The sequence below is a fragment of the Flavobacterium sp. CG_9.10 genome (genome assembly GCF_015752245.1).
Classification (GTDB): Bacteria; Bacteroidota; Bacteroidia; order Flavobacteriales; family Flavobacteriaceae; genus Flavobacterium.
On sequence record NZ_JADOVD010000004.1, the window covers coordinates 57672 to 173014 of the forward strand.

Sequence of the window (115343 nt, forward strand, 5' to 3'; positions counted from 1 at the left end):
AATTGACTAAATCAATAAGCAAGGTTTGCATTCGATTGGCAGCAATTCTAATTTTTGAAAAATAGTCTCTTCCTTGCTGTGAAAGCGCATCAAATTCTTTTTCTTCTAATCTGGAAATAAACATTTGAATCTTGCGAAGAGGTTCCTGTAAATCATGGCTTACAATATTGTTAAAGGACTCAAGCTCTGTATTTATATATTTTAACTCTTTATTATTTTCCTCTAATTCAAGTGTTTTTTTATATTGATTTGTGATATCATAATTCACCCCTATTTTTATCAAATCTCCATTTCCGTCTTTAGTAAAACTACCAACAGCCATAATATGCCTTACCTCATTATCAGGAGTTAAATACCTAAAAAAAAACGAAGTAGCCTCCTGTTTTTTTAAAGAATCTGTATGCAATTTTTTTGCATGCTCCAAATCATCCGGATGAAAGTATTTTATTGAATTTTCTACATTGGGTTCAAATGCATTGGGTTCAACCCCCATAAGCCTATACAAATTATCTGAAAAAGTATACTTATTTGTTTCTAAATTAACCATCCAGTGTCCAAAACCAGCCGTTTTTTCAGCCGTATTGAATGATTCATTCAGTAACATTAGTTTATCATTTGCTTGCTTAAGTTCCTCGATATCGATATTGGTTTTATTAAAGGAAAGCAACAAGATTAAAAGTGACAGAATAATTAGTAGAAAAGCCGTTATTAATGAATCTTGAAGTTCAAATTGATGGTTCGAATTTTGAAACTTAGTTTTTAATCTTTCTGAATAAATGATTTTGTAAACAAATAATTTCATCTTTTCAGTGTAATCATTACTCCTCATCAACTTATAATCAAGTCCCCTTTTATCCAAATTACTACTTTTAACAGCAATATAGGTATCCCTAAATAATTTGAACCTGTAGTTTATCAGTTTTTCAAATGTTAGAATATCTTTATGTCTTATAGAATCATTTGCAGTTAAGAGCTTTAGTTTTTTTATACCTTTTTCAATTATGCCTCTATTCAAAAAGCGGTCCTCTAAATAAGAATCATCTTTAGTAATAATATAATTTCGCAAACTATAATCGTAACTATTTATTATCGATAAAAGTTTTTCTAATTCAAGTTGGGTTTCATTGGATTTTGCAATTAATTCAAGTGTTGAGTTGAGTTTTTGCATTTGAGAGAAAAATTTGGAACCAAAATAACAAACAACAAGAATAGCTACAATTAAGGCTAATTTGAATACTTGAGAATTTTTAAATAATCCTGAAAATTTCATCTGTTCCTTTTTAAATGCTGAAGAAAAAGGTTTCTATATTTAATCCTGACGTATGAAATTGCCAATTCATATTGATGACTTCCTTAATTACTTTTTTTAGCATAGAAAAGTCATTTGGTTTTTTTATATAAATATTAGCACCCTCAATAAAGGTGTCTTCAATATCTTTTTCCGACGATGATGTGGAATATATCGCCACTGAAACATCTTTAAAACGAGTATTTGCTCTAATTTCTTTTAGACAATCGATTCCTGTTTTACCCGGCATATTTAAATCCAGAAATAAAATATGAGGTAATAGGATATCAGGATCTACTAAATAATCCATCAACCCTTTACCATCTTTAAATAAAGTCAACTTATTATCCATTTTAAGCTCCATTATAGCTTCACTAAAAAAAGTGCGATCATCTTCGTCGTCATCCGCTAAAAGAATATGCATTGGATCTTGATGTGTAATCATAGAATATTTGAGGTATTATTTAGGTGATTTTATATTTATTCATTATTGGCTAATTTCCTTCTTTTGTCAACAACTCTTTTAAACATGGTAGGCGTTAATCCCGTCACTTTTTTAAATTGAGTTGACAAATAAGCCACACTGCTGTAATTTAATTCATAAGAGATTTCAGTTAAACTTAATTTTTCATCCATAATTAACTTTTTTGCTCTTTCAATTTTCTGAATAATAATAAAATTTTCTATCGAAGTGTACGTATATTCTGAGAAAACATTAGTAATATAACCATATCTATAATTCAATTTATCCGATAGATATTGAGAAATTGTGGTATTAGGAAATTTATCTTTTTCATATACAATTTCAACAATTGCATCCTTAATTTTTTGAATTAATTGTCCTTTTGGATTATCGATAATATGAATACCGTATCTGTTGAGTGAAGTTTGAAGTTCCTCAAAGCAAGCTTCAGATATAGTATCACTAATTTCAATTTGACCTAATTCCCGCAATTGATAATTAATATCTAATTTTTCTAATTGATCTTGTAATATTGTTCTGCAAGCAATATTTCCATCATAATTATAATTCAGCTTCATTGCAATTATTAATTATTAAGGTTAAATTTAAAAATATAAATGTAAATCAAAAATTATAAATCGGTAACCAATAACTTCAATTAATAACAAAAATACTGTCAATAGAAAACAAAATCAATTATAAACAGCTGGTTTATAATTGATTTAAAAAATTAAAAAAAGAGGGTAAATTCTTAATATTAACAAAACATTCTAGAATTTAGCCGTGTATCGTTTCATTTTTTCCATAGTTTTCAATAATGGAAGCTTCAAATTCAATCCATTCTCGCCAACGTTTTTCCACATCTACTCCTACTCCATACTTTCGGGCATAAGTGATAAAAGTAGTATAATGCCCCGCTTCACTTTCCATCAAATCCCGATAAAATATTGACAATTCTTCATCTTGGATATTTTCTGAAAGCACTTTGAAACGTTCACAACTTCGAGCTTCAATCATAGCCGAAAACAATAACCGTTCTACCAAACTGGAAACTCTGCTGCCATTCCCGCTTTTTTTCATATACAAATACAATTCGTTTACATAATCGTCTTTGCGCTCGCGCCCCAACTTCAATCCACGTTTAATTATGATATTATGGACTTGTTCAAAATGGTCAATTTCTTCTTTGGCTAAAGCCAATAAATCCTGAACTAAATCTTGATGCTCCGAGTTATTAGTGATAATTGTAATAGCATTTGTAGCAGCTTTTTGTTCGCACCAAGCGTGATCCGTCAAAATTTCTTCAATATTTTTTTCAACAATATTCACCCATCTTGGATCAGTTGGCAATTTTAATCTTAGTACAGACATTTTTTTTAGTTTAAAAGTTGAAAGTCAAAAGTCGAAAGTCAAAACTAAAAAAGAACATACAAATTTCTTTTCCAGACTTTCGACTTTCGACTTTAAAAATTTTAAGACTATTGTATTAGTATACGAAAATAGCTCTTTCGCTCATCATTTCGTTTACTTCATTAGCTACTTCTTCGATGATATCTTCGTTAGTATGATTCATTAGCACTCGGTCAATAAGCTCCACAATAGTTTCCATGTCTTCTTCAACCAGACCACGAGTGGTTATAGCCGGAGTTCCCACACGAATTCCTGAAGTCACAAATGGTGATTTATCATCAAATGGAACCATATTTTTATTAACGGTAATTTCTGCTCGTACCAATGCGTTTTCAGCATCTTTTCCAGAAATATTTTTGTTTCTTAAATCAATCAACATCATGTGATTGTCCGTTCCGCCTGAAATAATTTCATATCCTCTTTTTACAAAAGCATCTGCCATGGCATTTGCATTTTTTTGCAATTGTAAAGCGTAAGTGAAAAATTCATCTTTCAAAGCTTCACCAAAAGCAACCGCTTTGGCAGCAATAATGTGCATTAATGGACCACCTTGGTTTCCAGGGAAAACAGCTAAATCCAATAACGAAGACATCATTCTTATTTCTCCTTTTGGAGTAGTTAAACCAAATGGGTTTTCGAAATCTTTCCCCATCAAAATTAAACCTCCACGAGGACCACGCAACGTTTTGTGAGTGGTAGTTGTTACAATATGACAATGAGGCAAAGGATCATTCATCAAACCTTTGGCAATTAGCCCTGCCGGGTGAGAAATATCAGCCAATAAAATTGCTCCAACACTATCAGCAATTACTCTAAAACGCTCAAAATCCATATCACGAGAATATGCCGAAGCTCCCGCAATGATTAGTTTTGGTTGCTCTCTAGTGGCTATTTCTTGAATTTTATCATAATCTAACCTTCCTGTTTCCTTATCTACACCGTAAAATGAAGGAGAATATAAACGTCCTGAAAAATTTACAGGAGAACCGTGAGTCAAATGTCCACCATGAGATAAATCAAAACCTAAAATTTTGTCTCCGGGTTTAATACAAGCATGGTAAACCGCTGTATTGGCTTGTGAACCAGAGTGTGGTTGCACATTTGCATAGGCAGCACCAAATAATTCTTTGGCTCTATCAATAGCAATTTGTTCGATTACATCAACTACTTCGCAACCTCCGTAGTATCTTTTGCCAGGATATCCTTCGGCATATTTATTAGTTAAAACTGAACCAGCTGCTTCCATTACTTCATCACTGACAAAGTTTTCTGAGGCAATAAGTTCTAATCCGTGAATTTGTCTTTCTTGTTCTTCTAGAATAAGGTCAAAAATTTGTTCGTCGCGTTGCATTTCTTTGATTTTCGTTAATATGATGCAAAAATACAAAAAAACGTTTGGTTAATAGTTAGATTATAATATATTTGACATGTAATTTTCAACAAAATAATTAACACATCATGCCTATAACAGCTAACGATACTAATAGAAAATCTTGGTTAGAAGTACCCGCTAATAGTGACTTCCCAATTCAAAATATACCTTTTGGCGTTTTTCTTACGATAGAAAACGTTGTAACTGTAGGAACTCGAATTGGAGATTTTGCAATTGACTTAGGAGCTCTGCAACAATTAAACTACTTTGAAGGTATTGAGTTGACAGATGACATGTTCATGCAAGATACTTTGAATGATTTTATTTCCGATGGACAAAAAACGTGGCGATTGGTTCGAAACCGTATTGCTGATATTTTTGACGAAAAAAATCCAAAATTACGTGATTCGGAAAAAGATTGTGGTATCATAATTTTCAAAATTGAAGATGTTGAAATGCAATTGCCAGTACTAATAGGTGACTATACTGATTTCTATTCCAGTAAAGAACATGCGACTAATGTAGGGAAAATGTTTCGTGATCCAGAAAATGCATTGTTGCCAAACTGGCTTCATATTCCTGTAGGCTATCACGGTAGAAGTTCTACTATTGTTCCTTCAGGGATTCCTGTTCACAGACCTATGGGACAAACGTTGCCAAATGGCGAAACGACACCTGTTTTTGGACCTTCCCGTCTAGTGGATTTCGAATTAGAAACTGCATTTATCACTACCGATGTCAATATAATGGGTGAAAACATATCAGTAACAGAAGCCGAAGATTATATTTTTGGAATGGTTTTATTGAATGACTGGAGCGCCCGCGATATTCAAAAATGGGAATATGTGCCACTAGGACCCTTCTTGGCAAAAAACTTTGCTACATCTATTTCGCCTTGGATTGTTACGATGGATGCTTTGGAACCCTTTAGAACAAAAGGTCCAAAACAAGAACCAACTCCATTGCCTTATTTGCAACAAAAAGGAAAACATTCGTTTGATATCAACTTAGAAGTCGCGATCCAGCCCGAGAATGCAGAACCAACTGTTGTTTCTAATTCTAATTTTAAATATTTATATTGGTCAATGTGCCAACAATTAGCGCATCATACTTCTAATGGTTGCCGAGTGAATTCAGGCGATATGATGGGTTCGGGTACCATTTCCGGACCAACTCCTGATAGTTATGGTTCAATGTTAGAATTGTCTTGGGGAGGTAAAAACCCCATAAAATTGAACGATGGAACAGAACGTAAATTCATAAATGACAACGACACCGTAATCATGAAAGGATTTTGCCAAAACGGACATCTTAGAATTGGTTTTGGTGAAGTTTCCAGTAAACTTCTTCCACCCTTTGTGAGAAAATAATATTCCAAATAAAACTAAAAAACTCCGAAAGTCTAAACCTTCGGAGTTTTTTTTTAGTTTAAGGTGATGAGGTCAGTTAGTCCTCTAAGTCTCCAGATCATTTAAAAATAAAGCATTTACTTTTTTAATTGCCCTTTCAATATTTCTACATTTTTCCCTACTAATCCATGCAGTAAAGGAGGTACAATAGTATGTTTTAGCCCAGATAGCAGTGGAAAGCTTTATGCAGTAGAAGGATTGTTTTTTGTTGTCCTAAAAGAGCGACCAGCGGAAGCTCCTTTTAGGGCTTACAAAAACATCCTTAAACAAATAAACTTGCAACGAATAGCTGGTTTCGATAGCTCCTAAAAAATACAACAATGCATTAAAATTTTGTTAGAAAACGCAAAATTAGTATGGTGCTATGAAAATTAGTGTACTTTTGCCCCAATGAATAACACTAGTATAAATATAACTCCTATCTCACGGACAAACAAACCGACTACTTCTCCCGAAGTACGGATGCTATTGGTATAGTTTCCACAAGTGTTTTGTTTTATTTTTATTCATTTTTCATTTTACCGTTTTGAAATCACATTTATTTCCCGTTGGAATAGTATATTCCAAAATCATTATCTCATTATTACTAATTAATTGCTATTCAATTTATTGGACTATAAATTCGTATTTTAGTTTTAATTTTAATGGGAGGAATAATGCGTTTCAAAACAAACTGACAACTCATTTTTTAACTCAAAAATTCAACTCTTGAAATGAATATATCTATCATTATAACTCAGGAAGAACACTATAAATATTCCCAAGAAATATGCGATACCATTGAGCAATCTGCTTTATTGAGAGGTACGGGAATTGCAAAAAGAACTCCTGATTACATCCAGAAAAAGATGGAAACTAAAGATGCCGTTATCGCATTAGACAACGGGAAATTTGCTGGTTTTTGTTATATCGAAAGTTGGCAGCACGGGAAATTTGTGGCACATTCTGGTTTAATCGTTCATCCTGATTACAGAAATTTAGGCTTAGCCAAACAAATCAAATCAAAAGTATTTGAATATTCTTTGGAGAAATACCCGGACGCTAAGATATTTGGAATCACCACTGGTTTGGCGGTTATGAAAATCAATTCGGATTTGGGTTATAAACCAGTACCTTTTTCGGAATTGACTAGCGATCCTACTTTTTGGTCGGGTTGCAAAACCTGCACCAATTACGAAATTTTGCAAAGCAAAGAAAACAAGATGTGTTTGTGTACCGGAATGTTGTATGACCCAAAAGAGAAACCGAAAGATCCGCCAAAACACCCATTTAACGTGAGAGTTCTCAACAGATTAAAATTAATTAAGGAAGCCTTATTTTTAAAAAAATAATATCATGAAAAAAGTTGTATTAGCATATAGCGGAGGATTAGATACCTCTTATTGCCTGAAATATTTGAAGAACGAAAAAGGATACGAAGTTCATACCGTTCTAATTAATACTGGCGGATTTGACGAAGCTGAATTAGCCGCAATTGAAGAAAGAGCTTACGAACTAGGAAGCGCACAACATACAAATCTTACGATAGTAGATAAATATTATGATAAGGCTATTAAATATTTGATTTACGGAAATGTATTAAAAAATAATACTTATCCATTATCCGTAAGTGCTGAGCGTATTTTTCAAGCGATGGAAGCGATAAAATATGCCAAAAAAGTAGGTGCCAATGCGATTGCTCACGGAAGTACAGGTGCAGGAAATGACCAAATTCGTTTTGATTTGATTTTCCAAACCATTGCGCCAGAAATTGAGATCATCACTCCTATCCGTGATTTGAAATTATCAAGACAAGAAGAAGTGGCTTATTTGCAAGCCAATGGCGTAGAATATTCGTGGGAAAAAGCTCAATATTCTATCAATAAAGGACTTTGGGGAACGAGTGTTGGCGGTAAAGAAACATTGACCTCAAACCTTCCGCTTCCAAGTGAAGCTTACCCTTCGCAATTACAAAAAAAAGGAGAAGAAAAAGTGACTTTGCATTTTGAAAAAGGAGAATTAGTAGGAATCAATAATAAAATGGATACTCCGGTAAAAAATATCGTTCTATTGGAAAAACTGGCAAGTGCTTTTGCAATTGGTAGAGACATTCACGTTGGCGATACGATAATTGGTATTAAAGGAAGAGTTGGTTTTGAAGCTGCTGCGCCATTAATTATTATCAAAGCACACCATTTACTAGAGAAACACACCCTTGGAAAATGGCAACAATATTGGAAAGAACAGTTAGGAAACTGGTACGGAATGTTATTTCACGAAGGTCAATTTCTTGATCCGGTAATGAGAAACATCGAGACTTTCCTCGAAGATACTCAAAAAACGGTAAATGGAACAGTGACAGTATCATTGAAACCATATCATTTTTCACTTGACGGCATTAAATCTGAAAATGACTTGATGAACACCGGTTTTGGTCAATATGGCGAAATGAACAATGCTTGGACATCTGATGATGCCAAAGGATTTATCAAAATATTGGGTAATGCACAGAACATATTTTCGTCTGTGAATAAGGAAACTTACGAGTAGAATAATTAGTACTTGTTTTTCAAACCATTAAGATATTTAAGTTTAATTAAGCTTAATTTTCCTTTAATCTCTTAATGGTTAAAAATAAAAAATGATTTTAAAATAGAGATTATGATTAACGTTGGAATAATTGGAGGCTCGGGTTACACTGCGGGGGAACTCATCAGAATATTGATGTTTCATCCTCATGCGACTATCGATTTTGTTTACAGCACCACCAATGCTGGAAAACCACTTCATGTTGCGCATCACGATTTGATGGGTGACATCGAAATGAATTTTACTGATACGGTAAATCCTAATGTAAATGTGGTTTTCTTGTGCTTGGGTCATGGTAAATCCAAATCATTTTTGGAGCAAAACCAATTTGCGAGTCATACCAAAATCATCGATTTAGGAAATGATTTCCGTTTGACAAAAGACAAAGATTTCGGTGGTAAATCATTTGTTTACGGTTTACCCGAATTGAATAAAGCAGTCATTAAAAACGCTCAGTTTATAGCCAATCCAGGCTGTTTTGCAACGGCAATTCAACTGGCATTATTGCCTTTGGCGAAAGCCGAAATGCTTACAACGGATGTTCATATCAACGCGACAACGGGAAGCACTGGCGCTGGAGTTACCCCTTCGGAAACGACACATTTCAGTTGGAGGTCCAATAATATGTCGCATTACAAAGCTTTTGAACACCAACATTTGGGTGAAATAAACCAAAGTGTCAATCAATTGCAAGCCGATTATACAAACGAATTGATTTTTGTACCCAACAGAGGAGATTTTGCGAGAGGAATTTTCGCTACATTATACACAACAATCGAAGAAAGTCTGGAAGATGTAGTGGCTAAATATGAGGCTTTTTACAAAGACCAACCTTTTGTAACCGTTACAACCACCGGAATCAACATGAAACAAGTGGTTCAAACGAATAAATGCATTATTAGTTTAATGAAAAAAGGAAACCGGTTATTGATTACCTCCGTAATTGATAATTTGACAAAAGGCGCCTCAGGACAAGCCATTCAAAACATGAATTTGATGTTTGGATTGGATGAAACCACAGGATTGCAATTGAAACCATCGGGTTTCTAAAAATTTGTTTCAAGTTTAAAGTTTAAGGTTACACACGTAACTTGAAACTTGAAACCTTAAACCATTCAAACAAAAAAAGAAAATGAACTTATTTAACGTTTACCCTTTATATGATGTAACTCCAGTAAAAGGATTGGATTGTATCATTACAGATGACAAAGGAATCGAATACTTGGATCTTTATGGAGGTCATGCCGTAATTTCAGTAGGTCATACGCATCCAGAATATGTGGCAAAACTCAAAAATCAATTAGATCATTTGGCCTTTTATTCCAATGCGATTCAGAATCCAATTCAAGAAGAATTAGCCACTAAGTTAGGAAAACTTTCCGGTTGTGATGATTATGATTTATTCTTGTGTAGTTCTGGGGCTGAAGCCAATGAAAATGCATTGAAATTAGCTTCGTTTGTTAACGGCAAATCAAGAGTCGTTGCTTTTAATAACTCTTTTCATGGACGAACCTCTGCGGCTGTTGCTGTCACCGACAATGAAAAAATTAATGCTCCTTTAAACAAGCAGCAAAAAGTTACATTTTTGGCCTTTGATGATGTTGAAGCCTTAGAAAACGAATTAAAAAAAGGAGATGTTTCTTCTGTTATTATCGAATCCATTCAAGGTGTGGGTGGTTTAGACCAAGCTTCGACTGCGTTTTTTCAAGCTTTAGAAAAGTTGTGCAAAATCTACAACGTCATTCTTATTCTAGACGAAGTTCAAGCGGGATATGGAAGAACGGGTAAATTTTTTGGTTTTCAACACCATGACATCAAACCAGATATTATTACCATAGCAAAAGGAATGGGAAATGGTTTTCCCATTGGAGGTGTTTTAATTGGTAATCATATCGATGCTGTTTATGGTATGTTAGGAACTACTTTTGGCGGAAACCATTTGGCTTGTGCCGCAGGAATAGCCGTTTTAGATATTATAGAAAAAGAAAAATTAATTGATAATACAATCGCTATTTCTGCCTATTTTCAAGAACAAATAAAAAGTGTTCCTGAAGTTATTAAAGTAAAAGGAAGAGGATTAATGCTGGGTGTTGAATTTGATTTTGATGTAAGTACTTTACGAAAAAAACTAATTCTTGAAAAGCATATTTTTACGGGAAGTGCCAACAATAAAAATTTATTAAGAATCCTTCCGCCATTGACAATCAAGAAAGAAGCCATCGATACTTTCATTATTGCTTTAAAAGAAAGTTTAGCAGAAATAAAACCATAATGCTCCGCAAAGTCTCCGGCTTTGAGGAAGTGATTAACGGTCTTTGACCGTCTAAAACAATCGTATGAACAAACTATTAACTATAGAAAACCGTAACGCAGTTTTAAGCCGTATGGCGGAACTTCTTGAAGAAGAAAGAGCCAATCTTAAAACCATAAACCAACAGGATTTGCACTATTATTTTGGCGATGATTTGGCTATGGAAAAACGATTGTTGGTTGATGATGCTAAAATTGACGGAATGATTTTATCCCTGCAGCAATTAGCCAATCAGGAAGATCCTATTGGTGTAGAACGTTTTAATTTCGACCATGAAAACGGAATGAAAATCATCAATAAAACAGCGGCTTTTGGAACCATAATGATTATTTATGAGTCCAGACCTGATGTTACTGTTGAAGCGGGTGGAATTGCCTTTAAGTCTGGAAATAAAATTCTATTGAAAGGCGGAAAAGAATCCCTACTATCCAATTTGAAAATAGTGGAATTGTGGCATCAAGCTTTAAAAGAAAACAACGTTGCTAAAGAATGGGTGGAGTACTTGAATTACAATCGCGAAGAAACGCAGGCATTTTTGGAGAAACCTACCCAAAAAGTAGATTTAATCGTTCCGCGTGGTGGTGAAAATCTGATTGCTTTTGTAAAAAAACACGCAACCTGCCCGGTAATTATAAGTGGACGAGGAAATAATTTTGTTTATGTAAATAAGGATGCTGATTTAGATCAAGCACTTGCTATTATTATAAATGGAAAAACCTCAAACATATCAGTTTGCAATGCTTTAGATAAAGTTTTAATTGATACTAATTTAAAAAATTGGGAAGCTTTTGCAAAGAAAGTAATTCAGGAATTACAACAAAGAAACGTCACAGTTTTGGGAGACGAAAGTATTTCAAAAACAACGAATGTTCCTCAGATTGAATCGGATTTAATTTGGTACGAAGAGTTTTTGGATTATAAAATTGTCATTGGGACAACCAATTCTGACCAAGAAGCAATTTATAAAATAAATAAATATTGTGGCGGACATTCGGCTTCGATAATCACAAAAAATGATGCAATTGCCCAAGAATTTATGGAAAACGTGGATACCGCAGCCGTGTACCAAAACGCTTCCACCCGATTCACTGATGGAGGACAATTTGGTTTAGGTGGCGAATTGGCGATAAGCACAGACAAATTACACCAACGTGGACCTATTGGTTTGCAACATTTAGTTACTAATAAGTGGTATATTTACGGGAATGGACAAGTGAGATAGTAGGCAGTAATCAGTGTTCAGTATTCGGTTAATTGCAGATTTTAGAATAACGATTAATGATATAAGATTTCCTTTGCGAACCTTGGGTTTGTAAAGATTCAAAATATAAACTTTGCGCCCTTTGCGGTTAAAAATCATGTCTAAAAAAAGAATTTTATTAAAGTTAGGAAGCAATACGTTAACCAAAGAAACCAATCATATTTCGAGAGGAAAGATTGAAGATATTGGCATGCAAATAGCCACTTTACAAGACGATTACGAGTTTATCATTGTGAGTTCAGGTGCTATCGCTGCAGCCAAACAATTTGTAAAACTGGAAAATCAAGACAAAGATGTTTTTGTAAAACAAGCCTTGGCTTCGATTGGTCAGCCTCATTTAATGCGGATTTATCATGAAAACTTCAGCGATTTAGGATTGCTAATTTCACAGTGTTTACTTTCTTATTCTGATTTCGAAAAAGAACAATCCAAAGTAAATATCGTGAACACCATCAATGTGTTGGTCAAAAATAATTACATTCCGATTATCAATGAAAATGACACGGTGGCAACAGATGAGATTCGGTTTGGTGACAACGATAAATTAGCCGCTTTAACGGCCGTTTTATTAAATGTTGACATTCTGATTATCGCTACGAATACGAACGGAATTTACACCAAAGCATCCATAAACGACACCGTTCCTGCAACGATTTCTTTGGTAACCGATTTAAAAGTATTGGAAAAAGAAATTGGCGATTCGAAATCTTCTCATGGAACTGGTGGAATGCAATCAAAAATAGAAGCTTCGGCAATTGCCAAAAACGCTGCTATCGAAACTTGGATTGTCAATGGATTGGAAGACAATTTTATTTTGAAAGCTTTAAAAAACGAAATACCTTTTACTAAAATAATTTAAAAAGTTGATTCGGTTATTTGTTTATTCGGTTATCCAAATAAACAAAGAATCGACTAACCACAAAAACATAAAACAATGAACTATATTTCGATACAAAACATTGATTCTCTATCAAAATGGGTGAAACAAGCAATTAAAATTAAAAAAAATCCGCTTAAAAACAAAAAACTGGGTAAAAACAAAACCTTAGGAATGTTGTTTTTTAATCCAAGTTTAAGAACGCGTTTGAGTACCCAAAAAGCGGCATTAAATTTGGGCATGAACGTCATGGTAATGAATTTTACCAATGAAGGTTGGACTCTTGAATTTGAAGACGGAGCCGTCATGAACTCCGGTGCTTCGGAGCATATTAAAGAAGCGGCAGCGGTAGTTTCTCAATATTGCGATATTATTGCCGTACGTTCTTTTGCAGGATTGATGGATAAAGAAAAAGACAATGCAGAAATCGTACTTTCTGGTTTCTTAAAACATGCCACTGTGCCTGTTGTTAATATGGAAGGAGCTACCGGACATCCATTACAATCGTTAGCCGATGCTATAACTATGGCTGAACACAAAACGAAACATCAACCAAAAGTAGTTTTGACTTGGGCGCCACATCCTAAAGCATTGCCTCAAGCAGTTGCTAATTCGTTTGTGGAAATGATGCAGTTACAAGATGCCGATTTTGTCATTACGCATCCCGAAGGCTACGAATTAAATCCTGAAATAACTAAAGATTCGAAGATTGAATACGACCAAGATAAGGCTTTTGAAAATGCTGATTTTATTTATGCCAAAAACTGGAGTAATTACAAAGAGTACGGAAAAATCACTAATTCCGACCCCAAATGGACTGTAACCGCCGATAAAATGAAACTGACCAACAATGCTAAATTCATGCACTGTTTGCCGGTAAGACGTAACGTAATCGTAACGGATGAAGTAATTGACAGCGAAAATTCGATTGTGATTGAACAAGCCAATAACAGAACGTATGCAGCCCAATTAGTGTTGAAAAAAATATTAGAAAATGGAAAATAAGAAACCATTAACTATTATAAAAATTGGTGGAAACATCATTGATAATCCAGCGGAATTATCGCAATTTTTATCTGATTTTTCTGCGATTGAAGGGTACAAAATACTCGTTCATGGTGGCGGAAAATCCGCTACAAAAATGGCCGAAAGTATTGGATTAGTTCCTCAAATGATTGACGGACGACGCATTACCGATGCTGCAATGCTTGATGTAGTCGTGATGATTTATGCAGGTCAAATCAACAAAAACATTGTTGCCCAATTACAAGCAAATTCCACCAATGCCTTGGGATTTTCGGGTGCAGATGGAAACTTAATTCAATCGGATAAAAGAAACCATCCCACGATTAACTACGGTTTTGTAGGAGATGTCAAAAAAGTCAATACCGAACTATTGGAAACGTTGCTTACAAATGGGATTGTTCCTGTATTTTGTGCGATTACGCACGATGGAAAAGGACAATTATTAAACTCAAATGCAGACACCATTGCCAGTGAATTGGCGATTGCCTTATCCGAAGTATTTGATGTCACTTTGAATTATTGTTTCGAAAAACCGGGCGTTTTATATGATGCCGAAGATGATTCTTCCATAATTGAAAACATCAATCAAGAATTATATTCCAAATTAAAAGCCGAAAAAGCGATACATTCCGGCATGATTCCTAAATTAGACAACTGTTTCAATAGTTTGTCCAAAGGAGTTCAAAAAATAAAAATTGGTCATCACAGGATGCTGCAAAATGAAAATTCAGTTTGCACCACTATTCAACTGTAAAAAATTGAACCATTAAGGAATTAAGGTTTAATTAAGAAATAAAAAACTTAATTTTCTTAATTCCTTAATGGTTTAAAATAAACTTTATGATTTTGTAAAAAATAAATGAAAAACATACAAACCCTAACACAAGAAGCCATTGCGCTATTAAAATCACTGATTGAAACCCCTTCCTTTTCAAGTGAAGAAGACCAAACAGCGCTTTTAATCGAAAATTGGTTTACCCAAAATAATATTCCTTTCGAAAGAGAAAATAACAATGTTTGGGCTTTTAATAAACATTTTGACACAACCAAACCTACGCTTTTACTGAATTCCCATCACGATACCGTCAAACCTAATCAAGGATATACTAAAGATCCTTTCAAGGTGATTGTTGAAGACGGAAAGCTATTTGGCTTGGGAAGCAATGATGCAGGAGGTTGTTTGGTTTCGCTTTTAGCGACTTTTGTTCATTTTTATTCGAATGAAAATCTACCTTACAATATTGTTATGGTAGCATCCGCAGAGGAAGAAAGCAGTGGTAAAAAAGGATTAAACAGCGTCTTGAAACATTTACCGGAACTGGAATGTGCCATTGTTGGCGAACCTACTTTGATGCAATTGGCCATAGCCGAAAAAGGTTTATTGGTACTTGATGTTATTGTAAAAGGTACCGCGAGTCACGCCGCGCACAATAATCCTGACAATCCTATTTACAATGCAATACCCGTTATTGAATGGTTTAATAGCTATCAATTCGAAAAAATATCGGAGGTTTTAGGGCCCGTGAAAATGACGGTAACACAAATAAGCGCAGGAAAACAACACAACGTAGTTCCTGCGGAATGTCACTTGGTTGTGGATATCAGAGTGAATGATTGTTATAGCAATCAGGAAATTTTAGACACCGTAAGCCCCCCAACCCGCGAAGGGGGAGTAAAAAAAGAAACGCGGGAAGTATTTGTTACTCCTAGATCTATGCACTTAAACGCTTCCTCAATTCCAGTTAATCATGGTTTAGTGCAGGCAGGAATCGCACTCGGAAGAACCACTTACGGCTCACCTACCCTTTCTGATCAATCGGTTTTAAGCTGTCAATCCTTAAAATTAGGACCTGGCGAAACCCTGCGGTCGCACTCGGCAGACGAATTTATATTTATAAACGAAATAGAAGAAGGAATTGAATTGTATATCAAAATACTAACTGATTTTTTCAAACAATAAAATAATTTGGATTTATCCTGATTATTTTCAGGAGCTAATCCCGCTATACGTTGCAATCTTTTATTTTTTAAAGAAAAAAATAAAAGGATTTCCACTGCTATCGGGGCTAAAAATCTAAAAAGTCTAAAAATCTAATTATCCATATATGAAACTTTGGGAAAAAGGAATACCAACCGATAAGCAAATCGAACATTTTACCGTTGGAAACGACAGAGAACTGGATTTAGTTCTAGCCAAATATGATGCATTAGGTTCTATTGCACATGCTAAAATGCTAGGCCAAATCGGACTTTTGACCGATTCAGAAACTACTTCTCTTGTTTTGGCTTTAGAAGAAATCATAACTGATGTCGAAAAAGGTAATTTCGTAATCGAGGATAGTTTTGAAGACGTACATTCTAAAATTGAATATTTATTGACCATAAAATTAGGTGATGCCGGTAAAAAAATCCATACGGCGCGTTCTCGTAACGACCAGGTTTTAGTAGACGTTAATTTATATTTGAAAGATGTCGTTACAGACCTGAAAGAACAAGTAAAAGTGCTTTTTGATTTGTTAATGGAATCCGCAGAAAAACATCAAAATGTTTTATTACCGGGTTACACGCATCTTCAAATCGCGATGCCGTCTTCTTTCGGGATGTGGTTCTCCGCTTATGCCGAAACCTTAATCGATGATATTACGATGCTTAATGCTGCTTTAAAAATCGTAGATCAAAATCCATTGGGTTCTGCGGCCGGTTACGGAAGTTCATTTCCTATCAACAGAACTTTCACAACAAAAGAGCTGGGATTCGAAACCTTAAAATTCAACTCCGTTGCTGCTCAAATGAGCCGTGGAAAATCAGAAAAAACGGTTGCTTTTGCTATGAGTAGCGTGGCAGCTACTCTTGCTAAATTCTCTATGGACGTTTGTTTGTATATGAGTCAGAATTTTGATTTTATCAGCTTACCGGCGCATCTTACAACAGGTTCGAGCATTATGCCACACAAGAAAAACCCGGATGTATTTGAATTGATTCGTGGAAAATGCAACAAGATCCAAGCCTTGCCTTACGAAATTACTTTGATAACTAACAATCTTCCAAGTGGCTATCACAGAGATTTACAATTATTAAAAGAAGGATTGTTTCCTGCGATTCAAAACTTAAAAGCGTGCTTGGATATTGCGATTTTTGCCATTAAAGATATTAAAGTAAAAGACAATATTCTTGCAGATCCAAAATACAATTATTTGTTTACTGTTGACACTTTAAATGAAATGGTGGTTGCAGGAATGCCTTTTAGAGATGCGTACAAAGCCGTAGCAGAACAATTAGAAAATGGTACATTTCAATCTCCAAAAGAAACCAAACATACGCATGAAGGTAGTATAAATAACCTTTGTTTGGATGAAATAAAGGAGAAGATGAAAAACGCATTTTAAAAACGATTTCTCTTTTTAACCACTTCAGCAAAAAATAATAAACCGCAAATTCGCAAATTAATGATTGAATCAAAATTTGCGAATTTGCGGTAATTTTTTTTAGTAAAATAAATTACAACTTCCCTTTCAGTGCTTCCGCGTCAATATCGCTGTGAGAAACATTATAAACTGATTTTCCGCCTTTAATCAAAAGCAATTGTGGAGATTGATGTGTTACTCCAAAACGACTCGCAATTTCATTGGAAATATCGCGATACGCTATTAAATCTAGAAAATAAGGCGTAACTTTATCTGACAAATCGAATTCATTTTCAAATTGCTTCAACGCCATTCTGCTCACACTACAACGCGTACTGTGTTTAAAAATAGCCACTGGTTTTTCATTTGAAAGTGCAATAATATCGTTCAATTGTCCCAAATCTGTTAAGGGATTCCAATTGATTTTATTTGAAGAATCATTTTGGTTTTCTGAACCACTAAAAATATTTTTTAAAAAACTCATAATTGTCTTGTTTTAAGTCAATTTGACTTTTTTATATGATAAAAATCATATAAAATCAGTCATTTTGTCTGTACTATTGTAATGGAATATATCTTGATTAATGAATCGCAAAGTTAGCTAAATAACACAAACAATATAAAATCATGAACATAAATAAATTTACAATCAAATCTCAGGAAGCTATTCAGCTTTCTCAGCAACTTGCGCAAACCTTAGGGCAGCAACAGATTGAAAACGAACATATTTTCAAGGCAATTTTTGAAGTGGATGAAAATGTGGCCCCTTTTATTTTGAAAAAACTCAATGTAAATGTTCCACTATTTCTTCAAATATTAGATAGCACTATTCAGAGCTTTCCCAAAGTTTCCGGTGGAGAAATCATGCTGTCCAGAACTGCCAATACTACTCTTAATGAAGCGGAAATTATAGCCAAAAAAATGAATGATGAATTCGTTTCCATTGAGCATTTGATTTTGGCGATTTTCGATTCTAAAACTAAGGTTGCCCAAATATTGAAAGACCAAGGTGTTACCGGAAAAGGATTAAAAGCTGCGATCGAAGAATTGCGAAAAGGGGAAAGAGTGACATCGGCCTCTGCGGAAGAAACGTATAATGCTTTAAATAAATACGCCAAAAATCTAAACGAATTAGCCCGTAATGGAAAACTTGACCCAGTTATTGGTCGTGACGAAGAAATTAGACGTGTGCTGCAGATTTTAACCCGTAGAACCAAAAATAATCCAATGTTAGTTGGTGAACCCGGTGTTGGTAAAACCGCCATCGCCGAAGGTTTAGCGCATCGAATTGTAGATGGCGATGTTCCTGACAACCTAAAAGATAAAATTGTATTTTCATTGGATATGGGAGCCTTAATTGCGGGAGCGAAATACAAAGGAGAATTTGAAGAACGACTAAAATCAGTGGTGAAGGAAGTAACTGCCGCTGAAGGTGACATTGTTTTATTCATTGATGAGATTCACACGCTCGTAGGCGCTGGTGGTGGCGAAGGCGCAATGGATGCGGCTAATATTCTGAAACCAGCCTTGGCTCGTGGAGAACTGCGTGCTATTGGCGCAACCACATTGGACGAATACCAAAAATATTTTGAAAAAGATAAAGCGCTCGAAAGACGTTTCCAAAAAATAATTATCGAAGAACCAGATACCGAAAGTGCGATTTCAATCCTGCGTGGTATCAAAGAAAAATATGAAACACACCATAAAGTACAGATAAAAGATGAAGCTATTATTGCTGCCGTCGAATTATCACAACGTTATATTACCAACCGTTTTCTTCCGGACAAAGCCATTGATTTAATGGACGAAGCCGCTTCAAAAATACGCATGGAAATCAACTCAAAACCGGAAGAATTGGATGTTTTGGATCGAAAAGTAATGCAACTCGAAATTGAAATTGAAGCAATAAAGAGAGAGAAAGACGAAAGTAAACTCAAAATTTTAGGTCTTGATTTAGCCAATCTTAAAGAAGAGCGAAATGAAATTTTTGCCAAATGGAAATCAGAGAAAGATGTTGTAGATGACATTCAATCGATAAAAACAGAAATTGAAGATTTTAAATATGAAGCCGAACGCGCCGAACGTGATGGTGATTATGGAAAAGTAGCTGAAATTCGTTATGGGAAAATCAAAGAAGCGCAAGAGCGTCTGGAGGTTTTGCATGCAGCACTAATCGAAAACCAAGCTGGAGGAAGTTCGCTTATTAAAGAAGAAGTGACCCGAGAAGACATTGCCGAAGTAGTAGCCAAATGGACTGGGATTCCAGTGATGAAAATGCTACAAGGAGAACGCGAAAAACTATTGCATCTGGAAGCCGAATTGCACCAGCGCGTAGTAGGTCAGGAAGAAGCGATCGAAGCCGTAAGTGATGCCGTAAGAAGAAGTCGAGCAGGATTACAGGACATGAAAAAACCCGTGGGAACCTTTCTTTTTCTGGGAACTACAGGAGTTGGAAAAACCGAATTGGCAAAAGCCTTGGCCGAATATTTATTTGACGATGAAAACGCCATGACAAGAATCGATATGAGTGAATATCAGGAGCGTCATAGTGTGAGCCGTTTAGTTGGTGCGCCTCCGGGATATGTAGGTTATGACGAAGGCGGACAATTGACTGAAGCCGTTCGTAGAAAACCGTATTCAGTAATTTTGCTTGATGAGATCGAAAAAGCGCATCCCGATACCTTTAATATATTGTTGCAAGTATTAGATGAAGGACGATTGACGGACAACAAAGGCCGTCTTGCCGATTTCAAAAACACTATTATCATCATGACTTCAAATATGGGAAGCCAGATTATTCAAGAGAAATTTGAAAATTTAAAAGGAAGTGTGGAAGCAGCAACAGAAGCGGCCAAAGTAGAAGTTTTAGGTTTATTGAAACAAACCGTTCGTCCGGAATTCATCAACCGTATTGACGAAATTGTAATGTTTACGCCACTTACCAATGAGAACATTACCAAAATCGTAGGTTTACAACTAAAAAGTGTGACCAAAATGCTAGCGCTTCAAGGCATCACGATGGACGCAACTCCTGAAGCTATCGCCTATTTATCTGAAAAAGGATATGATCCGCAATTTGGAGCCAGACCGGTAAAACGTGTGATTCAAAGAGATGTCTTGAACCAGTTATCTAAGGAAATCCTTGCTGGAAATATAACATCAGACAGCATTATTCTGTTGGATGCTTTTGATGGAAAGTTGGTTTTCAGAAACCAAACGGAACTAGTAGAATAAGCAGTTTGTCCCTACGATTTGAGAACTTCTGTAATGAAATGAAGCAAAAAATGTATTGACAAGTATCACAAAACATCAGTCGAAAGGCTGGTGTTTTTTTATGCTGATTTTTTAGAGCAGAACTATACTAAATTTGCATCTCGAGTTGTCTCGCTGTCCGCGGTATCCAACCTGATTGCTTCATTCTGCACAATGACAGCGCTGGATACTTACTACCGATGGTGCTAGATTAGAAATTTCGGATTTCTAAAATTAAATTATAAATAAAAAAGTTTTAAATTCGCACTAATAAAAAATCATAACGTACCGATTAAATTTTGGCAAAGCAAAACCAAAATCAATTCAGTTTATAAAACAATCAAAATGGCATCAGGTTTTTTCGCATTATTAGATGATATCGCAGCAATCATGGATGATGTTGCGGTAATGAGTAAAATTGCAGCCAAAAAAACGGCTGGTATTTTGGGCGACGATTTAGCCGTAAATGCAGAGAAAGCTTCCGGATTTATCTCCTCCAGAGAACTTCCCGTCTTATGGGCGATTGCAAAAGGTTCTTTCATTAATAAACTAATCATTTTACCTATAGCCTTTCTGTTGAGTGCTTTCTTACCCGTGGCTATTATAATAATCTTAGTACTTGGTGGACTTTATTTAGCCTACGAAGGCGCCGAAAAAATATTCGAATACTTCTTTCCTCATGAGCATGCAAAGCATGAAAAATCTTTGGAACCAATGACCAAAGAAGAAATTTTGTCTTTCGAAAAAGAAAAAATAAAATCAGCAATAGTAACTGATTTTATTCTATCAGTAGAGATTGTAATTATTGCACTGGGCACCGTTATTGGAAAACCAATTTTATCCCAAATTCTTGTTGTTTCCATCATTGCAATAGTAGCAACCGTGGGTGTTTATGGAATTGTAGCCTTAATTGTCCGAATGGATGAAGTAGGGTTAAAACTAATGAAAATCAGCTCAAAAGAAAGAAGTTTTACAAAAAGTCTAGGTAATATTCTGGTACAAGCACTGCCCAAAGTCATCAAAAGTTTATCCGTTATAGGTACAATCGCCTTGATCTTAGTAGCAGGAGGCATATTTGTACATAACATTGATTTTTTACATGATGTATTGCCCCAATTACCCGCCATTGTAACAGAATTTTTAGTTGGCCTCGCATTTGGTTTACTTGTTTTGGGAATTGTAAAATTGTTCAAGAAGATAATTGGCAAAAAGTAAGCCATGCATAATGAGTGCACTTTAGCTCTTCCATATTTAAAAATAGTAAAGAAACACTGGTCGAGAGGCTGGTGTTTTTTTATGGAGATTTTTAGGAGCAGAAATAATTATTTCCAGAACAACCATCCCTCCTGCTCTCGGCTATATCTCTCCGTTACACTGCGAGGATGCCGCCTCGATCAGGGCTAATGAGAGGGTATATTACATCTCAACACCAACAAGAATTATTTAACAAGAAAAAAATTTCAAATTTAGAAAAAACACCAAAAAAGATGTATACATTTGATGTTATGTACGAGTTAGCCGTTATTTTACCTGAACGAAACGAAAAATGAAAAAATCAACCAAAATTATTTTAATGTTTTTTCTAATTTTATTAATTGGAATTTTCATTCATCCTCAGAAAGTAATTTTTGAGGCAAATATTGAAGGAAAGGTAATTGACGAAAACAATATGCCTGTTTTCAACGCAACAGTTTACAGAATTGAAAAAGAATATTTCATAAATGAAAAAATTGGCTCGAATGAATCAAGAGATTTAAGAACTGAAAGTGTTAAAACCGACAAAAATGGAAACTTCAAGTTTTATGAAAAATCAAGAATAGATTGGTTTCATACTCCATTAGATCTGCCAATTGGCTATTGTTATGCGGAATTCGAAATTGAGAAAAGCGGACATGAATTTTATAAAACAAAGTTTGGTAAGTTTGAACAATACAGAATTGAAAATTGTTACGCTTGTGAAAAAGTATTATTTAAGCCAATTATTACTTTGAAAAGCCAAAACATAACCGAAAACAGAATTAAAAAATAAAAACAACGGCTAACCGTCGTTTGGCAATATGGCGGGATTTGGCTTAATTTGAAGATAGTTTTGTACTTGGAAAATTAGTCATTAACCGAAAGATTAGGCTTCCTTAATCCGCCACATCGCCAAGCGGCATGGACGTTAACTGCAATATTGAAAAAACACTACGAAACTAAAAATATGAATTTAGCTTTGAACAACTTAAACAAAATAGCAGAGGAAATTGAAAAGATTGGAGGAATCTCGGCGATTTTGTCTAAAGCTTTAGACATATCAAATCCTTCGATGACTGAAAACACTGAAATATTATTGAACTATGGATGGTATATTTCAAGTGATATTGAAATGAGAAAATTGTCTGAAACGATTAAACTAATTAAAAACGACGAAATAGAAACTGCTGAAAAATCACTGATTGAATTTTATAAAAAAAACATCAAGAGTATTGAGGCAAAATTAATTTCAAAACACTCAGAGAGGGAAAACATTTTTAAAGAAGCTTTTCTGGCTCACAAAAACAAAATGTATTATTCGTCAACAATTCTTTTCTTGTCGCAAGGAGACGGAATGATTGATGGCAAAATCTTTCATAATCGACAAAATCTTGATAAGCACTTAGACAAAAAAAGAAATCCAGATTTCGTGAGTCTTTTAAAAGATGATTGTCCATTAAATGTTCCTTCTATTAAAGTTAAAAAGTCAAAATACTTTAGCAAATTAAATAGACATGCGGTAATGCATGGAGAAGACAAAAATTACGGAACAGAAATAAATAGTCTTAAAGCCCTTTCACTTTGTTGCTTTGTAAGTGATTGGTATAATCGATATTAATACTGCAGTTAACAACTAATGATTCGTTGCCCCACTCTGGTGCTCGTTTGCAACGAGTACCTCCTTTCTTTAAAAACGAAATCGTAGCATTTGCAATGCGGGTACACAATGCAAGTACATTCTAGAGAGAAACAAATTGACGCTTTCAAAGAATTAAAAAAATTAATAAAAGCGTCTGCTAACAACTAAGTATTCGTTGCGCTCGCAAAGCCAACACCCGAGCGATAGCGAACAGACGAAGTAATTAACCCGCGTTTGAACGGAACCGGAGGTCGGTTTTTAAAGCAATTCCTTTTTGGCACTACAAATCAACTATATTTGCTCCAAATTAAGTTCTAAGGAGCTTTTTATACACGCTGACGTTAGACATGCAATTGAAAAACCTAATTCGTAAATGATAGAAATATTAGTAGATCATATCAAAAGCTTCATTCCTGTTTCAAAAGAATTAACAAAACGACTGGAAGAAATTTCTAGTACAAAAATCATTGAAAAAGGAAAGTTTTTGCATAGACCAAACAGAATTTGTGAAAATACTTATTTCATAAAATCAGGTCTATTACGAGTTTTCTATAAAAAAGACGAAAAGGAAATAACCGACAATTTTTCAGCTGAAGGAGAATGGATTACTTCTATTTATAGTTTTATGAAAAATGTTCCCGACAACTGCTACATAGAAACATTAGAAAAGGCAGAACTAATTGCCATTAATGTTTTACAACTTGAAAAGTGTTTTAAGGAATTTCCCGAAATGGAGCGATTTGGTAGAATTTTAATCTCCAAATACTTTATTCAAAAGTCAGAAAGAATAATTTCGATGCAATTTCATACAGCCACAGAGAAGTATCAATTCTTTTGCAACACGTCTAAAAACATATTGTCAAGAGTACCACTTGGGATGCTATCCTCATATTTAGGAATTACACAAGAAACATTGAGCCGAATACGTGCCAAAATAGTCTTTTTTTGACATAGATCAAAAAATGTTTTTTTATAAGCTCATATCTTTGAAGAAAAAACAAAGAATGAATAATAAGACTAATGGATTAATTGGAATTACTGCTGTTGTGGTTGGGGTATCAACTATTATCATAATGGCAGGACTAAGAACTGATGGTTACAATCACTTTCATAAAGCTGTAAGTGAACTAGGATCAACTGATGCTGAAAACAAATGGATATTTAACATACTGGGATTCATTATACCAGGAATTCTCATAGCAATTTTCAGTTTTAACCTTATGAAGGAATTTCGTTCATATTCTATAAAATCATACCCGTTTTATTTATTAATTTTATCTGGATTGTTTCTAACTCTTGCAGGATTATCTCCAGCCAATATGGAAAATAAAAAATCGATTAGTACAATTATTCACTCGGTTGGAGCAGTTGGAGGAGCTGTTTTTTGGCTACTATGTGCTTTGACTTTATGGTGGCAACTCAAAAAGAATAACATTTGGAAAAATACGGCAATTTCTACTTTCTTAATACCTTTTATAATGATAGTAGCGATGAGTTTTGTTTCAGAAAACACACCAGGTATATCGCAACGGATTATTTTCATCGCCTTGTATTTATTTATTCTTATTTTAGCTGGGAAACAGTTATTGATTGCAAATAAAAAACCACAAAAAATAGAAAAGTGGAATTGAGATATCGAGAAAATTACTAAAAACAGACAAAATCTGACTGATAAAATTCCCATCTGGTGCTCGTTTGCAACGAGTACCTCCTTTCTTTAAAAACAAAATCGTAGCATTTGCAATGCGGGTACACAATGCAAGTACATTCTAGAGAGAAACAAATTGACGCTTTCAAAGAATTAAAAAAATTAATAAAAGCGGCTGCTAACAACTAAGTATTCGTTGCGCTCGCAAAGCCAACACCCGAGCGATAGAAAACAGACGAAGTAATTAACCCGCGTTTGAACGGAACCGGAGGTCGGTTTTTAAAGCAATTCCTTTTTGGCACAACAAATCAACTATATTTGCTCCAAATTAAGTTCTATGGCGCGTTTTACACACGCTGACGTTATACATGAAATTGAAAAACCAAATTAATGGACAAATCGATACTTAACAATTATTTCCATTCTTTGTTTCCAATCCAAAAAGAAATCGTGGAAAAAATTACGGAAACGTTCTGTGATTTTGCATTAGATAAGAATACTACACTGCTGGATCAAGACACGATCAGCACAAAAACATATTTTTTAGAGAAAGGATATATGCGCTCCTATATTCTGGATGAAGATAATAATGAAGTTACAACTAACATCTATTCAGCGCCTTGTTTTGTAAATGACTTTTTATCCTTCTTTAAAAAACAACCTACAAAAGAAATCTATCAAACCTTGACTGACTGCATACTATGGGAAACTTCCTTAGAAAATGTACAAAAAAACTTTCATAACATCGCGGAATTCAGGGAGTTTAGCCGGCTTTTATTTGTTATCAATTACTATAAACTAAACGACCGAGTAATTGAAATGGCAAGTCAAAAAGCAGAAACAAGGTATTTAAACCTTTTAAAACTACAGCCACTTATTTTTCAACATGTTCCTCTTAAAATTATAGCTTCTTATTTAGGAATTACAGACAGTACATTAAGCAGAATTAGAAAAGAAATCAGTAAACTATAATTTCTTGCCATTTATCAAGTGCTTATGTATTCGTGAATTTTCACCTTTGTAAAAAAAAAGATGAATAAAAAACACATTGTTATCATAGGTCTTGGGGGTGTTGGCGGTTATTTTGGCTTTAAGATAAATCAAGCAAACGAAAAAAATAAACAACATACAATTTCTTTCGTAGCAAGAGGTACAACCTACGATACTGTAAAAGAAAATGGACTAACGTTACTTTCTCCGGAACATTCAATAAGTACAACAAAACCGGATGCGATTCATCAAACAGTATTTGACATTTCTAAGCCTGATTTGGTATTTATTTGTGTTAAAGAATATGATTTAACGAATGTTTGTACGCAACTATCCGAAGTAATTACAAAAAATACCATCCTAATACCAATGATGAATGGAGCTGATATTTATGATCGAATTCGTGAAATCATACCTAATAATATTATTTTACCCTCCTGTCTTTATGTTGCTTCTCATATAAGTGAAAAGGGCATTATTGAACATAAAGGAAAAGCAGGAAAATTAATCTTAGGCAAAGACCCAGAACATGCTTCTGAAGATATAGATTGGGTTATCAATTTAATAGACAGCAGTAAAATAGATTTTGAGTTTAAAGACAATTCTTTAGTTGATATTTGGACTAAATTTATTTTCATAGCAAGTTTTGGTTTAATAACTGCAAAATACAATTCCTCTATAGGAGCCGTTTGCACCATTGAATTACAAAAAGAAGAGGCGACGAAAATAATGGACGAAATAAAATCAATTGCAGATCGAAAAGGAATTTATCTACAAGACAACATTATCCAAAAGACATTTGAAAAAGCAGCTACATTTCCTCCAAAAACACCTACTTCATTACAACTTGATTTAAATTCAGGAAAAGAAGATAATGAATTAGAATTGTTCGCTGGTACTATTATCAAATACGGAAAAGAATGGAATATAAACACGTCTTTTACTGAAAGTGTTTATCAAGAAATAATATTTACTAATTCACTGTTATTAAAAAAAACTTCACTATAAAGGTAACTTTATATAATCCAAATCGTCTTATGACGATAACTATAAAATTTAAATAATGAAACGAAAGATTTTCAGAGTGCTTAAATGGGCATTTTTAATACTTCTTGTTCTATTCTTTTTTAAGGCTTGTATGCCATCAATGCAAGACAGCCCAACGATAAAACCAAGACAATCAACTCAATATTGGAATCTAAAAACAGGTTCCAAGATAGCCTATACTTTTATTGAAGGGAAAGGAATTAAAAAACCATACCCTGTTATTTACCTACATGGAGGCCCAGGTGGATATGTACATTCGAAAGTGATTGAAGTTCTTGGTAAACTTTCTGAAGATGGATTTGATGTTTATTTATATGACCAAATTGGTTGTGGGCTGTCTGCTAGGCTCGAAAATGTAAATGATTATACTGCGCCGCGTCATCAAAAAGATCTTGAAGCAATCGTCGAGATTATAAAAGCTAAAAAAATAATTTTAGTAGGGCAATCTTGGGGCGGTGCTTTGGCAACATTATACGCAGCTGATAACCTCAAAAAAGTGGATAAGATAATACTTACATGCCCAGGTGCAGTAAAACCAGTTAATGATTCGGTTGAAAAAATTAAAGCACCTGATAGTTTACAGCTCAAAGACCCAATGGAAGTTAACAGTGATGTAATTGGCTTTGTATTAAAGCCACGGTATATAGCAATTCGTTTTTGGGCGTTTTTTGGAAAGAAAATAGCGAGTGATGAAGAGGCGGATAGCTATTTAAATAAAATGGCAATGGGTTTTACCAAAGGACTTGTTTATGATCCTTCCAAAATATTGCCCGAAGAAGGTGGCGGTGGCGGTTACTGCAATATTAAAACACCAACAAGTTATAGCAAGCTTACAGATCCAAGACCAAAACTTAAGAACAGTATTATTCCCGTTTTAATAATAAAAGGTCAATACGATAATATTCCTTGGGGCAATACGAATGAATATAGAGCTATTTTTAAAAACAGTCAATTAAAAATAATAGAAAAGTCAGGACATGATGTTTATATCGAAAAACCTGATGAATATTTACTGGCGATGAAATTGTTTTTAAAGTAAAGTTGAATTTTAAAAGCAATAGCGAACAGGACTTAAATTCAATTCGGGCAGAAATATAAGGCATTTGCAAAAGCTGTCCTTTCAGGAAGAATAATTATTCTCGCTTTGCAAATGTCTAATAAACATGTAGCTTTGTCTGTACTATTTGGGAGGATAAAGTTTCGAAAACTAAACTGAAATTTAGTTCAGACTGCTAGCGTAAGCGTTAAAAAAATGGTATATTCTCTTCTATTTTTTATATTTTTAAAATTATATAAAAAACAAAAAGGTATCTGTTTTAAAAAATTTTGAACTTCTTGCGATTATAGGGCTTTCTTTGCGAAACAAACTACATTAACACCAACGATAGAATGAAAACGAAGACAAGGATTGCATCAATAATAAAAGCGAATTGTCTAGACTTTTCTTTTACTGGTTTACAAACTTTTGATTTATCGGCATTAAACCTAACAACTGATCTGGAATTTCAACTGCCAACTAATGTAAGATTGGGACATTTGGTAGAAAAAATTGTTTCTGAATTGATTAAAGCGTCTACCAACTACAAACTACTTTATGAAAATGTTCAAATAATTGAAGATAAAAAAACCATTGGCGAAATTGATTTTATTATTCAAAATGAAAATACAAAGCAGTTAATCCATCTGGAGTTAGCTTATAAGTTTTATCTGTTTGACCCAAGCATTTCTTCGGAACCAATAAATAATTGGATTGGTCCAAATAGGAATGATTCATTGAAAGAGAAATTAGAAAAATTAAAAACAAAACAATTTCCTTTATTATACCATAATTGTGCTAAATCAATGTTTGATACTATTGTAGTTGACGATGTTTCTCAAGCGCTGTGTTTATTAGTTTCCTTGTTCGTTCCTTACGATTATAAAGCCAATTTTAGCCCTATTTATGAAAAAGCCATAAAAGGCTACTATATAAACATGGAAACTTTTATAAGCCTTGATAATCCATCAAAAACTTATTATCTACCTCCAAAAAAGGAATGGGGAATGGATCCAGCTGAAAACGAAATTTGGAACCACTTTAATGGTATAGAAAAGCACATTACCAATGCTATTAATGAAAAACAAGCACCATTATGTTGGCAAAAAGACAAAAATTCCTATTTAGAATTTTTTATTGTTTGGTGGTAGGTTAAATTGATTGGATTAAAATAAGAAAAACTAGCTATAACAATAAGTATGATCGGATATCTGCGGCTAATTCCAAGTAATTTTATATTTTAGTCCTTGCGATAGTTCAAGAATGCTATACTATCTAAAACCTTTTAGGAAAAAAATCTCAAACTAGTAAAACAATGAAAATAAAATTAACAATGTTGTTATTTAGCTTGTTATTGTTAGCATGCAACAAACAAAATAAAGACGAAACGGAAAGCAATGAAAACTCGGTTTCCAGCGATACAATTGAAATAACAAAGCCCATCGAACCACAAAAACAAATAGCGACAGTCTTTTCAAATGAACATTTTCGCCAAGTAACGGTAGAAAAAATAGATGGAACTAAATTCCATATACAAGGACAAGCCCAAGTTTGGGAAGCAAACGTTAGTTGGGTGATTGAGGATGGATATAACGAATTGAAAAACGGATTTACAATGACCGATGCTGGCGCACCAGAATGGGGTAAATTTGATTTTACAATCGATATTGAGAAAAAAGAGGAGTATTCAACTTTAACTCTTATTCTGTTTGAAGAGAGCGCAAAAGATGGTAGCCGAACACACGAATTACAAATACCACTAAAGTAAAACCTACATAGCGAATTTTGCTATTGCTATTTTTTCGATTAAAGTTTGATACGTTTGAGCGAAACCTAGAAAAAGGTTTACTTCTTACCGATAGATAAAAAAATTTATAACAAATTACTAACTTTTATAGTTTCGTGAAAATAGCGGAATTAAAATTAGTTTTAACTTTTACATTTTTGGGTCCAACTTCTTCATTCGGTCTGTCAAAAGAAAGCAAGATGTTACCCACTTTTTGATAGTTATTCCATGGCTTTAAGAACTTTGGCTTGGCATCTTTATAATTTTTATAATGCGCCCATTGCTTTATTAAATGGTCTTTTTTATCAACATACAGCCAGTATTTATTTTCGGGAGTTACACCAACAGCACTAAAAGTGAGTTGCAAAATATCCGCCGTTTTTCCATTTGGTAATTTATCCGTTTTAACATAAATAAGATGCACTCCAGGATCTTGTAATTTCCATGGCATCACTAACCAATACGAATCATTTATCCACCAGTTCTTCGCTTCTTTAAGCAGACCATTGGCTTTAGTCTGATCTTTAATTAATACTCCATTTTGATATGCCTTACCTTTTAAAGTATTGATATTTACTAAAATTACTTGATTTTCTGTTGGATTCTCTATGCGAACATTTCCTGTCCATTTATCCCAAAAGAGTTTTCTGTTCACAAATTCCCATTGAATAAAATGGATAGCATTATAATTTTTCATTCCGCCCATCGCTGTTAGCATATCTTTCACGATGGCATTGGCTTTTTTATCTTTTGACTGCGCCAACGTCGAAGTGAAGCTAAAAATCACTGTACTAAGAATTAAAGTAGCTTTAAAAATAGTTTTCATAATCATGTATTTAGTTTATTCTATCTAACAAAAATAGTCACTTTTGCTGCTATTTTTAATTCAAAGCTCATTTTTTAAACTTATATCTTCATTTGTCATGGCTATAGCTGCTCCATATAGCGAATATCCCGTAAAAATTATTCTTACCTTAGCACTCCAACCCATTTTCGAACAAGAAAAATAGTTAAGATGCAAACGATATTAGGAGCAAACGGAATCATAGGAGAAGAATTAGCTCGCGAATTGCGAAATAATTATACAGACCAAATTAAATTAGTGGGACGCAATCCCCAAAAAGTCCATCCAAACGATCATCTTTTTAAAGCAGACTTACTCAATCTTGAAAGTGTTGTAACAGCACTTGAAAACACAGAGATTGCCTATTTGACAGTGGGACTTCCGTATGATTCTGAAATATGGCTTAGGGATTGGGTAATTGTAATGAAAAATGCAATCGCCGCCTGTAAAAAGAACAACTGCAAACTCGTGTATTTCGACAATACCTGCGCCTATCCTCAAGACAGCGAAATTCAAACCGAAGAAACTCCTTTAACTTCTGAGGGGAAAAAAGGAAGAGGAAAAAAACTGGCTGCTGAATTACTGTTAAAAGCCATTGCCAACAAAGAAAATGAAGCCGTGATTTGCAGAGCACCCGAGTTTTATGGTCCCGGTAAAACCAAAGGACTTACCAATAGTCTTATTTTCGAAAATCTTAAAAACGGAAAAGAAACTAAAGTATTTTTAAAAGACAATGTCTTACGTACACTTATCTTTACCCCTGACGCTAGCAAAGCCATGGCATTAATTGGCAATACAGCTGATACTTTTGGGCAAACTTGGCACTTACCTTGTGACGATAACCGATTAACCTACAAGCAATTTATTGCAGAAATCGGGCATCAATTGGGTAGAGAAATAAAATACAAAGTATTGCCCTGGCTCGTACTGAAAATAGGTTCTTTCTTTAACAAAAACCTTAAAGAAACACAGGAATTACTCCCACGTTATGCGATTGACAATATCTTTCAATCCTCAAAATTCAAAACTAGATTTCCAGATTTCAAAGTAACAAAGTATTCAGAAGGAATAAGAATAATTCTTAACGACTTTAAAATAAACTGAGGAATAACGTATAAAGTAATAGTTCATCGTTACAAATTGTACTTCATTTTTGAGCATCAGAAAATCGTAAAGAAATTAGTCTCACTTTTCCATTATCTCCGTTTTCTACTCTTTATAAAATTCACTATTTTTGCAGTCTAAAAAGTACACTATGCCGAATAAAAAATATAAAATAGCAGTTATTCAATTGAACCTTAACGACGTTGCCGAAAACAACCTTAAGAAGTGTTTGAGCTGGGTACGCGATGCTGCCAGTCAAGGCGCCGAGGTCATTTCGTTACCGGAATTATACAGCAGTCATTATTTCTGTCAGAGCGAAGATGTAGACAATTTTGCATTAGCAGAACCTTTATACAGCACTTCGTTTATTGCTTTTAGCGCTTTGGCAAAAGAATTGGGCGTAGTAATCATTGTTCCTTTTTTCGAAAAAAGAATGGCAGGAATTTACCACAACAGTGCATACATAATTGATACAGATGGATCTGAAGCCGGATTGTATCGAAAAATGCACATTCCTGATGATCCGCATTTTTATGAAAAATTTTATTTTACGCCTGGCGATTTGGGTTTCAAAACGATTCCAACCAAAAAAGGAAAAATAGGAACACTAATTTGTTGGGATCAATGGTATCCTGAAGCAGCAAGACTGACCGCTTTAAAAGGAGCTGAAGTGTTATTTTACCCAACAGCAATTGGATGGCATCCAGGAGAAAAAGATGAATACGGAGTAAACCAGCATGGAGCTTGGATGAGTGTCATGAAAGGACATGCGGTTGCTAATGGTGTTTATGTTGCAGCAGCAAATAGAATAGGTTTAGAGCAATATTTACCTGATACCGATGGAATCCAGTTTTGGGGATCTTCGTTTATTGCGGGACCGCAAGGTGAAATATTGGCGCAAGCCTCACACGATAAAGAAGAAATCCTTATTGCAGAAGTTGATTTGGATTTACAGGAAAATGTACGTCAGAACTGGCCATTTTTTAGAGACAGAAGAATTGACGCTTTTGGCGATATTACTAAAAGAGCAATCGACTAATTATGAGTACAACCAATAATAGAAGATTTCCTGCTGAGTGGGAAAAACAGCAAGGCATTTTATTATGTTTTCCGCATAATGGTAAAGATTGGCCAGGAAAATATGAAGCGATACAATGGGCTTTTGTAGAATTCATTAAAAAAGTGGCTTCTTTCGAGCAAGTTTTTTTAGTAGTTGCCGATGAAAATCAGAAAGAAAAAGTCGTTGGAATGTTAGAATCGGCTGAAGTGAAAATCGAAAACGTTTCATTTATTATACACAAAACCAATAGAAGTTGGATGCGTGATTCGGGACCAATTATCGTAAAAAACGGAACCGAAAGAGAAGCATTAAATTTCAACTTTAATGGTTGGGCAAAATATAAAAACTTTCAATTGGACAAATTTGTTCCTTCCAAAGTAGGCGAATTTTTGAATATTCCTGTTACTCAAGTAATGTATAAAGGAAAACCGGTAATTGTTGAAGGTGGCGCGATTGACAGCAACGGAAGAGGTACTTTACTGACTTCGGAAGAGTGTTTGATGAATCCAGATATTCAGGTTCGCAATCCAAATTTTACTAAAGCAGATTACGAAGCAGTTTTCAAGGAATATCTTGGAATTACAAATGTGATTTGGTTAGGAGACGGAATTGAAGGCGATGATACACATGGACATATCGATGATTTATGCCGTTTTATAAATGAAGACACCATTGTAACTATTGTAGAAACAGATCCAACGGATAATAATTACAAACCGTTGCAAGACAACTTAAAAAGGTTGCAAAATGCCAAACTGGAAAATGGTAAATCTCCTATAATTGTTGCTTTACCAATGCCAAAACGTTTGGATTTTGATGGCGTGAGACTACCTGCCAGTTATGCAAATTTCCTGATTTTGAATAAGTGTGTTTTGGTTCCTACTTTTAACGACAGCAATGATAGAAAAGCGTTGAACATCCTTTCAGAATGTTTTCCCGATAGAGAAATCATCGGAATTAGCGCTACTGATTTTATTTGGGGTTTTGGAACATTACATTGTTTGAGTCAACAAATTCCTGAGTAAAATTAACTGTTTACTTTTCAATCTAAAGCATAAAAAAAAACGCCAACTTCTCAGTTGGCGTTTTTTTGTAAATACTACAACCACTATTTATCTCTTGTGAATAAGAAACTTTGGCCGTTTACTTCTAATGTAAATTCACTTTTATTTTTATTAAACTGAATAGTAAGTGCAGCAGGAGTAAAAACAAATTTATCGTTTCCCGCAGCAACCAGATTTAGATTTGGCTGACCTTCGGATTTCCCAATCAAAACACCATTTTCATCGGAAAAAATAACTTTTACAGGAATTTGTTTACTTGAAAATGATCCTAAGTAAGCATCTAATGCTACAACTATTTCTTTCTCTAATTCACTTTTTCCAGAAGTCCACGTGTCATTCCCAGTGTTGATGTCTGGAAAAACATGACCAGGATCAAGTGTTATTGTGTCAATTTCTTCTGTTGTATTTGATTTGAATGACCAACTTTTATTGCGTTCCCAAATCTCTACCGGAAGATTAACTCTAGTCACTTTACCAGATTTAGACTTGATATCTAAGATTACTGGAAAAGGCATTTTCTCTAAATTATCTATAGTAATTATAGCTCCTTTTGCAGGATCATTTTTTATATATTTAACTTTCGAAACTGCTTGATCAAAACGCCAGTTGTTAATAATCCAACCTCTCCAAAACCAGTTTAAATCCTCTCCTGAAACATTTTCCATCGTACGGAAAAAATCATCTGGAGTTGGATGTTTGAAAGCCCAACGTTCCGTGTAGGTTCTAAAAGCGTAATCAAAACGCTCTTTTCCTAAAATTTGTTCACGCAACATGATTAATCCAGCACTTGGTTTATAATAAGCCAATATACCTAAGTTTGCTTCTTTTAATGCATCAGGTGCAGTGAAAACAGGCTCCATTTCAGAATTTGTCAACGTATTAGCCGAACGATGCATGTCTGAAGCTGGTTGCTTATATTCCCCATTATTAAAATCAACCGAACTTAACGAGTTTATAAAAGTATTAAAACCTTCATCCATCCACGCAAAAACACGTTCGTTTGAGCCTACAATCATTGGAAACCAACCGTGACCAAATTCGTGATCAGTTACTCCCCATAAATTATCTCCTTTTGATTCCCATCCGCAAAAAACAATTCCAGGATATTCCATTCCTCCTTCATTACCGGCAACATTTGTGGCAGCAGGATAAGGAAATTCAAACCATCTTTTTGAATAATTTTCAATGGAAGTCTTAGTATATTCGGTTGAACGGCCCCATGCGCCTTGACCTTCACTTTCAACTGGATAAGCCGAAATTGCAATAGATTTTTTTCCGCTCGGCAAATTAATTTTGGCAGCATCAATAATAAAAGCAGCTGATGATGCAAAAGCAACATCTCGAGAATTTTTAATTTTAAATTTCCACGTCAAAGTCGATTTTCCTGCTGGACGAGAACTAGCGCTAGTTACTTCGGCTGCAGTGCGAATCATTACAGTTTTGTCACTTGCAGCGGCTTGCGCCCAACGTTTTTGTTGTTCGGCTGTATACACTTCTGATGGGTTTTGTAAGTCACCAGAACAAACTACAATATGATTAGACGGTGCCGTAATTGCAATATCAAAATCTCCGTATTCTAAATAAAACTCTCCTGCACCGATGTAAGGCAAAGTATTCCATCCTTTTACATCATCATAAACACACATTCTAGGATACCATTGAGCAATAGTGAAAATCTTACCATTTTTAGTATCTAAAACTCCCGTTCTGTCTGAACCGTATTTTGGTGAAATATAAGAAAAGTCAATTTTTACTTTAATTGAAGTCCCATTACCATTTAATTCTTGTGGCAAAATAATTTGCATTCGAGTATCCACAACTGTAAATTTCGCTTCTTTTTCAACAGCTTTTCCTCCTATCGTTGCAATAACTTTGATTGATTTAATTTTGTGACCTCCGTCAAAAACTTCACCATCCGCTCCGTTACGACTTCCGTTAACCGGAATAACTGCATTTCCACGCGAATCTTTTTTAAATAGATTTTGGTCAACATTCATCCAAAGAAAAGCTAATTTATCTGGACTGTTATTAGTATAAGTTAAGGTTTCGGTACCAGTAATTTCACTGTTTTTATCATTTAAATTTGCAGTTAATTGATAATCAGCCCTGTTTTGCCAATACTTTGCTCCAGGTTGACCACTTGCCGAACGAGTTTCCGTTCCATTTTTAGTATAAAATCCTGGTGCAAATGCATCATGATAATCGTACTTTGAGACGCTTGTTTTCGAGTCCTGCGCATGAAGCGAAGAAACTCCACAAAATAAAGCTAAATAAAATGACGCTTTAATGAAGTTGTTTTTCATAATTTGATTGATTTTTTACTTTTTATCTGTTTGATTAACAATTAGTATGAAAGTGTGTACTTTTGTTACATTAAAAAAAAATATTGACTAAATATTGTAACAAATTAATGAAAAATAATGCAGACTGTAACAAAAAAATAATTTATTGAAAGGGTTTACTAAATAATAGTATTTTTTGACCACTTTATACTTTTAGAAAAATTTAAAATATATTTACAATCTAAATTAAAACAAAAACTGCTTTGAAAACAGTCATTACAAATACTTTTTTAACCGCTACAATAAATAGCTTCGGTGCTGAATTATGTTCTTTAAAAGATACTAATAACGAAGAGTACTTATGGGAAGGAAATCCTGATTTTTGGGGTAAGCACTCTCCTATTTTGTTTCCAATTGTGGGAACATTGAAAAATAATTCCTTCGATTTTGATGGCAGAAAGTATCATTTATCACGTCATGGTTTTGCTAGGGATATGCAATTTGAATTGATTGATAAAAACATGAATAGCGCCACTTTTTCGATAAAATCATCTGAAGAAACATTAAAAGTCTATCCATTTAAATTCGAATTACATATAACCTATACTCTAGACAATACGAGTTTATCCATTGAATATAAAGTCATTAACAAAGGAAGATTAAAAATGCCGTTTTCTATTGGAGCGCATCCTGCTTTTGCTTTATCAGGTAATTTTGAAAATTACGCTATTGAATTCGAAAAAGAAGAATCTTTAAAATATTACCTTTTAGAGAATGATTTAATTTCAAATAAAACAAAAACGCTGGAGTTACTAAATAAACAAGTGACTTTGAACTATCCGTTATTTGAAAATGATGCTTTAATTTTTAAAACATTGGAATCTAATTCAGTCACCATTTTAGAAAATTCAAATCCAAAATTCCGAGTTCATTTCAAAGATTTCCCTAGCTTAGGAATTTGGACAAAAATGAATGCCCCATTTCTTTGCATCGAACCTTGGTTTGGCTATTCAGATACTAATGAAAGTTCCGGAAATCTTTTTGAGAAAGAAGGAATCCAAATTTTGGGTGCCAATGAAACTTTTAAATCAGAATTTAGTATTGAAATCCTCTAAATTAATAATATAAAAAATATGCTGACTATTAATTTTACTCCATTTCCAAATTTAGAAACCGAAAGATTACTGTTGAGACGCGTTAATAAGGATGATGTAAACGAAATTTTCGCTTTGCGTTCTAATCCAGAAACCATGAAATATATTCCTAGACCATTAGTGAAAACAAATGATGATGCCCTGGAGCATATTGCATTGATTGATGCTAAAATTGAATCCAACGAAGGGATAAATTGGGCGATTACGTTGAAAGATAACCCAAAACTAATAGGCATTATTGGTCATTATAGAATAAAACCCGAGCATTTTCGTGCTGAGATTGGCTATATGATACTTCCGGAATATAATGGAAAAGGGATTGTTTCTGAAGCTGTAAAAGAAGTTGTTACTTATGGTTTTAATGAGATGAAACTGCATTCGATTGAAGCTATAATTGATCCTGAAAATTTTGGATCTGAAAAAGTTTTGCAAAAATGTGGTTTTGTAAAAGAAGCGCATTTCAAAGAAAATGAATTTTATGAAGGACGTTTTTTAGATGCTGTTATTTACTCTATTTTGAATAAATAACTATTTTAAATCATAAATAAATCACTCGATATTATTTTTTACAAAAACCCATATTATTGTCTATTTGAAAGAATAATCTTTATATTTGCCGCCGAAAAGTATTATGCTTTATAGGAAAAGCATTAGGAAACCTTCATTATGAAAAAATTATTATTAATTGCAATTCTTTTCTTTTCAATCCATTCCCAAAGTCAAACTTACGTAAAAGTAAATGCATTAACGACTTTATTAGGCGTGCCAAACGTGGGTATTGAAACCAGTATTGGCAAAAAATCGACTTTTCAATTAGACATTTTAGCCTCCCCGTGGAAGTCAGTAGACGGTAAACCGTTACAGTTTTATACTTTTATTCCGGAATATCGCTATCATTTTAAAGAGAAGTATAATGGTTTCTATGTTGGAGCACACATAGGTGCAACTGCCTTTAATTTCCAAAAATGGAATTATTTAAATACTGATAGATATGAAAAAGGATTTGGTTATGTCATAGGTGCAACAATTGGATATCAAGCTAAAATAAATGATAAGTTTGTATTAGACTGCTTTTTGGGAGGAGGAAATCAGCAAGGGTTCTACCATGGATATTATCTGGGAACTGATGAACGTTACGAAACCGCTAAGCATTGGAACAAAAGCGGAGAATGGTTACCCTACCGCGGTGGCGTTATGGTTTCTTATCGAATCAATTAAATTGAAACTATTTTATGAATTTAGGCAAGGATTGAATATATAATTCTTCGACTTGCTTTCTGGCCCACTCTGTTTTTCGTAGGAAAGTTAACGAAGATTTTATGCTAGGATTATCCGTAAAACATTTAATTTTAATTAATTCTCCCAAAGTATCAAATCCATAATGTTCCACTAATTGTTCCAAGATTCTTAGTAAAGTGATTCCGTGAAGAGGATCTTTTGATTTTGAATTTTCCATTTTGCAAATATATAAAATCGTTAAACAACAAAATTTTAAATTAGGTCAAATGAAAAAATATTTATTGATTGTTGCTTTTTTTGTTTTGCAAGTTAGTTTTGGACAAAACACTACAACCACTTATTACTTTATTCGCCATGCGGAGAAAGTTGATAATTCTAAAAATCCTGATTTATCTCAAACTGGTCTTCAAAGAGCCAAACTTTGGAATGAAATATTTTCAGAAATTAATCTAGATGCCATCTACTCTACTGATTTTAATAGAACTCTTCAAACCGCTACCCCAACAGCGACAAATAAAAAGATTAGTATTATAAAATATAATCCTAAAACTATAGACTTAGAATCATTCAAAAAAGAAACTTTAGGAAAAAAGGTATTGGTTGTTGGCCATAGCAATACTATTCCAAATTTTGTTAATCAAATTATCGGTCAAAAAATATACTTTGATATCAATGACACTACTTTTGGCAATCTTTACATCGTGACTATAAATGGCGATTCTATAAATCATCAATTATTAAAATTACCGTAAACTATTAGCATTATAATTTCACTTTTAAAGGATGTAAATAATAGTTTTCAAGTGGTTTTTGAGTCTAATTATTGTCCTTTAGTAGAAATCTTTTCTTTTTTATCATACCTTTGCAATCCTATGCTAAAAACAATAAATATATACAACAAAAGAGCTAAATTCGATTATGAAATAATTGAAACATTCACTGCTGGGATTGTTTTGGCTGGAACTGAGATTAAATCAATCCGTTTAGGAAAAGCGAATATTACGGAGAGTTTTTGTGAATTTAGCAATAACGAACTTTTTGCAATCAATACTTACATTGAAGAATATACTTTTGGCAATCAATTCAACCACAAAGCAAGAAGCGAACGTAAGTTACTTTTGAATAAAAAAGAATTAAAAGGCCTTGCTAAAAGTGTTCAAGCAAAAGGACTTACCGTTATCCCTTTAAAATTGTTCACCAATGAAAAAGGAATGGCTAAACTACAAATTGGTCTTTGCAAAGGGAAGAAAACCTACGACAAACGCGAATCTCTAAAGGAACAAGACACTAAAAGAGATCTTGACAGAATAAAAAAATCATTTTAAATAAAAATTGAAGTTCAAAACAGTGCGGTTTTTTAAATTCAAAAAAAATGACTAATTTTGTCAAGACAATTTAAAACATTTTCAAAAATGAAAATACTACTCAAAAACGCAAGAGAACAAAAAGGACTCAAAACCAGAGAAGTGGCTCAACTTTTAGGAATTGATCAAGCCTTGATTAGTAAATTTGAAAGTGGCACTAGAAAACCCACTAGAGAGCAAGTTATAAAACTAGCATCGTTACTGGAAATAGATTTAGAAACAATAATGGTAGCTTGGCTAAAAGAAAAAATTCTTTATGAAATAGGTCAAGATGAATTTGCATTAAAAGCATTACTAGTTGCTGAGGAAGAAATAAGATATCAAAGTAAATCTTTAAAGAAAAAAATATCTAATACGCTACAAAAAATCTTAGACGAAATCGACACTTTGAAGACAAAACTGGATAGTTTTCGTCAATTTGACAGCTATCGAATCGCCCAAGCATTAGAATTAGAATACACTTTTGAAAGTAACCGTATCGAAGGAAATACTATGACGCTTCGGGAAACTGATTTGGTTATCAATGAAGGTTTAACTATTTCAGGGAAAAGTATGAGGGAACATCTTGAAGTGATTAATCATCAGGAGGCGATTGCATACATTAAAGAATTAGTGCAAAAAAATAGCTCCATAAATGAACGAGAAGTATTATCTATTCATAATTTAATTTTGAGAGGAATTCATCCCGAGGAAGCTGGAAGATACAGAAAAGTACAAGTGATGATAAAAGGAAGCACTCACATGCCACCGCAACCGTATATGGTCGCTAAGGAAATGGAAGATTTTTTCATTTGGTATGAAAGCAATAAATCAATTCTTCATCCTATCGTTTTGGCTGCCGAAATACACGAACGATTAGTAACCATTCATCCATTTATTGATGGAAACGGTAGAACATCTCGTTTAGTCATGAACTTAGTTTTATTGCAGCATGGCTACATCATTGCTAATATAAAAGGGGATTATGAAACTAGAATGAAATATTATGAAGCACTGGAAACAGCTCAAACTAAAAATAACAAAGAAGATTTTTTACTGTTTATCGCTGAAAAAGAAAAAGAAAGCTTAGAGCGGTATTTAAGTATTATTGGTCAATAAAAAACCCGTCTCGTTATTTAAGCGAGACGGGTTTCTTTTTAATTTTTATCTTCTAATAATGGTACAAATCGGAATTCTCCAAACTCATGTTTTTCGAATTGGGTTTCGTTTTTACGAATCAACAAAGTCATAATTTGTACCTCTTCTCCTAGCGGAATAACTAGCCTACCTCCTATTTTTAATTGTGACATCAATGGTTGAGGAATAAACGGAGCGCCAGCAGTTACAATGATGCTGTCAAACGGAGCATATCCGGGTAATCCTTTATACCCATCTCCAAAAGAAAGATGTTTAGGACGAATATTTAGTTTTGGAAATAACAAAGAGGTTGTTTTAAACAATTCATTTTGTCTTTCCACACTAAAAACTTTCGCTCCCATCATACATAATACAGCCGTTTGATATCCCGAACCAGTTCCTATTTCTAAAACTTTATGCTCTTTTTTTATTTCCAATAACTGGGATTGAAAAGCTACGGTATAGGGTTGAGAAATAGTTTGACCAGCACCAATAGGAAATGCCTTGTCCTGATAAGCATAATCTTCAAAACTGGAATTTAAAAATAAGTGCCTTGGAATCTTTTTTATTGCATCCAAAACATTTTTATCAGTAATCCCTTTTTGTTCCAAAGTGCTTACTAATTGATTCCGAAGTCCTTGATGTTTGGCTGTATCTTTCAAAATTTGATATTTAATTTTGGTAAAAATAGAAAACAATTTCTAATATTAAATAGTGAATTTTAAATATTAAATTGGTTAAATAATTGTTTGATATCCTTAAAAAAGTAATCAATTTATTGCTATTTTTGTACAAATTAAATCATTATGCTGAAAATTGGAGTGTTAGGTGCGGGTCATCTGGGTAAAATACATTTGCGTTTATTACAACAATCTGAAAAATATGAATTAGTTGGTTTTTACGACCCAAACCAAGAAAATGCCGAAAAGGTTTCTAAAGAATTTGGTTACAAACATTTTAGCACGATAGCTACACTTATTCATGCTGTTGATGTAATTGATATTGTCACTCCTACTCTTTCTCATTATAAATGTGCTAAAGTTGCTATCAAGTCAGGCAAACACGTTTTTATAGAAAAACCTATTTCAAATACAGTTGAAGAAGCCGAAGAAATAATCGCTTTGGCAAAAGAATACAATGTTAAAGGTCAAGTTGGTCATGTAGAACGATTTAATCCTGCATTTATCGCAACCAAAAACATGATCGAAAACCCAATGTTTATTGAAACACATCGATTGGCTGAATTCAATCCTCGCGGTACGGATGTGCCTGTAGTTTTGGATTTAATGATTCATGACATTGATGCAATTTTAAGTGTGGTAAAATCTAAAGTAAAAAACATTAGCGCAAGCGGAGTTTCTGTTATCAGCGACACTCCCGATATTGCTAACGCCCGAATCGAATTCGAAAATGGATGTGTGGCTAATTTAACTGCCAGTAGAATTTCGATGAAAAACATGCGTAAATCACGTTTTTTCCAGAAAGATGCTTATATCTCAGTCGATTTCTTAGAAAAGAAATGTGAAGTAGTAAAAATGAAAGACGCTCCAGAAGTTCCTGGTGATTTTGATATCATTTTGCAAAACGCTGAAGGAGTTAAAAAACAAATCTACTTTTCAAATCCTGATGTAGAACAAAACAATGCAATTCTTGACGAACTAGATTCATTTGCAGATGCCATCAATAATAACACTACTCCTGTTGTAACCCTAGAACAAGCAACGGAAGCGCTTCGCGTGGCCTATCAAATTATTGATTGCTTTAAAAAATAGTTAAAAAAAATTCAGGTTTCAAGCTTCAAGTTTAGGGTTATCCGACTTGAAACTTGGGACTTTAAACTTTAAATAAAAAAACAGAATGAAAACAATAGCAGTAATCGGAGCGGGAACAATGGGTAATGGAATTGCTCACACATTTGCTCAAAGTGGTTTTACCGTAAAACTAATTGATCTTTCCGAAAAATCACTTGACAAAGGAATGGCAACTATTGCCGCTAATTTAGACAGAATGGTTTCAAAAGGAACGATAACTGAAGAAGATAAAGCAAAAACGATTACCAATATTATAACGTATACTGACATAAAAGATGGCGTTGTGGGAGCAGATTTAGTGGTTGAAGCGGCTACCGAAAATGTTGAATTGAAATTAAATATCTTCAAGCAATTGAATGAGGCTTGTTCTCATAATACTATTTTGGCAACCAATACTTCTTCTATTTCTATCACTCAAATTGGAGCTGTCGTAGCACATCCAGAGCGCGTTATTGGAATGCACTTTATGAATCCAGTGCCCATCATGAAACTCGTTGAAATCATTCGAGGCTACACTACTTCGGACGAGGTGACGAAAATTATCATGGATTTATCCGAAAAATTAGGAAAAACTCCAGTGGAAGTAAATGATTATCCTGGATTTGTCGCCAATAGAATTTTGATGCCAATGATCAACGAAGCCATTGAAACTTTATACAACAAAGTCGCTGGTGTTTATGAAATTGACACGGTAATGAAATTAGGGATGGGACACCCAATGGGACCTTTACAATTAGCTGATTTTATTGGTCTTGACGTATGTTTAGCCATCTTAAATGTAATGTATGATGGTTTCAAAAACCCGAAATATGCGCCTTGCCCGTTACTGGTAAATATGGTTCGCGCAGGAAAAATGGGTGTAAAATCTGGTGAAGGTTTCTATGATTATTCGGAAAGTAAAAAAGCAGAAAAGATTTCTAAACAATTTACATAAAAATCACAGTACGCAATCGCAGTTTACAGCTTTCCCACTGAATACTGCGACTGCTAACTGCTACTGAATACTATAAAAAATGGCAAAAATAGTTCCTTTCCAAGCGGTCAGACCCACTCGTGATAAAGTTTGCCTAGTCACTTGTCGTTCCTATGAAGAATATGTGAATGCCGAGTTAGCAGCACAATTGGATTTTAATCCGTTATCGTTTTTGCATATTCTAAAACCAGCCTATACCAATCAGGAAACTGTTTCTTTTGAAAAAAGATACCGACAGGTACATCAAAAATACCAGGAATTCAAAAATGAAATTATATTAGTTAAAGATAAAAAACCGGCGATTTATATTCATAAAATCGTGACCAAAACACATTCTTTCACCGGAATTATTGTAGGAACAAGTGTGGAAGATTATCGTAATAATGTTATAAAAAAACACGAAGATATTTTAGCCTTTCGAGTACAATTACTGAAAGATTATATGAAATATGCCGAGTTCAATACGGAGCCAGTTTTAATGACTTATCCTGACAATAAAACAATAGAAAATTGGATTTTTAACTGTACTCAAAAACTAGCCGATTTTGAATTTTCTACAACCAAAAAAGAGGTTCATTATCTGTGGAAAATTGAAGATACTTTAGAAATTAATTGGATACAAAAAATATTCGAAAAAACAGAAAGTCTTTATATCGCTGACGGACATCATCGTACAGAAGCTTTAAAATTACTATCCGAAGAAAATAAAAATCCGGAAAACACTACAAAGGATTATATATTAAGCTACTTAATTTCGGAAAATAATGTTAAAATTTACGAATTTAATCGATTAGTAAAAGATTTAAACGGTTTCTCGAAAGAGGATTTTATCACGGCATTGAATGTGAATTTTATTGTTGAAAATAAACACAAACAACCTGTTCAACCTTCTGAAAAACATCAGTTCGGAATGTACCTTGACAATAACTTTTATAGCTTAATTTTACGAAAGGAAAACACTGTTTTTAATAGCGCATTAGAGAGTTTAGACACTCAAATTTTGTATAAAAAAGTACTTTTACCTCTACTTGCAATCGAAGATTTACGCAATGATGAACGTATCGAGTACATTTCTGGGAAGCAATCCGTTTTAGAAGTAAAAGATAAAATTGATCAAGGGGAATTTGAAGTTGGCTTTATTCTTTATCCTTCAAACATTACGGAAATTAAAGATTTAGCCGATAACAATTTGATCATGCCCCCAAAAAGCACCTATATCGAACCAAAGTTCAGAAGTGGTTTAGTGATTTATGAATTTTAGATTAGAATTAAAAATAAAATTAAAAGATTTAAAAAATGTCGATAGCTCAAAACTTACTCTCCATAAAATCTACTTTACCAGAGCATATAACCTTAGTTGCTGTCTCTAAAACTAAACCCGTTCCTGACTTAATGGAAGCATATGAAGCAGGACAACGCATTTTTGGAGAAAACAAAATCCAGGAAATGGCGGAAAAATGGGAACAAATGCCAAAAGACATTCAATGGCACATGATTGGTCATGTTCAGACGAATAAAGTCAAATTTATGGCACAATTTGTGAGCTTAATTCATGGAGTAGATAGTCTGAAATTACTACAGGAAATCAATAAACAAGCACAAAAAAATAACAGAATTATTGATTGCTTATTGCAAATTCATATCGCTGAAGAGGAAACTAAATTTGGTCTTGATGAAGAGGAATTGTCTTCTCTATTATCTTCTAATGAATTTCAAGAAATGAAAAATATTAGAGTGGTGGGATTGATGGGAATGGCAACATTTACGGATAACAAAGAGCAAATTAAAAAAGAATTTACTCATTTGAAATCGATTTTTGATACCATTCGCAGTAGAGATGCACTGCAATGCATCTCTACGTTGTCAATGGGAATGTCAGGCGATTATCAACTCGCAATTGACTGCGGAAGCACAATGATTCGAATAGGAAGTAGTATCTTTGGAGGAAGAAATTGATTTTCGATTTTTGATTAACGATTTTTGACTTCACATGTTTCATAACTTGTAACATTAAACATTAAACAAAAAATTTGTACGCAATACTTGACATAGAAACCACAGGAGGACAATTCAACGAAGAGGGAATAACTGAAATCGCCATCTATAAATTTGATGGACATGAGGTTGTGGACCAATTCATCAGTTTAGTCAATCCGGAAATCCCGATTCAGCCATTTGTGGTGAAATTAACTGGAATCAATAATGAAATGTTGCGCGGTGCTCCCAAATTTTTTGAAGTAGCCAAACGTATTGTCGAAATGACAAATGATTGTGTCATAGTAGCGCACAATGCCTCTTTCGATTATAGAATTTTACGCACTGAGTTTAGACGATTAGGCTATGATTTTGAAGCAAAAACACTTTGCACTGTAGAATTATCAAAAAAACTATTACCAGAGCAACCTTCGCATAGTTTAGGAAAACTAGTGCGTGCCCTTGGAATCCCAATGGCAGATAGACACAGAGCCAGTGGAGATGCATTGGCTACAGTCAAATTATTCAAAATTCTTTTAGAGAAAGATCTAGAAAAAGAAATTGTAAAAGATTTTATCAAACTCGAAGTTGAGAAAGGAATTGCTCCAAAACTGCTAGACATTGTTAGTAGTTTACCTTCTACAACTGGTATCTATTACATTCACAATGAAAAAGGTAACCTGATTTATATTGGCAAAAGCCGAAACATAAAAAAACGAATAAATCAGCATTTTACAGGGACTTCAACTAAATGCAAAAAGATTCAAACCGACGTTTTTACCGTAACGTACGATGAAACCGGAAGCGAATTGATTGCTTTATTAAAAGAAAGTGAAGAAATAAAAATCAATAAACCTATTCTAAACAGAGCCCAACGAAAAAGCATATTTCAATTTGCATTGTATGCTGAAAAAGATGAAAAAGGCTATTTGAACCTAAAACTTCAAAAAGCAGACGGTCGAAAAAAAGAAATCACCTCATTTACCTCTTTGCAGGAAGGGAAAAATGCCTTGTTTAGAATCACTTCCCATTATAATTTATGTCAAAAATTTACGGGATTATATACCTCAAAAACAAACTGCTTTCAATACAGCATAAAAGAATGTGATGGCGCTTGCATTGGTGAAGTTTCTCCTGAAATATACAACGCTAGAGTCCTTGAATTTATAGAAAAAAACTCCTTCGAAAATCAAAACATGATTCTTATCGACAAAGGAAGAAATATCAGTGAACGATCCGCTGTTTTGATAGAAAACGGAATTTACAAAGGCTATGCGTTTTATGATTTGAACTATCAAATACACAATATTGAAATCCTAAGAAATATTATCATTCCTATGCAAAATAATCGTGATACCAAGAATATTATTCAGGGCCATGTTCGAAGAAGCAAAACGCTAAAAGTGATAAATTTTTAATTGACTAACTTTAATTTGTAGCTACTCCTGCTATACACTGCAACTCCTCGCTATTCAAGTAGTTTTTCTAAGGCATAAAAGGAGCTTCCTTTGGTCGCTCTTTTACACCAAGAAAAACGAACTTTCATAACTCCGGGGTTTCCGTTTCCATCAGGGCTAAAAAACATGAAATACTTAATAACCATTATCGGACCCACAGCTATTGGAAAAACTTCCTTAAGTATTATGCTCGCAAACTATTTCAATTGCGAAATTATTTCCTGCGACAGCCGACAATTTTTTAAAGAAATGACTATTGGGACCGCCGTACCAAATAAAGCTGAATTAGCTTCGACAAAACATCATTTCATTCAAAATAAATCAATTTTCGATAATTATACAGTAGGTGATTTTGAGAAAGAAGCCATGTCTAAACTCGATGAATTATTTTTGACAAACGATTATGCTATTTTAGTTGGCGGATCCGGCTTGTATGTCGATGCGATTCTGAAAGGTTTTGATGAATTTCCTGAAATTGATCCTTCAGTTCGCTTAGATGTAAATTCAAATTATGAAAAATTGGGAATTGGGTATTTGCAACAAAAACTAGAAGTATTAGATCCCGATTATTACGCAAGATTAGCAAAAGAAAATCCGCAAACTTTACAAAATCCACAACGAATGATGCGTTTTGTAGAAGTATGCCTGGGTTCTGGAAAACCATATTCCTCTTTTTTAAATCAAAAACAAAACAGTCGCAACTTCACTCCTATTTTAATTGGACTTGAAGCAGAAAGAAACGTAATATACAATCGAATCAATCTACGTGTTGATAGTATGATGAACGAAGGTTTATTGGCTGAAGCCAAAGCTTTATTTCCAAACAAGGAATTGAATGCACTGCAAACAGTGGGTTATAGAGAATTATTCAGTTATTTTCATCAAGAAATCACATTAGAATTTGCCATCGAAGAAATAAAGAAAAACACGAGACGGTTTTCTAAACGGCAACTGACCTGGTTTAAAAGAAATGAAAATACCAAATGGTTTGATTTTGAGACTCCGTATGAAAAAATTGTAGATTATATAAACTCAAAGAAATAGCCAATTCAATTGCACTAGCAAATATTTATTTTTATAGCGATGGCAAATCAAAAATCTTAAATCGTTAATCAAAAATCTTAATTCTTATTTATCCATGCCAATAGCTCCACATTTCACTTCCATTCTTAGCAAAGATTGGGTAATCAATTTTACTCAATGCGCACCAAGCGGTTACTTAAAATATACTGATTTGTGTAATATCCTGCAGTTAACAGCAGCAGCACATTCGGAAATTGGCGGAATTAGTTTTTCTGACATGCAGGAATTCAACCAAGCTTGGGTTTTGAGCAGAATGCGAGTTGAAGTCGACGCTTTACCAAAATGGGGAGATGTAGTGACAGTAAAAACTTGGATTAATTCTTTAGAAAATTCCCGTTCGGTACGTGCGCTTGAAATGTACGTGAATGGAAAAAAAATAGTCGGTTCGGAGACTTTTTGGGCTGTTTTTAATACTGAAATTCGCCGACCAGAAGGTTTGGCCTTACCATTCGACCATTTTCAATTGTATCCTGATACAAGAGCTACAAAGCATGGCTTTTCAAAAATTAATTTGAATCATGAAAAAGAAATGGTCTTTGAAAAAACGGTTTTCTTATCCGATTTAGATATTGTAAATCATGTGAATAATGTAAAATATCTGGAATGGTGTCTAGATCATGTAGACGAAAAACCAATTCTAAACCAAAAAATTGAAAGTTTCGAAATGAATTTCTTGAAGGAGTTATCCTTGAAAGATAATGTAGTTATTCATGAGATTTTAAATGGAAACACGACTACTTTTAGCATCACAAAAGGAGATAAAACCAGTTTCGCTTTGCAATTGAATTGGAAATAAACTAAAATTTATTTTTTCCATAAAGTCCTAGCCCAGATAAAAGTGGAAATCCTTTTATGCTGGTGTTCAGCATAAAGGATTAAAACGGTTAGCTGGAAATAGCTCCAAAAAAAAGGCTCCGATTTCTCGAAGCCTCTTTAATATTATGCTACTTTGTTTTTTACAACTAATCTAAATCCTTCACCGTGAATATTAAGAATTTCTACATCTTCATCTAGCTTAAGGTATTTTCTTAATTTAGCGATGTAAACATCCATACTTCTTGAAGTAAAGTAGTTATCATCTCTCCATATTTTAGTTAATGCTAACTCTCTAGGCATTAAATCATTTTCATGAAGAATCAACATTTTCAATAATTCATTCTCTTTAGGAGATAATTTTATTGGTTCTTCATTATCAAAAGTTAAAAAACGGAGTTTTGAATTAAAATGAAATTTACCAATATTAAATTCAAATTGTGCTTGTTCAGCCTTATTATCTGATGATTTTCTTTGAATAATAGCTTTAATTTTCATTAAAAGCACTTCAGAATCAAAAGGTTTATTCAAGTAATCATCCGCACCAGCTTTGTATCCTTTCAACACATCCTCTTTCATAGATTTTGCTGTTAAGAAAATAATTGGCACTTCATTATTTTTTTCTCTGATTTCTTTTGCTAGCGTATAGCCATCTTTATATGGCATCATAACATCCAAAATACATAAATCAAAGGTATCTTTTTTGAATTTTTCAAATCCTTCCATTCCATTTTTAGCTAAAGTGACGTCAAAATCATTTAGCATCAAATAATCTTTTAGTACGGCACCAAAATTAAGGTCGTCTTCAACTAAAAGTATTTTTTTATTTACATTTTCCATATTTTAATTTATTAATGGTAATTTTATTATGAAGGTACTTCCTTTTCCCTTTTCACTTTCTACATATACTTGACCATTATGGTCTTCAACAATTCTTTTTACGTAGGCTAAACCTAAACCGTGACCCTTAACATTATGTATGTCTCCTGTATGCTCTCTATAAAACTTTTCAAAAATCCTTTTCTGCGCTGTCTTACCCATTCCTAGTCCATTATCCTTAATCTTAATGATGACCATATCTTTTACATTTTCTGTAACAACATCAATTTTAGGAATATCTGGTGAGTATTTAATTGCATTTTCCAAAATATTCACAATCACATTGGTAAAATGAACGTCATTTAGCAAAACAGTCTTTCTTGTGGCATCATAATGTGTTGTAATTGTACCCTGTCTGTCTTCCAATATTAAATTTACATGCTCAATAGCTTCATTAATAATTTCTTCAGCATTACAAGATTCTTTAGCTATATCTAACTCTTTTTTTTCTAATTTAGAAATACGCAAAACATTTTCAACTTGAGCGTGCATTCTTTTATTTTCATCCCTAATCATTTGAAGGTATCGAAGAACCTTCTCCTTATCATCAATTATTTTCGGGTTTTTTATCGCATCCAAAGCTAAATTAATAGTCGCAATAGGCGTTTTAAATTCATGAGTCATATTGTTGATAAAATCTGTTTTAATCTCCGATATATGACGTTGACGAATTAATTGATTTAATGCACTCGAATATGCTATCAGAATAATTAGCGTAAATATGATCGACAGTACTGTTATACTAACGAGTTCTGACAATAAATATTTCTTTTTATGAGGAAATGTAACCAATAATTGATATTTACTATTTCCTTCATTATCACTAAAAATAGGAATTGAATAAGTGGCATTTTTATCATATTTAAAATCTTTTGATTTTACCTTTGTTGCCAAATTATTATTATAAATACCAAACTCAAATCTTGTATTTACACCATATTCCTCTAATTCTTTCTTTATTAGCTTCTGCAATATTTCTTTTGAAACTCTTTCTTGAATAGGCATTGCTGAAGCAATATCTTTGAAAAAAATCTCAAATTGAGCATTATCTAGAACATCTAAATTTCCAGATTTTTCAATCTTCACATCTGGAATTAAGTTTTGTTGAACAGACGAATTGTCAATATTGTTATTGTTGTAAACTTCCGTAACTCGTTTAGAATTAAAATTCTTAAATCTATCACTATCAAATTTTTTATCAAAGAACGTCGACGATATTTTATAATCTTCTGATATAATGCTATTTGAATAAACTATAGTTTTATTCGTTTTAGGATTTTTCTGAACATAATAAAATTCCAATAAATCATTCTTTTGAGGAATTTTACCTGTACTGTCTTTATAGTGATTGTATTTATCATAAAAACTATAAGCCTCTTTTTGCTGCAATTTATCGGCTACGTTACCTATAACTTGTTTAACATGAAATTTGAATTGATCATCATTATTTTTAAATGATGTATTAAACCAATATACCTGAACCAAAATTATCCCAATCAAGGATAAGCTCATCAATAATACTAGTAATCTAAAAAAAAGTTTATTCATCGAAACAAAATTAGTATTTTAACAATATATTAAATAATACATTAACCAAACATTAACATCTAATGCTCATTTTGTCTAATCCTTAAAATTTTAAGAATTTTAACAATTTCTGATTTAGTTTCTTCAATATTTGTGTTTTTAATGACAAAATCGCTTTTTAGGATGCGTTTTTCGTCATTCCATTGCATATTAATTCTTTTTAAAACTTGCTCACGGGTCGTTTTATCTCTTTCCATTACCCTTTGAATCCTTATTTCTAAAGGTGCGGTAACAGTAATGATTAAATCACAATTTTTGTAACCCCCACTTTCAAACAAAATTGCTGCTTCATAAATAATAAACGGAGACTCTTTCTGATTTAAAATCCATTCCGAGAAATGTTTTTTTACGGCCGGATGAACAATTGCATTAAGTTGCTCCAGTTTTTCGGGGTCGTTAAACACAATTTGGGCAAGCTTTTCTCTATTTAGTTGATTATCATCAAAAACGGCATGACCAAAAACTATTTTGATTGCGTCAATAACATCACTGGACTGCATGAGTTTTCTAGCTTCATCATCAGCAATATAAACCGGAACTCCTAATGATCGAAATTCATTAGCAATTGTAGTTTTTCCAGTGCCAATACCACCCGTTAATCCTATAATTTTTGTCATGTTATACTTTGAAAAACAATTCTGGAAAGGCCTTCTGAGGCTTTTGTTTCAGAATGATGATTTTTATAAATGATTCCATAAAACCGAGTCCGTAACCAAAGAATTGTTTCCAAACTGCAATTAATGATAAGTACCCTATTTTCAAGCTCTTGTTCTGATATGTTGACACCAAAAATAATACCAAAAAATACATAAAATACATTTTAAGCAGCAAATCATTATTAAAAACTAGGGCAAGAAGCGCTACAACAAATCCTATTAAAAAAACAGTTGGGAAGAAAAAAGTAATTTTATTGTACTTGGGATACCAGCTATTAAGAATTGGTCTTGCTTTACCAAATTTATTGACCTGAACAGAAAACTTATCCCAATCAATTCTTCTTTTATGATATACAAATGCGTTTGGAAAAAGTTTGGTTTCAAAACCTAAGTTCCATAAACGTATCGATAAATCCGGGTCTTCCCCAGGATGAATATTTCCAAAACCTTGTGAGGCTTCAAAAGCTTTTCGAGACAATCCCATATTGAAACTTCGAGGTTGAAACTTATCAATTTTTTCTGATCCACCGCGAATTCCACCCGTAGTGAGAAATGAAGTCATAGCAAAATTTATTGCTTTTTGAATATCGGAAAAACTGTCCAAAGCCTTGTCAGGCCCACCAAAACAGTCTACATAATTTTGTTTTAAAGCTTTTTCAACTTCATCTAAATACTGTTTTGGAATGATGCAATCTGAATCAAAAATGATAAAATAATCTCCTCTTGCTTTTTTCATTCCGTAATTTCTGGAATCTCCAGGCCCTGAATTCTCTTTGTAATAGTAAGAAATATCTAATTTGTTCCCATATTTTTGAGCGACATCCTGGCATCTCAATGTAGATCCATCTTCAACAATCACAATTTCAAAAATCTCATTGTAGTTCGATTGCGACAAACTTTCTAAAAGTTCATCGACTTCATCTGGACGGTTGTAAACTGGAATGATTAAGGAAAATAACATACTTTTTAATGTTCTATTTAGGTAGTATTCTATTGATTCGAAAATTTTAACAAATATAATCTTTATCCATAAAAAAACCATCAAATAGCAATTGATGGTTGTTGTAAAATTTTTGGTTTTATTTGCTTTTTATTCAAACATTTCAACCACTTCCTGGCTCACTCCCATATTGGAGAATCCACCATCATGCAATAAATTTTGTAAAGTCACTTTTCTTGTTAAATCCGAAAACATAGAAACAGTATAATTAGCACAATCTAAAGCAGTTGCATTTCCTAATGGTGACATTTTCTCAGCAAAAGCAATGAATCCATTAAAACCTTTCACACCCTGACCCGCTTTGGTAGCCGTCGGTGATTGTGAAATGGTATTCACTCTTACTTTTTTATCTCTTCCAAAAAAATATCCAAAACTGCGGGCAATAGATTCCAAATAAGCTTTATTGTCAGCCATATCATTATAATCAGGGAAAACACGCTGCGCTGCCATATAAGACAAAGCCACGATACTTCCCCATTCGTTCATGGCATCTTTTTTATACAAAACTTGCATCACTTTATGAAAAGAAACGGCAGATACGTTCCAACCTTTCTCCGTGTAATCATAATTCTGATTCGTGTAATGATTTCCTTTTCGAACATTTACAGACATCCCGATAGAGTGCAAAACAAAATCAATTTTACCTCCCAAAATTGCTATTGCCTGATCAACTAAATTTTCTAAATCAGTTACCGAAGTTGCATCTGCAGGAATGATTTGCGAATTAGTTTCTTGTGCCAATTGATCAATGGTTCCCATTCTCATCGCAGCCGGCGCATTCGATAGCACGAAAATCCCTCCTTCTTCATGAACACGTTCGGCCGTTTTCCAAGCAATGGAATTTTCATCTAATGCTCCAAAAATAATACCTCTTTTCCCTTTTAATAAATTATACATAACAAATGAAATTAACTTTAAATCAGATTTAAAAAAAATACACCTTAATTTCTAAATGAATAAAACCATTATGAAATTAAGGTGTATTATGAAAAATTTTATATTTTAACTTTGTAAAAAGAATTACGCAATACTAGAAACATTTACCATTTCATCCGCATCAGCTTTGTACTCTACACCTTCAACATCAAAACCGAATAAATTGTAAAAATCTTTTCTGTATCCTTCTAAATCAGATATATCAGATAAATTTTCGGTCACAGCCTCTGCCCACAATTTAGCAATCTTTTCTTGAACATCAGGACGCATTTCTAAATCATCGATACGAATTCTACCTTTTTCATCCGTTGGAATTTCGGCACCAGTATATAATCTTTCACTGTACAAACGCTGAATCTGCTCAATACATCCTTCATGAATTCCTTCTGCTTTCATGATTTTATACAATAAAGAAATATATAATGGAATAACTGGAATTGCTGAACTTGCTTGAGTAACCAATGCTTTATTTACAGAAACATAAGCTTTACCATTAATATCTGCTAAACTATCTGTAATAGAAAAAGCAGTAGCTTCAAGGTGATCTTTGGCACGACCTATGGTCCCCTTTCTATAAACGGCTTCAGTAAGTGATGGTCCTATATAAGAATACGCAACCGTAGTAGCTTCTGGAGCAAGGAGATTTTCAGCTTTTAAAGCATCAATCCACATTGACCAATCTTCACCACCCATTACCGCAACTGTATTTTCAATGTCTTCGTCAGTACAAGGAGCAATAGAAATTTCTGAAACTTTACCTGAATGAAAATCTACCGTTTTATTGGTAAACGTACTTCCGATAGGTTTCAAAACGGAACGATGTAAAACACCGGTTACCGGATGCATACGAACAGGAGAAGCCAAACTGTAGATAACCAAATCAACTTGGCCTAAATCAGCTTTTATTAAATCTAATGTTTGTTTTTTTATTTCATTTGAAAAAGCGTCGCCATTAATACTTTTTGCAAATAATCCCGCTTTATGCGCTTCATTTTCAAAAGCCGCAGAATTGTACCAACCCGGAGAAGCTGTTTTGCCTTCTGCTGGTGGTTTTTCAAAAAATACACCTATAGTTCCCGCATTTGAACCAAAAGCACTTGTAATTCTCGAAGCCAAACCAAAACCGGTTGAAGCACCAATTACCAATACTTTTTTGGCTCCAGCAATAGGACCTTTGGATTTTATATATTCAATTTGATTTTTAACATTTTGTTCGCATCCTTTTGGGTGAGATGTCGTACAAATAAATCCTCTCATTCTTGGTTCTATAATCATATCTTGTTATTCTTAATTTATTATCCTTGAAATTATTTTTTGGTAATACGAAAATACCTTTTGTTAAAAGGAAACAAATATAAAGCTAAATATTAATTCAGCAAGGTTTTTGCATGATTTAAGGCCGAATCAGAAACAACAATTCCTGATAGCATTTGCGCAATTTCAACAACTCTTTCGTCATTACTCAGTAACTTTAATTCGGATTGTGTATCCTCACCAATAGTCGATTTGAATACTTTGAAATGTGCATTTCCTTTTGCAGCAATTTGTGGTAAATGGGTAATGGCAAAAATTTGCATTTTCTGGCTCATTTCCTTCATGATTTCTCCCATTCTAATTGCAATTTCGCCTGAAACACCGGTATCTATTTCATCGAAAATCAGTGTCGGTAATTTTGAATATTGTGCCAATATTGCCTTTACTGCAAGCATTATTCTTGACATTTCTCCCCCGGAAGCCACTTTTTTCAGTAATCCAAAGTCAGTTCCTTTATTAGCAGAAAATAAAAACTGAAGTTCGTCTTTTCCGTTTGCTAAATAAGTTGAAGTCGCATTAAGTTCAATATTAAAACGCACATTTGGCATTCCTAAAGTTTCTAAAATAGTAATCAACTTTCCAGATAAAACAGGGATTGAATCCAATCTGTTTTTATGAATTGTCTCAGATAAAGTATCTAATATTATCGTTTTTTGTTGAATTGAAGTAGTCAATACTATAATTTCTTCCTCTAAATTTCCTAATTCTAAAACTGAATTTTCTAGATTAGCCTCAATTTCTAATAATTCATCGACTGAAGAAACTTGATGTTTCTTTTGCAAATTAAAAATCACTTGCAACTTTTGACTAATTAAATCCAATTGTTCCGGATCATTAATCAGTTTCTCTGAACATCTGTTTAATTCATCAGAAATATCATCAAATTCAATTGCTATGCTTGTAACTCTTTCCAACAAGGAATAATATTCGGAAGAAAAAGAGGAAATTTTTTGCAATGAAACCTTAATTTCATTCAAATTATGTAAAACTCCTATTTGTTCTTCATTGGCAACAGCCAAAGATTTATCAATGGATTCTTTTATAATCTCAACATTATTCAATTTTTCAAAATCAGCTTCAAGAACTTCTTGTTCGCCTGATTTTAATTGTGCAGTTACTAATTCATCCAATAAAAAAGTATTGTATTCTTGCTCTTTTGAAGCATCATTTTGTTTTTTAAGAAGCGAATTTAATTTAGACTTATCCAATTTATAACTTTTCAAAACCGATTGATACTCTAGAATAGTAACTTGATTAGTAGCAATTGCATCTATAATTTCGAATTGAACATTCTCATCCGATAGTTCTTGGGTTTGTTGTTGCGAGTGAATATCAATCAAAAACAAACTCAATTCCTGTAGTTCTTGAAGATTTACGGGACTATCATTGATAAAAGCTCTTGATTTCCCAGACGGCAGAATTTCACGTCTAATAATGGTATCATCTTCATAATCCAAATCATTTTCTTCAAAAAATTGACGCAGATTATATTTGGAGATCTCAAAATGAGCTTCAATAATACACTTTTCTTCTTTATTCTTCAACGAAGTTAAGTCGGCTCTTTTTCCTAAAACTAGACCTAAAGCTCCTAATATTATTGATTTCCCTGCGCCTGTTTCTCCAGTGATTATTGAAAAACCTTTGGAAAAATCAATAGTTAATTTTTCTATAAGTGCATAGTTTTTTATCGAAAGAGAGGTAATCATTTAAATTAATTTTGGGATGAAAAACAAGGATATTTTAGTAATTTGAAAGTAATCAATTAATACTTAATTGATGCCCATTTACTGGAATTCAAAGGAGAAACTTTATTCATATTCTCAACCAAATCAGTAATTGAAATACTTGGCCCACCTGAAAAAATAGAAACAATTTCGTCTGATTTAGCGTCAAAAAATACGCGTGTTAAAAAAGCATTGGGTTTTGTATTATTTAATTTTGATAAATTAAGTAATGACTTCTTTATTTTTTCTTTTGAAGCTTTCAAATCTTGACTCATCAAATCTAATCCGGAATGGTAATCGAATAAAGTTTGTCTGACTTCCATAAATGTGGGAGATAATAAATCATTTATCAAAAAGTAACGATTTTGATTTCCATCGCTTTGCGTCCATCCTTTATAACCGCCTTGTTGCGCCACATTAGAAATGTTTTGGGCTGTTTCAAAATAAGGATTCCCCGATTGTAATACAAAAGTATCTGCATCCATTCCCAATATTATATTGCTATAAAATGCCAATACTGACACTAAATTTGAATCAAAAGTAGTAGGACTAAAGATTAAATTTTCAAACTCCGTATATCTAAAACTGAAGTCCTTATCGTTATAATTCAATACAGGCGAAGCATAGGATGAATTGAAAACAGGTCTTGATGATTGTACTTGTATTGTTGCCGTGAATTGATCGGAACTGTTCGATAAAACAGTAATATACATCGAACAATTAATCTTTTCATTTTGTTTAAAAGTTTGTCCTGTCCAATCTGTTTTATTTACAAATTCACTTACTGACGCTTCCAAAGTTTTAAAAACGGCTTGATTCGCATTAGTTAGTTTTTGTGAATTGACCGTTACCGTACAATTTAGCTGTTGCGCTTGTGAAAGCCCAAAAGTAAGTAAGAAAAGAAAAGTAATTATTTTATACATAAAAATGTGTGATTACTTTGTTTAATATATCATCCGCCACAGCTTCTTTTGATTTCAGTTCCATCGCTTCGATATTGAAAAATTTATCTATAAAGGTAACTTTATTTGTCGGCTTTCCAAAACCGGCTCCTTGATCTTGCAATGAGTTTAAAACTATCAAATCTAAGTTTTTTTTCTGAATTTTCAACTTCGCATTTTCAATTTCATTTTCCGTTTCTAAAGCAAACCCGATTAAAAACTGATTTTTTTTGATTTTACCCAAAGAAGCTAAAATATCTTTGGTTTTTTCCAGCTCAATGGTGAAATCATCTTCTGCTTTTTTAATCTTTTGAAGTGCCACATTCTTTGGTTTGTAATCTGCTACTGCTGCTGCAGCTATTGCCACATCAACATCCTCATAATAGAGATGACACGCGTTATACATTTCCTCACCAGAAACTACATTTATCACCTTTATCGAAGAATGAACCGCTTTACAATTGGTAGGACCAGTAACTAATATCACTGAAGCCCCTAAATTTGCAGCACTTAAGGCAATATCAAAACCCATTTTTCCAGACGAATGATTTCCTATAAAACGTACAGGATCTATCGCTTCGTATGTGGGACCGGCAGTAATTAGTATTTTTTTCCCTTTAAGAGGTAATTTACTTTCTAAATCAGCTTCCAAGAATGCTACAATATTTTCTGGTTCTGCCATTCTTCCTTCACCAGATAAACCACTGGCTAATTCACCACTTTCAGCGGGAATTATAGTGTTTCCAAATTGGTTTAAAGCTAAAAAATTTGCAATCGTAGAGGGATGTTTATACATGTCCAAATCCATCGCAGGAGCAAAATACACCGGACATTTTGCCGATAAATAAGTTGCAATAAGAAGATTATCACAAGTACCGCTTGCCATTTTAGACAAGGTGTTTGCCGTTGCAGGTGCAATAAGCATCAAATCTGCCCACAGTGCTAATTCAACGTGATTATTCCATTTTTCGTTCTCATCATCTTGATTATAAAAACTGGAAAATACAGGATTTTTTGATAACGTAGATAACGTTAGAGGAGTTACAAAATCCTTAGAAGCAGGTGTCATTATCACTTGGACATGTGCACCTGCTTTTATGAAGAGTCGTACTAATGACGCTGTTTTATAGGCAGCAATCCCACCAGAAATACCTAGTAAAATTTTCTTACCGCTTAAAACTGACATTATACTATTATTTATTTGAATCTCTGTGGTAGATTTTACCATCTAACCATTCTTGAACCGCTAAAGCATGAGGCTTAGGCAATTTTTCGTAAAATTTAGAAACCTCAATTTGTTCTTTATTTTCAAAAACTTCTTCAAGACTGTCATTATATGTAGCAAATTCTTCCAATTTCTCTGTCAATTCTTTTTTGATTTCAGAATTGATTTGGTTTGCTCTTTTAGCCATAATGGTTATCGCTTCATACACATTACCAGTAGGTTCTTCAATAACATTTTTATTGTAAGTTATTGTATTTACCGGAGCATTCGTCTTTTTTAAATCCATGACTTTATTTATTAAATTTTTGTAAATCTTTATCAATTCGCACTAACATTTCGTCAGTTTTCTTTTTGTATTTGTTATTTGCATTAAATTTTACAAGATTTGAATGCGCTGCTTTTGCAACATTTAATCTTTCTTCCATTTTTGCAGGAATACTGTTTATTGCTAATTGGTAAGCAGAATCAAATTTGTAAAAAAGAGCATCTTCCCTGAACATTGTACCAGGATAATCTGCTATAAAGTTATCAAAAGCAACAATCGCAGATTTGTAATCTGAGATGGTATTATAACCTTTTGCATTTTCATATACCTTTTTCTCTATTTTCTCGCTTAGCTGTTTTAGCGTTGCGTTTGCTTCTGCCAAATATTCTGAATTTGGATAATTGTCTATAAATGCTTGAAGTTTGTCAATGGCCTTAAAGGTATCTTTTTGATCTAAACTATAAACCGGTGATAGCATCGAGTAACTTTTGGCGGCTAAATAAGCAGCCTCTTGAACTTTTTCACTTTTTGGATAACCAGAAACAAAACTTTCAAATTGGTATCCCGCTAAATAATATTGTTTTGTTTTATAATACGATTGCGCAAACATATAAAACAATTTTTCTGCTTGTGGTTTCCCTCTGTAAGTAGGAGCAATTTGCTCAAAAAGACGAATTGCTTTAGTATAACTACCTGAATCATACAATTTGGTTGCCATACTAAACTTTATGGAAACATCTTCGGTTTTTATAGCTTTTTGATATTCATTACAAGAATAAAAAAAGGTAACAAGAAGTAATAGAGATAATATTTTTTTCATTTTTATACTTTATTTATGATTTCCCGGCCGTAGTAAACACAAAAAATCATACCGAAGTTTCGGTGGCAAATTTAGTTAATAATTTAGCTACTTCAAAATATTTTTTTGTTTTAATAAAAGTAAGATTTTTTATCCGTTTTTATTCATTTTTTCAACAAAATGGTTTATTCTTCCCGCTAATGTCTCATCTACTTTTATTAGTGGAAGACGAACAACATTTTCGGAAATTCCCAATGATAGAAACACTTCTTTGATTCCTGCAGGATTTCCTTGTTCAAAAATCATATCGATACAATCATCTAAAATATACTGTGTTTTGAATGCTTCATCCACTTTTCTATTCAAACCTAATCGTATCATTTCCGAAAACTCTTTTGGAAAACCTTGACCAATTACAGATATAACACCAGATCCACCGGCTAAAACCATAGGTAAAGCAATCATATCATCTCCAGAAATTACAAGGAAATCTTTTGGTTTATTTTTCAATAATTGCATCGCTTGAACCATATCACCCGCGGCTTCTTTGATGGCAACTACATTTTTGAAATCATTGGCTAAACGCAAAACAGTAGCCGGCAACATATTACTTGCTGTTCTTCCCGGAACATTATATAAAATTACTGGAATTGGAGACGCTTCTGCAACTGCTTTAAAGTGTTGATAAATTCCTTCTTGTGTTGGTTTATTGTAATAAGGTGAAACAGAGAGAATTGCAACAAATTGAGATAAATCTCTAGTTTTCAATTCTTCAACTACCTTTAAAGTATTGTTACCTCCTACCCCAAGAACTAATGGTAAACTTCCGTTGTTTGCTTCTATTACCGTACTGATAACTAATTCTTTTTCCTCTTGAGACAAGGTAGCATTTTCAGCAGTCGTACCAAGCACTACAAGGTATTCAATTCCGCCATCTATCGAGAAATTTACAATTCTTTTTAAAGCTTCTGTATCAATTGAAAAATCTTCTTTAAATGGAGTTACAAGGGCAACACCAGTTCCTATTAATGATTGCATAGTATTGGATTATATTTTGTTTAATAATTTTAAATATCTGAATAATTCATCAGTGAAAACTTTATAATTTTCGGCTTTCGTATCAATAATCAAATGGTTTAACCTTTTGTCAATTGATGCAAAACCCACTTTAAATTTTGCTTTCGATTTAATAGTAAAAAGCATTAGTATTGTTTTTTCAACATCGTAATAACTGATAAGAAAATCAAATTCTTCATTGAGATAATCATTTACTTTTGGTTCCGTAATTTCTCCTTTCCAATTAAGATGTTTTGCACTGAATGCAAGTTGTGAATTTGCGTTGTTTGACTTTGATTTATCTGTGTAAACAATAACCTTAATATTTTCATTAGAAAATCCATTTGCAATTAAGTCGTTAATCAAGGCTTCTTTTTTAGAAAAATAACTGGTATCAATTAACAAACCAACTGTTTTTACCACATTTGAAACCTCCTCGCTTTTTACATTTTGCAAGTTTTTTTTAAATGTTTTTTTTACGTAGAAATTCTTTATATAATTTATAAACATACTACATTTACCTGATTACAAAATTAATTAATTAAGTCGCATTTAAAATGGTAAATCTAAAAAAGTATAACGACGTTTTAAAACTTTTTGTTATATTCTTAACATTTCTTTTTATTGTTTCCTGTAGCAAACAAAATTATCATGTTTCTAAAATAGAAGGCAAACGAATTCCAATCACTGCAAAGGAAAACGAAGTTCCTGACCAGAGCCCACAGGGCGAGCAGGCAAAGCAAATTGAAAACTTCATTAAACCCTATCGCGAACATATTAATAAAGATTTGGACAGTGTGCTTGCCTACTGTCCTGTAACATTGGACAAAAGTTCTGGTAAATGGCAGACAACTATTGGAAATCTATTAGCGGATGTCAGCTTGAAGCGGGGAAATCTGGTTTTTAATGCCAGAGAAAAAAAGAATATCGATATTTGTTTACTCAACCATGGTGGTATTCGTTCCATTATTCCTAAAGGGAATGTAACCAGCAGAACAGCATTTGAAATCATGCCTTTTGAAAACACTATGGTCGTTATTGCTTTGAAAGGAGAACAGGTTTTTGAATTAGTTGACTATTTTATCGCCGAAAAAAAACCACATCCACTTTCTGGAATTACTTTTACAATCGACAAAAACAATAAGGCCAAGAATATAATAGTCCGAGGAAAGCCTGTTGAAAAAGAGACTATCTATTATGTGGGTACCAACGATTATTTAGCGAATGGGGGTGACAATATGAATTTCTTTAAAAAAGGAGTTCAAAAATTTGACTTAGATTACAAACTTCGAAATATTTTGATTGATTATTTCAAAGAAGTAGATACAATTCCGGTGATAAATGATGTTAGAATTACTGTTGAATAAATATAAATCCTAGTAAATAAATAATGCCCTAGCCCCGATTACTTCACTTGATTTTTATTCTTATAGGAGTTCAGTGAATTACATTTGAAGTGGAAATCCTTATTATTTTTTTTCAAAAATAAAAAGATTGCAATCTCGTCTTTAGGACGAGACGGGAAATAGCTCTAAAAAAATAAAAAATGAAAAGAAGAGATTTTATAGAAAAAACGGCTGCAAGTACAGCTCTATTAAGTTTGGGTTTGTCGTTGAGCAGCTTCGAATCTGCGAGAACGAAGCATCTCACGATTTTGCATACTAATGATGTTCACAGTTATATTGATCCATTTCCTGCAAATCATCCAAAAAATGCTAATATGGGTGGTGTCGCGCGAAGAGCAGCATTGATTGAAACCATCCGAAAAGAAAATCCAAATGTTTTATTACTTGATGCTGGCGATATTTTTCAGGGAACTCCTTATTTTAACTATTATGGAGGGGAATTAGAATTCAAATTGATGAGCATGATGAAATATGATGCTTCTGCGATTGGGAATCATGATTTTGATAATGGAGTTGAAGGATTGTACGCCCAAATGCCTCACGCGACCTTTGAGTTTATATCAGCAAATTACGATTTTAAAAATACTGTGATGAATGGTCTAGTAAAACCCTATAAAATTTTTAATAAAAACGGAATCAAAGTTGGTGTTTTTGGACTTGGAGTGGAATTAAATGGCTTGGTTGACAAAGCAATGTACAAAGAAACGGTTTATAACGATCCTGTTGAGACTACACAAGATATGGTTCGCATCTTGAAAAAAGAAAACAAATGCGATTTAGTGATTTGCTTGTCGCACTTAGGGTACAATTATAAAGACGAACCCAATAAAATTTGCGATTTAAAATTGGCTCAAATTACTCAAGATATTGACTTAATAATTGGTGGTCATACCCATACCTTTCTTGATAAACCAACTGTGATGAAAAACAGTGTTGGCAAAGATGTTTTAGTTAATCAAGTCGGCTGTTATGGAATTAATTTAGGGAGAATTGATTTCTATTTGGATAATAATAAAGAAAAAGCATCACAAGGAACTTCAATTATTGTTTAATTTTTTTAATTGGATTTGTTTTACCAACAAAAATATTTTTCCTCAAATTACATTCTAATCAATCAAAGAATTATTTTGATAGTTGTATTCTTGTAAATCTACATCCATTCTTTCAGTATCGATGACAAATTTATAAAAAGCGTAATAGCTGGAAACATATAAAATCATTCCTAATGGGGTAAAGAAAGTGGGAGGCAAATTAAATAAAAAACATTTTTCAATAAATACAGTAAAATACATAGCGGTTGACAATAGCCCAAAAATAAATAACCAGGGTGTATTTCTAGTTTGATTCATGAAGTAATTAGACAAGATAACCCCACCAAGAATAGACACCAAAATATTTTGAGCTACCAAAGGATAATAACTGTTTTCCGGAATCTCATCAGAAATAGAAAGCAGATAGGAAAAAATAAGAATAAAAGGAATAATTGCAATTACTATGGGCATAAAATCTTTCACCTTATTTAATTTTAAAATATAAAAAATAAGCAAAATTCGGTGAATCAAAATGCCTGTCAATCCCAATATTAAAAATAGCATTGATGTCGAAAGAATAAAAATACTAGTCAGTAATAAAAAAAATACGGTCACAAAAAAAAGTAAACTCCGCACATTAGAAGTAATCCAATATAGATAGAGCAACACAACGGCAATAAAAGGTCTAAACGCAAATAAAATTACCTTGAATGAAAATAATTCTGCTAAGATTTCAATAATTGCAAAAGAGAAGAACAAACCTACGATTGTATTTTCCTGCAAAAAAATATTTTTTTTAATCAGTGACTGCATTCGCTTTTAGTTATTAACTAGATTTATAAAATCATCCTCAGAAATTATCGGTATGTTCAGTTTGTTCGCTTTTTCTAATTTTGCAGGTCCCATACTATCCCCAGCAACAACATAATCAGTTTTTGCGGATATTGAGCTTCCTACTTTACCCCCATTATCTTCAATTGATTTTTTCAAATCATCTCTGGAAAATTTCTCAAAAACACCGGATACGACGAAGGTTTTACCGGCAAATTTATCGGTTGCATTAGGATTTATTTTTTCGATTACTTCAAATTGAACTCCGTAACTTTTTAAACGGTCAACAATAGTTCTATTTTCCTGATTTTCGAAAAATTCGATGACGCTTTTAGCAATCCTGTCCCCAATTTCGTCCACTAAAACTAAGTCCATCAAAGTCGCCTGACTCAATGCATCAATACTTTTATAATGTTTAGCTAATTTCTTAGCGACAGTTTCACCTACAAATCGGATTCCAAGGGCAAACAGCACTCTCTCAAAAGGTATATTTTTAGAAATCTGAACCCCATTCACAAGATTCTCTGCTGATTTTTGAGCCATTCTTTCCAAAGGTAGAATTTGCTCCACAGTCAATTGATATAAATCGGCATAATTATGAACCAAACCATTATTGAACAGTAACGTTACCGTTTCGCCGCCAAGTCCTTCAATGTCCATTGCTTTACGCGAAATAAAATGCTGTATTCTTCCAACAATTTGTGGCGGACAGCCATAAAAATTAGGGCAATAATGATTGGCTTCCCCTTCATTTCTAACTAATTCCGTATGACATTCCGGGCAATGAGTGATGTATTTTGTAGCTTCTAAATTTTCAGGACGTTTCGTTAAATCAACTGCAATAATTTTAGGAATAATCTCCCCTCCTTTTTCAACAAAAACGGTATCACCAACACGAATATCTAATTTTTCTATTTGATCGGCATTATGCAATGAAGCGCGTTTTACAATAGTTCCGGCTAATTGTACCGGTTCTAAATTTGCTACGGGCGTAATCGCACCCGTTCTTCCAACTTGGTATGAAATTGAATTTAATTTTGTTGAAACCTGTTCCGACTTAAATTTATAAGCGATTGCCCAACGAGGAGATTTAGCCGTAAAACCTAATTCATCCTGATAATGAAAAGAATTTACTTTGACCACCACTCCATCGGTTTCGTATGGCATCTTGTGTCTGTGAGTATCCCAATAATCAATAAATTCAAAAACTTCATGCAAATTATGGGCTAACTTAGCTTCTTTCGGTGCTTTGAATCCCCATTGTCTGGCTGTTTCTAATCCATCAAATTGAGAATTAAAAGGTAATTTATTTCCAATTATAAAATACAACAAACAATCTAACGGTCTTTTTGCCACCTCGGCACTGTCTTGCAATTTCAAACTACCGGAAGCCGTATTTCTAGGATTCGAATACGGTGCTTCTCCAATTTCGATTAATTCCTGATTCATTTTTTCAAATCCGGCAAAAGGTAAAATGATTTCGCCGCGTACATCAAATGTAGTAGGAAAATCTCCTTTTATCTGTAATGGAATTGATTTAATGGTTTTGATATTATTAGTCACATCGTCACCTTGAAAACCGTCACCGCGAGTCACAGCACGTTTCAGTTTTCCATTTTCGTAGGTAATACTTATGGATGCACCATCGTACTTTAATTCGCAGGTATATTCTAAAGGAACATCTCCCAAAACTTTTTGAATACGTTTTTCCCAATCCATCAATTCTTCTTTGGAATAGGAATTGTCCAAAGAATACATTCGATGTTCATGAGCAACGGTTTGAAAGTTTTTTGTAATTGTTCCGCCAACTCTTTGCGTGGGCGAATTTTCATCGAAGTATTCTGGGTTATTATTTTCTAAATCCTGAAGTTGCTTTAACTTCAAATCAAATTCAAAATCAGAAATGGTCGGTTTGTCTAACACATAGTAATTATAGTTGTGCTGATTTAATTCCTCTCTTAACGTTTGAATCGTATTTTGAATATCCATAGAAAATAAAAATTGGCTATTTTAGTGCTTAAAATAAGGCACTAAAATAACCAATTTAAAATAAAAACAATAGAATTATGACTCTATAATTGTGTTTATTTGTTTGTATAATTGTCCGTCACTTAAAAAAGCTCCTTGTTGTATCAAGGCAAAGATCGACTTGTTGCGTTCTTCAGTAAATTCCTTTTTACCGGTTTTCATTTCAATAGTTTCGGTAAACATGTTATCGCTAAGCCATTGTAACCCTTCTCTAGTTAAAAAATCAACTTCAGGAACCAACGATTTTAAAACGATTGACTGAACATGAGTATCAAAACTTTGAAACAGAAAAATATGGTTTTTCGAAAAATGTTCTAAATATTCTGCTTTGGCAAGAACACCTTCCCAAATCAAATCAGAAAAAACGTCAAGTTCTTGTTCGGCAACCTCAGGTTGTTCCGTTTTTATTTTATCCCATTCGGCTTTATCAATTGCTTGAGTCGCAAGGAACGTACTGAATTCTTGATTCAGTTCTTCAAATTGTTCTTTTGTTAGTCTTGAGTATTTCATTTAAGCTGAATTTAGTTACTGCGTCAATTCGCTACGCTCGTGTCAGCATCTTAATTATTTACGACGCTCTTTATTTATAAATTAAAGAATCTGAACCAAGTTCAGATTAAACAAAAAAAATCCCGACTTACATCGGGATTCAGTTATATAAACTTAGAAATTATGCTTTTTCAGCAACAATTTCATAAGGCAATTCAACTATTACATCTCTGTGTAATCTAACGTTAGCAGTATATTTTCCTGTACGTTTAACGATTCCACTAGTAATGAATTTTCTGTCAATTACTTGACCGCCTTTTGCTAAAGCTTCAGCGATATCAATATTCGTGATTGAACCGAATAATTTTTCTCCACCTGCTTTTGCGAAAATTTTAATTTCAATAGCTTTCAAAGCTTCAGCCAATGCTTTTGCATCGTTTACTACTTTTTCTTCTTTGTGAGCTCTTTGTTTTAGGTTTTCAGCTAACACTTTCTTTGCAGAAGAAGTTGCTAAATGTGCGTGACCTTGTGGGATTAAAAAGTTACGACCGTAACCGTTTTTCACAGATACTACATCATCTTTAAATCCTAAATTTTGAACGTCTTGTCTTAAAATAAGTTCCATGTTGTTGTCCTTTGTTATAGAAGTTAGGTTTCATTTTCAGAAAACCAACAACTGCGTTAAATATTATTTTAGTAAATCAGCCACATATGGCATTAATGCTATGTGACGTGCTCTCTTAACAGCAACTGACACTTTTCTTTGGTACTTTAATGAAGTTCCTGTTAAACGACGAGGAAGTATTTTCCCTTGTTCATTCACGAATTTCAATAAGAAATCAGCATCTTTATAATCAATATATTTGATACCTGATTTTTTGAAACGACAATACTTTTTTTGTTTGTTTGTTTCTATGTTCAAAGGCGTAAGATATCTGATATCTCCGTCTTTTTTTCCTGAAGCCGATTGTTGTAGTGTAGCCATGATTACGCTTTTGTTGCTTTTAATTTAGTTCTTCTTCTCTCAGCCCAAGAAATCGCGTGTTTATCTAAACTTACAGTTAAGAAACGCATGATTCTTTCGTCACGTCTAAATTCAGTTTCAAAAGCAATTAGAACTTCTCCAGCTACTTTGAATTCGAATAAATGGTAAAAACCAGATTTTTTGTTTTGAATTTCGTAAGCCATTTTTTTAAGGCCCCAATCTTCTTTCGATACCATTTCTGCTCCTCTACTAGTAAGAAAATCTTCAAATTTGCTTACTGTTTCCTTTACCTGAACTTCAGATAAAACGGGATTTAAAATGAAAACAGTTTCATAATGATTCATAAATATATATTTATTTGTTAATTTGGGTGCAAAAGTAACCATTTGTTTTAGATAAACAAGCCTTATTTTACTTTAATCGTCAAACGGCGAAAAAAAACGTTTCATATTAGTTTTTTTAATAATTTAATGTTAAATTTACTAATCCAAATCTAAAATAAAAAATTATGAAACTTAATTGCGTAGTAGTTGATGATAGTTCCATTCAAAGAATGATTATCGCAAAGTTAGTAAATAACCATACAAACTTACATTTAATTGGGGATTTTTCGAATGCAATCGAAGCTAGGAGTTGCATGTCGGTACACAACGTAGATTTAATATTTCTGGATATTGAAATGCCAGTTATAAGTGGTTTTGATTTTTTAGATGGTTTAAAAATAAAACCGCAAATAATTTTCATTACTTCTAAGGCAGAATATGCGATGAAAGCATTTGATTATGATGCGACTGATTATTTGCAAAAACCAATTGCAATCGATCGATTCAACGCCTCGGTTAGAAGAGCAATGGATCAATATTTACTTAAAAAAGAAAACAAGGAAGAAGAAGGAGAACATATTTTTATTAAAAGTAATCTAAAAAAATTGAAAATTTTTACTTCTAAAATTAAATGGATAGAAGCTTTTGGTGACTATGTAAGAGTAGTTACTGAAGAAGATAGTAATTTAGTACTTTCTACAATGAAATCCTTTGAAAATGATTTATCTAAAGAAAAATTCATACGTGTTCATAAATCATATATTATCAATATCGACAAAGTAGAACGTTTTAACAGCAAATTTGCCGAAATTGGAGTCACTAAAATCCCTTTAAGCAGAAACAAAAAAGAAGATTTAGTTAAAGCGCTATCATTTGCATAAAAAACTACTTTTAATAAAAATCAACGTTTAACGTAACCTTCACAGCTCTATATTGAGGCACGGCTTCAAAACTATTCAGAATCTTTTGAATAGTTTTTTTTGTGTTTAAAATAGAAATTTCCTGCGGAATTTTAATAATTATCGTCCGTATAAATTCATTCCTGATCCTACTGATTGCTGGTTCTTCAGGTCCTAAAACAGGCATATTTAGGTTTTGGCTCATCACTTGATACAACCACATAGATCCTTCCTTTAACTTATCAAAATCACGTTGTTTAAGCGTTAGTTTAACAATTCTAAAATATGGAGGGTATTTATAAATCTGTCTGTCATACAACTGTTCCTTAAACATTCCTACATAATCTGTAGTGGTTACCTGCTGAATGGTATTGTGATTTGGATTATAGGTTTGGATAATCACTTTTCCTTGTTTTTCTGAGCGTCCTGCACGACCGGCCACTTGCGTCATCATTTGGAAACTTCTTTCAAAAGCTCTGAAATCTGGATGATACAGCATATTATCCGCATTCATAATCCCTACCAAAGTTACATTATCAAAATCTAATCCTTTGGCAAGCATTTGCGTTCCCACAAGAATATCAATTTCTCTATTCTTGAAACTATCGATTATTTTCTCAAAACCAAATTTCCCTCTTGTTGTATCCTGATCCATCCTTCCCGTTTTTGCAGTTGGAAAAATAGCAATTAGTTCTTGTTCGATTTGTTCAGTTCCAAAACCTTTTGTAGCCAAATCAACACTGGAACAAGAATGACAATGCGTTGGTTTTGCCATGGAATATCCGCAATAATGACAACGCAATTGATCTTTATGCTTATGGTACGTCAAACTCACATCACATTGCTGACAATGGGGCACATGACCACAAGTCATGCATTCGATGATGGGAGAATAACCTCTCCTGTTTTGAAACAAAATCACTTGTTCCCCTAAGGACAAAGCTGTTGTGATTTCGTCAATTAAAGTATCGCTGAAATGCCCGGTCATTTTCTTGCGAAAATATTTGTCTTTTAAATCTACCAATTCGATATTTGGCATCATGACGTTTCCAAATCGCTCCGAGATTTCGACTAATCCAAATTTTCCAGACTTAGCATTGAAATAGGTTTCTAAGCTAGGTGTTGCAGAACCCAATAACACTTTTGCTTGATGTGAATGTGCCAAAACTATGGCTGCATCGCGTGCATGATAACGAGGTGCAGGATCTACTTGCTTGAACGTTTGCTCGTGTTCTTCATCTACAATTATGAATCCCAAATTATGAAATGGCAAAAATAAGGCCGACCTCGCTCCTATTACCACTTGCGCTTTTTCGGAATTTTCTAAAACTTGATTCCAAACTTCCACGCGCTCGTTATTATTATATTTCGAATGAAAAACCGCTACTTTATTGCCAAAATAAGTCCTTAACCTTCCCACTAATTGAGTCGTCAAAGCAATTTCAGGAAGTAAATACAGTACTTGCTTTCCTGAATCGATATATTCTTCGATGAGTTTGATATAAATTTCCGTTTTACCACTGGATGTTACGCCATGTAAAAGGCAAACTTCTTTTTGAATAAAACTTTCTTTGATTTCATCAAAAGCGATTTGTTGTGCAGGACTTAACTGCAATTGACCTTCTCTGGTTTTTCCTGTAAAATTGACGCGGTCTTCCTGTATAAAATAGTCCTCAAATATTTCTTTTTCAATCAATGCTTTTACAATAGCTGCCGAAGAATTAGCTGCCTCTACCAGTTTTTTTACCGTTATTGGCTTCTTTTCCACAGCGCTAAGTTGAAAATAATTCAAGACAATTTCCTTTTGTTTATTGGCACTTTTGAGTGTCTCAAGTAATTGACTTAAACCGGCATTTGAATCATATTTAGAATGCAACCGTACGTAGCGAACTAATTTTGGTTTATAGGTTTCCAGCATTTCTTCCTCAAGCACCAATATATTTTTGTCAATCAATTTTTGAATGACTGGAAAGATATTTTTCTTGTTTAAAATTGAAATGATGTCTTGGACTTTGAGTGAACTTTGTTGTTGTAAAGCCTGATAAATTAGATATTCATCATCCGAAAGCAGGCTTTCATCTACAAATAAATCTTGTTTTTGAGAAATTACGGTTTCGCTTTCCAGCAAAAGTGCGCTAGGCATTGCACCGCGATAAACGTCACCGATGGCACACATATAGTACGAAGCAATCCATTGCCAATGTAAGATTTGGATTTCTGTTACAATGGGTTTTTCGTCAAGGATTTGGTGAATTTCTTTAGCTTCGTATAATTCAGGTTTGTTTTGGTGAATTTCGATAACTAAAGCCGTGTAGATTTTACTTTTACCAAATGGAACTGCCACGCGCATTCCTTTTTTTATATAATGGAATTCGGCTTCTGAGATGCTATAAGTAAAGGTTTTGGCAAGGGAAAGCGGTAAAATTACTTCGACGAAATACATTCTTTTAATTTAAATAGTTTAAAGTTTCAGGTTTTAAGTCTCTTATTCCAGTTACAAAACTTGAAACTTGAAACCTGAAACAATAGGACCTAGTTTTTAACTCTAGACCAATATTGTGTTCTTCCAAATAATGAAAATCCAATAAAACCACGTACTTTCAGTTTATCTTTTGATTCTAATGTCATTAAACATTTATACATTTTTCCGTTTTTAGGGTCTAATATTTTTCCATTAGTATATTCATCCCCATCTTTTTTTAATCCTTTTATAATGACCAACCCAAGAATTGGTTTATTTTTATCCTCTCCGGCACAATCTTGACATACGTTATTCTTATGAGCCACATCTAAAATCTCAATTACTTTCCCGTAGATTTTTCCCGATTTCTCATAAATTTCTACAATTGATTTTGCTTTACCGGTTTCGTCGTCAATAGTTTTCCATTTTCCAACAACGGTTTGATTTTGACTATAAAAAATAGTTGTAAAAAATAATGCTGCAATAATTAAAATGTTGTTTTTCATAATTTTGTTTTTTTTTAGCCCTGATAGCAGTGAAAATCCTTTTCCTTTTTTTAAAGGAAAAGATTGTAACGAATAGCAGGAATTAGCTCCTTAAATTTAACCTTCTTTTTTAATTTTTAATTTATTTACTGTAGCGTTTAATTCAAATCCCAGAAGTAATATCATACAGTTGATCCAAATGTAAAACATTAGAATTAATAATGTACCAATCGACCCATATAATTCATTATATTTTGAGAATCGTATCACCCAAATCCCAAAACCGTAGGAATCCAAAAGAATCAAGATAGTTGTGAATACTGAACCTATCGAGATAAATGCCCTGTTTTTATCATGTGTTGTGCCAAACTTAAAAAGTATGGAGGTGGTCGCTAATATCATCAGAATTACGAATGCATATCTCCCCAAAACAATCAGTTGATTGACATCGCTAAAAACTGTTTTTTGAATAAATACCTCGAAAACTACTATCGTTGAAATAGTTACGATTAAAAGCAATGACAACAATAACGACATGCCTAATGCGACTATGTATTGATGAATAAATCCCCTTTTGATGAGTACGTGGCGGGAGGATTCAAAACCTCCAAGAATTCCATTCAATCCATTTGCCATAAGGAAAATAGACAGAATAAATCCTGATGAAAGCAATCCGGAATGACTGTTATGGAGAATATCATTAATGATTTTATAAATGGCATCATACGTATTAGGTGGGACTCCTTGTCTTACAAATTGAAGAAAATCACTTTGAAAACCTTCAATAGGAATGTATGGAATAAGATTTAGTATAAATAGTGCAAAAGGAAATAATGCCATAAAAAAACTAAAGGCAATAGCGCTTGCATGATAAGTCAAAGCGCTTTCCAGAATTCCCAATCCGTACAATTCTAATAAGTCATATAAAGACATTCCTTGTAGCCAAGACAGCTTTATCCGTTTCAGTACATGAACTAAATTCCTGATTACCGGAACTTTTTCGAGTTTTATTTCTATTTCTTCGGACATAATTTAAATCGCTTTTAGACTTAAGTCCATATTGTAAACGGAATGCGTCAAAGCACCTGATGAAATATAATTAACACCACATTCCGCATAATGACGAATCGTTTTTTCATTGATATTCCCTGAGGATTCCGTTAAGCATTTGGTGCCAATTAAGGCTACTGCCTTTTTTGTATCTTCATAATTGAAATTGTCTATCAGGATTCTAAAAATACCTTCGCTTTTCAGGATTTCTTTTATTTCGTCTAGGTTTCTGGCTTCGACAATTATTTTTAAATCCAAATTATTTTCTTTGAGATAGGCTTTAGTTTTGGCTATGGCCAAAGTAATTCCACCCGCAAAATCGTTGTGATTGTCCTTGAGCATTACCATATCATACAAAGCAAAACGGTGGTTTTCGCCTCCGCCAATTTTCACTGCCCATTTTTCACATGCACGGAATCCCGGAGTTGTTTTGCGTGTATCGAGAATTTTAGTATGGGTTCCTTCCAATAACTGAACGTATTCTTTGGTTTTGGTTGCAATGGCTGACATTCTTTGCATCGAATTCAAAACTACTCTTTCGGCTTTTAAAATGGATTGTGAACTTCCCGAAACATGCAAAATAATATCACCTTTTTTAACTGGCGTTCCATCTTTTATAAAAATTTCGATTTCCAAATTTGGATCGACGTACGCAAAAACCATTTTGGCGAAAGCCACACCGGCAATAATACCATCTTCTTTTACAAGCAACTTTGCTTTTCCGCTTGCAGTTGCAGGAATACAGGCCAAAGAACTGTAATCTCCCGGACCAACATCTTCGCGAATGGCGTTTTTTATTATTAATTGTAACTCGTTTTCGAACTGTGCTTCGCTAATCATTTTATAGGAAATTTAATAGTATGCTAAAGTAGAATATATTTTGTGGATTTGAAAATTTGTAGGTGGGGTTCTTTTGAAAAAAAAAGAAGCACTGATTCTACTCTTCATAAATAACTACATTAGTAAATTTTGAAACAGTTTGCAAAAAAGAATTCCCATAGTTTCCTTTACTAAATGATTTTGCGAATAAGATTGATGCCCCAAAATCAATTGCAATAGTTAGGTGTTTACTATTTAAAGTCTTATATTTGAGTGTAGTAATTTAAATCCTTTATTATGAAAAATTTTATCAATCTACTTTTTGCATTAACTATACTAACGACTTCTTGCAAAAATGAAGCAGAACAACAAAACGACACAACTACCACAAATGTAGTTCCTTTTACTGAAGTTGGAAGACAAATGAAGAATCAATCTCAGACTAGCAACCAGCAACAACCCGCCACTATTGATCCAGTAACGACAAATACTGTTGCTCCATCAACTATCAGTACTGTTGCGAAAGGAATGAATCCGGCACACGGACAACCTGGACACCGCTGCGACATTGCAGTTGGAGCGCCATTGAACGCTCCAGCGGTTACAAAGCCGAATCAAAACGCTCCAGCGCCTGCCACAACCATAACTACTGCAGCTACTCCAGCTGAAGCAACTCCTACACCAGAGGGAATGAATCCACCACACGGTCAAACCAACCATAGATGCGATATTGCTGTCGGCGCACCATTGCCGAAATAGAAATTTTAAATTTATTTTTGAAAAAAACGCTAATGAATCCGTTATTGATTTTTGAATTTAGTTCCAAAAGTGATCTAAGTCACTGGAAAGTTGTCAATGATGCTGTGATGGGAGGAAAATCACAAAGTAAATTATATCTGAATGCCGAAGGAAATGGCGTATTTGAAGGTGAGGTGTCATTAGAAAATAATGGTGGGTTTTGTGCTGTTAAATTTGCTTTTGCTGCAATTGCTTTAGAACAAAGTAAGCACATTTCTATCCGTCTTAAAGGAGACGGTAAAGAATACCAATTTAGAGTCAAGACCCATCGAGATGATTCCCATTCGTATGTCTATCACTTTAAAACTTCAGGAGACTGGCAAACCATTGACATTCCTATTATGTCGTTATATCCTGCTTTTAGAGGTCGTAAATTAGAAATTCCGAATTATGATGGTTCAAATTTAGAAGAAATTGCATTTTTGATTGGGAATAAAAAACGCGAAACTTTTGAACTGATTATAGAAACCATTGAAGTAAAATAATTCCTGTTTTTTATCCATTTTAGTGTTACGAAAACTTCATTACTTAACAAATAAATCGACCAGAATTCAACTGAAAATTGAAAATATTTTTTAAACTTGAATAAGTCCAGTGCCATTCCGTTTAAAGCCAATCGCGTTAAACTTCTGAAATTTTCTATCTTTACGTTTTTGAAACACTAGAAAATGAACATCAAACTGGTTGCCATTGGTAAAACCGATAACAAAGCTTTACAAACATTAATCGACGATTATACCAAACGTTTGTCTTTTTATATCAAGTTTGATCTGGATATTATTCCTGATATAAAAAACGTAAAAAACTTATCTGAAAGTCAGCAGAAAGAGAAGGAAGGCGAATTAATTTTATCAAAAATCACTCCTACAGACCAACTTATTTTGTTGGACGAAAACGGTAAAAACTATTCCAGCGTCGGCTTTTCTGAAGAATTGCAAAAGAAAATGAACTCAGGCGTTAAAACTTTGGTTTTTGTAATTGGTGGTCCTTACGGATTCTCGGAAACATTATATGCCAAAGCAAACGGCAAAATTTCTCTATCACTTATGACCTTTTCACACCAAATGGTGCGTTTGTTTTTTATTGAACAATTGTATCGTGGATTTACAATTTTGAGGAATGAACCGTATCATCATCAATAGATTTTAGAAATACTTTGTCTTCAATATAACTTCCCTATCTCAAATCTTTTTCAAAAAAAGATAATTTATTCCTTTTGCAAGAGTTGGTGCTTTGCAGCAGGCAAAATTTAAAATATTGCCTTCCTTAAAAATATCAAACCTTGTTTTAAAAAAAGTATTGAAAAATAAGTTGCCTTTTAAAAGAAAATTCCTAAATTTACAAGGATAGTAAATTTTTAAGACTATGTATTACAAATAGTTAAAAAAAAATTATGAACAATGCTCTTTCATTTTTTTAATCTTTATTTTTATATCCTATGAAAAATTTAATTAGATTATTCGCACTTTCATTTTTTGTATTGGTTATCACTTCTTGTAGTGACAACAATTCAAACTCAGGTCCAAGCATAACTACTTTTACTGCTACATTAAATGGCGCAAACGAGGTTCCTGCAAACAATTCAACTGCAAGTGGAACAGCCACGCTTTCTTTTAATAATACGACAAAGATATTTACAATTACAGTTACTCATACTCTTGCAGCGGCAGCAGCTGGGCATATACACATGGGAGCGGCTGGAACTAACGGTTCAGTAGTATTTCCTTTTACTAGTTTAACCTCACCTATCAACTACACAAGTATCGCCTTAACTACAGCACAGGAAGCAGATCTTAAGGCAGACATGTATTATGTTAATATACATAGTTCTACATTTAGCGGTGGAGAAATACGAGGTCAACTGCTTAAGGGCGCTACAACAGGTGGAAGTACTGGCGGAGGCTACTAAGAATAATTTATTATCTTTAATCGTATAAAAAAGTCTTACTCTCTTTATAAAAGGAAGTAAGATTTTTTTTTTGTAAATATTCCTTTTTCTAAACAAGAATCTTCTAGTTAGTAGAAAAATTCTTTATTTTCATCAAATCGGATTCCTTTCTTGGTATGTACCAAATTTCTAATAAAAATTTTATTCTGAAGATAAGATCCGTAGCTGTCGTTCTTATCAAAACACAAAATAATTTTTACATCATTCTCAACAAACATATTGTTCAAATAATTTTGTAATTCTTTTTTAAGCACCAAAACATCATTCACTTTGATTTTGTCTTTATAAAAGTAAACAGTAGGATTCCCTGAAAAAGGTTTTTCCAATTTGTAAAACACTTTTGTAAATAGGATAAAAGCTAAGTTTTTGCCAATGGTGTCCGCATAGGAATAATAATTTTCGGCCTTTTCATTTTTGTGTGCTTTTTCAGCGCGTTTTTTTTCCTGTAATTTCATCACTTCCGGAATCACTAATCGCAATGGCAAACGTTTGTCGATATTAAAAATCCAATTGGTAGAAATAATTTCATTTTTACGGTTTACTTCGGCCAAAGTATCTTTTTCTTTTGTTCTAAAAAAAATATAGATTGGCGAATGATCTTCGACATTTTTGACAATAGTTGTATTCGATTTCGGCAATAGAATATCTTCTTTGTTTCCGCAAGAAACAACTATAAAAAGAACAATCAGGCTAAAGTATTTCATATTTATGAATTGATTTTATTATATAAAGTTACACACTGAATTGCTTCTTTTACATCGTGAACACGAAGAATTTTTGCACCCTTTGTTAATGCTATGGTATTTAATATTGTGGTTCCGTTTAAGGCTTCTTCAATACTAGTATTTAATGTTTTATAAATCATTGATTTTCTTGAAATTCCAACCAGAAGCGGCAACTCAAGCATATTAAACAATTCTATTTTTTCAAAAACTTCGTAATTTTGATCCATCGTTTTGGCAAAGCCAAAACCGGGATCGATTATTAAATCATTGATTCCAAAACTTCTGGCTTTTGCAATTCGTTCCGAAAAATAAAGCAACATTTCTTCTACAATATCATCATAATCCGTTAAGGCTTGCATGGTTTGCGGTGTTCCTCTCATGTGCATCATAATGTAAGGAACATTATATTTACCAATTACCGCCAACATTTTATCATCTAAATGTCCTGCCGAAATATCATTGATGATGCCCGCGCCACTTTCGATACTGGCTTTGGCCACTTCGCTTCTAAAAGTATCTATCGAAAGAATCGTTTCAGGAAAATGTTTTAGAATCAAATCAATCGAAGGAATTAATCTTGAAATCTCCTCTTCTTCTGATACAAACTCTGCATTAGGTTTACTGGAATAGGCACCAATATCAATGAAGCTAGCACCTTCGGTTATCATTATTTCGACTTGAGAAAGTATTTCGTTTTCATTTTTATATTTTCCACCATCAAAAAAAGAGTTGGGTGTAACGTTCAAAATTCCCATTACTTTGGGAGTTGATAAGTCAATGAGTTGTGCTTTGCAATTAACAGTCATTATTTTTTTAAGTTTTCAGTTTTCAGTCGCAGTCTCGAGTTTCAAAAACTTCTGTATTCAACCCCGACGCTTCGGAACATTAATTAACATTCGATATTCTCTCCTAGTATTCAGTTTAAAAACTTCTGCAATCAAAAATCGTTAATCTACATTCTTCAATCAAAATTTATCCTTATTTTTGAGGAAATTTTAGACAAATATACACCAATAATGAAGAATACGTCAAAGGAATATGATTCTGTGATTGCGATCTGTCGCACATTATTTATCAACAAAATGAAAGATTATGGATGTGCATGGCGTATTTTGAGATTGCCTTCATTGACGGATCAAATTTACATAAAAGCACAGAGAATCAGAAGCTTACAAGAAAATGAAGTTCGTAAAATTGATGAAGATGAAGCAGGAGAATTCATCGGCATTATCAATTATTCGATAATGGCTCTAATTCAATTAGAATTAGGTGTTGTGGATCAACCTGATTTAGATGTTGCGAAAGCAACCGAATTGTACGATGCAAAAATAAAACTAACCAAAGATTTAATGCTGGATAAAAATCATGATTATGGGGAAGCTTGGCGCGAAATGCGTGTCAGTTCACTTACTGATCTTATTTTGCAAAAACTACTTCGTGTTAAACAAATTGAAGATAATAAGGGAAAAACTTTGGTTTCCGAAGGAATTGACGCTAATTATCAAGATATGATAAATTATGCTGTTTTTGCTTTAATTTTAATGGGTTTTAGTAATCAAAAATAAAAATATGAAAAATATAATTACTCAATTTTCAAGAATTTTCGTTGGAATCTTATTCATTATTTCGGGATTAATAAAGTTAAATGATCCGCTTGGGTTCTCTTATAAACTGGCAGAATATTTTAGTGAACCTGTTTTCAACATGCCTTTTTTGGAGCCGTTCGCATTGGTCCTAGCCTTATTTTTAGTGACCGTGGAAGTGGTTTTGGGTATTATGTTGCTCATTGGTTACAAATCTAAATTCACGATTTGGAGTTTGTTATTACTGATTGTATTTTTCACATTCTTAACTTTTTATTCGGCTTATTTTGATGTCGTAAAAGATTGTGGTTGTTTTGGTGATGCCTTACATCTTACCCCATGGCAATCCTTCACTAAAGATGTGGTTTTGTTGTTTTTCATCCTAATCTTGTTTTTCAACAGAAAATTAGTCAAACCTTTATTTGGAAATACCACGCAAAACATCCTAGCGTTTGCAAGCATAGCTGCCTGTGCCTTTATGGGGTATTGGGTTTTAAACCATTTGCCATTTATTGATTTTCGACCATTTAAAGTGGGAAACAATATCCAAAAAGGAATGAGAATTCCGGATGGTGCGCCAAAAAGTGTAGTAGAAATGGTTTTTATCTATAAAGTAAACGGCGTTGACAAGGAATTTACAGAGAAGGATTTAATGAATATTCCGGCTGGAGCGACTTTTGTAGATAGAAAAGACAAGGTAATTACAGAAGGTTACGTTCCTCCAATTCATGATTTTGCTATGACAAAAGACGGTTCTGATTATAAAGATGAATTTTTGCAAGAACCAAAATTGCTAATGATTGTCGCCTATGATTTAATTAATGCGGACAAAGCGGGTTTATTAAAACTAGAAAAGCTGAATTTAGATGCTAAAGCAAAAGGGTATAAAGTAATCGGTATGACGGCTTCAACTCCAGAAGATATTGCTAAAACAAACAAACAATTCGGATATACTTTTGATTTTTATTTTTGTGATGCTATCCCTTTGAAAACTATTGAAAGAGCTAATCCAAGCATTGTGATTTTGAATCACGGAACGATTTTGCAAAAAGTACATTATAACGATATTCAAGCCTTGAAATTGTAAAATTTTTTCAGTTTAAGGTTTAAAGCTCCCATCTCTTTAAACCTTAAACTTTTTTTTATTGCCTCCAAAAATAAAATTAAAGTAAATATCCGCTACTGCTTATTGCTTCAGTGGGGAACAATAGTAAACAACTGTAAAATAAAGATTATCAGTTTTTTTATTAACTATAACGATATTATTTTGTGGGTTTTGAGATTCTGCTTTCAAAATTCGATATTCTATATATCTCATTCCATTTCTTTTTCTAACTTTACTAAAATTATAAACAAATGAAAAAAATATTCGCTTTATTAATTGTTATCGCAACATTTTCATGTACCAATGCGCAACAAAAGACAAAATTCTCAAAAAAGGCATTATCAGAAACATTATTATCTCCTGATGGAAGTCAAGTTGCTTTTAAGAATATCATAAAAAAATATAAAGGAAAAACGCTTGTAATAGAAGTTTGGGCTTCATGGTGCGGTGATTGTGTAAAAGCAATGCCTAAAATTAAAGAATTACAAGCAAATAATCCTAACGTTGCTTATGTTTTCATTTCTATGGACAAAGCAGCTGACAAATGGAAAATGGGTGTTGAAAAACACGAATTAAAAGGCGATCACTTCATGGCAAATGATCAAATGAAAGGAGTATTTGGAAAAGCTATAGATTTAGATTGGATTCCAAGATATATTATTTTAGACAAAACAGGGAAAATTGTTTTATATCGTGCCATAGAAACTGATTTTGACAAAATAAATGAAACGTTAAAAAAATTGAAATAAGAAAGTCAATATCGGTGCTTAAGTAAAAAATAAATTCCATTTTTACTGTTAAAAAAACTAAAAACTAAATATAATAAGAACTAAGATGAGAAAGAAGATTGTAGCAGGAAACTGGAAAATGCATAAAAATGCAGAGCAAACTGAAGATCTATTGAATGAGCTAATCGCTAAAATACCAACGGAAACTATAGCACAAGTAATAGTAGCTCCTACTTTTGTTAATTTGGCTTCTGCTGTTGATCATTTGGAATTTACAAACATTGATGTGGCTGCCCAAAATATGCATCAAGCGGAAAGTGGCGCTTTTACCGGTGAAATTTCTGCTGATATGTTGCAAAGTGTAGGTGTAAACATCGTAATTCTTGGGCATTCAGAACGAAGAGCTATTTTTAATGAAACAGATGCATTAATTGCCAGTAAAGTAAATTCAGCTTTGGAACATGACATGACCATTATCTTTTGTTTTGGCGAAGAATTAAAAGACCGTCAATCTAAGAATCATTTTAATATTGTTGAAAATCAATTAAAAGATGGTTTATTTAGTATTGAAGCATCCGATTGGGGAAATATAGTTTTGGCGTATGAACCAGTATGGGCTATAGGAACAGGAGAAACTGCTTCTCCAGAACAAGCTCAAGAAATGCATGAATTCATTAGAGAAACAGTTCGTAAAGCTTTTGGAAGTGATATTGCTGAAGATGTATCAATTCTATATGGTGGAAGCGTTAAACCTGAAAATGCGAAAGAAATTTTCTCGAAACCAGATGTAGACGGAGGTCTTATAGGTGGAGCCGCACTAAAAGCTGATGATTTCATGGCTATTGTAAATGCTATTTAAAAAAATTAAATAAAGTTTAAAGAGAGGTTTGAAATTATTCGAACCTCTTTTTTTTTGGTTTTCAGTATCCAATAGAAATAGATAATACTACCTTTGCAAAAAAAATAAACATGTCAAACATATATATAGGTTATCATTTTACCATCGAACCAAAAGAACTAGGTTCGGAAATATTAATTGCCGAATTAGGCGAAAAAGCATTTGAAAGTTTTACAGAAACGGAAACTGGTATTTCTGCTTTTGTGCAAAAAGATTTATGGGATGAAACTATTCTCGACAATATTTACATTTTGCAATCTGAGGAATTTAAAATCGACTATACTTTTGAGGAAATCGAACAAGTGAATTGGAATGAGGAATGGGAAAAGAATTTTGAACCTATAGATGTTGAAGGAAATTGCCATGTTCGTGCGCCTTTTCATCCAAAAACTGATGCCGAATTTGATATTGTAATCGAACCAAAAATGAGTTTTGGAACTGGTCATCACGAGACTACACACATGATGATTCAGCATTTATTAGAAATCGATGTTAATGGGATGAAAACCCTTGATATGGGGTGCGGAACGGCAATTTTGGCTATTCTTGCCGAAATGAAAGGAGCGCAACCAATTGACGCCATTGACATCGATAATTGGTGTTATTTGAATTCTATAGAAAATGCGGAACGCAATAATTGTAAACACATTACAGTTTATGAAGGAGATGCATCTCTATTGAAAGGCAAAAAATACGATCTAATTATAGCAAATATTAACAGAAATATTTTGTTGAACGACATGCAAAGCTATGTGGATTGTTTGAATCCAAAAGGAACTCTTTTATTAAGCGGTTTTTATGAAGAAGACATCCCGTTTATAGACGCTTGTTGTACGGAAAAAGGTCTACATTATGTTAAAAAGTTCCAAAAAAATAATTGGGTTTCTTTAAAATACGTAATTTAGTATTGAATATCAGATAGATGGAAATTAGTAGAAAAAATCATTGGGAAACTGTTTATGAAACTAAACAGCCAAATGAAGTAAGTTGGACACAAGAAAAACCTCAAACTTCTCTTGATTTTATCCGAGAAACCAATTTGGATAAATCGGCAAAAATTATTGATATTGGAGGTGGCGACAGTAAACTAGTTGATTTTCTATTAGAACAAGGTTACGAAAATTTAACTGTTTTAGACATTTCGGCCAGCGCGTTAGAACGAGCTAAAATTCGTTTGGGAGATAAAGCTGACAGGGTTACATGGATCGTTTCAGATATCACTGAATTTGAACCTGACACCACTTATGATATTTGGCATGACCGGGCTACCTTTCATTTCTTGACCACAGAGGATCAGATAAATCAATATGTCAAAATAGCTCAAAAATGGATTAGCGGATATTTAATTATTGGCACATTTTCTGATGAAGGTCCTAGCAAATGTAGCGGACTTGAGATAAAACAGTACACCGAAACAACTTTAGAAAATCAATTTCAGAAAGAATTTGAAAAATTAAAATGCATTAACGAAGATCACAAAACGCCTTTTGAAACTATACAAAATTTTATATTTTGTGTTTTTAGGAAAAGATAAATCAAACTGTATTTTTATTTAGACCCCAATAATATAAAAATGAGTACCAAAGAAAAAGTAAGAGAAAAAGTCAGCAAGAAAGAAGTTACATCAATAAATAACGAAATTGTAGTTTATAATGATGATGTAAATACTTTTGATCACGTAATAGATACTCTTATACGTGTTTGCCAACACACGGCCGAACAAGCAGAACAATGTTCTTTAATTGTGCATTATAATGGAAAATGTACGGTAAAAACGGGTCCTTATGACAAACTAAAACCGCAATGCAGTCAATTACTCGAAGCAGGATTGAGTGCAGAAATTGTGTAACCAAAACTAAAACAATTAGCCTTTTGCAAAATTATTCACTATAATTTAAAAAACATATAGTTTTATTATATATTTGAAAAAATATTAGACTTATATGGTAGAATACGGTAAAATTTTAGTGTTTGTCATGCCCATTTTTTTAATATTAATTATATTAGAAAAACTTTATGGACATTATAAAGGAGAAAACACGGCTCCTAATATGGATTCTATTTCGAGCGTAAGTTCAGGAATGGTCAATTCTGTGAAGGATGTCTTGGGACTTAGTATTACCCTAATATCCTATGATTGGATTGCTTCAAAAATTGCAATTTTCCATTTGGAGGCTACCATCATGGCTTATATAATTGGTTTTATAGCTATCGATTTCTATGGGTATTGGAGTCATCGCTTGTCACATCAAATTAATTTTTTATGGAACAAACATGCTATTGATCACAGCAGTGAAGAGTTTAACTTAGCGTGCGCTTTGCGTCAGCCAGTATCGAGTTTTGTTAATTTATTTACCTTTTTATTGATTCCTGCAGCGTTGCTGGGCGTTCCGTCTAAAGTCATTGCAATTACGCTTCCTGTACATCTATTTCTTCAATTTTGGTATCATACGAAACACATAAAAAAAATCGGTTTTCTTGAAAACATACTCGTTTCACCATCACATCACAGGGTACATCATGCTATCAATCCAGAATATATGGATAAAAACCATTCTCAAATATTTATAATTTGGGACAAGTTGTTTGGAACTTTTCAGGAAGAGTTAGAAACGGTTCCTCCTGTTTTTGGAATCACGAGACCTGCGAAAACCTGGAATCCCATTCGAATAAACTTTCAACATTTATGGTTAATGATAACCGATGCTTGGCGTGCCGAAAATTGGAAAGACAAATTCACCATTTGGTTTAAACCAACCGGTTGGCGTCCAGAAAATTTTGAAGAAAAATACCCAGTACACAAAATCACGAACGTATATGATTTTGAAAAATACGGCACAAATCACTCTAAAAAACTAATGATTTGGTCAATGTTTCAAGCCATAATTACTTTATTATTTATTACTTATCTCTATAATTCTATTGCCATAATTGGTTTACCAAATGTATTTGTATATGGAGCCTTCATCTTTGTCACTGTTTACAGTTATACTGAATTGATGGATACTCGAAAGATTTCAATATTTTGGGAAAGCATCCGATTTATTTTTGGAATTTCCATTATCGCTTATTTTGGTGACTGGTTTTCAATGAATCAGCTTTTCCCGTACGCAAATTATATCATTATTGGATATCTCACGTTATCCTTAATAGCCACGCTCTACTTTGTAAGTGTAAATTTCGAAAAAGAAAAAGCAGTTTTAGCATAATCCTAAAAATAATTCATGAGAAGTACCTTATCATTCAAAGCCTATATAGGAATTAGTTTCGTTTATCTTTTATTAATTATTTTAGAAAGAGAGGAAATTTATTGGTTCTTAAAACCTTTTTTGATTCCTTTTCTTTTTTTAGCCGTTTACACTTGCGGAGATTTTCCATCAAAAAAATTCCTATTAATAGCCTTGACTTTTTCTTGGATTGGTGATGTAGTTTTAATGTTTGCGGACAAAGGTCAGATGTACTTTATTGTTGGATTGGCTTCCTTTCTAATCTCCCATATTGCTTACATCATTTTGTTCAGCAAACAATTAAGAATAAATTCAACAAGAAACAAAGCTGTTTTTTGGGTGGGCATTACAGTGATAATAGTCTATTTAATGGCTATGTTATCCGTTTTATTACCAAGTTTGGGTGATCTAAAAATTCCTGTCTTTGTCTATGCTATAGTGCTGTCAACTATGCTTTTATTTGCATTTAAAGGCTATTTGAAATGGAGCAAACCTGCTGGAATGTATATTTTACTAGGTGCAGTTCTTTTTGTAAGTTCTGATAGTATCATGGCTTTTGATAAGTTTTATGAACCCCTTAAATTTAGTTCTTTCCTGATTATGTCCACGTATATAGCAGCACAGTATTTAATCGTTGTTGGTATTTTAAAACTGAACAAAAAAAAATAGCATCTTCCTTTTTTTAGAAAATGCTATTTTAAATGTCAATTCAGAATGATTAATGAGGCAATTTATCTTTCAATACTCCATAAATAAAAGTACCCAATAAAGCGCCAAAAAGCACTAGTAGAACACTCCAGAAACCAGCGCCAAGCAGGATGAAGATAGGTCCTGGACAAGAACCTACAAGCGCCCATCCTAGTCCAAAAAATATTCCTCCTATCCAATAACGGAAAGAACCTTTTTCTTTATCAAGAATTTCTATTGGTTGTCCTTTTATGTCTTTTATATTGTTTCTTTTTATAATTTGAATGCCAATCACACCCGTTGCAATTGCTACAGAAATAATTCCGTACATGTGAAACGATTGAAATTGAAACATCTCATAAATGCGATACCAGGAAACTGCTTCTGATTTTGTAAGTACAATTCCGAAAACAAAGCCAACAAGTAAATATTTTAATATGTTCATATTCTAAAAAATTAATGGTAATAAAAAATGTGCCATGATTAAACCTCCAATAAAAAATCCGATAACAGCTTTCAAAGAAGGAAGTTGCAAATTACTCAAACCAGATATGGCATGACCTGATGTACAACCACCTGCATAACGGGTTCCAAATCCAATTAGAATTCCTCCAATTAATAGGATAAGAATACTTTTTGGAGATTGCCAAATTTGTGCTCCAAATAGTGCTTCCGGCATAAGTTTTCCGTTTGGTGCGTCAATTCCTAATTGTGCTAACTGAGCGATAGTTTTTGGATTTATGTCGACATTCGAGGGATCATTCATAAAATGTACAGCTACAAAGCCACCCAACATGGCCCCTAAAACAACCAGTAAATTCCACCGTTGCGATTTCCAATCGAAATTAAAGAAAGAAACATATTTCCCTGCTCCTGCTATAGAGCATAAGGAACGCAAATTAGATGACATCCCAAAAGCTTTCCCGAAATAGATAAGAGAAAGCATAATCATTCCTATCAAAAACCCTGAAACATACCAAGGCCAAGTCTGAAAAATAATATTCATATAGATTCTTTTTTTTGTAAAAATAAGGATTATGCTTTTTATAAATATCACAATTAAGGCACAATTGTTGTTTGAAGTAGCAAAACCGTTTAAAGTTCTGTATATATTTGTACTAAAAATTAACATTATTATTTTCAAACACCTAGAATAACAAAAAAATATAATCTGCTCCAAAAAGCAAGAAAATAAAGAAAACTATGAAAAAAACCGCACTTTATATGGCAATACTGATTGTTACCGCTTCTTGCATGAGTACAAAATCTACCTTGAAAAACATAGACGATAACGCTCCTGCTCTTATGATATCAAAAGACAATACATTTGTAATCACAGAATACAGCAAAGACAAAAAATACGGCTACAATCAAGATTATCCCATCAATATTTTTTATAGAAATACTAAAGAAGACTCCATTAATCAACAACGATTTTTGAATGCTTTAGCAGGACCAAAAGGCGAAAAAATCACGTATACAAAATTAGAAAGCTGTTGTCCTTTCCCCTCGAAAAGAACTGAATTAGGTGCTGGATTTTTAGACGTTTATGAACTAAAATGGGATGGACAAAAAAAACCTGTAAATCTCTATTTGAATATTTACGAAAAAGGAATTTTAATGGTTCCAGTGGGTCTAAGTTTAAAGAAAAATTAAAATATAGACCACTGCCGTAGCCCTTCTAGAAGTGAAAATCCTTTTCTTTTTTTCTTTAAAAAGGAAAAGATTGAAACGGATAGAAGGAATCAGCTCCTAATACTCGATAATAATAATCTAAATTAATTTGTAAATCGCAAATCCTAACTACCTTTGCACTTTCAAAAATAACTACTATGAACATACAACATATTCCACAAATCAAACATACTGAAAGTGGTAACTTTTTTTTACTGGCTGGACCTTGCGCTATTGAAGGTGAAGAAATGGCAATGCGTATTGCTGAAAAATTAATAGGTATTACTGATAAACTGGAAATTCCTTTTGTTTTTAAAGGTTCTTTCAAGAAAGCTAATCGTTCTAGAATTGACAGTTTTTCTGGAATTGGAGACGAAAAAGCATTGAAAATACTGAGAAAAGTATCAGAATCTTTTAGTGTTCCAACCGTAACAGATATTCATACCAATGAAGATGCAGAAATGGCTGCGCAATATGTTGATATTCTGCAAATCCCTGCTTTTCTTGTTCGCCAAACTGATTTAGTTGTGGCAGCTGCCAATACTGGAAAAGTGGTAAACTTGAAAAAAGGGCAATTCATGAGTCCTGAAAGCATGAAACATGCCGTGCAAAAAGTTTTGGATTGTAATAATCAAAACGTAATGGTTACGGATCGTGGAACTATGTTTGGCTACCAAGACATGATTGTTGATTTTAGAGGAATTCCTACCATGCAACAATATGCGACTACGGTTCTTGATGTAACACATTCGTTACAACAACCCAACCAAACGGCTGGAGTTACAGGCGGAAGACCTGATATGATTGAAACAATTGCCAAAGCCGGAATTGCTGTAGGCGTGGATGGGATTTTTATAGAGACACATTTTGATCCCGCTAATGCAAAAAGTGACGGGGCAAATATGCTGCATTTAGACTATTTTGAAGGATTAATGACCAAGTTAGTTGCGATCAGAAAAACCGTAAATCAATTTTAAATTAAATAAAAATTCGTTGAAAAATATAATTATATTTTCTGCATATTTTTCACTGTGTTTTTCGAAAAATATTGTAGCTCAAGAACAACTTAAAATAAAAGATAGATATACTGACAACAATAAAGGAAAATTCTTTATCTCCTGGGGAGGAAACCGAGATTCTTACAGTAAGTCTGACATAACTTTTACAGGGAAAGATTACAATTTCACTCTTGATAATGCAATCGCTCATGACAAACCAAAAGGCTGGCACGTAGATTATATAAATCCTACTAAAATGACTATCCCTCAAACAAATTTTAGAATGGGATATTTCATTAATGACCATTACAGTATTGCTATTGGAATGGATCATATGAAATATGTATTGACACAAAACCAGACCGTCAATATGACCGGAACAATCAGTCTTCCATCAACCGATTCGGGATCAGATTACAATGGTACTTACAGCAATACTCCTACTATTGTTACGGAGAAGTTTTTATTGTACGAACATACAGATGGATTGAATTATGTAAACACAGAGTTTTCGAGGCATGATGATATTTCGTCATTATTCAAAATTGAAAATACTGATAAGATTCAAATCAATTTGACTGAAGGTGTAGGAGTTGGATTATTGTATCCAAAAACAAATACAACACTTTTAGGGAAACCACGTCATGATGATTTTCATATATCAGGTTATGGAACCTCTTTAAAAGCAGGTTTAAATATCACTTTCTTAAAACATTTTTATGTTCAAGGTGAATTAAAAGCAGGTTATATTAATATGCAAGACATTAGAACTACTCAAAGCATAGAAGACAGCGCTTCCCAAGACTTTTTCTTTTTTCAAAGAATAATTGCCTTGGGAGGGATTTTTAAAATCTAAATTAATTAAAATCGCATAAAAAAAGGCTGTCAACAAAATTGACGGCCTTTTTTTTAAAAATCATTTTCTTATTATTAAATAATATTATTCTTTCAAATTTTTATCCTAGGTTTCTAATGAAAATTAACAATATTATAATTTATATTGTCTAATTTTGATTTAAATTGTTTGTTTAATCTTTAAGTATTAATTAAATAAGTACAAAACTTTATACTAGCTCGAAATCACATATATAAATTTTATTAAGCAAAATGACTAAAAACAGCAATTTAAATCCTGATTTAGAGGGAATATATCACTTTGATAATTTCTTTAAGATTTCAGCCGATTTTATTTGTATTGCAGGATTTGATGGATATTTTAAAAGAATTAATCCTGCAGTTTCAAAATTATTAGGGTATAGTGATGAGGAACTATATTCTAAACCTATAACTGATTTTGTATACGCACCAGATCTTAAAGCCACGATTGAAACTCGAGAACAAGTATATAAAAATAAACCACTATTAAATTTTGAAAATCGGTATTTAACGAAAGCTGGAGAAATTGTTTGGTTATCTTGGACATCAATGCCTGTAGAAAACGAGCGGTTAGTTTATGCGATCGCAAAAAATATTACGGATAAAAAAAGAATTGAAGAGGAACGAAATTTACTTCTTTCCAATATTACAAAAATCAATAAGGATCTCAAGCTTTTAACACATAAAACGTCACATGATTTAAAGTCTCCTATTAACAATTTACTTTCCATTTTCGGTCTTATAGATGTTTCTAAAATTAATGATCCGGAAACGCTTGAATTTGTAGAAATACTTAAAATTACCACGGAAAATTTAAAAGAAACTTTAAATGACTCTATAAAAACACTGTCTCAAAATGAAAATTTGACTACTTCAATTGAAGAATTAAATTTAAACGAGTCCTTACATGATGTTCTTGTATCGATAACTTCTTTAATAAAAGATTCCAAAGCGGTCATTAATGTTGATTTCTCAGCGCTTGAAAACATAAATTTTAATAAAGCCTATCTAAAAAGTATTTTTCTGAATTTATTGACGAATTCAATAAAATATGCCAAACCAGATTCGGTCCCCACTATTTCCGTTTATTCTAAGTCAGTTAATGGAATAAATCAATTAATATTTTGTGATGAGGGTCTTGGTTTTGATTTGGATAAAGTAAAAGATAAAATTTTTGGATTACATCAAAAATTCCATAATAACAGTCATAGTGACAGTAACGGTATAGGACTATATTTAGTTTATAATCATATTACCAGTCTTGGTGGCCGTATTGTTGTAGAAAGTAAAATTAATGAAGGAGCTAAATTTACTATTTCTTTTAAATACTAAATAAAAAAATAAATTTAGCTCACTCATTTATATTATTTAATGATTCCGTTTTGATCGATCAAATACATCAGTGAAGCCATTGTTGCTGCTCCTAACTCTAATTCTCGTTTATTTATTGCATCAAATTTATCATTTAAAGCATGATGATAATCAAAATAACGTTGTGAATCAGGATTTAAACCTGCTTTTACAATCGATTTAGAAGTCAATGGTCCAATATCCGAACCACTATGTCCTTTAACAAAAAGATGTATTAAATAGGGCTCAAATAGATTTTTCCAACTTGCTATTTTATTAAAATTAGCATCATCAGCTTCAAATGAAAAACCTCTTGGACTGAATCCACCTGAATCACTTTCTAAAGCAAAAATGTGATTTTCTTTATTGGTTTTTGACAATTCTTCATATTTTTTTCCTCCTCGACCTCCATTTTCTTCATTCATAAAAAGTACGACACGAATAGTATTTTTTGGTTTATAACCCAAATTCTTGAAAATATTAATGACTTCCATACTTTGTACTACTCCAGCGCCATCATCATGAGAACCATCTGCTAAATCCCAAGAATCAAGATGTCCGCCAACCACCATAATATTTTCTGGATGTTCACTTCCTTTTATTTCACCAACTACGTTATAAGACAAAACGTCGTCCATTTGCTGGCACGATTGCTTGAAATAGAATTTTAATTTTGGATTGTTTTTCAAAGTTTTAGATAATAATTCGGCACCGTTAGTACTTATAGCTGCTGTAGGAATGTATTGTGATTTTGGTATATCACCATAACTTTGATTTCCAGTATGAGGAAAGTCATCCAATCGCAAATTCATTGAACGCACTATTGTACCCACGGCACCAAATTTTGATGCTTCTTCTGCACCACCGTATCTTTGATCTACCGCTCCAGAATATGCATCAAAAGCTTCTATCTCGCCATTATTCATTGGACGATTATAAAAAACAATTTTTCCTTTTATTTTATCTGTTCCTAATGTAGCTAATTCTGCTAAGCTATGTACTTCAATAACTTCTGCAGTTAGTCCGCTCTTTGCGGTTGCAACAGAACTTCCTAAAGCACAAATTGGCACACTTATTTTGTTCTTTTTATCTTGAATATAGGCTGTTTCTTTTTCACCTCGAACCCATTTTGGTACCATTACTTCTTGAAGATAGACTTTATCTAAACCAAGTTTTTCAAGTTGTGCTTTAGTATATAAAACTGCTTTTTGAGCATTATCAGAACCTGATAAACGAGAACCGATTTTATTGGATAAATAATCCAACCAAGAATAACATTTTGAATTGGTTAATGAAGATTTGTAAATTTCTTTGATAGTTTGCTCCTCTTTGGTTTGTGCAAAAAGGGTAATTCCATTAAAAAAAATAAGCATTACAAAAGATAGTTTTCTCATAATTTATAGCATTAAGTATTTAAATAGTTCTATACTATTCTGATTTATGCCGCAATTTCGTCAATATTATAGTATTCTGGCATCTAAATCAAAAAAAAAAAAATCCTGCAAGTTAATAACAACTTGCAGGAAATGAACTTAGCAACTGAAATGGCTATTTAATTGGTTCGAAACTAATCGCTGTTCCTCCTCCTGGTGCCAAATTCAAATTGATTTTTGATTTATTGGTCACTTCTATTGTTTTAATTTTATAAGCGATAGGGTTATTTTTCCAATCGGCATTTTTGGCATCTTCATAGATGATCGCTTTATACTTTTTACCTTTGGTAAGAAAGTCTAACTTTATTTCCGATTTTCTGGCATTTTCATCCGTGATTGCACCTAGAAACCAAGATTCTTTTCCTTTTGCTTTTCTAGCAATCGTTAAATAATCTCCCGGTTCCGCTTGAAGATATTTACTTTCGTCCCAATCTACTGCTACGTCTTTTATAAACTGAAAAGCATCCGGATATTTTTCATAATTTTCAAGTAAATCAGCCGCCATTTGCAACGGAGAATACATTGTCACGTACAATGCCAATTGTTTTGCTAAAGTAGTATGAACTTGCTCGGTTTTATTTTTGTCATAATAACTCATTTTTATTTCAAAAATTCCGGGAGTATAATCCATAGGTCCTCCTAAAAGTCTTGTAAAAGGCAATATCGTTTCATGCATTGGTGGATTTCCAACACTCCAAGCATTAAACTCATTACCACGAGCCGCTTCGGCAGCAATATAATTTGGATACGTTCTTCCGTAACCTGTTGGTCTTGAAGATTCATGGGAATTAATCATCAACTTATAATCTGCTGCGCGTCTGGCAACAAAATTGAAATGATTCACCATAGTTTGACCGTCATGAAATTCACCACGCGGAATAATTTTACCCACATAGCCTGATTTTACTGCAGGATAATCGTATTTCACCATATTCTCGAAAGCACGGTCCAAATGGCGCTCGTAATTAGCGACAGAACCTGATGTCTCATGATGCATAATCATTTTAACGTTTTTTGATTTGGCGTAAGCCGAAATAGCAGCAATATCAAAATCTGGGTAAGGCGTTACAAAATCAAAAACTTCTTCTTTCCAGTTTCCATTCCAATCTTCCCAACCTACATTCCAACCTTCTACCAATACTCCATCAAAACCATTTTTGGCTGCAAAATCGATATATCTTTTGGTGTTCTCCGTAGTTGCGCCGTGCTTTCCTGACGCTTTTGGTGCATCTGCAAAATTAGTTGCATTTTGGGAACCGGCATAATCCCATGTTGATTTCCCAACATGCATTTCCCACCAAATTCCAATATATTTCATTGGTTTTACCCAAGAAGTGTCATCTAATTTTGATGGTTCATTTAAGTTTAAAATCATTTTAGACCCTACAATATCTCTAGCATCATTACTTATCATGATAGTTCTCCAAGGAGAAACACAAGGCGTTTGTAAATATGCTTTGTCACCAATGGCATTGGGTACTAATTGTGCATTTAATTTGTAATTTTTTACATCAACATTCAAATGCATTACCGGATAATTGACAACTGCTGCTTCAAAAATATTAAGATACAACCCTGATGGCGATTTCATCATCAAAGGGGATTGCACCACATATTTTCCTGGAATGGATTTTACTCCAATACCATTATTCATGTTTATTTTAGAGTTATCAATTTCTGAAAGTTTCGTTTCATTATATTCATATTCATTGCTGTCAAAATCCCCCGGAATCCAAAATACTTTGTTATTTTCTGTCAGATTAAATTGAGTAACCTCATCAGAAATAATGAAATAATTCAAATCAGCTTGTTTTGGAAAATCATATCTGAAAGCCACTCCTTCGTCAAAAGCCCTGAAAATGATATTCATTTTTACATGGGTTTCTTTTTGAATAAGAGAAATTATAAGCTCATTGTAATGATTAACAATAGTGGCTTGTTCTCCTAAAACTGGTTTCCAAGATTCATTGAAAGTGGCTGTTTTTGAACCAACACTTTCAAAACCAGCATCCAAAGCCGGTTTTCCCTTTAGTTTTATTCCCAAAGCGCTTTGCAGAACGACCGCTTTATCTTTGTAATTTACTGAATATGTTGGTTGTCCATTTCCAGCTAATTTGAAATTAATCGCAATTTTACCGGAAGGCGATTCAATGCTTTGTGCATTCAATATACTCATGGTAAAGACGGCTAAAAGTGTTACTAATTGTTTCATTTTTATAGTTTTTTAGAATTGATAAAAGTAAATAAAATAGCGGCTTTTTTATAATCTGACATTTAACAAATACGATTTATTTGTTAAAAAAACCCTTCGATATTAAATATCGAAGGGCGAATCTCAAAATAAACAAACCAAATTTATTTAATCAACTCAAAACTAACTTTATTCTCTGTGCTGGAGTTTGTTCCTACGAAAACTTGGAACACACCCGGTTCAGCAATAAATTGCAAATCAGAATTATAAAACTTCAACTCTTCGACAGAAATTTCAAAGGTTACCGTTTGTTTTTCTCCTTTTTTAAGCATTATTTTTTGAAAACCCTTCAACTCTTTTATCGGTCTTGTAACTGAACCTACCATATCACGTATATACAATTGAACGACTTCTTTACCATCATAATTTCCGGTATTTTTAACATCAACGATAACGTTTACTTTTTCGTTGAAGTTCATTTTGTCCGATGAAATTTTAAGATTTGAATAGTCAAATGTGGAGTAACTCAATCCAAAACCAAAAGGAAATAATGGCTCATTTCTTTCGTCTATATAATTAGACCTGAATTTTTCGAACTTTCCTTCTTTATTACCTAAGGGTCTTCCGGTATTTTTTTGATTGTAATAAATAGGTACCTGCCCTACATTTCTTGGGAAAGTAGCGGTTAATTTTCCAGAAGGGTTTTCATTTCCAAACAAAACATCAGCAATGGCACTTCCCGCTTCGCTTCCTGCAAACCAAGTGTTCAAAATAGCTGGTACAGTTTCATTTTCCTGAACCAAAACCAAAGGACGTCCTGTAAATAAAACGAGTACAACCGGTTTTCCTGTTTTAAGTAATTCCTGCAATAAATCTTTCTGAGCCTGTGGAATCGATAAATTAGTTCTGCTACTGCTTTCTCCGCTCATTTCTGCTGACTCACCAAGAGCTGCAACAATTACATCGGATTGATTGGCAATTTTTAAAGCTTCTGCCAATAGTACTGCTGCAGTTCTAGAATCGCGATGCAAGGTTTTACCAAACATGGTCGCTTTTTCTTCAAATAAGGGATCATAGTCCAGATTGCTCCCTTTGGCGTAAAGCACTTTAGTAGAATTCCCTGCTAATTCTTTGATTCCTGCCAATAATGAAACAGAGTTTTCCATTTTACTGGCTACACTCCATGTCCCTGCCATATTTTCTTTGGCATCAGCCAAAGGTCCAATCAAAGCAATAGTTCCTGACTTTTTTAACGGAAGCAATTGGTTGTTGTTTTTTAGTAAAACTAAAGATTGAGTCGCAATTTTTCTAGCTTCAACTCTATTTGAGGTTGTAAAAACTTCCGTTTTTGCTCTTTTCTCATCACAATATTTATAAGGATCCTCAAATAATCCTAAATCATATTTTGCATTCAAAATAAGTCGGACCGCATTGTCAATTTGTTCCATACTTACTTTATTTTCATCCAATGATTTCTTTAAAGTTGTGAGGAAACCTTCACCCACCATATCCATTTCAATTCCAGCATTTAATGCCAAAGCGGAAACCGTTTGCAAATCGCCCATTCCATGATCAACCATTTCGTTAATACCCGTAAAATCAGTAACAACAAAACCTTTAAAACCCCATTGCTTTCTCAACACATCGGTCATTAACCATTTATTTCCGGTTGCAGGAATTCCTTCGACTTCATTGAAAGACGCCATAACTGATCCGACACCTGCATCCACTGCGGCTTTGTACGGAGGAAAATAATCATTATACATTTTTATCCTGCTCATATCAACGGTGTTGTAATCACGTCCTGCATCAGGTGCGCCGTACAAAGCAAAATGTTTCACACACGATAAAATCGTATTATTTTTTGATAAATCATCTCCTTGATATCCATGTACCATCGCTTTTGCAATTTGGCTTCCCAAAAACGGATCTTCACCTGAACCTTCAGAAACTCTTCCCCAACGTGGGTCACGAGAAATATCAACCATAGGAGAAAAAGTCCAGTTTATCCCATCAGCGCTAGCTTCTTGAGCAGCAATTTGAGCGCTTCGCTCAATCAGTTTCATATCCCAAGTACAAGATAAACCAAGTGGAATAGGAAAAGTCGTTTCATAACCATGAATCACATCCATTCCAAAAAGCAACGGAATTTTAAGTCGGCTTTTTTCGACTGCAATCTTTTGTACTTCTTTAATTTTTTGAACTGATTTGATATTGAATAAACCACCTACTTTACCATCTTCAATATTTTTAGCGACATTAGAGTTACTGGCTGATCCTGTTGTGATGTCTCCCGAAGTAGGCAAATTTAACTGACCTAATTTTTCATCTAATGTCATTTTCGACATTAATTCGGTCACAAATTCGGTTTTCGGTTTTATTTTAACTGTCTTTTTTGCTTTTTTTTGGCTGTAGCCAAAAAGCGAAAAGCCCAAGAGTAGTATAATTAGTTTAATTTTCATTTGTTATCAGTTTTTGTTTGTTTAAACATCCAGTCATAAATTTCTTGGTTGTCATATACTTTAGACCAGCTATCGTGTCCCGCATCATCGAAGATGGTTAGTTCAACATTGGCATTACAGGTTCTTAATTTTTTATAAATAGTAATCGCATAATCGACATTGACAACATCGTCTAGCAGACCATGAAAAATTCGGGTGGGAATATTCTTGATTTTACAATCTTCTATCATCGGAACTCTGTCTACAAATCCTGCAATTGGAACTAATGCAGCAAAAGTTTCGGGATGTGCAAAAGCAAGATTCCAAGCTCCCCATCCTCCCATACTTAAACCCGTCAAATAAATTCTACTGGGATCGATATTATTTTCTTTTTGGATTTTTAATATCAAACGGTACAATACTTCTTCATTCCAATATTCATTCTCCGGACATTGTGGCGCTAAAATATAAGCATCGAGTGCGTGGCTTTTTAAGTATTTGAAAGGACCGTGAACTTTCACTTTTTCTATATCTGTTCCTTTTTCGCCTGAACCATGAAGAAAAATAATCAGTGGTTTTTTCTCTTTGGTATTTGCAGGCATATGTAATACATAACCTAATTCGTGTTTTTCAACGATTTCGGTTTTCATTTTCCCATTAACCTCTGATTGAGAAAAAGAAAATTGACTTAAAATTAAAAATAGAAAAAGAAGCTTTCTTTTCATTTAAAAATATAATAAAAACAGATAGTAGGTAATTTTACTATCTGTTTAACAATTAAATATTATCTGTTTGTACTTTCTAATTTATATAAGGCATTAACTTCAGAAGAAGTCAAAGCTGATTTATAGATTCTAAATTCATCTAATAAACCGGCATAATCTGTTGCCCAACCTTCATCTCCATGTGTAGTTGTAAGTGAAGGTGTAGTGCTGAATTGATTTGACCCAATAACCAATTGCGATAGATTTGGTGTAGCAAAAACTAAGGCACCGTATAAAGGAGCGCTGTTAGGATTTCCGTTGCTTCCATCAGGTCCGCCTGGATTATCACCATAAAGTATGCATGAACCATTTAAGTCCGTAAAAGGACCGTAAGGAGTTCCGTAAATACTGTTAGTTCCTTTTTCTCCATTTTTATAAACTGTATATCTACTTGTAACGTCATCATACGTCAAAACCACTTGAATCCAAGAATCTACTGCTCCTTCAATGTTAAAAATTGGTCCTTGACCACCCCAAGCTACTCTTTTGTTTTCGATACCCATTTTCAAACGAAGAGTATTCGGTTTTGAGTTATCAGGATTTTCAAGAAACAAATTCAATCCTCCCCAAAAACCTGCTGGGTTTACTAAAGAAAAAATTCCTTGAATACCTTTTCCTTGTCCTGGAGCACCACCGTCAGGAACGGTTTGACCAGATTTCATCCAAAAACTAAAACTGAAGCTACTTAGTGCACCAACAGCTGTTGCATTATTATAAACGGCATAACGTTCTTGAATATTAGAACCTTGAAACGCCTGTCCTTTAGCACCTGCTGTATAAGTTACATTTTTGCCTGTTCCGGTAAGGCCTCCTTTAGAATCTGCTATGCTATTTTCAAAACTCCATTTCGCAATTAAATTTGAAGCATTTACCTCGTCAGAAGTATTGTAAGACCCAATTGGTGGGTAATCCAGTGGCTCATTGCTATCTACATTATCAGTACAACTTGCTAAAAACTGCATGGAAAATACAGCACTTAAACAGAATATTTTTATACTATTTTTCATATTTAATATTTTTAATTATTACTAATTTTTCTATTTTTAATTCTAATTAGAATGCATATTTACCAGAATGAAAACCAAGACTAATTAAACCTTGTTTCACCTCGGGAGCATTCATGAACAATTGCCATAATAATCCCGAACGATAATTTTCTAACATAACCATTTCTGGTCCTTGGTCTATCGCCAAATAGCGTTGTGCTGTCCATTGATACTGCTGACTGTGAGCGTCGTAAAATCCTGCCACGCCCCATGTATCTGTTTTATAATTTTCATATAAATTTCGCATCAGTGCTTTAGATTCTACCGGTGTATAAACAATTGAACTTATTGCCGCTGTTGGAGAAATAATCCCTTTATCATTACTCGGCATGTGTGCATCATAACCGATCGATCCATCTGTATTTCTAGAATACGATGCGGTTAAGCCCCAATAATTTGGGCCATATCCTTTATAACTCTTTGGATTTGCAACGCAATATAGATAGTCAATTTTAACATGATTCGAATTCAAATCCCAATAGTTAGCATATTGATCGCTCAACTGATTTGGATCTACACCAAGATAAGAATAATGTGCCCAAAATAATGGTCCACCAAATTCTTGAGCTCCATTGTGTTTTAAAATCAAAGGCAAATTGTATTTTGTTAAGGCCGATACTATTCCGCCACTTCTGGCCCAACCTTCATGATAAGCAATTGGTGCAATAGCATGTGAAGGAGAAGCAGATGCCATAACATAAGTTATCAAACACTCGTTATAACCTTCAAGAGGGAAATTCATTTGCCAGGCGTAATTAGGTGACCAATGCCAAAACAACTTATTCTGATTATTAGTATACCATTGCCAATCGACTCCTTTCCAAAGTACATCATATTTTTGAGCTAAAGCTTTTTCGTCAGTTGTACCATTTTTAAGGTATTCGCGAACAGTTATCATACCAGCTGTCAAAAATGAAGTTTCCACCAAGTCACCACCATTATCTATGGTTCCAAAAGGAATAACATGCCCAGTGTTTCCATCAATCCAATGTGACCAAGCACCATGAAAACGATCAGCAGTAGCTAGGAAATCAGCTATTTTATTTAATCGTTCTGTTCCTTGTGCTTTTGTTATATACCCTCGGGACATAGCCGAAACTATCGCCATTAAACCAAAACCAGAGCCACCTGTTGTGACAATATTCTGATCAAAACTTGGGTCTTGAGGAATATAGCGTTCTCTTGCCATTCCAGAATTAGTTTGAGCATAATTCCAAAAATAAGCGAAGGTTTGCTTTTGCACCAAATCTATTAGTTCTTCATCAGATAATTTTACTACCGGAGGAACAACAACTGGAGGAGTAACTACTGTACCACCGCTTGAAGCGGAACTAGAAGAGTCACATCCAAGGAAAGTAAAAAGCAGAACTAAAATTGAAAATTTTATCATTTTAGATTTTGTTTTATGATGTATAATAGATTGTCCACAAACTCCAACCCTTTCAAAAAGAAAGGGCGAAATTGTAGAAATTTCTAATTATAACCTGGATTTTGTAAAGATTTCCCATCAGCCTGAATAATGAATTTTTGAGGTAAAGGAAACAATTCATGTTTTCCTTCCACAAAAGTTTTACCATCGGCAGCCATAGCGGCTTTTGCTTGACCTGTTCTAACTAGATCAAACCATCGGTCATGCTCAAAAGCCAATTCATGTCTTCTTTCGGCTCTAATGGCAGCTCTTAATCCTGCCTGTCCTGTTGCCGTTGTATTTGCTAAACCAGCTCTGTTTCTTACTTTATTCAATGGACCAGTTACATCACCGGTTCCACTTTCGTTAGCGGCTTCAGCCTGCATCAATAAAACCTCTGCGTAACGTAAAACTCGGATGTTTTTTGTGGTTTCCCAATCACCGTTGAAAGTTTCTGCAGTGTTACTTACATATGCTTTTTCATTGTATCTTGGGTTAGCCACAAGCGGAGAAACTACTCTTCCGTCCCACATGGTTTCACCTGCAAAAACAATAGTTGCATCTTTTCTGACATCGCCAGCTTCATAAGAATTAGCCAACCCTAAAGTAGGTGTATTGAAACCCCAACCCCAGCCACTAGTTCCTCTCGCTCCTTGAGATACCATATAGCCTTCAATACCTTGAGAAGGATTCCCACCATATCCACGAATTTCAAAAATAGATTCTATGCTGTCTTCACCAGCTTCTCTCCAAATTGTTGCATAATTAGGCACTAAATTATATCCCGTTATAGCGGAAGTTTGGTCTTTTACACCTTGCCAGTTTCCTTGATACAAATATACTTTTGCCAGTAAAGCATGAGCAGCACCTTTAGTCGCTCTTCCTAAATCAGAAACAGCATATCCTGATTTTTCAGGAAGCGCAGCTATTGCAGCTAATAAATCTGTTTGAATAAAAGCATATACTTCTTGTTTTGATTTTTTAGTCAATGTCATATCAGTATCTTCTGAAGAAGAAGGTACGGGAACATGATCTACAATCGGTACACCACCATAGCATCTTACCAAATTGAAATACATCAAAGCGCGAAGAAATTTAGCTTCACCAGTTAATCTAGATTTTAGAGCAGCATCTGCTTTATCTAATTTTGGAAGATATAAAAGCGCAATATTAACTCTGCTTATTCCTTGGTAATTAGCCTCAAAAACATCTTGTACAGATAGCGAAGTTGCATCTAGAGTAAGTGCGTCACATTTATCTTTATCTGCTCCTGAATCTCCAGGATCCGATCCTTTGTCAGCATCATCAGAAGTCATGCTTGACAAACCATTCCAAGAGAATGAACTCATATTCCAGTCCAGAGACTTACTATAAATAGCGGTTACAAAACTCTTAGCTCCATCGTCATTATTATAAACTGTCAATAAATCTGCTTCAGTTATACTTTCTGTTGGAGCAACATCAATAAAATCATTAGAACAACTATTAGAAAAAAGTGCAATAGTTACTAAAGTTATGGGTATGAATATTTTTTTCATGTTATTAAAATTTTATGTTAGCACCAATAATGAATGAACTCAATGTAGGATAAGCATCAAGCTCTATTCCCTGCATTCCCATTGGGTCACCATCATTATTTAATTCTGGAGAATATCCTGTAAATTTTTGTGATATAAAAGGATTTATAGCACTTGCATATAACCTAAGAGAACTAACAGAGTTTGACAATTTAGGTATAGTATAGCCTAAAGTGATGTTATTCACTCTAAAGAAAGCTCCTGATTCTAAGTAATAGTTTGATGAAATTGGAACAGAATTAAACGGTGCCGGATTTGCTGCATTAATATTTGTAGAAGTCCAAAAATCGGTAGCTATACCAGCTTCAATGTTTTCGTTTCCAAAACGTTGTGCTTTTTTTCCATTGTACACTTTGTTTCCTCCTACTCCGTATGTATCTACAGAAAAGTCAATATTTTTATATTCTAAACCAAAATTTGCCCCGTAATAATAGGTTGGTAAAGAAGAACCAAAGAATTTTCGATCTGTTTCTGCCGGTGTAGATGTAACAATGCCATCTTTGTCATAGTAAGTAAAATTACCATTTGCATCATAACCCGCTACTTCAAACAAGTAAAAACTACCAATAGGCTGTCCTTCTGCCAATTGCTTAGTATATTGTCCATTACCTATTCCTCCACCAGTTTGCTTAATTGCTAATGGATTGTACACATTAGACACTAAGTTTTTATTATTCGAATAATTACCTCCAACCCAATATTTAAGGTTATCATTGATATTATCATCCCAGCGCAAGGCAACTTCATATCCTTTGTTTGTAATTTCTCCTGCATGCGCTGGAGTTGCTCCTGTACCCACAGTCAAAGGTGGTGTAACATTAAGAATAACATTCGTTGTCTTTTTATTGTACCAATCCAATGATCCTGATAATTTATTGTCTATCGTTTTAAAGTCTAAACCAGCTGATGCTTCTTCTGTAATTTCCCAACCCAAAGTAGGGTCAATAAAAGAACCAATAGTTGTCCCAGAATATAGTGAACCACCAAAATCATAGGCATATCCTGAACCTGAACTAAACGTTTGTTGATTAATAGGTACATTTTGATTTCCTAATCTACCCCAACCTCCACGAAGTTTTAAGAAATTGATTGCTTTACTGTCTTTCAAGAAATCTTCTTTAGATATTACCCACCCTAAACCAAATGATGGAAAATTACCCCATTTGTTATCAGATGAAAATTGTGAAGAACCATCTCTACGAATCGTACCTGTAAAAAGATATTTTTCCATAAGTGTGTATTGGAATCGAGCGAAATACCCAATTAAATTTTTACGATTTCCAATTCTATGATTAGTAACAACATTATTAGAAAGAGCACTAGATTGATTTAAACTCCAGTAATTAGAATTCTCAGGAACATTTCTACCTTTTACGTCTAACTCTTCTTTACTTCCAAACTCTTGAACCGACATACCGACTGTTAATTCAACATCATGAATATCAGCAAATTTCTTATTGTAAGTCAAGAAATTATCGAAATTCCAATTGAAATAATCACTTCTTGCAGTAACTAATTCATTAATTGGATCTGAAGCAGAATAATTAGCCACATTTCTTGTAGGATCAGCCGCTAACCAAAGATTACGTGAAGGTGTGTAAGCAAATTTCTTCCAAGTGTTATATTCCAAACCTACTCTTGAAGTAAATTTCAATTCATCAAAAATTTTGTATTCCAGTCCGAGGCTTCCTTGCAACAATAGATTTTTTTGCTCTTCAGTAAAATACTCTAATTGAGCCACTGGATTTCCCACATTATTGAATAAAGCTCCACTTGTAGATGCTTGTCCATCAGCACCAATTATTGGCATTCCCCATCTTCCATTCGGGTATTTTACCGGAACTAATGGTGATTGTTTGTAAGCTGATGTGAATGCTGATAAAGGTTTTGGTGAAGATTTAGAGATAGATGCACTCAAAGTTTGAGTTATTTTTAATTTATCGGTAAGCTTGTAATCATTATTATTTCTAAAAGTAAAACGGTTGTAATCCAAACCGTTTAAAATTCCTTTTTCATCATAATAATTCAAACTGAATAAATAATTGATTTTTTCTGAAGCTCCAGATAATGATAAATTATTTGAGGAATACGTTCCTAATCTTGAAATTTCATCAAACCAATTGGTGTTATATTTTTGATTTGTAGAAAATCTGGTGTTTTGCTCTGCCACATCAGAATAGTAAGCAAAATGATTAGAACCCGCCATTTTTACAGTTTTTAGCGGAGTTCTTACTCCATAAAAGCCATCATATTCCACAGTAGTTTTATCACCTTTTCCTTTTTTAGTTGTAATAATTACAACTCCATTCGCCGCTTGATTACCGTAAATTGCTAATGAAGAAGCATCTTTTAATACATCAAATGATGCGATATCATTAGAATTTATGTTAGTGATATTTTTTGTAGGAATCCCATCTACAACATATAAAGGTGTTCTATCAGCACCAAAAGTACCAATCCCTCTAATAATAAGTGAAGGAGAACTACCTGGTGTATCAGTTCCTATAACTTGAACACCTGCCGCTTTACCTTGAATCGCCTGTGTGGCATTCAAAACTTTAGATTTAGTTATATCGCTTGCTGAAAGTTGCGAAATTGATCCTGTGTTATCAGATTTTTTTCTGGTTCCATACCCAATTACAACTACCTCTTTCAATTCAGTATCCTTAGATTCCTTCATCTGTATAGACATAGGACTAGAAGTTGCAGGCATTGATAATGCATCAAAACCTAACATACTAATTTTTAACATCTCACCTACTTTGGCATTGATATTAAAATTTCCATCAAAATCAGTATCAGCCGATGTTTTAGAATCAGTGGCAAATATCATTGCTCCAGGAATTCCAATTCCGTTTTTATCTAATACTTTTCCCTTGATTACTTGACCAGACATATAGGCTGGAAGCAGGATGAGCGCTAAAAAGCTAAAAATAAAATTTCTCATATATTAATCATTTGTTAAGTTAGTAGAGCCAAATTAGATAAATACAACGTTATAGTAAGCTAAATGGAATTACTACATGAATACATCAAAATGTTGAAATACATGAAAAAATCAATGTTTTATAGTAGCTAAGGAAGATAATGAGGTATAGGCTACATCGATGTGATGTAGTAATGATGTATTGTAATTTCGCAAAAAAATTACTTAAATAATATATTATCTATAAAAATATAAACTTTATTATAAACTTAATAAAAATTTAGAAAGATTTTCATCCTGAGTAAGATTCAATTTCTTTCTTAATCGATAACGATGTAGCTCCACTCCTCTAAAAGAAATATTCATCATTGGAGCAATTTCTTTAGAAGATAAATTCATTTTTAAATAAATACAAAGCTTTATATCCTTTGAAGTTAGGACTGGATATTTTTTCGAAAGATTAATTATAAATTCATTGTGAATTTGATTCAGGTTGGATTCAAAGGTTTCCCATTCATGCTTATTTACAGCGTTAATTTTTATGGCCTTTTTTATTTCACTTTTCAATTTATTAAAGTCGGTTTCTGTATCCAAAATTCCTTGAATATTTTCTATCATTTCACTTTGCTTTGCAATAGAAAGTGATTTACCGGCAACTTCTGAAGATTTAGATTGCAATTCCAATTCAAGGATGTGCTTTTCATACTCCTGAACATTCAATTCATTTTCGGCTTTTAATTCCATCTCCAGAATTTTCTTTTGATGTTTTAGTTCTTCTTCTCTCAATTCAATCTTTTGAGTGTATTGCATTTTATTCCATTTATAATAAAGAAATAAAACAGCACCAATTATTGTGAAATACAACAGAATCATCCAAAAAGAAAAATACCAAGGTTTTGCAACTGTGAATTCAAAATTGGAAATTTTACTATAACTTAAACCATCATGATTATAAATTGTAATGATATGTGAACCATTACTTATATTGTTCAAAACAATTAACCCTTCGTTTACGGCAATGAAATCATTTGCAGTATCAATTTTATAAAACAAGTTCGGTTTTGTTGCTCCAAATATTCCCGAAATCACATTTATTTTTAATTCTGAATTATAATCTATCTTTGATTTATCTTCCAACAGATTATCATAATTGAAAGCTTCAATTTTTACAGTTGTGTTCTGTTTATTCTCAAATTTTAATCGAAGGGAAATGAATCCATCATCCAAATTCAATAAATAATTTTCTTTATCTTTGAAAATTTTCAAATTGTCGTTAATAATTTTTCCTTTGTAATATTTCTCCTGAACAACATTCCAAACAAATCTATTTCCCTTGGCATCAATATGATATAAAAGTCCTTCTTTTAAAACCATAAAATGATTTTCATCAATCGCAATGATTTCAGAAACGTTTCTGAAATTCGAATTAAACAATTCATTTAGTTTTAATTGATTAGTGATAGAACTATAAGTGTACCAGGAATTGTTAATCAAAAACAAAATTTCATCTCTGAACTCAAATATTTTCACCCCAAAGTCATTCGTTATTTTATTGCCCTGAGTAGTATTTTCTACCTGAGTACCTTCGTCGCTATCACTATATTTTATGCGATACAACCCTCGATAATTATCAGCCGCCCAAATTTCATTTTTTCTGTTTTGAGCAACATATTTAATAGGTTTTAAAAGTCCATTTACTAGCTTGTTTTGACCTAAATCATTGGCATTATTGTAAATGATAACACCACTATATGTAGCCTGCAGATAGGTATTATTGATGTTACTTTTTACTAAATTCCAACCTCCATTTATATCATTTAACTTAGAAAAAATACCATTTTCATAAATGAAAGTCCCTTCATTGTGACCAATAACATATTTATTATCTATTTTGCTGATATTCCAAGCTTGCCCTTGGGTATTTGGAATTAAAGAGAGTTGCTTATCTTCATACTTAAAAACGCCATGATTGGAAGCCATCAAATATCCCTTTGGCGTACTTGCCACCGAATAAACTGAACCTAAAATACCTGAATTATCATAAAAAATAGAGATTGGTGAATTAACCTCAACATGCGCAATTCCGTTGTCCAAGCCCAGCCATAAATCATTCTCGGAATCCAGGCCAATACTTAAAATAGAGTTATTCATCAATACGTTATTTCGATTGATACTTGTAGATGAATTAGTAGCGAAATCAAAAACATAAACGCCTTTATTAGCAGTTCCTATGATTAATTTATTGTCCTTAATAAACTTGGCTACGTTAATATTTGCCGCTTTTAAAACTGCATTTAGGGGGTTATCCCAAACCCGAAGAATTCCGTTCTCTTCAATATAAACTCCGTTTTTTTTAGTGAAAATGTACGTTTTGTTGTGGTATTTTTCAATATGGTGAATTACGTTATTCTCTAAGATGGTCCATCCTTGTATTTTTTCAAACTTAGAATCATTCATCTTATAAATTCCTTTTTCTACCGCGGCAACAAGCAATTGATTCTCTACCACAAAGCAATAGGAAACCAGAAAAGGGAACTTAATTTTCCTAAGTACTTTCCCATCATAAAGATAAATCCCGTTAAAAGACTGAAAGTAAATTTTGCCTTTGAATTTAAATATCTTCCAAATCTCTTCATTATCACTATCATCAAAAACTTTCGTTTTATCAGAAATGGAAACGTAATACATCTTGCCCTCTTTTCTAAACCAATACCCAAATTCCTTATAGGATCCCGAATAAATTTTATCTCCGTCGACCATTATAGAACGTATAATGGTTTTATTAGGCAACATGTTTTTTTCCCATTTTACGCCATCGTAACGCAATAAATAATGGTTATTGGCAAAATACATAGCGTTATCGTTTCCTTGCGCTACATTCCAAATTTGGTTATCTCCCTGATAATTTGATTTATTGTAATTCTCAACAAATGGCAATAACTCCTGCGAATACAACTGCGAGGATATAAAATAGAGAAGTATTATTTTTATTATTCTTTCTTTCAAAATTGTATGATTTGTCTTCAAATATAATCACATTTATTGAATTTGAACCATAAAAAAGCTTCCCGATTGAGAAGCTTTTTTCTGTGTTAATCTATTCTTAGTTTACAAGTAACTCATAAACCTGATTGGCAATTTCAATTTCTTCATTGGTAGGTATCACCAATATTTTTGTTTTCGAATCTAGAGTATTGATTTCCCTTATTTCTTTCGAACGAATTTCATTTTTTGCATCGTCTAATTCAATTCCGAAATAATCCATATCAGTACAAACTAGTTTTCTGATATAAGATGAATTCTCTCCAATTCCCGCTGTAAAAATAATTGCATCCAAGCCATTCAAAACAGCCGTGTAAGAACCAATATATTTTTTTATTCGATAGGCATTCATATCTAATGCTAATTGGCAATCCACGTCTCCATTCTCTGCATTAGCTTCTATATCTCTCAAATCACTGTAACCGGTCATCCCTAGCATTCCGCTTTGTTTTTGCAACATTGTATTGACATCATCCAGCGAATAGCCCAAAGAATTTACCATATAAAATATCACCGATTGATCGACATCACCGCTTCTTGTTCCCATAATCAAACCGTTCATAGGACCAAAACCTAAAGTATGATCGATGCTTTTTCCGTCTTTTATAGCGGTCATGCTACATCCGTTTCCAAGATGTATTGTTATAATTTTTGACGCCGAATTAATTGAGTTATCCCTTAAATAATGAATCGCAATTCCTGAAACGTACTTATGACTTGTTCCGTGAAAACCGTATACCCGAATTTTATTTTCTGTCAAAAGTTGATTTGGTATCGCATATTTATGCGCCACTACGGGAATTGTTTGATGAAATGCAGTGTCAAAAACTGCTACTTGTTGCGCATTTTCAAAGATTTCTTCGGCTACATTTATACCTTCTAAGTTAGCAGGATTATGCAATGGTGCGAGGTCAAAAAGTTTTTTGATTTTATCTTTCACTTCCTCATTAATGATAACGGTATTCGAAAAAGTGCTTCCGCCATGTACCACTCGATGACCAACAGCCTCAATCTCCGATGTGCTTTTAATTACGCCCACGGTTTCATCCATTAACAATTGGGCGATTTTTTCTAAACCAATTTTATGACTAGGAATAGGTAAAATCTCTTCTAATTTTACATTATCTGTTAAATAAGTTAGATTAGAAGTTTCCAATCCTATTCTGTCAATCATACCAGAACAAATTACGTGATTTGCTGGCATATCAATCAGTTGGTATTTTATAGAAGAACTCCCCGAATTTATAATTACTATTTTCATTTTTTATGTTTTCCTCTCCCCTCCCGAAGTTTCGGGACTTTCCCACTTAAAGGCAGACGGGGTAGATATTTATTATGTTAACTATTTTAAACTTTAAACCTTAAACTTTGAACTTTTTTACAATCCCTGTGCTTGAATGGCCGTAATCACGACTGTGTTTATAATATCATCAACCGTACAACCACGACTTAAATCGTTAACAGGTTTGTTTAACCCTTGTAACATAGGACCAATTGCCAATGCTCCAGTTTCTCTTTGCACCGCTTTATACGTGTTATTTCCTGTGTTTAAATCCGGGAAAATTAAAACGCTTGCTTGTCCTGCTACTTCCGAATTTGGCATTTTACTTTTTCCCACTTCCATATCTACGGCAGCGTCATATTGAATAGGTCCTTCGATTTTTAAATCGGGACGTTTTTTTCGCACTATTTCAGTTGCCGTTCTTACTTTATCTACTTCGTCTCCTTTTCCAGAAGATCCAGAAGAATACGAAAGCATAGCTATTTTTGGTTCTATACCAAATGCCAAACTCGAATCAGCAGATGAAATGGCTATTTCCGCCAACTGTTCTGCGGTAGGATTAGGATTAATAGCGCAATCCCCAAAAACAGAAACCCGGTCTTCTAAACACATGAAAAATATAGAAGAGACTACGGATGAATTTGGTTTTGTTTTAATGAATTGCAATGCTGGTAAAATCGTATGCTGCGTAGTATGCGCCGCCCCTGAAACCATTCCGTCAGCGTGGCCTTTATACACCATCATTGTTCCAAAATAAGAACCATCTTCCATTAAATCTTTGGCCATAGCCAATGTTACTTTCTTATTCTTACGCAACTCATAATAGGTATTTACGTAATCTTCATAATTCTCAGATTGAATCGGATTGATGATTTTTACTTTCGAAAAGTCAAAAGCAATACCCAACTCTGCAACCTTATTTTCTATTTGTTTTTTATTTCCCAGAATCGAAATATCAACAACATCCATTGCTAACAAACGTGCAGCAGCAATAATAATTCTTTCATCATTCCCTTCGGGCAAAACGATATGCTTTCTGTGCTTTTTTGCTCTTTTTACTAGATTGTATTGAAACATTTTTGGAGTCATCCCTTCCGCTTCAAAAGAGCTTAATTTTTTTGCTAAATTATCCAAGTCCACATACTTTTCGAAAGTATTTATTGAAGTTTCAATTTTCTGCTTATTGTCAGCATAAATCTGAGATTTTATATTCCCTATTTTATTGGTAATACTATATGTTCCTCCTTCAACAGAAATAATAGGAACAATACTGGTCAATCCTTCAATTAATTTGAGAATACTGTCATCAGGCAATATATTACCTGTCAATACTATACCTGAAATCGTCGGATAATTTGCAGATTCATTGGCTTGTAATGCACCCAATATAATATCAGCCCTGTCACCAGGAGTAATCACCAAAGCATTTTCTTTCAAGTGTAACAAGTAGTTGTGTAACTGCATTGCTCCAACACTAAAATTCCCAATTTCATTATTTAAGAATTCGCCACCAAATAACACTTTTGCATCGAGTTCATCTACAATTTCTTTAATAGTAGGATTGTTTAAACTGGATATTATCGGAATGGCGTTCACTAGAATATCTTTTGGTAAACTTGCTTTTAATCCATCTGTAACTAATTTGATATTTTCGGGTTGTACTTTATTGGCAATAACAGCCAGTACTTCGACGTCCTTTACTTTAAAAGAATCATACGCCAAATAAAGGCTGTCGATTAATTCCTCTAATGTTTTACCAACTCCTGAGCCAACAATTATAGTTGGAATACCCAGATTTTTGGCTATAAGAACATTCATATCGAGTTCGATAACCGTTCCTTCACCGCTAAAGCTAGTTCCCTCAACCAAAACAAAATCAAATTGTTCTTCCAGTCGTTTGTATTTATCAATGATCACATCCAGGACTTCTCCTATTTTACCTTTGTTTTTCTTTTTGATCAGCTTGCTTTTAGTAATTGCAAATGCATCTTCAAATGCAATATCCAAACCAAAATGAGAGATTACGGTTTCAATATGATTGTCGATTTTACCATCCTCAAAATCTTCTATTATTGGTCGGAAATAGCCCACTTTAGCTGTTTTACCAATAAGCATACTCATTAAACCTAAAGTAATAATCGACTTCCCACTATTAGGTTCAGAGGTTGCAATATATATGGCTTTGTTCATTCTGATATTTTTTATTTTTATTCTAATTCTTCTGCGTTGATAATTCTTTATATTTCAATCCAATCCGTTATAAAGACATAGATTTTATATTCTTTTAAAGGCATTCTGTTTCTATAGACTACATAGTTTTACTGATTACGTCTCTCAAAACCACTTTCTCTTCTTAAAATAAAAGATCATTGCTATTCCTATTAAAATCATAATTCCAATAATGGTATAATATCCATTTCGATAATGCAGCTCCGGCATAAACTCAAAATTCATTCCATAAACTCCCACAATAAATGTCAGCGGAATAAATATGGCGGAGACAATAGTCAGCGTTTTCATAATCTCGTTCATCTTATGCGTTTGCGCCGAAAAAAAGAAATTAGAAGCACTTTCTAATGATCCCATATCCGAATCAATTTGTTCTAAAAGCTCTAAACTTTTTTGATGCAATCGAGCAAAAAAACTAAAATTATCCATTTCCATAGCATTAAAGACATTGTCATCTTTTATACTTTTTATATCGTACAAAGAATCTCTCAAAGGAATAATGGATCTTTTGACAAAATTAAAATTATCTCTGTGTTTTTCAATTCGCTCTAAAATAATTGGGTCAGCACTTCGTTTCGAAAGGTTAATTAGGTCTTCTACTTTGTCTTCTTCATTTTCAATAGTAATATAAAAATTTTCCATGATAGCATCCAAAAGGATGTACAACAGATAATCGACTTTTTTTGTTCTAACAATTCCTGAATGCGTGCGAATTCGTTCTCTGATATGCATGAAAAAATCACTGCGCTTTTCTTGAAAAGAAATTAAAATACCATCCTTTATCAAAAAACTGATTTGTTCCACACTGATATTATCGGAATCTCCAGCCGGCAGAAGTGATTTTATATTAAAAAATAAGATGTCGGACAGTTCTTCCAGTTTTGTTCTTCTAGTCGTATTTAAAATATCGGCAAGCATCAAATCATCTATTTCAAAATAACCACCAATCGCTTTTATTAGCTCAATATTATTTAAACCATGAATATTCAGCCAATTCATTTTTTGAGTATTGATATATTTATCCAGATCCGAAACTTTAAAATCCTCATATTCTGTCAAATCAAAATTGTCAAAAACAAACAACTGCATTTCTGACTCATGCTGCTTGTGAATTCCGGTATATTCCAAATTAAAAGGCTGCAATTTTCTGCCTTTCTTGTACTTAATTTTTCTCATTCAAAATTATTTGTATAGTAATATTACGAAATACTTTTATCAATAAATCTCAACTTTAGGAATTGGACATTCTAAAAATCAAGTTTTCATATTGACTTATTTTAAAAAAAACAAAGATATGCAGAAATAATAATTACTAATAGCAGATTAATGACGTATCTCGTATTAAAAACAAAACCCGACACATTTTTAAAACGGGTCGAGTTAAATATTAAAACTTGATTTTATTATTTTTTCTTAGATTGTCCGGCTGAGGCGAATACAAACTTTTTATCTGAAGGATTGTAAATCATTTTATTTTCCTTTCCTTTATTTTTCAATACCACATCTCCTTGTTTGTTTACAATACATTCAAAACCTTCGTTCCTAATTTTATCAATGGTTTCAGAAACAGTTTGGTTAACATCCAAAAAATGAATTTCCTTTATTTTTGTTATGGTTTGTTCATTCGTCAGGACTTTTGTTTTTGAAGCAATATCACAAATTACAGAAACAGTTGTTACCGCATCTTCAGTTTTTAATTTGGTTATTGCACTCTTTTTTTCCAACCAAGTTATTTTATGCAAGGTAGTTCCTTTGGTTATAAACGCCTCAATCTTACATTCTAATGGCACCTTATTTGAGTCAAAAGTTTTCAATAAAATTGTATCTTTTTTTGCTTCTTTATTGGTGAAAGACAAATAAAATTTATTCTTATTCATCTCTGCCGAAACATTTTCTGATTTTGCAAGAACTAGTGAAGAGGATGATTTTTTGGATGACTTATTTGACTGGCTAAAAATAGTAGTACAAAAAAATGATAGTGTAAGAAGTAGGATTATTTTTTTCATAATGAATTAAGATTTCAACTAGGATTGAAAATTACAATAATATTTGATGCAAAATAATCCGTTTTGTTTTTTAACTAAATAAAAAAATCCATTGCACAAAAAAACCGAACTTTAAAAAAGCTCGGTTTTAATAAACAAATTAAATAAAAGAAAATTAGTTAGCTTGTGATTTTACTGCTAAATTATAGACTACTAATCCAAAACCAATTTTATTAATGGCATCAGCAATATTGTAAGCGACATCTACGCTTCCTTTTCCAAGGATTCCCGTGTACCATCCATCAGTTCCTAACATGTATCCTAATGGGTAAATTGCCCAACCTACAAGTACAAACCAACATAATATTTTGTGTGAGGCAAGAACATTTCCTCCTGCAGCGGCAGCTAATTTAGAAGCTTGCCCTAACCATATTTCGTAAACAATAGCGAAATAAGCTATTCCAGATACTAATCCCCAAATTTGAGCGTTTTCTGGATTTACGGCTTCACCAAAGTAACCCGTAACTAACATTATTAATGAATAGATAATCATTTTCCATAACAATGATTGTTTAGCTCCTGCTATTTTTAATATCAGGTAGAACTCAACACACATTAATGGCACCGTTAAAACCCAGTCAACATAACGAAAGAAAGTAGGTGATTCTCCAAACGAAGCCCAATAATCTCTCATGTAAAAATAATGTACTGCGGCAATAAAAGTAATTAAACCAGAAACTAACACTGAAGTACGCCACTTTTTGTCAAATTGGTTCAGTGATAAAAAGAAAAATGCTGATGCGGCCATCATAGCCATACAGCCAACGAAAAAAGTAAATCCTACATAATCAGTGGGAGATAATTTTCCAACCATCATAGTAATAAACATAAAATTTGTCATAATTTAAATTTAAAGGTTAAGGTTATTTGTTGAAGTAAATATAATAAAAGTTAAACAAACAAAATGCGTTTTGTTAAAATATTTTTACTTAATTTTAAACAAACTTAATTCAAACATGCTTAAATATACAAATTTCGCAATCGTAGCAAGCTTTTTTTGTTTGTGGCTCAACTCCTTTTTCCCTAAAGAAATTCAAATATTCATTAGTTTTTTACTCATTTTCACGTTCGGAATTTTACATGGGGCTAATGATTTGCTTTTAATTAAGAATACAAACGATTCAAAAAACGCGTTTTCCTTTACAAAAATTCTAATATATTATGTTCTGGTAGTTTTAAGTGGGTTACTACTTTTCTATTTATTACCTGTGTTAGCCTTGCTATTATTCATTTTGGTAAGTGCGTTCCATTTTGGCGATCAGCAAGGGTTGTATTTAGATTTTGATGTCCCAAAATGGCTGCTTATTCTCTACCCGTTTACATACGGAATTGTTCTCTTGTTCTTACTGTTTTTCTTTCATATCAATGAAGTCCAAATCATAGTAACAGAAATTATTAGATTTAAACTTCCGTCCTACTATATAAATGAAACCCTCATAATTAGCGGATTGATATTTATAAGTTTAAGTGTTTATTTTTATTGGAAATTTGAATCCTTTCGAAAAAAATTAGAAAGAGAATTGTTTTTTCTTTTGCTTTTTGCAATACTATTTAAAACTTCAGATTTAATTTGGGGTTTTGCCATTTACTTTATCATTTGGCATAGCATTCCTTCTATTTTAGACCAAATAAAATATCTGCATGGTTCTTTAACTTTTACCCATTTTATAGCATATTGTAGGAATGGCTTTGTCTATTGGTTCGCCTCATTACTGGGCATCGGACTTCTTTATTTCCTGTTTAGGGATACTGAAATATTCAACGGGTTGTTTTTCTCTTTTCTAGCTGCAATTACCTTTCCGCATGTGTTAG

The 115343-nt window shown here is 33.3% G+C and carries 109 protein-coding genes and 1 pseudogene (2 of these 110 cut by a window edge); 59 read left to right on the forward strand and 51 right to left on the reverse strand.

Annotated features, from left to right (window positions below):
- The 5 genes from IWX84_RS04490 to glyA form a co-directional block, all read right to left on the reverse strand.
- Positions 1-1270 carry the 5' portion of an ATP-binding protein gene (locus IWX84_RS04490; protein WP_196849556.1) on the reverse strand. It extends 527 nt beyond the left edge of the window, so 1270 of the gene's 1797 nt are visible here — the first part of the coding sequence; the start codon lies at positions 1268-1270; its stop codon lies off the left edge, out of view.
- A 10-nt stretch (positions 1271-1280) separates the two neighbouring features.
- Positions 1281-1733, reverse strand: coding sequence for a response regulator (locus tag IWX84_RS04495; RefSeq protein ID WP_231385413.1), 453 nt, complete (start codon positions 1731-1733; stop codon positions 1281-1283).
- Positions 1734-1768: 35 nt separating this feature from the next.
- On the reverse strand, positions 1769-2329 hold the full coding sequence (locus IWX84_RS04500) for a helix-turn-helix domain-containing protein (RefSeq protein ID WP_196849557.1): 561 nt from the start codon (positions 2327-2329) through the stop codon (positions 1769-1771).
- Between the two features lie 199 nt (positions 2330-2528).
- A complete protein-coding gene (locus tag IWX84_RS04505; protein WP_073206106.1) occupies positions 2529-3122 on the reverse strand; it encodes a tRNA-(ms[2]io[6]A)-hydroxylase in 594 nt (197 codons plus the stop codon).
- Between the two features lie 115 nt (positions 3123-3237).
- Positions 3238-4512 carry a serine hydroxymethyltransferase gene (glyA, locus tag IWX84_RS04510; RefSeq protein ID WP_196849558.1) on the reverse strand — a complete coding sequence of 425 codons (1275 nt, stop codon included), beginning with the start codon at positions 4510-4512 and terminating at the stop codon, positions 3238-3240.
- Between the two features lie 107 nt (positions 4513-4619).
- Between glyA and fahA the strand changes: the two genes are divergently transcribed.
- The 11 genes from fahA (at position 4620) to argH (ending at position 17371) form a co-directional block, all read left to right on the forward strand.
- Positions 4620-5903 carry a fumarylacetoacetase gene (gene fahA / locus IWX84_RS04515; RefSeq protein ID WP_196849559.1) on the forward strand — a complete coding sequence of 428 codons (1284 nt, stop codon included), beginning with the start codon at positions 4620-4622 and terminating at the stop codon, positions 5901-5903.
- A gap of 752 nt (positions 5904-6655) precedes the next feature.
- Positions 6656-7273, forward strand: a complete 618-nt coding sequence (locus tag IWX84_RS04520; RefSeq protein WP_196849560.1) for a GNAT family N-acetyltransferase — start codon at positions 6656-6658, stop codon at positions 7271-7273.
- 4 nt (positions 7274-7277) lie between these two features.
- Entirely contained in the window at positions 7278-8471 is a 1194-nt protein-coding gene (locus IWX84_RS04525; RefSeq protein WP_196849561.1) for an argininosuccinate synthase, read from the forward strand.
- Between the two features lie 111 nt (positions 8472-8582).
- Entirely contained in the window at positions 8583-9560 is a 978-nt protein-coding gene (gene argC, locus IWX84_RS04530; protein ID WP_196849562.1) for an N-acetyl-gamma-glutamyl-phosphate reductase, read from the forward strand.
- An 82-nt stretch (positions 9561-9642) separates the two neighbouring features.
- The gene (locus IWX84_RS04535) at positions 9643-10782 is read left to right on the forward strand and encodes an aspartate aminotransferase family protein (RefSeq protein WP_196849563.1); all 1140 of its coding nucleotides are present in this window, start codon (positions 9643-9645) and stop codon (positions 10780-10782) included.
- A 64-nt stretch (positions 10783-10846) separates the two neighbouring features.
- A complete protein-coding gene (locus IWX84_RS04540) occupies positions 10847-12043 on the forward strand; it encodes a glutamate-5-semialdehyde dehydrogenase (RefSeq protein WP_196849564.1) in 1197 nt (398 codons plus the stop codon).
- A gap of 136 nt (positions 12044-12179) precedes the next feature.
- Entirely contained in the window at positions 12180-12941 is a 762-nt protein-coding gene (proB, locus tag IWX84_RS04545) for a glutamate 5-kinase (RefSeq protein WP_196849565.1), read from the forward strand.
- A 75-nt stretch (positions 12942-13016) separates the two neighbouring features.
- Entirely contained in the window at positions 13017-13964 is a 948-nt protein-coding gene (locus tag IWX84_RS04550; protein ID WP_196849566.1) for an N-acetylornithine carbamoyltransferase, read from the forward strand.
- Positions 13954-14739, forward strand: a complete 786-nt coding sequence (gene argB / locus IWX84_RS04555) for an acetylglutamate kinase (RefSeq protein WP_196849567.1) — start codon at positions 13954-13956, stop codon at positions 14737-14739. The genes IWX84_RS04550 and argB overlap by 11 nt, the downstream gene beginning before the upstream one ends.
- Before the next feature lie 105 nt (positions 14740-14844).
- Positions 14845-15945, forward strand: coding sequence for a M20 family metallo-hydrolase (locus IWX84_RS04560; RefSeq protein WP_196849568.1), 1101 nt, complete (start codon positions 14845-14847; stop codon positions 15943-15945).
- Between the two features lie 145 nt (positions 15946-16090).
- A complete protein-coding gene (argH, locus tag IWX84_RS04565) occupies positions 16091-17371 on the forward strand; it encodes an argininosuccinate lyase (RefSeq protein WP_196849569.1) in 1281 nt (426 codons plus the stop codon).
- Positions 17372-17483: 112 nt separating this feature from the next.
- Here the strand turns inward: argH and ytxJ are convergent, their stop codons facing one another.
- On the reverse strand, positions 17484-17873 hold the full coding sequence (gene ytxJ, locus IWX84_RS04570; protein ID WP_196849570.1) for a bacillithiol system redox-active protein YtxJ: 390 nt from the start codon (positions 17871-17873) through the stop codon (positions 17484-17486).
- A 143-nt stretch (positions 17874-18016) separates the two neighbouring features.
- Here ytxJ and clpB point away from each other — a divergent pair, with 143 nt between their 5' ends.
- From clpB to IWX84_RS04625, 11 genes are all read left to right on the forward strand, one after another.
- On the forward strand, positions 18017-20623 hold the full coding sequence (gene clpB / locus IWX84_RS04575; protein WP_196849571.1) for an ATP-dependent chaperone ClpB: 2607 nt from the start codon (positions 18017-18019) through the stop codon (positions 20621-20623).
- 363 nt (positions 20624-20986) lie between these two features.
- Entirely contained in the window at positions 20987-21856 is an 870-nt protein-coding gene (locus tag IWX84_RS04580) for a DUF808 domain-containing protein (RefSeq protein ID WP_196849572.1), read from the forward strand.
- Positions 21857-22214: 358 nt separating this feature from the next.
- The gene (locus tag IWX84_RS04585) at positions 22215-22670 is read left to right on the forward strand and encodes a hypothetical protein (RefSeq protein WP_231385414.1); all 456 of its coding nucleotides are present in this window, start codon (positions 22215-22217) and stop codon (positions 22668-22670) included.
- Between the two features lie 174 nt (positions 22671-22844).
- Positions 22845-23495, forward strand: a complete 651-nt coding sequence (locus IWX84_RS04590; RefSeq protein ID WP_196849574.1) for a hypothetical protein — start codon at positions 22845-22847, stop codon at positions 23493-23495.
- 394 nt (positions 23496-23889) lie between these two features.
- On the forward strand, positions 23890-24465 hold the full coding sequence (locus tag IWX84_RS04595; protein WP_196849575.1) for a Crp/Fnr family transcriptional regulator: 576 nt from the start codon (positions 23890-23892) through the stop codon (positions 24463-24465).
- 55 nt (positions 24466-24520) lie between these two features.
- Positions 24521-25147, forward strand: a complete 627-nt coding sequence (locus IWX84_RS04600; RefSeq protein WP_196849576.1) for a DUF998 domain-containing protein — start codon at positions 24521-24523, stop codon at positions 25145-25147.
- Between the two features lie 407 nt (positions 25148-25554).
- Complete coding sequence (locus IWX84_RS04605; RefSeq protein ID WP_196849577.1) at positions 25555-26136, forward strand: Crp/Fnr family transcriptional regulator; 582 nt, start codon at positions 25555-25557, stop codon at positions 26134-26136.
- Positions 26137-26196: 60 nt separating this feature from the next.
- A complete protein-coding gene (locus IWX84_RS04610) occupies positions 26197-27162 on the forward strand; it encodes a ketopantoate reductase family protein (RefSeq protein WP_196849578.1) in 966 nt (321 codons plus the stop codon).
- Between the two features lie 55 nt (positions 27163-27217).
- A complete protein-coding gene (locus IWX84_RS04615; RefSeq protein WP_196849579.1) occupies positions 27218-28240 on the forward strand; it encodes an alpha/beta hydrolase in 1023 nt (340 codons plus the stop codon).
- Positions 28241-28590: 350 nt separating this feature from the next.
- Positions 28591-29388 carry a DUF1853 family protein gene (locus IWX84_RS04620; protein ID WP_196849580.1) on the forward strand — a complete coding sequence of 266 codons (798 nt, stop codon included), beginning with the start codon at positions 28591-28593 and terminating at the stop codon, positions 29386-29388.
- Positions 29389-29552: 164 nt separating this feature from the next.
- Positions 29553-30005: a Gmad2 immunoglobulin-like domain-containing protein gene (locus IWX84_RS04625; RefSeq protein WP_196849581.1), complete on the forward strand. Its 453-nt coding sequence runs from the start codon at positions 29553-29555 to the stop codon at positions 30003-30005.
- Positions 30006-30129: 124 nt separating this feature from the next.
- Here IWX84_RS04625 and IWX84_RS04630 read toward each other — a convergent pair whose 3' ends face one another.
- Positions 30130-30849 carry a hypothetical protein gene (locus IWX84_RS04630; RefSeq protein WP_196849582.1) on the reverse strand — a complete coding sequence of 240 codons (720 nt, stop codon included), beginning with the start codon at positions 30847-30849 and terminating at the stop codon, positions 30130-30132.
- Between the two features lie 189 nt (positions 30850-31038).
- Between IWX84_RS04630 and IWX84_RS04635 the strand changes: the two genes are divergently transcribed.
- The 3 genes from IWX84_RS04635 (at position 31039) to IWX84_RS04645 (ending at position 34056) form a co-directional block, all read left to right on the forward strand.
- Complete coding sequence (locus IWX84_RS04635; protein ID WP_196849583.1) at positions 31039-31971, forward strand: NAD-dependent epimerase/dehydratase family protein; 933 nt, start codon at positions 31039-31041, stop codon at positions 31969-31971.
- A gap of 151 nt (positions 31972-32122) precedes the next feature.
- Positions 32123-33010, forward strand: coding sequence for a carbon-nitrogen hydrolase (locus tag IWX84_RS04640; protein ID WP_196849584.1), 888 nt, complete (start codon positions 32123-32125; stop codon positions 33008-33010).
- Between the two features lie 2 nt (positions 33011-33012).
- Positions 33013-34056, forward strand: a complete 1044-nt coding sequence (locus tag IWX84_RS04645; protein ID WP_196849585.1) for an agmatine/peptidylarginine deiminase — start codon at positions 33013-33015, stop codon at positions 34054-34056.
- Positions 34057-34139: 83 nt separating this feature from the next.
- Here IWX84_RS04645 and IWX84_RS04650 read toward each other — a convergent pair whose 3' ends face one another.
- On the reverse strand, positions 34140-36398 hold the full coding sequence (locus IWX84_RS04650) for a M1 family metallopeptidase (RefSeq protein WP_196849586.1): 2259 nt from the start codon (positions 36396-36398) through the stop codon (positions 34140-34142).
- 242 nt (positions 36399-36640) lie between these two features.
- On the opposite strand from IWX84_RS04650, the gene IWX84_RS04655 reads away from it, so the two are divergent.
- The 3 genes from IWX84_RS04655 (at position 36641) to IWX84_RS04665 (ending at position 38749) form a co-directional block, all read left to right on the forward strand.
- Entirely contained in the window at positions 36641-37492 is an 852-nt protein-coding gene (locus tag IWX84_RS04655; protein WP_196849587.1) for an aldose 1-epimerase family protein, read from the forward strand.
- 18 nt (positions 37493-37510) lie between these two features.
- Positions 37511-38059: a GNAT family N-acetyltransferase gene (locus tag IWX84_RS04660; RefSeq protein ID WP_196849588.1), complete on the forward strand. Its 549-nt coding sequence runs from the start codon at positions 37511-37513 to the stop codon at positions 38057-38059.
- Between the two features lie 138 nt (positions 38060-38197).
- The gene (locus IWX84_RS04665; protein WP_196849589.1) at positions 38198-38749 is read left to right on the forward strand and encodes a DUF3575 domain-containing protein; all 552 of its coding nucleotides are present in this window, start codon (positions 38198-38200) and stop codon (positions 38747-38749) included.
- A gap of 7 nt (positions 38750-38756) precedes the next feature.
- Here IWX84_RS04665 and IWX84_RS04670 read toward each other — a convergent pair whose 3' ends face one another.
- On the reverse strand, positions 38757-38987 hold the full coding sequence (locus IWX84_RS04670) for a VF530 family DNA-binding protein (protein WP_196849590.1): 231 nt from the start codon (positions 38985-38987) through the stop codon (positions 38757-38759).
- Between the two features lie 49 nt (positions 38988-39036).
- On the opposite strand from IWX84_RS04670, the gene IWX84_RS04675 reads away from it, so the two are divergent.
- The 3 genes from IWX84_RS04675 to IWX84_RS04685 all read left to right on the forward strand — a co-directional run bounded on the left by IWX84_RS04675 (position 39037) and on the right by IWX84_RS04685 (position 41232).
- Complete coding sequence (locus tag IWX84_RS04675) at positions 39037-39522, forward strand: histidine phosphatase family protein (protein WP_196849591.1); 486 nt, start codon at positions 39037-39039, stop codon at positions 39520-39522.
- Positions 39523-39642: 120 nt separating this feature from the next.
- A complete protein-coding gene (gene smpB / locus IWX84_RS04680) occupies positions 39643-40095 on the forward strand; it encodes an SsrA-binding protein SmpB (protein ID WP_196849592.1) in 453 nt (150 codons plus the stop codon).
- An 87-nt stretch (positions 40096-40182) separates the two neighbouring features.
- Positions 40183-41232 carry a Fic family protein gene (locus IWX84_RS04685; protein ID WP_196849593.1) on the forward strand — a complete coding sequence of 350 codons (1050 nt, stop codon included), beginning with the start codon at positions 40183-40185 and terminating at the stop codon, positions 41230-41232.
- Positions 41233-41270: 38 nt separating this feature from the next.
- Here IWX84_RS04685 and IWX84_RS04690 read toward each other — a convergent pair whose 3' ends face one another.
- Positions 41271-41912 (reverse strand): protein-L-isoaspartate(D-aspartate) O-methyltransferase, encoded by a 642-nt coding sequence (locus IWX84_RS04690; protein ID WP_196849594.1) that lies wholly within the window; start codon positions 41910-41912, stop codon positions 41271-41273.
- Between the two features lie 144 nt (positions 41913-42056).
- Between IWX84_RS04690 and IWX84_RS04695 the strand changes: the two genes are divergently transcribed.
- From IWX84_RS04695 to IWX84_RS04725, 7 genes are all read left to right on the forward strand, one after another.
- The gene (locus tag IWX84_RS04695; RefSeq protein WP_196849595.1) at positions 42057-43022 is read left to right on the forward strand and encodes a Gfo/Idh/MocA family protein; all 966 of its coding nucleotides are present in this window, start codon (positions 42057-42059) and stop codon (positions 43020-43022) included.
- A gap of 85 nt (positions 43023-43107) precedes the next feature.
- On the forward strand, positions 43108-43995 hold the full coding sequence (locus IWX84_RS04700; protein WP_196849596.1) for a 3-hydroxyacyl-CoA dehydrogenase family protein: 888 nt from the start codon (positions 43108-43110) through the stop codon (positions 43993-43995).
- A gap of 79 nt (positions 43996-44074) precedes the next feature.
- Positions 44075-45295: a DUF1015 domain-containing protein gene (locus IWX84_RS04705; RefSeq protein WP_196849597.1), complete on the forward strand. Its 1221-nt coding sequence runs from the start codon at positions 44075-44077 to the stop codon at positions 45293-45295.
- A gap of 35 nt (positions 45296-45330) precedes the next feature.
- On the forward strand, positions 45331-45990 hold the full coding sequence (locus IWX84_RS04710; protein WP_196849598.1) for a YggS family pyridoxal phosphate-dependent enzyme: 660 nt from the start codon (positions 45331-45333) through the stop codon (positions 45988-45990).
- A gap of 74 nt (positions 45991-46064) precedes the next feature.
- Positions 46065-47426 (forward strand): exonuclease domain-containing protein, encoded by a 1362-nt coding sequence (locus IWX84_RS04715; protein WP_196849599.1) that lies wholly within the window; start codon positions 46065-46067, stop codon positions 47424-47426.
- A 165-nt stretch (positions 47427-47591) separates the two neighbouring features.
- Positions 47592-48509, forward strand: a complete 918-nt coding sequence (gene miaA / locus IWX84_RS04720) for a tRNA (adenosine(37)-N6)-dimethylallyltransferase MiaA (protein ID WP_196849600.1) — start codon at positions 47592-47594, stop codon at positions 48507-48509.
- Positions 48510-48603: 94 nt separating this feature from the next.
- Entirely contained in the window at positions 48604-49344 is a 741-nt protein-coding gene (locus tag IWX84_RS04725; RefSeq protein ID WP_196849601.1) for an acyl-[acyl-carrier-protein] thioesterase, read from the forward strand.
- A gap of 143 nt (positions 49345-49487) precedes the next feature.
- Here IWX84_RS04725 and IWX84_RS04730 read toward each other — a convergent pair whose 3' ends face one another.
- From IWX84_RS04730 to IWX84_RS04790, 13 genes are all read right to left on the reverse strand, one after another.
- Positions 49488-50201, reverse strand: a complete 714-nt coding sequence (locus IWX84_RS04730; protein WP_196849602.1) for a response regulator transcription factor — start codon at positions 50199-50201, stop codon at positions 49488-49490.
- Between the two features lie 3 nt (positions 50202-50204).
- A complete protein-coding gene (locus IWX84_RS04735; protein ID WP_196849603.1) occupies positions 50205-51788 on the reverse strand; it encodes a sensor histidine kinase in 1584 nt (527 codons plus the stop codon).
- Positions 51789-51847: 59 nt separating this feature from the next.
- Positions 51848-52444 carry a dephospho-CoA kinase gene (coaE, locus tag IWX84_RS04740; protein ID WP_196849604.1) on the reverse strand — a complete coding sequence of 199 codons (597 nt, stop codon included), beginning with the start codon at positions 52442-52444 and terminating at the stop codon, positions 51848-51850.
- 1 nt (position 52445) lies between these two features.
- Entirely contained in the window at positions 52446-53444 is a 999-nt protein-coding gene (locus IWX84_RS04745) for a glycosyltransferase (RefSeq protein WP_196849605.1), read from the reverse strand.
- 129 nt (positions 53445-53573) lie between these two features.
- A complete protein-coding gene (locus tag IWX84_RS04750; RefSeq protein ID WP_196849606.1) occupies positions 53574-54380 on the reverse strand; it encodes an enoyl-ACP reductase in 807 nt (268 codons plus the stop codon).
- Between the two features lie 123 nt (positions 54381-54503).
- Positions 54504-55694: an enoyl-ACP reductase FabV gene (gene fabV, locus IWX84_RS04755; RefSeq protein WP_196849607.1), complete on the reverse strand. Its 1191-nt coding sequence runs from the start codon at positions 55692-55694 to the stop codon at positions 54504-54506.
- A gap of 92 nt (positions 55695-55786) precedes the next feature.
- Positions 55787-57439, reverse strand: coding sequence for a DNA repair protein RecN (gene recN, locus IWX84_RS04760; protein WP_196849608.1), 1653 nt, complete (start codon positions 57437-57439; stop codon positions 55787-55789).
- A 56-nt stretch (positions 57440-57495) separates the two neighbouring features.
- Positions 57496-58380, reverse strand: a complete 885-nt coding sequence (locus IWX84_RS04765) for a DUF4835 family protein (protein ID WP_196849609.1) — start codon at positions 58378-58380, stop codon at positions 57496-57498.
- Positions 58373-59584 carry a bifunctional phosphopantothenoylcysteine decarboxylase/phosphopantothenate--cysteine ligase CoaBC gene (gene coaBC / locus IWX84_RS04770; RefSeq protein ID WP_196849610.1) on the reverse strand — a complete coding sequence of 404 codons (1212 nt, stop codon included), beginning with the start codon at positions 59582-59584 and terminating at the stop codon, positions 58373-58375. Before coaBC ends, IWX84_RS04765 begins: the two co-directional genes overlap by 8 nt.
- A gap of 7 nt (positions 59585-59591) precedes the next feature.
- On the reverse strand, positions 59592-59909 hold the full coding sequence (locus IWX84_RS04775; protein WP_035671643.1) for a DNA-directed RNA polymerase subunit omega: 318 nt from the start codon (positions 59907-59909) through the stop codon (positions 59592-59594).
- 4 nt (positions 59910-59913) lie between these two features.
- Positions 59914-60708: an outer membrane protein assembly factor BamD gene (locus tag IWX84_RS04780; RefSeq protein ID WP_196849611.1), complete on the reverse strand. Its 795-nt coding sequence runs from the start codon at positions 60706-60708 to the stop codon at positions 59914-59916.
- Positions 60709-60837: 129 nt separating this feature from the next.
- Positions 60838-61725 carry a 4-hydroxy-tetrahydrodipicolinate synthase gene (gene dapA / locus IWX84_RS04785; protein ID WP_196849612.1) on the reverse strand — a complete coding sequence of 296 codons (888 nt, stop codon included), beginning with the start codon at positions 61723-61725 and terminating at the stop codon, positions 60838-60840.
- 9 nt (positions 61726-61734) lie between these two features.
- Complete coding sequence (locus IWX84_RS04790; protein ID WP_196849613.1) at positions 61735-62253, reverse strand: DUF6913 domain-containing protein; 519 nt, start codon at positions 62251-62253, stop codon at positions 61735-61737.
- Between the two features lie 47 nt (positions 62254-62300).
- Between IWX84_RS04790 and IWX84_RS04795 the strand changes: the two genes are divergently transcribed.
- Both IWX84_RS04795 and IWX84_RS04800 read left to right on the forward strand, forming a co-directional pair.
- Complete coding sequence (locus IWX84_RS04795; RefSeq protein ID WP_196849614.1) at positions 62301-63110, forward strand: 5'-nucleotidase C-terminal domain-containing protein; 810 nt, start codon at positions 62301-62303, stop codon at positions 63108-63110.
- Positions 63111-63289: 179 nt separating this feature from the next.
- Positions 63290-64201, forward strand: coding sequence for a bifunctional metallophosphatase/5'-nucleotidase (locus IWX84_RS04800; protein WP_196849615.1), 912 nt, complete (start codon positions 63290-63292; stop codon positions 64199-64201).
- A 54-nt stretch (positions 64202-64255) separates the two neighbouring features.
- Here the strand turns inward: IWX84_RS04800 and IWX84_RS04805 are convergent, their stop codons facing one another.
- The 6 genes from IWX84_RS04805 to rpsF all read right to left on the reverse strand — a co-directional run bounded on the left by IWX84_RS04805 (position 64256) and on the right by rpsF (position 68857).
- Complete coding sequence (locus IWX84_RS04805; protein ID WP_196849616.1) at positions 64256-64993, reverse strand: hypothetical protein; 738 nt, start codon at positions 64991-64993, stop codon at positions 64256-64258.
- Positions 64994-64999: 6 nt separating this feature from the next.
- On the reverse strand, positions 65000-67000 hold the full coding sequence (gene ligA, locus IWX84_RS04810) for an NAD-dependent DNA ligase LigA (protein ID WP_196849617.1): 2001 nt from the start codon (positions 66998-67000) through the stop codon (positions 65000-65002).
- A 75-nt stretch (positions 67001-67075) separates the two neighbouring features.
- Positions 67076-67549, reverse strand: coding sequence for a DUF6495 family protein (locus IWX84_RS04815; RefSeq protein ID WP_196849618.1), 474 nt, complete (start codon positions 67547-67549; stop codon positions 67076-67078).
- 160 nt (positions 67550-67709) lie between these two features.
- Positions 67710-68153 carry a 50S ribosomal protein L9 gene (gene rplI, locus IWX84_RS04820; protein WP_196849619.1) on the reverse strand — a complete coding sequence of 148 codons (444 nt, stop codon included), beginning with the start codon at positions 68151-68153 and terminating at the stop codon, positions 67710-67712.
- A gap of 63 nt (positions 68154-68216) precedes the next feature.
- Positions 68217-68513, reverse strand: a complete 297-nt coding sequence (gene rpsR / locus IWX84_RS04825) for a 30S ribosomal protein S18 (RefSeq protein ID WP_073206367.1) — start codon at positions 68511-68513, stop codon at positions 68217-68219.
- Between the two features lie 2 nt (positions 68514-68515).
- Entirely contained in the window at positions 68516-68857 is a 342-nt protein-coding gene (gene rpsF / locus IWX84_RS04830) for a 30S ribosomal protein S6 (protein ID WP_196849620.1), read from the reverse strand.
- Between the two features lie 164 nt (positions 68858-69021).
- Between rpsF and IWX84_RS04835 the strand changes: the two genes are divergently transcribed.
- A complete protein-coding gene (locus tag IWX84_RS04835; protein ID WP_196849621.1) occupies positions 69022-69717 on the forward strand; it encodes a LytR/AlgR family response regulator transcription factor in 696 nt (231 codons plus the stop codon).
- 10 nt (positions 69718-69727) lie between these two features.
- On the opposite strand, the gene priA is transcribed toward IWX84_RS04835, so the two are convergent.
- The 4 genes from priA to nadC form a co-directional block, all read right to left on the reverse strand.
- Positions 69728-72178: a primosomal protein N' gene (gene priA / locus IWX84_RS04840; RefSeq protein ID WP_196849622.1), complete on the reverse strand. Its 2451-nt coding sequence runs from the start codon at positions 72176-72178 to the stop codon at positions 69728-69730.
- A gap of 89 nt (positions 72179-72267) precedes the next feature.
- Entirely contained in the window at positions 72268-72702 is a 435-nt protein-coding gene (locus tag IWX84_RS04845) for a DUF2147 domain-containing protein (RefSeq protein WP_196849623.1), read from the reverse strand.
- A 96-nt stretch (positions 72703-72798) separates the two neighbouring features.
- Positions 72799-73710, reverse strand: a complete 912-nt coding sequence (locus IWX84_RS04850) for a YihY/virulence factor BrkB family protein (RefSeq protein ID WP_196849624.1) — start codon at positions 73708-73710, stop codon at positions 72799-72801.
- Positions 73711-73713: 3 nt separating this feature from the next.
- A complete protein-coding gene (gene nadC, locus IWX84_RS04855; RefSeq protein WP_196849625.1) occupies positions 73714-74571 on the reverse strand; it encodes a carboxylating nicotinate-nucleotide diphosphorylase in 858 nt (285 codons plus the stop codon).
- A gap of 510 nt (positions 74572-75081) precedes the next feature.
- Here nadC and IWX84_RS15535 point away from each other — a divergent pair.
- The 4 genes and pseudogenes from IWX84_RS15535 to IWX84_RS04875 form a co-directional block, all read left to right on the forward strand.
- A pseudogene (locus IWX84_RS15535) lies at positions 75082-75309 on the forward strand (hypothetical protein); the annotation flags it as partial.
- A gap of 17 nt (positions 75310-75326) precedes the next feature.
- Positions 75327-75833, forward strand: a complete 507-nt coding sequence (locus IWX84_RS04865; protein WP_231385415.1) for a CIA30 family protein — start codon at positions 75327-75329, stop codon at positions 75831-75833.
- A 183-nt stretch (positions 75834-76016) separates the two neighbouring features.
- Positions 76017-76490, forward strand: coding sequence for a 23S rRNA (pseudouridine(1915)-N(3))-methyltransferase RlmH (gene rlmH, locus IWX84_RS04870; RefSeq protein WP_196849627.1), 474 nt, complete (start codon positions 76017-76019; stop codon positions 76488-76490).
- Between the two features lie 296 nt (positions 76491-76786).
- The gene (locus IWX84_RS04875) at positions 76787-77257 is read left to right on the forward strand and encodes a CHRD domain-containing protein (protein WP_196849628.1); all 471 of its coding nucleotides are present in this window, start codon (positions 76787-76789) and stop codon (positions 77255-77257) included.
- A gap of 107 nt (positions 77258-77364) precedes the next feature.
- Here IWX84_RS04875 and IWX84_RS04880 read toward each other — a convergent pair whose 3' ends face one another.
- The gene (locus IWX84_RS04880) at positions 77365-78000 is read right to left on the reverse strand and encodes a hypothetical protein (protein ID WP_196849629.1); all 636 of its coding nucleotides are present in this window, start codon (positions 77998-78000) and stop codon (positions 77365-77367) included.
- A gap of 2 nt (positions 78001-78002) precedes the next feature.
- On the reverse strand, positions 78003-78827 hold the full coding sequence (gene folP, locus IWX84_RS04885; RefSeq protein WP_196849630.1) for a dihydropteroate synthase: 825 nt from the start codon (positions 78825-78827) through the stop codon (positions 78003-78005).
- Between the two features lie 210 nt (positions 78828-79037).
- On the opposite strand from folP, the gene IWX84_RS04890 reads away from it, so the two are divergent.
- The 9 genes from IWX84_RS04890 (at position 79038) to IWX84_RS04930 (ending at position 86231) form a co-directional block, all read left to right on the forward strand.
- Entirely contained in the window at positions 79038-79586 is a 549-nt protein-coding gene (locus tag IWX84_RS04890) for a DUF1599 domain-containing protein (protein ID WP_196849631.1), read from the forward strand.
- A gap of 4 nt (positions 79587-79590) precedes the next feature.
- Positions 79591-80691 carry a BT_3928 family protein gene (locus IWX84_RS04895; RefSeq protein WP_196849632.1) on the forward strand — a complete coding sequence of 367 codons (1101 nt, stop codon included), beginning with the start codon at positions 79591-79593 and terminating at the stop codon, positions 80689-80691.
- 269 nt (positions 80692-80960) lie between these two features.
- Complete coding sequence (locus tag IWX84_RS04900; protein WP_196849633.1) at positions 80961-81458, forward strand: TlpA family protein disulfide reductase; 498 nt, start codon at positions 80961-80963, stop codon at positions 81456-81458.
- Between the two features lie 85 nt (positions 81459-81543).
- Entirely contained in the window at positions 81544-82296 is a 753-nt protein-coding gene (gene tpiA / locus IWX84_RS04905) for a triose-phosphate isomerase (protein WP_196849634.1), read from the forward strand.
- Between the two features lie 110 nt (positions 82297-82406).
- Positions 82407-83240, forward strand: a complete 834-nt coding sequence (gene prmA, locus IWX84_RS04910) for a 50S ribosomal protein L11 methyltransferase (RefSeq protein WP_196849635.1) — start codon at positions 82407-82409, stop codon at positions 83238-83240.
- A gap of 17 nt (positions 83241-83257) precedes the next feature.
- Complete coding sequence (locus tag IWX84_RS04915) at positions 83258-83869, forward strand: class I SAM-dependent methyltransferase (RefSeq protein WP_196849636.1); 612 nt, start codon at positions 83258-83260, stop codon at positions 83867-83869.
- A 39-nt stretch (positions 83870-83908) separates the two neighbouring features.
- On the forward strand, positions 83909-84184 hold the full coding sequence (locus IWX84_RS04920; RefSeq protein WP_196849637.1) for an ATP-dependent Clp protease adaptor ClpS: 276 nt from the start codon (positions 83909-83911) through the stop codon (positions 84182-84184).
- Between the two features lie 94 nt (positions 84185-84278).
- Positions 84279-85544, forward strand: a complete 1266-nt coding sequence (locus IWX84_RS04925) for a sterol desaturase family protein (RefSeq protein WP_196849638.1) — start codon at positions 84279-84281, stop codon at positions 85542-85544.
- 15 nt (positions 85545-85559) lie between these two features.
- Positions 85560-86231, forward strand: a complete 672-nt coding sequence (locus IWX84_RS04930; RefSeq protein ID WP_196849639.1) for a lysoplasmalogenase — start codon at positions 85560-85562, stop codon at positions 86229-86231.
- A gap of 49 nt (positions 86232-86280) precedes the next feature.
- On the opposite strand, the gene IWX84_RS04935 is transcribed toward IWX84_RS04930, so the two are convergent.
- The gene (locus tag IWX84_RS04935; protein ID WP_196849640.1) at positions 86281-86694 is read right to left on the reverse strand and encodes a DUF6691 family protein; all 414 of its coding nucleotides are present in this window, start codon (positions 86692-86694) and stop codon (positions 86281-86283) included.
- A 3-nt stretch (positions 86695-86697) separates the two neighbouring features.
- Positions 86698-87255, reverse strand: coding sequence for a YeeE/YedE family protein (locus IWX84_RS04940; RefSeq protein ID WP_196849641.1), 558 nt, complete (start codon positions 87253-87255; stop codon positions 86698-86700).
- Between the two features lie 197 nt (positions 87256-87452).
- Between IWX84_RS04940 and IWX84_RS04945 the strand changes: the two genes are divergently transcribed.
- From IWX84_RS04945 to IWX84_RS04960, 4 genes are all read left to right on the forward strand, one after another.
- Complete coding sequence (locus IWX84_RS04945) at positions 87453-87905, forward strand: 2-dehydro-3-deoxyphosphooctonate aldolase (protein WP_196849642.1); 453 nt, start codon at positions 87453-87455, stop codon at positions 87903-87905.
- Between the two features lie 176 nt (positions 87906-88081).
- On the forward strand, positions 88082-88900 hold the full coding sequence (gene kdsA / locus IWX84_RS04950) for a 3-deoxy-8-phosphooctulonate synthase (protein WP_196849643.1): 819 nt from the start codon (positions 88082-88084) through the stop codon (positions 88898-88900).
- A 16-nt stretch (positions 88901-88916) separates the two neighbouring features.
- Positions 88917-89777: a hypothetical protein gene (locus tag IWX84_RS04955; protein ID WP_196849644.1), complete on the forward strand. Its 861-nt coding sequence runs from the start codon at positions 88917-88919 to the stop codon at positions 89775-89777.
- Between the two features lie 251 nt (positions 89778-90028).
- Entirely contained in the window at positions 90029-91129 is a 1101-nt protein-coding gene (locus IWX84_RS04960; RefSeq protein ID WP_196849645.1) for a PAS domain-containing sensor histidine kinase, read from the forward strand.
- A 32-nt stretch (positions 91130-91161) separates the two neighbouring features.
- Here the strand turns inward: IWX84_RS04960 and IWX84_RS04965 are convergent, their stop codons facing one another.
- The 14 genes from IWX84_RS04965 to IWX84_RS05030 form a co-directional block, all read right to left on the reverse strand.
- The gene (locus IWX84_RS04965; protein ID WP_196849646.1) at positions 91162-92541 is read right to left on the reverse strand and encodes a M20/M25/M40 family metallo-hydrolase; all 1380 of its coding nucleotides are present in this window, start codon (positions 92539-92541) and stop codon (positions 91162-91164) included.
- 154 nt (positions 92542-92695) lie between these two features.
- Positions 92696-94792 (reverse strand): glycoside hydrolase family 97 protein, encoded by a 2097-nt coding sequence (locus IWX84_RS04970; protein WP_196849647.1) that lies wholly within the window; start codon positions 94790-94792, stop codon positions 92696-92698.
- A gap of 143 nt (positions 94793-94935) precedes the next feature.
- Entirely contained in the window at positions 94936-97233 is a 2298-nt protein-coding gene (gene bglX / locus IWX84_RS04975; protein WP_196849648.1) for a beta-glucosidase BglX, read from the reverse strand.
- A complete protein-coding gene (locus IWX84_RS04980) occupies positions 97230-97862 on the reverse strand; it encodes a prolyl oligopeptidase family serine peptidase (protein WP_231385416.1) in 633 nt (210 codons plus the stop codon). Before IWX84_RS04980 ends, bglX begins: the two co-directional genes overlap by 4 nt.
- Positions 97863-97996: 134 nt before the next feature.
- Positions 97997-98983 carry a hypothetical protein gene (locus IWX84_RS04985; protein ID WP_196849650.1) on the reverse strand — a complete coding sequence of 329 codons (987 nt, stop codon included), beginning with the start codon at positions 98981-98983 and terminating at the stop codon, positions 97997-97999.
- 46 nt (positions 98984-99029) lie between these two features.
- Complete coding sequence (locus IWX84_RS04990; protein WP_196849651.1) at positions 99030-100412, reverse strand: glucoamylase family protein; 1383 nt, start codon at positions 100410-100412, stop codon at positions 99030-99032.
- Between the two features lie 83 nt (positions 100413-100495).
- Positions 100496-101968: a RagB/SusD family nutrient uptake outer membrane protein gene (locus IWX84_RS04995; protein ID WP_196849652.1), complete on the reverse strand. Its 1473-nt coding sequence runs from the start codon at positions 101966-101968 to the stop codon at positions 100496-100498.
- A gap of 4 nt (positions 101969-101972) precedes the next feature.
- The gene (locus IWX84_RS05000) at positions 101973-104954 is read right to left on the reverse strand and encodes a SusC/RagA family TonB-linked outer membrane protein (protein ID WP_196849653.1); all 2982 of its coding nucleotides are present in this window, start codon (positions 104952-104954) and stop codon (positions 101973-101975) included.
- A 240-nt stretch (positions 104955-105194) separates the two neighbouring features.
- Positions 105195-107939, reverse strand: coding sequence for a LuxR C-terminal-related transcriptional regulator (locus IWX84_RS05005; RefSeq protein ID WP_231385417.1), 2745 nt, complete (start codon positions 107937-107939; stop codon positions 105195-105197).
- Positions 107940-108036: 97 nt separating this feature from the next.
- Positions 108037-109236 (reverse strand): acetate/propionate family kinase, encoded by a 1200-nt coding sequence (locus tag IWX84_RS05010; protein WP_196849655.1) that lies wholly within the window; start codon positions 109234-109236, stop codon positions 108037-108039.
- Positions 109237-109353: 117 nt separating this feature from the next.
- On the reverse strand, positions 109354-111447 hold the full coding sequence (pta, locus tag IWX84_RS05015) for a phosphate acetyltransferase (protein ID WP_196849656.1): 2094 nt from the start codon (positions 111445-111447) through the stop codon (positions 109354-109356).
- Between the two features lie 144 nt (positions 111448-111591).
- The gene (corA, locus tag IWX84_RS05020; protein ID WP_196849657.1) at positions 111592-112662 is read right to left on the reverse strand and encodes a magnesium/cobalt transporter CorA; all 1071 of its coding nucleotides are present in this window, start codon (positions 112660-112662) and stop codon (positions 111592-111594) included.
- A gap of 227 nt (positions 112663-112889) precedes the next feature.
- Complete coding sequence (locus tag IWX84_RS05025; RefSeq protein ID WP_196849658.1) at positions 112890-113492, reverse strand: hypothetical protein; 603 nt, start codon at positions 113490-113492, stop codon at positions 112890-112892.
- 154 nt (positions 113493-113646) lie between these two features.
- Complete coding sequence (locus tag IWX84_RS05030; protein WP_196849659.1) at positions 113647-114372, reverse strand: bacteriorhodopsin-like; 726 nt, start codon at positions 114370-114372, stop codon at positions 113647-113649.
- Between the two features lie 115 nt (positions 114373-114487).
- Between IWX84_RS05030 and IWX84_RS05035 the strand changes: the two genes are divergently transcribed.
- Positions 114488-115343 carry the 5' portion of a Brp/Blh family beta-carotene 15,15'-dioxygenase gene (locus IWX84_RS05035; protein ID WP_196849660.1) on the forward strand. 44 nt of this gene lie beyond the right edge of the window, so only the first 856 of its 900 coding nucleotides appear in the window; the start codon lies at positions 114488-114490; the stop codon falls past the right edge of the window.

What these genes read in the sequence shown, in the direction of transcription:
- IWX84_RS04495 (WP_231385413.1), bottom strand. Translation starts at nt 1,733, where the DNA reads ATGATTACACATCAAGATCCAATGCATATTCTTTTAGCGGATGACGAC.
- IWX84_RS04500 (WP_196849557.1), bottom strand. Translation starts at nt 2,329, where the DNA reads ATGAAGCTGAATTATAATTATGATGGAAATATTGCTTGCAGAACAATA.
- IWX84_RS04505 (WP_073206106.1), bottom strand. Translation starts at nt 3,122, where the DNA reads ATGTCTGTACTAAGATTAAAATTGCCAACTGATCCAAGATGGGTGAAT.
- glyA (WP_196849558.1), bottom strand. Translation starts at nt 4,512, where the DNA reads ATGCAACGCGACGAACAAATTTTTGACCTTATTCTAGAAGAACAAGAA.
- fahA (WP_196849559.1), top strand. Translation starts at nt 4,620, where the DNA reads ATGCCTATAACAGCTAACGATACTAATAGAAAATCTTGGTTAGAAGTA.
- IWX84_RS04520 (WP_196849560.1), top strand. Translation starts at nt 6,656, where the DNA reads ATGAATATATCTATCATTATAACTCAGGAAGAACACTATAAATATTCC.
- IWX84_RS04525 (WP_196849561.1), top strand. Translation starts at nt 7,278, where the DNA reads ATGAAAAAAGTTGTATTAGCATATAGCGGAGGATTAGATACCTCTTAT.
- argC (WP_196849562.1), top strand. Translation starts at nt 8,583, where the DNA reads ATGATTAACGTTGGAATAATTGGAGGCTCGGGTTACACTGCGGGGGAA.
- IWX84_RS04535 (WP_196849563.1), top strand. Translation starts at nt 9,643, where the DNA reads ATGAACTTATTTAACGTTTACCCTTTATATGATGTAACTCCAGTAAAA.
- IWX84_RS04540 (WP_196849564.1), top strand. Translation starts at nt 10,847, where the DNA reads ATGAACAAACTATTAACTATAGAAAACCGTAACGCAGTTTTAAGCCGT.
- proB (WP_196849565.1), top strand. Translation starts at nt 12,180, where the DNA reads ATGTCTAAAAAAAGAATTTTATTAAAGTTAGGAAGCAATACGTTAACC.
- IWX84_RS04550 (WP_196849566.1), top strand. Translation starts at nt 13,017, where the DNA reads ATGAACTATATTTCGATACAAAACATTGATTCTCTATCAAAATGGGTG.
- argB (WP_196849567.1), top strand. Translation starts at nt 13,954, where the DNA reads ATGGAAAATAAGAAACCATTAACTATTATAAAAATTGGTGGAAACATC.
- IWX84_RS04560 (WP_196849568.1), top strand. Translation starts at nt 14,845, where the DNA reads ATGAAAAACATACAAACCCTAACACAAGAAGCCATTGCGCTATTAAAA.
- argH (WP_196849569.1), top strand. Translation starts at nt 16,091, where the DNA reads ATGAAACTTTGGGAAAAAGGAATACCAACCGATAAGCAAATCGAACAT.
- ytxJ (WP_196849570.1), bottom strand. Translation starts at nt 17,873, where the DNA reads ATGAGTTTTTTAAAAAATATTTTTAGTGGTTCAGAAAACCAAAATGAT.
- clpB (WP_196849571.1), top strand. Translation starts at nt 18,017, where the DNA reads ATGAACATAAATAAATTTACAATCAAATCTCAGGAAGCTATTCAGCTT.
- IWX84_RS04580 (WP_196849572.1), top strand. Translation starts at nt 20,987, where the DNA reads ATGGCATCAGGTTTTTTCGCATTATTAGATGATATCGCAGCAATCATG.
- IWX84_RS04585 (WP_231385414.1), top strand. Translation starts at nt 22,215, where the DNA reads ATGTTTTTTCTAATTTTATTAATTGGAATTTTCATTCATCCTCAGAAA.
- IWX84_RS04590 (WP_196849574.1), top strand. Translation starts at nt 22,845, where the DNA reads ATGAATTTAGCTTTGAACAACTTAAACAAAATAGCAGAGGAAATTGAA.
- IWX84_RS04595 (WP_196849575.1), top strand. Translation starts at nt 23,890, where the DNA reads ATGATAGAAATATTAGTAGATCATATCAAAAGCTTCATTCCTGTTTCA.
- IWX84_RS04600 (WP_196849576.1), top strand. Translation starts at nt 24,521, where the DNA reads ATGAATAATAAGACTAATGGATTAATTGGAATTACTGCTGTTGTGGTT.
- IWX84_RS04605 (WP_196849577.1), top strand. Translation starts at nt 25,555, where the DNA reads ATGGACAAATCGATACTTAACAATTATTTCCATTCTTTGTTTCCAATC.
- IWX84_RS04610 (WP_196849578.1), top strand. Translation starts at nt 26,197, where the DNA reads ATGAATAAAAAACACATTGTTATCATAGGTCTTGGGGGTGTTGGCGGT.
- IWX84_RS04615 (WP_196849579.1), top strand. Translation starts at nt 27,218, where the DNA reads ATGAAACGAAAGATTTTCAGAGTGCTTAAATGGGCATTTTTAATACTT.
- IWX84_RS04620 (WP_196849580.1), top strand. Translation starts at nt 28,591, where the DNA reads ATGAAAACGAAGACAAGGATTGCATCAATAATAAAAGCGAATTGTCTA.
- IWX84_RS04625 (WP_196849581.1), top strand. Translation starts at nt 29,553, where the DNA reads ATGAAAATAAAATTAACAATGTTGTTATTTAGCTTGTTATTGTTAGCA.
- IWX84_RS04630 (WP_196849582.1), bottom strand. Translation starts at nt 30,849, where the DNA reads ATGAAAACTATTTTTAAAGCTACTTTAATTCTTAGTACAGTGATTTTT.
- IWX84_RS04635 (WP_196849583.1), top strand. Translation starts at nt 31,039, where the DNA reads ATGCAAACGATATTAGGAGCAAACGGAATCATAGGAGAAGAATTAGCT.
- IWX84_RS04640 (WP_196849584.1), top strand. Translation starts at nt 32,123, where the DNA reads ATGCCGAATAAAAAATATAAAATAGCAGTTATTCAATTGAACCTTAAC.
- IWX84_RS04645 (WP_196849585.1), top strand. Translation starts at nt 33,013, where the DNA reads ATGAGTACAACCAATAATAGAAGATTTCCTGCTGAGTGGGAAAAACAG.
- IWX84_RS04650 (WP_196849586.1), bottom strand. Translation starts at nt 36,398, where the DNA reads ATGAAAAACAACTTCATTAAAGCGTCATTTTATTTAGCTTTATTTTGT.
- IWX84_RS04660 (WP_196849588.1), top strand. Translation starts at nt 37,511, where the DNA reads ATGCTGACTATTAATTTTACTCCATTTCCAAATTTAGAAACCGAAAGA.
- IWX84_RS04665 (WP_196849589.1), top strand. Translation starts at nt 38,198, where the DNA reads ATGAAAAAATTATTATTAATTGCAATTCTTTTCTTTTCAATCCATTCC.
- IWX84_RS04670 (WP_196849590.1), bottom strand. Translation starts at nt 38,987, where the DNA reads ATGGAAAATTCAAAATCAAAAGATCCTCTTCACGGAATCACTTTACTA.
- IWX84_RS04675 (WP_196849591.1), top strand. Translation starts at nt 39,037, where the DNA reads ATGAAAAAATATTTATTGATTGTTGCTTTTTTTGTTTTGCAAGTTAGT.
- smpB (WP_196849592.1), top strand. Translation starts at nt 39,643, where the DNA reads ATGCTAAAAACAATAAATATATACAACAAAAGAGCTAAATTCGATTAT.
- IWX84_RS04685 (WP_196849593.1), top strand. Translation starts at nt 40,183, where the DNA reads ATGAAAATACTACTCAAAAACGCAAGAGAACAAAAAGGACTCAAAACC.
- IWX84_RS04695 (WP_196849595.1), top strand. Translation starts at nt 42,057, where the DNA reads ATGCTGAAAATTGGAGTGTTAGGTGCGGGTCATCTGGGTAAAATACAT.
- IWX84_RS04700 (WP_196849596.1), top strand. Translation starts at nt 43,108, where the DNA reads ATGAAAACAATAGCAGTAATCGGAGCGGGAACAATGGGTAATGGAATT.
- IWX84_RS04705 (WP_196849597.1), top strand. Translation starts at nt 44,075, where the DNA reads ATGGCAAAAATAGTTCCTTTCCAAGCGGTCAGACCCACTCGTGATAAA.
- IWX84_RS04710 (WP_196849598.1), top strand. Translation starts at nt 45,331, where the DNA reads ATGTCGATAGCTCAAAACTTACTCTCCATAAAATCTACTTTACCAGAG.
- miaA (WP_196849600.1), top strand. Translation starts at nt 47,592, where the DNA reads ATGAAATACTTAATAACCATTATCGGACCCACAGCTATTGGAAAAACT.
- IWX84_RS04725 (WP_196849601.1), top strand. Translation starts at nt 48,604, where the DNA reads ATGCCAATAGCTCCACATTTCACTTCCATTCTTAGCAAAGATTGGGTA.
- IWX84_RS04730 (WP_196849602.1), bottom strand. Translation starts at nt 50,201, where the DNA reads ATGGAAAATGTAAATAAAAAAATACTTTTAGTTGAAGACGACCTTAAT.
- IWX84_RS04735 (WP_196849603.1), bottom strand. Translation starts at nt 51,788, where the DNA reads ATGAATAAACTTTTTTTTAGATTACTAGTATTATTGATGAGCTTATCC.
- coaE (WP_196849604.1), bottom strand. Translation starts at nt 52,444, where the DNA reads ATGACAAAAATTATAGGATTAACGGGTGGTATTGGCACTGGAAAAACT.
- IWX84_RS04745 (WP_196849605.1), bottom strand. Translation starts at nt 53,444, where the DNA reads ATGTTATTTTCCTTAATCATTCCAGTTTACAACCGTCCAGATGAAGTC.
- IWX84_RS04750 (WP_196849606.1), bottom strand. Translation starts at nt 54,380, where the DNA reads ATGTATAATTTATTAAAAGGGAAAAGAGGTATTATTTTTGGAGCATTA.
- fabV (WP_196849607.1), bottom strand. Translation starts at nt 55,694, where the DNA reads ATGATTATAGAACCAAGAATGAGAGGATTTATTTGTACGACATCTCAC.
- recN (WP_196849608.1), bottom strand. Translation starts at nt 57,439, where the DNA reads ATGATTACCTCTCTTTCGATAAAAAACTATGCACTTATAGAAAAATTA.
- IWX84_RS04765 (WP_196849609.1), bottom strand. Translation starts at nt 58,380, where the DNA reads ATGTATAAAATAATTACTTTTCTTTTCTTACTTACTTTTGGGCTTTCA.
- coaBC (WP_196849610.1), bottom strand. Translation starts at nt 59,584, where the DNA reads ATGTCAGTTTTAAGCGGTAAGAAAATTTTACTAGGTATTTCTGGTGGG.
- IWX84_RS04775 (WP_035671643.1), bottom strand. Translation starts at nt 59,909, where the DNA reads ATGGATTTAAAAAAGACGAATGCTCCGGTAAATACAATAACTTACAAT.
- IWX84_RS04780 (WP_196849611.1), bottom strand. Translation starts at nt 60,708, where the DNA reads ATGAAAAAAATATTATCTCTATTACTTCTTGTTACCTTTTTTTATTCT.
- dapA (WP_196849612.1), bottom strand. Translation starts at nt 61,725, where the DNA reads ATGCAATCATTAATAGGAACTGGTGTTGCCCTTGTAACTCCATTTAAA.
- IWX84_RS04790 (WP_196849613.1), bottom strand. Translation starts at nt 62,253, where the DNA reads ATGTTTATAAATTATATAAAGAATTTCTACGTAAAAAAAACATTTAAA.
- IWX84_RS04795 (WP_196849614.1), top strand. Translation starts at nt 62,301, where the DNA reads ATGGTAAATCTAAAAAAGTATAACGACGTTTTAAAACTTTTTGTTATA.
- IWX84_RS04800 (WP_196849615.1), top strand. Translation starts at nt 63,290, where the DNA reads ATGAAAAGAAGAGATTTTATAGAAAAAACGGCTGCAAGTACAGCTCTA.
- IWX84_RS04805 (WP_196849616.1), bottom strand. Translation starts at nt 64,993, where the DNA reads ATGCAGTCACTGATTAAAAAAAATATTTTTTTGCAGGAAAATACAATC.
- ligA (WP_196849617.1), bottom strand. Translation starts at nt 67,000, where the DNA reads ATGGATATTCAAAATACGATTCAAACGTTAAGAGAGGAATTAAATCAG.
- IWX84_RS04815 (WP_196849618.1), bottom strand. Translation starts at nt 67,549, where the DNA reads ATGAAATACTCAAGACTAACAAAAGAACAATTTGAAGAACTGAATCAA.
- rplI (WP_196849619.1), bottom strand. Translation starts at nt 68,153, where the DNA reads ATGGAACTTATTTTAAGACAAGACGTTCAAAATTTAGGATTTAAAGAT.
- rpsR (WP_073206367.1), bottom strand. Translation starts at nt 68,513, where the DNA reads ATGGCTACACTACAACAATCGGCTTCAGGAAAAAAAGACGGAGATATC.
- rpsF (WP_196849620.1), bottom strand. Translation starts at nt 68,857, where the DNA reads ATGAATCATTATGAAACTGTTTTCATTTTAAATCCCGTTTTATCTGAA.
- IWX84_RS04835 (WP_196849621.1), top strand. Translation starts at nt 69,022, where the DNA reads ATGAAACTTAATTGCGTAGTAGTTGATGATAGTTCCATTCAAAGAATG.
- priA (WP_196849622.1), bottom strand. Translation starts at nt 72,178, where the DNA reads ATGTATTTCGTCGAAGTAATTTTACCGCTTTCCCTTGCCAAAACCTTT.
- IWX84_RS04845 (WP_196849623.1), bottom strand. Translation starts at nt 72,702, where the DNA reads ATGAAAAACAACATTTTAATTATTGCAGCATTATTTTTTACAACTATT.
- IWX84_RS04850 (WP_196849624.1), bottom strand. Translation starts at nt 73,710, where the DNA reads ATGTCCGAAGAAATAGAAATAAAACTCGAAAAAGTTCCGGTAATCAGG.
- nadC (WP_196849625.1), bottom strand. Translation starts at nt 74,571, where the DNA reads ATGATTAGCGAAGCACAGTTCGAAAACGAGTTACAATTAATAATAAAA.
- rlmH (WP_196849627.1), top strand. Translation starts at nt 76,017, where the DNA reads ATGAACATCAAACTGGTTGCCATTGGTAAAACCGATAACAAAGCTTTA.
- IWX84_RS04875 (WP_196849628.1), top strand. Translation starts at nt 76,787, where the DNA reads ATGAAAAATTTAATTAGATTATTCGCACTTTCATTTTTTGTATTGGTT.
- IWX84_RS04880 (WP_196849629.1), bottom strand. Translation starts at nt 78,000, where the DNA reads ATGAAATACTTTAGCCTGATTGTTCTTTTTATAGTTGTTTCTTGCGGA.
- folP (WP_196849630.1), bottom strand. Translation starts at nt 78,827, where the DNA reads ATGACTGTTAATTGCAAAGCACAACTCATTGACTTATCAACTCCCAAA.
- IWX84_RS04890 (WP_196849631.1), top strand. Translation starts at nt 79,038, where the DNA reads ATGAAGAATACGTCAAAGGAATATGATTCTGTGATTGCGATCTGTCGC.
- IWX84_RS04895 (WP_196849632.1), top strand. Translation starts at nt 79,591, where the DNA reads ATGAAAAATATAATTACTCAATTTTCAAGAATTTTCGTTGGAATCTTA.
- IWX84_RS04900 (WP_196849633.1), top strand. Translation starts at nt 80,961, where the DNA reads ATGAAAAAAATATTCGCTTTATTAATTGTTATCGCAACATTTTCATGT.
- tpiA (WP_196849634.1), top strand. Translation starts at nt 81,544, where the DNA reads ATGAGAAAGAAGATTGTAGCAGGAAACTGGAAAATGCATAAAAATGCA.
- prmA (WP_196849635.1), top strand. Translation starts at nt 82,407, where the DNA reads ATGTCAAACATATATATAGGTTATCATTTTACCATCGAACCAAAAGAA.
- IWX84_RS04915 (WP_196849636.1), top strand. Translation starts at nt 83,258, where the DNA reads ATGGAAATTAGTAGAAAAAATCATTGGGAAACTGTTTATGAAACTAAA.
- IWX84_RS04920 (WP_196849637.1), top strand. Translation starts at nt 83,909, where the DNA reads ATGAGTACCAAAGAAAAAGTAAGAGAAAAAGTCAGCAAGAAAGAAGTT.
- IWX84_RS04925 (WP_196849638.1), top strand. Translation starts at nt 84,279, where the DNA reads ATGGTAGAATACGGTAAAATTTTAGTGTTTGTCATGCCCATTTTTTTA.
- IWX84_RS04930 (WP_196849639.1), top strand. Translation starts at nt 85,560, where the DNA reads ATGAGAAGTACCTTATCATTCAAAGCCTATATAGGAATTAGTTTCGTT.
- IWX84_RS04935 (WP_196849640.1), bottom strand. Translation starts at nt 86,694, where the DNA reads ATGAACATATTAAAATATTTACTTGTTGGCTTTGTTTTCGGAATTGTA.
- IWX84_RS04940 (WP_196849641.1), bottom strand. Translation starts at nt 87,255, where the DNA reads ATGAATATTATTTTTCAGACTTGGCCTTGGTATGTTTCAGGGTTTTTG.
- IWX84_RS04945 (WP_196849642.1), top strand. Translation starts at nt 87,453, where the DNA reads ATGAAAAAAACCGCACTTTATATGGCAATACTGATTGTTACCGCTTCT.
- kdsA (WP_196849643.1), top strand. Translation starts at nt 88,082, where the DNA reads ATGAACATACAACATATTCCACAAATCAAACATACTGAAAGTGGTAAC.
- IWX84_RS04960 (WP_196849645.1), top strand. Translation starts at nt 90,029, where the DNA reads ATGACTAAAAACAGCAATTTAAATCCTGATTTAGAGGGAATATATCAC.
- IWX84_RS04965 (WP_196849646.1), bottom strand. Translation starts at nt 92,541, where the DNA reads ATGAGAAAACTATCTTTTGTAATGCTTATTTTTTTTAATGGAATTACC.
- IWX84_RS04970 (WP_196849647.1), bottom strand. Translation starts at nt 94,792, where the DNA reads ATGAAACAATTAGTAACACTTTTAGCCGTCTTTACCATGAGTATATTG.
- bglX (WP_196849648.1), bottom strand. Translation starts at nt 97,233, where the DNA reads ATGAAAATTAAACTAATTATACTACTCTTGGGCTTTTCGCTTTTTGGC.
- IWX84_RS04980 (WP_231385416.1), bottom strand. Translation starts at nt 97,862, where the DNA reads ATGAAAACCGAAATCGTTGAAAAACACGAATTAGGTTATGTATTACAT.
- IWX84_RS04985 (WP_196849650.1), bottom strand. Translation starts at nt 98,983, where the DNA reads ATGAAAAATAGTATAAAAATATTCTGTTTAAGTGCTGTATTTTCCATG.
- IWX84_RS04990 (WP_196849651.1), bottom strand. Translation starts at nt 100,412, where the DNA reads ATGATAAAATTTTCAATTTTAGTTCTGCTTTTTACTTTCCTTGGATGT.
- IWX84_RS04995 (WP_196849652.1), bottom strand. Translation starts at nt 101,968, where the DNA reads ATGAAAAAAATATTCATACCCATAACTTTAGTAACTATTGCACTTTTT.
- IWX84_RS05000 (WP_196849653.1), bottom strand. Translation starts at nt 104,954, where the DNA reads ATGAGAAATTTTATTTTTAGCTTTTTAGCGCTCATCCTGCTTCCAGCC.
- IWX84_RS05010 (WP_196849655.1), bottom strand. Translation starts at nt 109,236, where the DNA reads ATGAAAATAGTAATTATAAATTCGGGGAGTTCTTCTATAAAATACCAA.
- pta (WP_196849656.1), bottom strand. Translation starts at nt 111,447, where the DNA reads ATGAACAAAGCCATATATATTGCAACCTCTGAACCTAATAGTGGGAAG.
- corA (WP_196849657.1), bottom strand. Translation starts at nt 112,662, where the DNA reads ATGAGAAAAATTAAGTACAAGAAAGGCAGAAAATTGCAGCCTTTTAAT.
- IWX84_RS05025 (WP_196849658.1), bottom strand. Translation starts at nt 113,492, where the DNA reads ATGAAAAAAATAATCCTACTTCTTACACTATCATTTTTTTGTACTACT.
- IWX84_RS05030 (WP_196849659.1), bottom strand. Translation starts at nt 114,372, where the DNA reads ATGACAAATTTTATGTTTATTACTATGATGGTTGGAAAATTATCTCCC.